We start from the raw sequence: 115,343 nt of genomic DNA, 5'->3' as shown, positions 1-115,343 counted from the left end.
CCTTAAAAGCCTGCTCTTCTGTAATGTCATCAAGCATGATGGCAACTAGCACCCAGCCCCACTGCTCATCGCGACTCTCGTAACGTTTTTGTAAATCAAGCTTAGCTTGCTCTGGCGTTAGCTCATGCTGAATAATATACAACCAAAGAGCGCGAAACGGATCGCTAGGATCATCGGCGTAGTGCTTCATCATCTCTTCATTGGCTAAGTCGTAACGTTCGCCATAATAAAGCGCGATAGAACGGTTTCTTTCTGCGTAAGAGTTTGCAGGATCAAGCTCTAACGTAGAATCAAAAGATTCATAAGCCGCATCAAACTCCCCTACCTGCGTAAAGTAAACACCCAAAAGATTGAAGATATCAGGTTGAGCTGGGTTCAATGAAAGAGATTGGTTGAAGTCGAGACGCGCGAGATCACGCAGGCCAACACTATCGTAGTAGTTACCACGTTCAAACAGCATCTTAGCTCGAACTTCATCGTTCAAATCTGGGCGCTGTAATAACTGACTAAGACGTGCAATTTGAACTTCTTGCTGAACGCTTGGTTGCAGTGGCACAGCCATCGGTGGATAAACCCAACGTGAGGCGTTATCTGATGTTGTCGCACAACCTGTTAGTACAAGCAGTAAACACATACTCGCGGTTTGAAACCATTTCACAAATAATTACTCCTGTTATGACCGCAATAAAAAAGGGGAGCGATATGCTCCCCTTTATAACATGCTTTGTTGACGATAGGTTAGAAATCACTAAAAAGCGATATTACCATCGACACACTGAGAATTACTCAGCAGCAGGTGCTTCACCTTCAGCTGGCGTTTCAACTGCTTCTTTCATGCTTAGACGTACACGGCCTTGACGGTCAATTTCAAGAACCTTAACAGGAACTTCTTGACCTTCAGTTAGGTAGTCAGACACTTTCTCAACGCGCTTGTCAGCGATTTGAGAGATGTGTACTAGACCATCTTTACCTGGAAGGATAGTAACGAATGCACCGAAGTCAGCTAGACGAGCAACTTTACCTTGGTAAATGCGGCCAACTTCAACTTCAGCTGTGATCTCTTCGATACGACGGATAGCTTCTTTAGCAGCTGCGCCTTCAGTAGCAGCAATCTTAATTGTGCCATCGTCTTCGATTTCGATTGTAGTACCAGTTTCTTCACAAAGAGCACGGATAACTGCGCCGCCTTTACCGATAACATCTTTGATCTTATCAGAGCTGATTTTCATTGTGTGGATACGTGGAGCGAATTCAGAGATATCTTCACGAGCACCAGAGATAGCTTCATCCATTACAGAAAGGATGTGCTTACGTGCACCTTGCGCTTGGTTAAGTGCAATTTGCATGATCTCTTTAGTGATACCTTCGATCTTGATGTCCATTTGAAGTGCAGTGATACCAGCGTTAGTACCTGCTACTTTAAAGTCCATGTCACCTAGGTGATCTTCGTCGCCAAGGATGTCAGAAAGAACAACGAAATCGTCGCCTTCTTTAACAAGACCCATTGCGATACCCGCAACAGAAGCTTTGATTGGAACACCAGCATCCATAAGCGCTAGAGATGTACCACATACAGAAGCCATTGAAGAAGAACCGTTAGATTCTGTGATTTCCGATACAACACGAACTGTGTATGGGAATTCTTCAACAGAAGGCATTACTGCTTGGATACCACGTTTAGCAAGCTTACCGTGACCAATTTCACGACGCTTAGGAGAACCAACGAAACCAGTTTCACCTACACAGTATGGAGGGAAGTTGTAGTGTAGAAGGAAGTTGTCTTTCTTCTCACCCATTAGGCTATCGATGATTTGAGCATCACGTTGTGTGCCAAGCGTTGCAGTAACAAGTGCTTGAGTTTCACCACGAGTGAATAGAGAAGAACCGTGTGTACGTGGAAGAACACCAGTACGTACGTCTAGCGCACGAACCATGTCTTTTTCACGGCCATCGATACGTGGGTTGCCAGCGATGATGCGGCTACGTACTACGTTTTTCTCTAGAGAACCAAGCATGCCGCGGATTTCGCGCTCATCTAGGTTTTCGTCTTGTGCGATTAGAGCTTCAACAACGTCGTTCTTGATTGCGCCAACTTGCTCGTAACGAGCCATTTTTTCAGTGATCTGGTACGCGTCAGATAAACGTGTTTCAGCAAGTTCAGCAACTTGAGCTTTAAGCTCTGTGTTAACTGCTGGTGCTTCCCAGTTCCAAGATGGAGTTGCAACTTCAGCAGCAAACTCGTTGATTGCTTTGATTACAACTTGTTGTTGGTCGTGACCGTAAACAACAGCTGAAAGCATTTCTTCTTCAGATAGGTTATCTGCTTCAGATTCAACCATAAGTACTGCGCCTTCTGTACCAGACACAACTAGGTCTAGTTTAGAGTTTTCAAGCTCAGTATTTGATGGGTTAAGAACAAGTTCGCCGTCGATGTGACCAACACGTGCAGCACCGATAGGACCATTGAATGGAGCACCAGAGATAGCAAGTGCAGCAGACGTTGCGATCATAGTGATCATGTCTGGGTTTACGTCAGGGTTGATAGAAACAACCGTAGCGATAACTTGAACTTCGTTTTTAAACGCACTTGGGAAAAGTGGACGAATTGGACGGTCAATCAGACGAGCTGTTAGTGTTTCGCCTTCAGATGGACGACCTTCACGCTTGAAGAAACCACCAGGGATTTTACCCGCAGCGTATGTACGCTCTTGGTAGTTAACTGTTAGAGGGAAGAAGTCTTGACCTGCAACAGCTTCTTTCTTAGCAACAACAGAAACGAATACTGATGTATCATCCATAGTCGCCATTACAGCAGCGGTAGCTTGACGTGCAATTACGCCCGTTTCTAGAGTAACGGTGTGGTTACCGTACTGGAACGATTTTACAACTGGTTTTTCAAACATTGTATATCCTTAGCTCTAAAGTCAAACTTTAGATTAAGTGAATAATGACTCAAGATATTACCAATCGCGACTAGTGAAAAGGGACTTAGGATGGTGACTCTTTGTATGAGTTCATACGCCGAATTAAGACCAAATCCGCCTTTGAATAGTCGCGACCTATTGGCCGACATCTGTGACTGTAATCTCTTGAGAGGTTGATTGCCAAACGCTGAAAACGCTATAGGCGGGCGTAGTATAAACTATTTTTATTAGGAGATATATTTCCTATCAGAAAAAGCCAGATGATATTCTGAGCATCCGGCCTAGCATTTTCTTACAGGCACAAAAAAAGGAGCATAAATGCTCCTTTTCTTCAAACTGTCTTTGCAGACATCGCTATTAGCGACGTAGGCCTAGACGCTTGATTAGGTCTTGGTAACGAGCAAGGTTTTTGCCTTTCAAGTAATCAAGAAGCTTACGACGGCTAGAAACCATACGTAGTAGACCACGACGGCTGTGGTGATCGTGTTTGTGCGCTTTGAAGTGACCTTGTAGGTGGTTGATAGAAGCAGTAAGTAGTGCTACTTGTACTTCTGGTGAACCTGTGTCGCCTTCAGATTGTGCGTATTCTGCAACGATTGCTGCTTTAGTTTCTGCATTCAGAGACATAATTCTCTCCTGATAAGAGTAAGTTTATATTTGTAGCAGCCAATCTCTGATTCAGCCGCTACGCGAGCCGAGGATTATAGGGAAGTTTGTCAGTTGGTGCAATAACAATCGAACCCATTAAAAACGAAAAAAGCGAACCACCTAAATTAGGTGTTCGCTTTCTGTCTCATTTGCTCGAATTTCAAGACGAACCGCTAAGATCTAACTCGATTTAAGCGTTACGCTTGTGGCTCTTCATCTCTGAAAACAACCAAACGCTTCGGTGCAACTCGGCCATCTTCAGCAATCTGGGCTACGCCAACAAATAGCTTCTCTTCGCCACTTGTCATACGAACCGTACCTTCAGTTGGCGCACCAGCAACTTGAACTGGCATACCGTGCTGAACAAGGTCAGTCAGTTCCGCGTTCAGGTTTACTTCTGGTAAATCTTCAACGGCAGTGTCCATTGGCATCAGCAGAGGATCAAGCAGCTCTTTCGGTGCAATTTCTTGCGCCTGTGCTTGCTCTAGGATCTCGTTTAACTGCTCCAAAGTCACCATACGCTCGTATGGGTACTTTGCTACACCTGTACGACGAAGCATTGTCACGTGAGCACCACAACCGAGCATTTCACCAAGATCGTCGGTAATTGTACGGATGTATGTGCCTTTCGAACAATGCACTTCCATTTCAACTTCATCACCTTCAAAGCGAAGCAATTCAATAGAGTACACAGTGATTTTACGAGACTCACGAGGAACCTCGATACCTGCACGCGCGTATTCGTACAAAGGCTTACCTTGATACTTCAATGCCGAAAACATTGATGGTATCTGATCGGTTTCACCCTTGAAGCTCGCAATACAACGCTCAAGCTGTTCTTGAGTCACGTTAACATCACGCGTCTCTACCACTTCACCATCAGAGTCAGAGGTATTGGTACGCTCACCAAGCTTAGCAATAACAACGTAGCGCTTATCAGAATCTAGAAGAAACTGAGAAAACTTCGTTGCTTCACCAAGACAAATTGGCAGCATGCCAGTCGCAAGAGGATCCAGAGCACCGGTGTGCCCCGCCTTCTCTGCAAAGTAAATACGCTTTACTTTTTGCAGTGCATCATTAGACGAAATGCCAGTTGGCTTATCTAATAGAATTACCCCGTTGATAGGGCGACCTTTACGACGGCGAGCCATTACTCTTCGCCTTTAGACTGAGTTTCGTCAGTGCGGCCAGCTTCTTGTTGCTTACGCTTGTCGTCATTAAGAACTTCACTTACTAGGTTAGACATACGCATGCCTTCGACTAGTGTGTTGTCATAAGTAAAACGAACTTCAGGCGTTAGGCGGTGGCGAATACGCTTACCAAGAGCCATACGAACTGGCACTTCATGCTCTTTAAGAGCTTTAAGACATGATTCAGGTGTTTGCTCACCAACACATAGGAAAGTCACGAACACTTTTGCGTAAGCAAGGTCACGAGATACTTCTACGTCTGAGATAGTTACCATACCAATACGTGAGTCACGAACTTCACGTTGGAGGATAAGCGCAAGCTCTTTTTGAAGCTGCTGAGACACACGTTGTGTGCGGCTAAATTCTTTTGACATTTTCTTTTCTCACTTAGAAAGATGGGGGGCTTGGTAATTACCAGCCCCCCATGGTGTATTCAACAACCGATTACTTATTACCTTTATTAGTAATGTTAGTAACCTTAGTCAATATGTCGAGTCGTACAGACTGATTAGTCTAGAGTACGTTTAACCTCAACGATTTCGAATACTTCGATCTGGTCACCAACGCGAACGTCGTTGTAGTTCTTAACGCCGACACCACACTCGTAACCGTTCTTAACTTCTTGAACGTCATCTTTAAAGCGACGAAGTGACTCTAGTTCACCTTCGTAGATAACAACGTTTTCACGAAGTACACGGATTGGGTTGCTACGCTTAATCGTACCTTCAGTAACGATACAACCAGCGATTGCACCAAGTTTAGGCGACTTAAATACGTCACGAACTTGTGCAAGACCAATGATCTCTTGACGGAATTCAGGAGCAAGCATACCGCCCATCGCCTGTTTAACTTCGTCAATCAGTTGGTAAATGATTGAGTAGTAACGTAGATCTAAGTTTTCGTTCTGAACCGTGTTACGCGCAGTTGCGTCAGCACGAACGTTGAAACCAAGGATGATAGCGTTAGAAGCTGCAGCAAGAGTTGCATCAGTTTCAGTAATACCACCAACACCAGAACCTACGATGTTCACTTTAACTTCGTCAGTTGATAGTTTCAGTAGAGAGTCAGCAATCGCTTCTACAGAACCTTGAACGTCAGCTTTAAGTACAACGTTAAGTTCAGCAACTTCACCCGCCGTCATGTTCGCGAACATGTTCTCTAGTTTCGCTTTTTGTTGGCGAGCTAGTTTAACATCACGGAATTTACCTTGACGGTAGTTAGCAACTTCACGTGCTTTACGCTCATCACGTACAACAGTCGCTTCGTCACCTGACGCAGGTACGCCAGAAAGACCTAGAATTTCTACAGGGATAGATGGACCTGCAGTTTCGATGTCTCTGCCGTTCTCATCGCGCATTGCACGAACACGGCCGTACTCTTGACCACAAAGAACGATGTCGCCTTTGTTTAGAGTACCAGACTGTACTAGTACTGTTGCAACTGGACCGCGACCTTTATCAAGACGAGATTCAACAACAACACCAGACGCCATGCCTTCTTTAACCGCTGTAAGCTCAAGAACTTCAGACTGAAGAAGGATTGCTTCTAGAAGACCATCGATGTTTGTGCCCTGTTTTGCAGAGATGTGAACGAAGATGTTCTCGCCGCCCCACTCTTCAGGGATAACGTCGTATTGAGCTAGCTCATTCTTAACGTTGTCTGGGTTTGCACCTTCTTTATCGATCTTGTTCACAGCAACAATCAGAGGAACGCCTGCCGCTTTCGCGTGCTGGATTGCTTCGATTGTTTGTGGCATTACGCCATCGTCTGCTGCAACTACAAGTACAACGATATCTGTCGCTTGAGCACCACGAGCACGCATAGCGGTAAACGCCGCGTGTCCAGGAGTATCAAGGAAAGTGATCATGCCGTTGTCAGTATCTACGTGGTAAGCACCAATGTGCTGCGTGATACCGCCAGCTTCGCCAGAAGCAACGTGTGCTTTACGAATGTAATCAAGTGTTGAAGTTTTACCGTGGTCAACGTGACCCATGATAGTAACAACAGGAGCACGACCTTCAGCGATAGCATCGCTATCACGGTCAGCTAGTACTGCTTCTTCAAGTTCGTTTTCTTTACGCAGGATTACCTTGTGACCCATTTCTTCAGCAACAAGTTGTGCTGTTTCTTGGTCGATCACTTGGTTGATAGTCGCCATAGCGCCCATCTTCATCATTACTTTGATAACTTCAGTTGCTTTAACTGACATTTTGCTCGCCAGTTCAGAAACAACGATAGTTTCGCCGATAGCAACGTCAGATTTAGCAACAGTCGCTGACTTATCGAAGCCTTGCTGCATTGAAGTTGGTTTAGCAAGCTTACCTTTACCGCCACGACCACGTTGGTTACGACCACCACGGTTGTTTGCAGGTTGGTTAGCAGGAGCTGCTTTCTTCTTGCGACGACGAGGTGCTTTCTCATCTTTCTTATCTGCCGCATCTTCAGCTTCACGAGCGTAAGTAGAAGTAGTCACATGGTAATCCGCAGATTTCTCTTGCTCTTTCTTCTTCTTCTCTTCTTCAGACCAACGTTCTTGGTTCTCTTCTGCTAACTTACGAGCTTCTTCAACAAGCTTAGCTGCTTCAGCTTCTGCTTTACGAGTTGCTTCTAGCTCTTGACGAGCTTTAAGTTCATCCGCTTCTTTTTTCGCTTGTGCGTTAGCGTCTGCATTTTTTGAATTCATGTCTTTTTTAGCCTTTTCAGCTTGTGCGCGTTGAGCCTTCTCTTCAGCTTCACGTTTTGCATCCGCTTCACGTGTTACTTTTTCTTCGGCTTCGCGCTGTGCTTTCTCTGCAGCATCACGTTGTGCTTTCTCTTCCGCTTCACGATTAGCCGCTTCCTCAGCTTCACGTTTCGCTTCATCTTCAATAGTGCTGCGCTTCACGTAAGTACGTTTTTTACGTACCTCTACTTGAACATCCTTACTCTTACCGCCTCCAGCGGCAACACTTAGCGTGCTGCGGGTCTTGCGTTGAAGAGTTAAACGAGTCGGTTCTGTTTCACCAGAAGTATCGCCGTGCTCCTTTTTAAGGTGCGTTAGCAATGTTTGCTTCTCTGAATCAGTCACTTGATCCGACCCTGATTTCTTCATGCCTGCATCAGCAAGTTGTTCAATTAAGCGGTCAACTGGCGTACCAATCTCTTCACTCAGTGCTTTAACTGTTAATTGTGTCATACCGCTTTCTCTCCTTGCTGAATTATTCTTCGTCGCCGAACCAACAGATGTTACGCGCAGCCATAATTAGCTCGCCTGCGCGCTCTGCAGTTAGGTCTTCGATGCCTTCTAGTTCATCAACGCCTTGGTCAGCTAGGTCTTCCAATGTCGCAACGCCTTTTGCTGCTAGCTTGTAAGCCATTTCACGCTCAAGACCTTCAAGTGCAAGTAAGTCTTCAGCAGGCTCAACACCATCGAAAGTTTCTTCTTTCGCTAGCGCTAGAGTAGTCAGTGCGTCTTTCGCGCGGTTACGTAGTTCTTCAACGATACCTTCATCTAGACCATCTACTTCAAGAAGCTCGTTCACAGGAACGTATGCTACTTCTTCAAGCGTAGAGAAGCCTTCTTCAACAAGCATTTGAGCAAAGTCTTCTTCAATGTCTAGGTGCTTCATGAAGTTTTCAATAGAAGCAACTGCTTCTTCTTGGTGCTTCTTCTCAAGGTCAGCAACAGTCATTACGTTCAGTTCCCAACCAGTAAGTTGAGAAGCTAGACGTACGTTTTGACCGCTACGACCGATAGCTTGTGCTAGGTTATCCGCTTCAACAGCGATATCCATAGAGTGTGCGTCTTCATCAACGATGATTGAAGCAACATCAGCAGGAGCCATTGCGTTGATTACGAATTGAGCCGGGTTATCATCCCAAAGAACGATATCAATACGCTCACCGCCAAGATCGTTAGAAACAGCTTGCACACGTGCACCACGCATACCAACACACGCACCAACTGGGTCAATACGTTTGTCGTTTGTTTTCACAGCGATTTTAGCACGAGAACCCGCGTCACGTGCAGCACCTTTAAGTTCAATTAGCTCTTCACCAATCTCAGGCACTTCAACACGGAATAGTTCAGCTAGCATTTCTGGCTTCGAACGAGTAACGAAAAGCTGGAAACCGCGAGCTTCTGGTTTAACTGCGTAAAGAAGACCACGAACACGGTCACCTGGACGGAAGTTTTCACGAGGAAGTTGGTCATCACGAAGGATTACCGCTTCAGCGTTGTTACCTAGGTCTAGGATAATAGTGTCACGGTTAACTTTCTTAACTGCACCAGTTACTAGCTCACCTTCGTTATCAATAAACTGTTCAACGATTTGAGCGCGTTCAGCTTCACGTACTTTCTGTACGATAACTTGCTTAGCCGTTTGAGTGGTAATACGGTCAAACGTTACTGATTCGATGTCATCTTCAATGAAACCGCCAAGTTCGATCTCTGGGTCATCGTACTTTGCAGCTTCAATAGAGATTTCTTTTGTTGGGAATTCAACTTCCTCAACAGCTTCCCAACGACGGAAAGTTTCGAAATCACCCGTTTTACGGTCGATTTCAACACGAACTTCAATTTCTAGTTCGCTTTTCTTTTTTGTTGCCGTTGCAAGCGCGATTTCAAGCGCTTCAAAAATACGCTCACGAGGAACTGCTTTCTCATTAGAAACAGCTTCTACTACCGCCAAAATTTCTTTGTTCATTAATCTAGCCTCTTAAGCTCTTCTCTCTAGGAGAACTAAAATTTAGGGATCAGGTTAGCTTTCGCAATATTGCTCAGGACGAATTCTTCTTCTTGTCCTTCAACCAATACTTTCACTGTCTCGCCTTCGATAGATTGGATATCACCTTTCCATTTACGACGGTTGCCGACAGCCATTTTCAAAACGATGCTTACCTCGTGACCAATAAATTGTTGGTAATGCTCTGCTTTGAACAGTGGTCTCTCTAAACCTGGTGAAGACACTTCAAGGTTATAAGCCACTGAAATTGGATCTTCAACGTCCATTACGGCACTTACTTGGTGACTAACTTCAGCGCAATCATCTACATTGATACCGTTTGGTGAATCGATGTAAATACGTAGCGTTGAGTGCTCACCAGCACGAATAAATTCTAATCCAACTAACTCATAACCTGATGCTGCTACTGGAGCGTCAAGCATTTCAGTAAGTTGTCTTTCTAAACCAGTCATTTAACCACTCCAGAAACAAAAAAAGGGCTCAAAGCCCAATTTAAATTCCAAGCAAACATTATCTAAGCGCATTTATAAATGCTTAGATAACAAAAAACCCCGTATAAGCCGGGGTTTTTGTTGCTGGACCCTTATATGTTAAGTGCCATCACATTCGATATCACACTTAACTCACAGTGAGGTTCACACTGTGCAAACTTGCTACCAATACAAGCTATATAATAGCATTGAAATTGGTTGCGGGAGCCGGATTTGAACCGACGACCTTCGGGTTATGAGCCCGACGAGCTACCAAACTGCTCCATCCCGCGTCCGACTTGCGAGCATTATACGCCCAACAAGATGTTTTACAAGTTTGTAAACATGGTGCCGAGAGAGGGACTCGAACCCTCACACCCTAAGGCACTAGCACCTCATGCTAGCGTGTCTACCAATTTCACCATCTCGGCATCAAATCTTTACAGATTATTGTGGAATTTCGTCGCCTTGCGCCGGAACTTCACTCACTGCGTCATCAGCTTGTTGAATTACCTGACCTTGAGTCGGGTCAATCCATTGTGACTCAGTTTTATGTGTAGACATATTACCAAGCACTAAGCTAAGGATAAAAAATGTAGTTGCAAAAATTGCAGTCATTCGGGTAAGGAAATTTCCTGAGCCACTAGCACCAAACACAGTGTTTGAAGCGCCAGCACCGAAAGAGGCTCCCATATCTGCGCCTTTACCTTGTTGAATCAACACTAGGCCAATTACACCAAGCGCTGCCAACAGGTAAATCACAAGTAGAACTGTAAACATTTTTCCACCTATGTTCCTAATTGTTGAGCCAGCGCCGTTCAAAAAACTATTTCTAAGAACAAGGCTAGCGACCTCCTAACTGAAGGCCGAGCAATACTAGCGAATGCGACGATGGCTGACAAGGAGAATTTGCTAAAAAATAAGCCTTTACCAAGTGAATGGTCAAAAAAAGGTCAAAAGCGACACAAAACTCATTTACGTCTCTTTTGACCGTTATATCTTGACCATTATATAAGTCAATCACTTCTAATCACAGGCGCTATTCATTGCGCCTGTTTAGTAAAAGGTTAAATTAGCAGTTTGCTTTTACTGCATCGGCAATCTTAAGCGCGGATGCTTGAACAAGCTCAGCATCTTCGCCTTCAACCATCACACGCAATAGTGGCTCTGTACCAGACTTACGTAATAGCACACGACCTTTCTCGCCAAGTTCAGCTTCAACTTCAACAACAGCTGCTTTTACTGCTTCTGCTTCTAGTGGGTTTGAGTCTCCACTGAAACGAACGTTTTCTAGAACTTGCGGGTACAACGTCATGCCCTGAGACAGCTCATTCAGAGTCATTTCGCTATCAACAACTGAAGCCAATACTTGCAGCGCAGCAACGATAGCATCACCCGTCGTTACTTTATCTAATAGGATAACGTGACCCGAGTTCTCTGCTCCAATCTTCCAGCCTTTAGCAAGAAGTTGCTCCATTACGTAACGGTCACCAACTGCAGCACGAACAAACGGAATACCTAACTGCTTAAGGCCATTTTCCATACCCAGGTTGGTCATTAGTGTACCAACAACACCACCTTTCAACTCACCACGACGCAGTGCATCGCGTGCAATGATGTAAGCGATTTGGTCACCATCAACTTTGTTGCCTAGCTCGTCAACCATGATGATACGGTCGCCGTCACCATCAAAGCCCAGACCTAATGCCGCTTTTTCTTCAAGCACTTTAGCTTGCAGAGCACGTACATCCGTCGCGCCTACTTCGTGGTTGATGTTAGTACCATTTGGCTCAACACCAATAGCCACAACCTCAGCACCCAGCTCTTTAAATACAGCAGGCGCAATGTGGTAAGTGGCACCATGGGCACAATCGATAACGATCTTCATGCCAGCTAATGTCATTTTATGTGGGAACGTACTTTTACAGAACTCGATGTAACGGCCAGCGGCATCGTTCAAACGTACTGCTTTGCCTAGCTCCGAAGAATCAACGCATTCAATGTCTTTGTCCAGTTCAGCTTCAATCGCCAACTCGATATCGTCCGGTAGCTTTGTTCCCTCAGAAGAGAAGAACTTAATACCGTTATCGTAGTAAGGGTTGTGTGATGCTGAGATAACAATACCAGCTTCAGCGCGGAACGTTTGTGTTAGGTAAGCCACGGCTGGTGTTGGCATTGGGCCAGTAAAAGTAGCCTGAAGACCCGCAGCAGCGAGACCAGCTTCTAACGCAGACTCCAGCATGTAGCCAGAGATACGGGTGTCTTTACCAATGATGACTTTCTTAGTGCCCTGTTTCGCAAGAACACGACCCGCAGCCCAGCCAAGCTTCAGAACAAAATCAGGTGTAATCGGGTATTGGCCAACTTTGCCACGTACACCATCTGTGCCGAAGTAACGTCTCTTATCAGACATATTGATTTTCCTTAATTATGATTAGTGATTGTTATTCATCACTTCGATTATCTTCATCGCTTCCAATGTATCTTCAACATCGTGAACGCGAATAATTTGTGCACCTTTGATTGCAGCGATGGTAGCGCAAGTGACGCTAGCAACCATGCAATCTGCTGGAGCTTTGTCTAGTAGCTTAAAGATCATCGACTTTCTCGACATCCCCGCTAAGACTGGCAACCCAAGCCTGTGAAATTTTTCAAGGTGCGCTAATAGGTGGTAATTATGCTCAATGGTTTTACCAAAACCAAAACCAGGATCCAAAATCAGCTGATCTTTTGATATGCCAACAGCCTCACACGCTTCTACCCTTTCTTTTAAGAACGCTTCAACATCCGTTAGGACATCATCGTAATTTGGGTTGGCTTGCATGGTTCTTGGCTGACCTTTCATGTGCATCAGGCAAACTGGCACATTAGCATCGGCGGCTGCCTCTAGAGCTCCGGGCTCTTGCAATGCGCGCACATCATTGATCAAATCAGCCCCTGCTTCAACGGCTTGGCGCATCACTTGAGCTTTACTGGTATCAATAGAGATCCACACATCGAACTTGGCGCGAATTGCTTTAATGGCAGGTATAACGCGAGCGAGCTCTTCTTCTAAAGATACGTCAGGTGCTCCCGGGCGAGTTGACTCACCACCAATGTCAATAATGCTAACACCTGCTTGAATCATTCGCTCTGCTTGCAGTAAAGCATTATCTAATGAATTGAATTTCCCGCCATCAGAGAAAGAGTCAGGCGTAACATTGAGGATACCCATCACATGTGGGCGGTCTAAAACGAGCGTTTTATTATGTGCTTTTAATATCATGGAAGGTGGGTCTTAAAGGTAAAAACATCTTGGGCTATAAACAGAAAAACCCTGAGCGTACTCAGGGTTTTAATTTAAAGCCTAGTGATTAAGAATCTTTGTTTTGAGCATCATCTGATTCAGACTTAACTTCTTCAACTTGCGACTCTTCAGCTTTTGGTTCGGCTGCTGCTTCTTCTGATTTCGCTTCAGGTTTAGCTTCTTCCTTTGCAGGTTCTGCTTTCGCCTGATCACCCCAACCAGCTGGCTCACGAATGTCGTCTTTACGTTCCATCAAGTCATCAATCTGACCTGCATCAATCGTTTCAAACTTCATTAGCGCGTCTTTCATCGAGTGCATGATATCCATGTTCTCTTCAAGAATTTGCTTCGCACGAGCATAGTTGCGGTCGATTAGAATACGAATTTCTTCATCGATCAGCTTAGTCGTATCGTCAGAAACATGTTTCGCTTGGCTCATACCGCGACCTAGGAAAACTTCGCCTTCTTCTTCAGCATATAGAAGAGGACCCAGTTTTTCTGAGAAGCCCCACTGCGTTACCATCTTACGAGCAATATCAGTTGCACGTTCGATATCGTTAGACGCACCAGTCGAAACTTTGTCTTTACCGTAGATAAGTTCTTCAGCAAGACGACCACCGTACAAACTAGAGATCATTGATTCTAGATGTTGGCGAGACATGCTTACGCGGTCTTGCTCAGGTAGGTACATAGTTACACCAAGCGCACGACCACGTGGAATGATTGAAACCTTGTACACTGGATCGTGTTCAGGCACCAAGCGACCAACAATTGCGTGACCCGCTTCGTGGTAAGCCGTTGACTCTTTCACTTCTTCAGACATCACCATTGAACGGCGCTCTGCACCCATCATGATTTTGTCTTTAGCTAGTTCGAACTCAACCATAGATACATTACGCTTGTTACCACGAGCAGCAAACAGCGCCGCTTCGTTCACAAGGTTCGCAAGATCTGCACCAGAGAAACCTGGAGTACCACGAGCAATCAGAGATGGTTCAACATCACCCGATAGTGGCACTTTACGCATGTGTACTTTAAGAATCTGTTCACGACCACGTACATCTGGCAGACCAACCACAACTTGACGGTCAAAACGACCAGGACGAAGTAATGCAGGGTCTAGTACGTCTGGACGGTTAGTCGCAGCGATAACGATAATACCTTCGTTACCTTCGAAACCATCCATCTCAACCAGCATTTGGTTCAGTGTTTGTTCACGTTCATCGTGACCACCACCAACACCAGCGCCACGTTGACGACCTACAGCATCGATTTCATCGATAAAGATGATACAAGGTGCCGCTTTCTTCGCTTGTTCGAACATGTCACGCACACGAGATGCACCAACACCAACAAACATTTCAACGAAGTCAGAACCAGAGATAGTAAAGAACGGTACTTTCGCTTCACCGGCAATCGCTTTTGCAAGCAATGTTTTACCCGTACCAGGAGGACCAACCAACAAGATACCTGTTGGGATCTTACCACCTAGCTTTTGGAAGCGGCTTGGGTCACGAAGGTAATCCACAAGCTCTTTCACGTCTTCTTTTGCTTCGTCACAACCAGCAACATCAGCAAACATCGTTTTGATTTGTTCTTCGCTCATCATTCGAGCTTTACTCTTACCGAAAGACATCGCGCCTTTACCGCCGCCGCCGCCTTGCATTTGACGCATGAAGAAAATCCATACACCAATCAGTAAGATCATAGGGAACCATGAGATGAAGATAGTGCCAAGCAGGCTCTGTTCTTCAGGTGGTGTACCCTGAACTTTTACGTTTTGATTAATTAAGTCATCAAGTAGCTTTTGATCATAAACAGGCATGTAAGTTACATACTTAGAGCCACCACCACGACGTGTGAAAGTGATTTCGCTGTTATTGAACTGTGCGTCTTGAATCTGGCCTTGGCCAACTTCCTGTACAAACGTGGTGTAATCTACTGCTCTGCCGTTACTTTCCCCAGGGCCAAAGCTCTGGAATACCGACATCAACACTACCGCGATAACAAGCCACAGAATTAAATTTTTTGCCATGTCACTCAAGGTGTAAGCCTCTCGATAACTAATTGTAATTAAAGGTAGGGTACTACAGTTTGTAACCTGTAGCCATGTTGTTAACTCTCACTATTGGAAGAGAATCGTTAACCTTTGTAACCAGTGGCTACGATAAACACTTCACGAGATCGAGCTCGAGAAGAGTCGGGTTTTCTAACTTTTACTGTTTTAAACATCTCGCGGACGTCCTTAACGTATTGGTCAAACCCTTCGCCTTGGAATACTTTTACAACAAAACTACCATTGGTAGCTAGAACTTGTCGACACATATCCAAAGCTAATTCAACTAAATACATAGCTCTTGGCTGATCCACAGAATTGTTGCCTGCTATATTAGGTGCCATATCTGACATCACGACATCAACCATGTTTGGTTGTATACGCTCCAACAAGGCATCTAGCACAACTTCTTCGCGGAAATCGCCTTGTAAAAAGCTAACGCCAGCAATCGGGTCCATTGGTAACAAGTCACACGCAATGATTTGTCCGTTGTCTCCAACAATCTTAGCAGCATATTGAGACCAACCGCCAGGTGCTGCACCCAAATCCACAATGGTCATCCCAGGAGACAGCAATTTATCTTTCGTTTGAATCTCTTCCATTTTGAAATAAGCACGTGAACGATAGCCTTTCTTTCTTGCTTCATTTGCGTACTTGTCGTCGAAGTGTTCCTTCAACCAACGGCCTGAACTGGCCGAGTGTTTCTGTTTGCTCATTGGATACCTAAATTGGAGGAAAGTACTAATTGCTGAATAAATTATAGTCTTCAGCTTTAGATGGCGTTAAAATAGGTTTTTTCAACCCTAATAGTAAAGAAAATTGGCCGCGTAATGAACCTAAGTACCAAACAAAAGCAGCATCTAAAAGGCCTAGCTCACAGTTTAAAACCTGTTGTGCTAATGGGCGCAAATGGACTTACTGAAGCTGTTCTAGCGGAAATCGAATTAGCTCTAGACCACCACGAACTGATCAAGATTAAAGTTGCATCAGAAGACCGTGAGACTAAGCAACTGATTATCGATGCAATTGTACGTGAAACTAAAGCTGAGAAAGTACAGACTATCGGTAAAGTTCTAGTACTGTTCCGTCAGTCAGAAGCACGTAAAATCGAGATTCCACGTAAATAAGCGAGCTTAATATAAGCTAACTTCACTAATAGGAAGCCACAGCGCTTATCTTTTAGTGTAGCGTGAGAAACGAAAAAGGTCGCATTTAGCGACCTTTTTACTTATCAGAAACAAAGAAAATTCAATTAGATATATTCTACTTTGTCGATTTCGAAGTCTTTGTCACCACCAGGGGTAGAGATCATGACTTCGTCGCCTTCCATTTTACCGATAAGACCGCGAGCAATTGGCGATTTCACAGAAATGCGACCCGTTTTGATGTCTGCTTCGTCTTCTGAAACGATTTGGTAGCGGAACTCATCATCGGTATCCACATCAATCAGTGTCACTGTCGTACCGAAGATAATCTTGCCCGTATTATCCATTTGCGTTACATCGATGATCTGAGCCAGTGATAGCTTATATTCAATATCACGGATCTGAGCTTCACAAATACCCTGCTCTTCACGAGCGGCGTGGTATTCAGCATTCTCTTTCAGGTCACCTAGTTCACGTGCTTCACCAATAGCTGCTGAGATAACAGGGCGTAGCTTAAGTAGGCGATCTAATTCGTCACGTAGCTGCTGAGCGCCACGTACTGTCATTGGAACCTTTTCCATTTTTTACCTCTATGCCAAAGCTTTCTTTGGCCAACATAAATACACCCAACATAGTTATTAGGTGATAGAAACAAAACGATTTGGCTTAGTGTAAACAAACTTTATGGCTAAATCACCTTTATTCCACTTTGCGTTATAAAAGCTTTATCTAGGTCTAAATTACAGACATCACAAAAATGAATAATAACCTCCCCATCAATAAGCTCAGGAATAAATACCTAAAAAAACAAAAAACAAACAAAATAAACGCAGATCACACTTTTATAAAAGACACCTTAAAACAACAACTTAAACAACAACAGATATAATAAAACAGTGTTCATTTTTTAGTTTTATATCATTTTACTAACTGACAATGGAACTTTAGAGGTAAAAAGTAACCCATGGATTGCACTGGCATTTTTCAGACTTCTGTTCTAATCATGGTTATGAAGCCTGATTAATACGGGCAATACACAAAAGGGTTCAAATCCTTGATAAAACTTCTATGGACAGTAATTAGGAAATAATAACATGAACAAGACTATGATCGCGCTTGCTGTATCTGCTGCAGCTCTTGCTACTAACGCAGTAGCAGCGGACGGTAAACAAGCTGGTGGTATCGACGGCACTTCTGTATACAGCTCTAACGGCACTTCTCTAGAGATCGGTGGCCGTGCTGAAGCTCGTCTATCTGTAAAAGATGGCAAAGCTGAAGACAAAACACGTGTACGTCTTAACTTCCTAGGTAAAGTTGAAATCCAAGACGGCCTATACGGTGTTGGTTTCTACGAAGGTGAATTCGTTTCTAACCCTGCCGATATTTATGATGGTAACGGCGAAAAAGTTGGTACAACTGACAGCTTAGACAACCGTTACACGTACGCTGGTATCGGCGGTAACTTCGGTGAAGTAACTTACGGTAAAAACGACGGCGCGCTAGGCGTAATCACTGACTTCACGGATATCATGTCTTACCACGGTAACTCAGCAGCATACAAAATTTCTGCAGCAGACCGCACTGACAACATGCTTTCTTACAAAGGTCAATTCCAAGACCTAGCAGTTAAAGCAAGCTACCGCTTCGCAGACCGTACAGATTCAGTTGATGGCGGTTACACAGACAACAACGCAGATGGTTACTCTCTATCTGGTATCTACGCAATCGGCGACTCTGGCTTTAAGCTAGGTGCAGGTTACGCTGACCAAGACGAGCAAAACGAGTACATGCTTGCTGCATCTTACCGCATTGAGTCTCTATACTTTGCAGGTACTTTCACAGACGGTGAGCTAGCGAAGAAGAACGGTGATTACACTGGTTACGAATTCGCAACAGCATACACACTAGACAAGACTGCATTCACGCTAACGTACAACAACGCTGAGTTCGACAACGAGACAGCAGCTGATAACGTTGCTATCGATGCAACTTACTACTTCAAACCGAACTTCCGTACGTACATCTCGTACAACTTCAACCTAATTTCTGAAGGCGACAAGTTTGGTGATACAACTAAGCTAGTTACTGGTAAAGCATCTAAAGCTGATGCTGAAGACGAAATCGCTCTAGGTCTACGTTACGACTTCTAATTCTGATTATCTGATTGATTAGTTAATTAAGAATCAAAACGCCCGCTCTCTAGCGGGCGTTTTTTATATCTGTATACTGAAAATATCAGCCATCCAAGACAATCTTCTATGCGCCTTCTATCACCACTACTGCTATGTAGTTTTTCCATTAGCGCTCTCTCTATTAACGCTTTCGCATACGCCCCTCTAGAAACACTGCCTGATGGTAGTAGTACGAGTTTGCTCCTCCAATCGTTAAGCGATGATTCGAGCGAGCTTAATTCCAATAGCGATGAGTTTTATCCTCCTGCTAGTACGTTAAAACTGGTGACGGCTTTAGCGGCTAAATTAGAGCTGGGCGACAACTTTCATTACACCACCAGCATTGTTCGTTCTGGCAATGATTCAATCATTTCATTTAGCGGCGACCCAACCTTGCAACGTGAACAGCTAAAAAGCCTGTTAGCTCAGTACGCTAAGTCTCAATCCAGAACCATCAAAGGCAACTTATACCTGGATAACACTGCTTATACCGGCTATCAACGGGCGGTTGGTTGGCCTTGGGACATTCTAGGCGTTTGTTACAGCGCGCCTTCTAGTGCAATGACCTTAGACAGCAACTGTGTACAAGCCTCTATTTACACAAAGGATAACGGCAGCACTCGCGTCTATATTCCAGCCCATTATCCAATAGACGTGACAACCAATGCAGCCACTGTTACGCGCTCTGGACAAAAAGCTACCCAGTGCGACTTAGAGCTCATCACCACGCCAGATAACTCGTACACGCTCTCTGGTTGCTTAGTGGAACGTAAGAAGCCATTACCACTAAAGTTCGCCATTCAAAATCCTGAGCTTTACACCTCTCAAGTGGTGAACTCACTACTTAACGAGCTGAAAATACAAGTAAAGGGTGATGTGATCATTGGAACTAAGGAAAGCACAAACAACACGACGTTAGTGGCTAGCCATCACTCAGCGAAACTTCCAGACCTGCTCGATACTATGCTCAAGAAATCCGATAACCTGATCGCAGACAACCTAACCAAAACCTTGGGAGCAAAGTTTTATGTGCAATCGGGGAGTTTCAATAACGGCACTGAAGCAATAAAACAGATACTGCTGACCAAAGCGAATATCGACCTCAGCAAAGCGCAGCTCGTTGATGGTTCTGGGTTATCTAGAAACAACCGAATGAGGTCACAGACCATGGCTAAAGTGCTTCGTTATATCTGGGAAAACGACTCACAGCTCAACCTAATCAATGCCATGCCAATATCAGGTATGAATGGAACGCTTAAGTACCGACAAAGCATGAGGAAAGCACCGATTCAAAGCAATATCATAGCGAAGAGTGGTTCTTTGTACGGAACCTACAATATGGCGGGATATGGTTTGGATGAGTCCGGGAAGCCAAGCTCGCTATTCGTACAATTTGTTCGTGACTACTTCCCTGAAGAGCAAGATCCAGACAGACCGGTAGAGGCTCCAATCACCCAGTTTGAGCGTGCTTTCTACAAAGATGTAGTTGAGTTCAGTCAAACACAAAGCAAATCGAAGTAATGTTTGGCTCTTTGTAAACCTCTACCTAAAAAATGGCGCTGAAGACCTTCAATCTTCAGCGCCATTTTTATTTCTCAGATGTATTTAGCTATTTTTATCAGCTTTTAAGCAATTCCTAGGAATGAGTTCACGACAGTGAAATAGATCCACATTCCTGAGATATCAACTATCGAAGCAAGCACTGGACTCACTAACACCGCTGGATCCAGCTTGAATAGCCTAGCAACGATCGGTAACCCGCCGCCGAGCACAGTTGATATGGTCACCTGAATAAACAGCGCTACCGCAATCGCTAACGCAATCATGTTGATGTCATAGCCACCTGTCGATTGGTTTTCGCTAAATAGCAGAATACGTCCAATCATCACCACAGCAATAGCTAAAGCCAAACAAATAGCGACTCTAAACTCTTTCCACAGAACGTTAGCCCATTGGCGTTTTTTTAACTCACCTGTGGCTAAGGCTCTGATAACCAAAGTCGCAGCTTGTGTCCCGGTATTACCACCAGCTGCAGCAATTACCGGCATGTAGATAGCCAAAAGTACCAACTGACTGAGAATGTCTTCATATTGAGCGATGATAAGCCCTGAGACGATGCCCAATAGTGCTAACGCAATAATCCAACCGATACGCTGTCTAACGTGGCTCATGACGCCAGTAGAAAGATAGCCCTGCTGAGGTTCTACCTCTGAGTAAATCAGCCCTAGTTGGTGAGCTAGATGTCGAGAGCGCTTCTCAAAGCCCTGCTCTTCTAGCTCACTAAGTAAAGTCTGAATCGTACTAAGAGAGCATTGCCCCAGCACTAACACCGCATCTTCGAGCGGCATTCGGTTCAAAAGGTTAATTTGTTGTTCACGTCCGTACTGTTGAAATGCATTCGACACAGCTTGGATGTCTTGCTCTGAGTACAGAGCTTCAATAGATAAAAAAGTGTTGTTCATTACCGTCATGGCGAATCTCCCGATTGGCAAAGGTAACGACCATCAAAACAAATAGCATAGATTTATAGATTTATAGATTTATAGATTTATGCGCACCAAGAGCTGAAAGCTACTGGTGTGTCTACTTGTTAGAATCTAGTGTGTGGAAAAGAATGAGGGGGAAAAACAAAGATACCCTACCTGAACGGCAGGACAATAGATCAATACCGAGACAGGTTATTCTTCTCCATTCAAACTAGGAGGATGGTCGGTATTGTTCATAAAAATCTCCAGAATTACTGTCAATTTGACAGCGCGCATAGTGTAGCAATAGGCGTTTCAAAGTTTCGTCAACTTTCGGTCAATAAAAAAGGCATCCGTGGATGCCTTTGGCTCAATCATTGATGTGCATTATTACTTAATAGTAATACGAGCAAACTTACGCTTACCTACTTGGTAAACGGCAGTACCTGCTTCAGGTACGAATTTGCTGTCTTCAATCTTCTCGCCTTCAAGCTTAGCCGCGCCTTGCTTGATCATACGCATCGCATCAGAAGTCGAGTTTACAAGACCTGCTTCTTTTAGAACGTTCGCAATTGGCAGGCCAGCTTCGAATTCGAATTCTGGCATTTCATCAGGAACTTGGTTCTTAGCAAAACGGTTAACGAACTCTTGCTCTGCTGCATCAGCATCTGCTTCGCTATGGAAACGCGCGATGATCTCTTTAGCAAGAAGTACTTTAACGTCACGCGGGTTCTTACCTGCATCAACGCCAGCTTTCAGTTCCGCAACTTCTTCAAGAGGACGGAAAGACAGCAGCTCGTAGTAGCTCCACATTAGATCGTCAGAGATAGACATGATTTTACCAAACATCTCGCTTGGTGCTTCGCTGATACCTATGTAGTTGTGCGCAGACTTAGACATCTTCTTAACGCCGTCTAGACCAACAAGTAGTGGCATCATCAGTACCGCTTGTGGTTTTTGACCTGACGCTTTTTGCAGTTCACGACCCATTAGAAGGTTAAACTTCTGGTCAGTACCGCCAAGCTCAACGTCGCTCTCTAGTGCAACAGAGTCGTGACCTTGTAGAAGTGGGTACATGAATTCGTGGATTGCGATCGGTTGACCACCAGCATAACGCTTTTTGAAGTCATCACGCTCAAGCATACGAGCAACAGTTTGGTTAGAAGCAAGACGAATCATGCCTTCAGCGCCAAGCTCAGATAGCCATTCAGAGTTGAAACGAATTTGCGTTTTCGCAGGATCTAGAATCTTGAATACTTGTTCTTTGTAAGTTTCAGCATTCTTCAATACGTCTTCACGGCTTAGCGGTGGACGCGTTGAGTTCTTACCTGATGGGTCACCAACCATTGCAGTGAAATCACCAATAAGGAATGTCACTTCATGACCAAGCTCTTGGAAAGCACGAAGCTTGTTAAAGATAACCGTATGGCCTAGGTGGATATCTGGAGCTGTTGGATCGGCACCCAGCTTAATGCGTAAAGGACGACCTTCTTTTAGTTTTGCAATCAGTTCGTCTTCTGGAATCAGTTCTTCTACGCCACGTTTGATCTCGGCTAGTGCAGCTTCAATACTCGCCATTCTTGTTCACTCCCACAGATTTGGCAAAAATACATTAATTAGACATCTTACTTGAATAGCGATGTATTTTGAAACCAGTTACACTATTCCGTCGTCGATTTTCATAATATTTACAGAACGAACCGGAACATGTTGTCTATTTTTGCACGCCTTCCTATTTTGCACCGGGCTTTTATCGCATTTTTTAGTGCCATAATTTTCGTCGCGATTTTCTTACTCCCCGACGTCAACAGTTTGCGTGACGATTCGGGCGCTTTAGTTGTGGGAAAACATTACCCACTGACTATTGATGCATCTGCGCTTGTTAGCTCAAGTGACGCACCACCAACGGCAGTACTCAATTGGGAAAAATACACCGTTCGTTCAGGCGAAAGTACCTCTGTTTTATTCGAGCGTATTGGCCTTTCATACCGCCTGCTGATCACGCTACTCAATACCAATAATGATATTAAGAAGCAGTTGTCTAATCTAAGGCCTGGCGATGTCTTGCAATTCGGCTTCGATGAAAACAACGACCTTATTCAGTTAAAACGACAACTTAGTGCGTTTGAAAGCTTCAAGATCACTAAGTCTGGCGATTCTTTCTCCTCTAGCTTCGACAAAAAAGAAGTCGCATACCAATACAACTATGCCGAAGCTAATATTACCTCTAATTTCTGGAACGCTGGTGTAAACGCAGGTTTAACCGCAAACCAAATTATGGAACTGGCAGGTATCTTTGGTTGGGATATCGATTTTGCGCTAGATATTCGTAAGAACGACAGCTTCAAAATCTTGTATCAAGAGAAAGTGGTTGAAGGTGAAGTGATTGGTCGCGGCAAGATCATGGCGGCAGTGTTCAAAAACCAAGGTGATTCATTTACCGCGGTATTGGACGATAAAACTGGTAACTACTACGACGAAAATGGTCGTGCGATGAAGAAAGCGTTCTTGCGCTCACCAATTGATTTTCGTCGCGTAACATCGAACTTTAATCCTACCAGAAGACACCCAGTAACCGGTAAGGTTCGCGCTCACCGCGGCACTGACTACGCAGCTCCTGTTGGCACACCTATCTGGGCAGCCGGTGACGGTATCGTGCAGAAGTCTGGGTACAACCAATTCAACGGTAACTACGTGTTCATTCGCCACAGCAACACTTATATCACCAAGTACCTACACATGAAGCGACGTATGGTGAAAACTGGCCAGCGCGTAAAACAAGGCCAAACCATTGGTACTTTGGGTGGAACAGGTCGTGTAACTGGCCCGCACTTACACTATGAATTCTTGGTCAATGGCGTGCATAAAAATGCGCGTACCGTGAAGTTGCCTCAATCAAAGTCGTTAACGGGTAAAGCAAAAGCAACATTTATTGCGAACTCAGAGATTCGACTAAATAACCTTGAGCGATACGGTCAGTTACTCGCAACCAATTAGGTTGATAGCCATATAAACCAACGAAAAGAGCGCCCACCAAGGCGCTCTTTTTTATGTTCATCGAACCACTGTATCTACTATTTTTCCGGCTTCTTATCTCGCCCTAACATTAATAAACAAGGAGTCAGTACCAAGGTCAATACCGTGGCGAATGCTAAGCCTCCCGCAATTGCCGTAGCGAGTTGCGACCACCATTGCGTGCTCGGCGCACCAAATTCTATCTTTTGATTAATCAAGTCGATATTCATTTCTAGCACCATCGGCATCAAACCTAAAATGGTGGTGACCGTCGTGAGCATTACAGGCCTTAAACGCTGAACACCGGTTCTCAGAATCGCATCTCGCTTATCCAAGCCTCTTTTAATCAATTGGTTATAAGTATCGATCAGCACGATGTTGTTATTCACCACTATACCAGCCAGCGCAATCACCCCAATACCGGACATCACGATGCCAAACGGGCGCTGGAAGATAAGTAAACCAACGAACACACCAACCGTTGAGAACAACACTGCACTTAGAATCAAGAACGCCTGATAGAAACTATTGAACTGAGTAATCAGAATTAAAGCCATCACCGCTAGTGCCACCAAGAACGCGCTTTGTAAAAAGGCTGACGAGTTCTCTTGTTCTTCGTTTTGGCCACGGATACGAAATTCCACGCTACTCGGCAGCCCTAGCTCACTTAATGCTTGTTCGATCTTTGGTAGTTCCAGCGCAAGGTTATAGCCTTCTTCCATATCCGCCATGATGTTCACCACACGCTTACCATCGAGACGTTTAATCGTATCTTGCTTATGGTCGGGAACAATCTGAGCAAAGTTGGTGATAGGCACCAAGCCAGCTGGCGTTTTCACTCTCAGCTGGTCAAAGCGTCCAATATCCCTTTTATCATTCGGGTAACGCACCAAGATATCGACCTCTTCTGATGAATCATCAGGCAAGTAATCACCAATCTTTAATCCATTAGTGACGAACTGAACGGTATTGCCGACCAAGGTCGCGTCAGCTGCAAAACGGGCGGCATCGTCTCGGCGGATATCCACCTTCCAATCGATGCCATCTTTACTCGCAGTGTCGCTGATATTGGTCAGTGCTTGATTGCCATCAGCCCAGTTTCTCACAATTTTTGCGGCCTGATTAAGTTGCTCAGGTGTTTTAGCAGAAAGCTCGATGACCAAGTCATTTTCAACCGGAGGTCCTGCATCAGGGAACTTGTATTCAATCTCGACACCAGCGTATTGATCGGTTTGCACCTTTAATTCATCAATGATCGCTTTAACACTGCGGCGGTATTGCCAATCGACGGGCGTTATCGAAATCAAACCAATCTGGTCGTCACCACCGGTTCGCGTATAAACGGTATCGAACTCATCATGATTCAGCATCATCTGTTCAATATCGCGCATGATGTCATCTTTTTCTTGAATAGAAAGATCGCCATGAGAGCGAACTTTGACATTAAAGAATGGCGGATCAACTTCAGGGAAGAACTCAGCACCGAGCCCCGCTTTTGAATACGTGAAACCAACCGCAACCGCGAGCAGTATCGCACTACAAAGAATCTTAAAGGGATGCTTAATCGCAATAGAAAGTGTGTGGTAATACGCCTTGGTTAAGCCTGTCGCCTGTGAGAAATCCCCATTATGCAAAGCCACCATTCGAGCTTGGCTCTGAGACGAGACGTATTGCGGTTTGCCAATCAAACCACCTAACACGGGCACAAACAACAGCGCCATAATCAATGAGGCAGTTAACGTAGCGATCAGAGTTAATGGAAGGAACTTCATGAATTCGCCTGTTACATCAGGCCAAAACAGGAGTGGAGCAAACGCCGCCAAGGTTGTAGCCGTTGATGCGGTTATTGGCCATGCCATTCGCTTAGCCGCATCTCGATAGGCTGCTTTACGCCCTTCCCCTTCTTGCATCCGCCTATCGGCAAATTCAGTTACCACAATCGCACCGTCAACCAACATCCCGACCGCCATAATCAAAGAGAACAGCACCACTATGTTAACGGTTAAGCCAAATACAGACAGAACCAATAATCCGGTCAAGAATGAACCCGGAATTGAAATGCCGACTAACAAAGCAGTACGCACGCCAAGAATCGCGATGATTACGATCACCACCAGGATGATGGCGGATAGAATATTGTTTTGCAGATCATTAAGCATGATCTTCACATCTTTCGATTCATCCCAGGTGTATTTGACCAACAGGTTATTTGGCCATTCTGCTTGCTGCTGAGCCCCGGCCATTACAGCTTTGACTAACTCAACCGTTTCGATGATGTTCTCGCCTGCACGCTTTTTGATATCCAACACCACCGCAGATTTACCATCTAAACGCGCAAAACTCTCTGGATCTCGAAACGCTCGACGAACAGTAGCCACATCACCAAATGTCACCACTTGCTTACCATCCACTTTGATAGGTAGCTCAAGCACATCCTTTAAGGAATTAAACACCGAAGGGACTTTGACCGAAAAACGACCATAGCCCGTATCAACAAAACCCGCGGCAACCACTCGGTTGTTCAAAGCGATCAGGTTGTAGATATCCGCTTGATCTAGGCTGTAACTCTCCATCAATAGCGGGTCAACGATGATTTCAACGATATCCTCCCTATCACCCGCAATATCGACCTCTAATATCTGGCGATAACTTTCGATTTTATCTCCCACTTCTCGGGCAATTTGTACGATAGTACGTTCCGGTACAGTCCCGAACAGCACAACAGAAAGTACTGGCTGCTCAGAAGCGAGTGTGACTTCATTTACGGTCGGTTCATCACTGTCTTCTGGTAGCTTTGGTTTGGCGAGATCAACGGCATCACGCACATCCGCCATTGCCTTTGTTAGATCGACTCCAACGTTAAACTCCAACACCACAGAGGAGTGGCCTTCCGCTGCGGTTGCCGTCATCTCTTTTACGCCCTCAATCGACCTTAATTCTTGCTCGATAGGCCTAACCAATAAACGTTCGGCATCGGTTGGCGAGATCCCTTGGTGCCCGACTGAAACGTAGATAATCGGGATGGTAATGTCTGGGCTCGACTCCTTAGGTATCGTGATATAGGTAATGACACCTGCAACCAAGATGAGCGCCAAAAGAGAGAGCATTGTTCGAGCACGAGACAAGGCTGCATCAATAATTGAATACATCTGTTATCTCCTACTCAGTTGTTACATTCGAGAGTTCGGCTTCTTGCTCAACCGCAATCACTGAATCACCATCACGCACAAACCCTTGTCCGACGGTGATGATATCGACCCGTTGACCCAAACCTGTGAGCCAAACTCCATCTTGCTCTGCCTTCACTAGTTGAATACCGACAAATTTCACAACTGGTGAGTCATCGACTGAAACCAACGTTTTGACCCCAAGGTTACCCGCCTCATCCAAAGCCAACATCGCAGGTGTGACTTTGATAGCATCCCTTGTTTCAAGGTTGAGCTTCACTTCAGCGCTGACACCTGCAGGCAGTAGGCCTTCAGAGTTATCGATTTCAATTTCGATTGGAAAAGTATTAGTTGAGGCCGAAGAAATTCGAGACACATAACGCAAGCGCCCTTCCGCCTCTTCTCTTCCTAGCAAGCGAACCAAGGCAGACTGGTTAACTAACAAATGCTGGATATGACGTTCACTGACATCGGCCTCAATAACCAAAGGATCAAGGTCAATCACGCCCGCAACCGGATCGCCAACCCCAACAAAGTCACCCAACTCGACCATCAAATCTTGAACCACACCCGAAAAAGGCGAGCTAATAACGGTATTCTTTAAAGCCAATTCCGCATTGCGCATCATGGCTTTTGCTTCCGTTAACGAAGCCTCTGCTGTGGTGTAGGCGATCTCACCTTGCAGACCTCTTTTCTTCAGTGATTGCGCTGCTTTGAACTCTTTCTGCTTTAAACGATACAGAGCCGTTGCACGCTCTAACTGTATTTCCAAGTCACCTTTATCAATCTGAGCAATAGCCTGCCCTGCTTTAACCGCATCGCCTTTCACAACGTTCAATCGAACAATCTTTCCCGCGACTTCCGCGCCTAATCGAGCATGCCTATCGGGTGCCGTTCGACCGTATAAATCAATGGTTTTAAAGGTGGGTGATGAGGTGAAGGTTTGAAAGGAAACTTTGGCTAACGGGATTTCTGTCGCTTTTTTCTCTGGCGACTCTTCTGCCTGCCCCACCCCTAAACCAAGCCAGATAGACAACAACATCACTAAAATCAGAGACACCAGCCACGGCTGTTTCAGTTTCTGAAAAAGTGGTGAGTTAGAAGATAGAGTGGGCATAACAAATCCTTTTGTCCGATGTGATTAAGGCGCGCTAAATGGCTTAACACTGTCATGTGCAACTTCCTGATACACATAGGTAACCTTAACAGACCAAAATCAAACGAAGTTGGACGCTATCGACAGTTTAAAAAATATGCCGTGTACTAAAAATGTCAAAATAGAGGGTTGGAATGGTTTTAAAAGCAATGACTTAATATGTCTTATCAATTTTGAAGCTGCGTGAAAAACAAGTGCCTTGTTCAGAACCGAGCTTTGTTATGAAGAGAAATTTGGGGATATAAAAACAAAAACGCCGAACATAAGTTCGGCGTTTACAACCTTCTGGTGTAGCTTTCAGCTAAAGCTGTCTTTTAACTCTAGCTATCTTTCAAGCTATACGCTGAATGATGCGCCACAACCACATGTTGTTGTAGCGTTCGGGTTGTTCACAAAGAAGCGTGCGCCTTCTAGGCCTTCTGTGTAATCAACCATGCCGCCCATAAGGTATTGTAGGCTCATTGGGTCAACAACCAGCGTTACACCGCTATTTACAATCGTAGTGTCGCCATCATTTACTTTTTCATCAAATGTGAAGCCGTATTGGAAACCACTACAACCACCACCTGTAATGTATACACGTAGTTTTAGTTCTGGGTTTTCTTCTTCAGCGATTAGCGTTTGTACGCGGGTAGCTGCTGCATCAGAAAAAGACAATGGGATATTTACTTCGCTCACGACAACCTCTCTTACCTGTGTCAAAAACAACATGATACAAATCTAATTCGAGACCATAGTTGTTGAGTATTTTCTTATATTCGGGTGATTATCTAATACCTGACTGAAACGTTCAAGTATTCACCACCGGATCCTTCCTTTTACTGTTGTAAACTCGTCAATATCTGGCAATTAAAACGTGTAACCACACAAAACAACCAGATTCGGGTGATTATCTGGGCGAAAGCATTCCTAGTTGGATTAGGGATAGGTACAATGCGTGCCAATTGGTCCGACAGTCAAAAGAGGATATATCAATGACCAAATCAGCAGAGCTGTACGAAAAAGCACAGCAAACTATTCCTGGTGGCGTAAACTCTCCAGTTCGTGCATTCAATGGCGTAGGTGGTTCTCCAATCTTCGTTGAACGCGCTGATGGCCCACTTATTTTTGATGCTGATGGTAAAGCATATATCGATTACGTTGGCTCTTGGGGTCCAATGATCCTTGGTCACAACCACGTTGTTATCCGTGATGCGGTTATTGAAGCAGCTCAACGCGGCCTTAGCTTCGGTGCTCCAACCGAAACTGAAATCAAAATGGCTGAGCTTGTATCTGAGATGGTTCCATCAATGGAACAGCTACGTATGGTTAGCTCAGGTACAGAAGCAACAATGAGTGCGATTCGTCTTGCTCGTGGCTTCACTGGTCGTGATAAAATTCTTAAGTTTGAAGGCTGCTACCACGGCCACGCAGACAGCCTACTTGTAAAAGCCGGTTCTGGTGCACTGACTTTAGGTCAGCCAAGCTCACCAGGCGTTCCAGCTGATTTTGCTAAGCACACGCTGACTGCAACCTTCAACAACCTAGATTCAGTACGTGAGCTGTTCGCAGCAAACAAAGGCGAGATCTCGTGCATCATCGTTGAACCAGTTGCGGGCAACATGAACTGTATCCCACCAGTAGAGGGCTTCCACGAAGGTCTACGTGAAATCTGTGACCAAGAAGGTGCATTGCTAATCTTTGATGAAGTAATGACAGGTTTCCGCGTTGCTGAAGGCTGTGCGCAGGCTTACTACAACATCAAGCCAGACCTAACGTGTCTTGGTAAAGTGATCGGCGGCGGTATGCCTGTGGGTGCTTTTGGTGGTCGTAAAGAAGTAATGCAATACATCGCTCCTACAGGCCCAGTTTACCAAGCAGGTACGCTTTCAGGTAACCCTGTTGCAATGGCTGCTGGCTACGCATGTTTGAACCTTCTACGTGAAGAAGGCAACGAAAAGCGTCTAGCTTCAAAAACTAAGCAGCTAGCGAATGGCTTCAAGCAGCTTGCTGACAAGCACGGCATCCCGATGCTAGTACACCAAGTTGGTGGTATGTTTGGTTTCTTCTTCACAGACCAAGAAACGGTGACGTGCTACGAAGATGTAACTAAGTGTGATGTAGAACGCTTCAAGCGCTTCTTCCACCTAATGCTGGATCACGGTGTTTACCTTGCACCTTCAGCATTCGAAGCAAGCTTTACTTCTCTTGCTCATGGTTCAAAAGAGCTCGATGCGACACTAGAAGCTGCTGACCGCTCTCTTGCGATCATTGCTGCTGAAAGCAAATAATCGAAAGCACTTTATAAGTCGCTAACCGATTGAATTTAGGGCTGCATTAACGCAGCCCTTTTTAATGCATCGACTTAATTAAACTCGAATATTTCCGCTTATATTACGCGTCAATTTGTTCGAAAACTTGACGAAAAACGTCTAACGTTCCCAGAAAAGAAAAACCAACAACATCAGCGTACCAAGGAACATTCTGAACCAAGGGATCTCTTTTTTTGTTTGCTGTTGTTCGTCTTGGCATTTCTTATCTTTATCACAGCATCCCATAATCAAAACTCCTCATTGCTAACTCTCTGTTTTGCAGCCATTATAAACTCAGAACGCAAATATAGAGACCATTACCGTGTCAGAAAAAATCAAAATCAATTCCAGCCACTGGGTGATCATCATCGCCCTACTTGCGGCGGCTTATGCTTGTTACCTGCTTATAGAACCATACGTTAACTCGATTGTGATGGCCTTTATCATTTCACTTTTAATGTTCCCGATCCATGAGTGGCTTGAAAAGAAGATACCGAATAAAGAAAACGTGGTCTCCCTGCTTTCTTGTGTCATCTTAACCTTTATTATCGTGATTCCTTTATTGGCGGTGTTTGCAGCTATTGTGCAGCAAGGTTCTTTATTCTCTCAGAACACCTACCAGTGGGTAACACACGGCGGCATTCAAACTCTGTTCGAACACCCTTTGGTCGTGAAAGCCCTGTCGTTCGTGAACAACTACCTGCCTTTTGACAATATTGAACCTAAAGCGATCGCGCAGAAGGTCGGTGAATTCGCAACAAGCTTTGGTTCTAAACTTGTTGGTATCAGCGCAAAAATCCTTGGTGATGCGACCAACTTCTTGATGGATTTCTTCTTGATGTTGTTTGTTCTGTTCTTCTTATTAAGAGATCACGACAAAATCATCAGTGTAGTTCGTCACATTCTTCCGCTATCTCGCAGCCAAGAAGACAAGCTTCTCACTGAGATTGAGCAAGTTTCTAAATCAGCCGTTATGGGCTCATTCTTAACGGCGATTGCGCAAGGTTTTGCCGGCGGCTTAGGTATGTGGATTGCAGGTTTCCCTGGGCTCTTCTGGGGTACCATGATGGGCTTCGCCTCTTTCATCCCTGTTGTCGGTACAGCACTAATCTGGATCCCAGCCGCGACCTACTTATTCCTAACCGGGGATACTACGTGGGCAATTTTCCTAACGGTTTACTGTGTGGCGATCGTGGGCTCAATTGATAACCTTCTACGTCCGCTTCTAATGCAAGGCAGCGCGGGCATGAACACCTTAATGATTTTCTTCTCATTGCTAGGTGGTATTCAACTGTTTGGCTTGATTGGTCTTATCTACGGCCCACTGATTTTTGCTATTACTATCGTCCTATTCAACATTTACGATGAAGAGTTTAAGGACTTTTTAAATCAGCAAGACAAGAGTTAAACCGCTCTTCAATCACTTACTTGCCGAACGAGTATTAAACACTTCAAGCTTTGGGCGGATTATGCGAAAATCCGCCCTCATTTTTTGCTAACGATTCAATAGAGTGTCCTATGTCAGCTTATATTGCCCCAAGCCAGATTGCTGAGCGCCAACTTGCCTACTTTGAAGGCAAACATGTTTTAGTTGCCGGTGAGGCTGAAGACTTATTCCCTGTTGAATTAGCAAAACACTGTGAATCAGTCACTGTATTTACTTCAAACTACAGCTACTACCGTCAGCTTGAAGGTTATAGCAGCATCCAACGTTTTTACGGTGCTGAGTTTACCGAAGAGACCAAAGCTGACTTAGTGATGCTCTACTGGCCGAAAGCCAAGGCAGAAGCTGAGTATTTGTTGGCAATGCTGTTTGCCAAGCTAGGTAAAGATACTGAGATTGTCGTAGTCGGTGAAAACCGCTCTGGCGTAAAAAGTATTGAGAAGATGTTTGCGCCTTACGGCAAGGTCGTAAAATACGATTCAGCGCGTCGCTGTTCTTTCTACTGGGGTCAATGCTTCGAGCAGCCACAAGCTTTCAACTTACAAGACTGGTTTAAAACCTACACGGTGAACATTGGTGAGCAATCACTTACTGTGAAAAGCCTTCCTGGCGTATTCAGTCACGGTGAGTTCGATGTGGGTAGTCAACTGCTGCTGGATACTTTGCCAAAACTGAAAGGCAAAGTACTGGACTTCGGTTGTGGTGCTGGCGTGTTAGGCGCAGTAATGGCATCTCGTAACCCAGATATTGAGCTAGAAATGTGCGACATCAGTGCATTTGCCGTAGCATCAAGCCAAGCCACACTGAAAGCAAATAGTTTAACAGGTAAAGTCTTCGCGTCAGATGTCTATTCTGATACAGCACAAGACTACCAATTCATCATCAGTAACCCACCATTCCATTCAGGTTTAGACACTAGCTACAGCGCGACTGAGGCCTTACTTGCTCAGGCCCCTAAGCATTTGAAGCGCTCTGGTGAGATGATTATTGTTGCGAACAGTTTCTTAAAATACATCCCAATTATTGAGCAAGCGTTTGGAAAATGCGCGACTCTAAATAAGACCACCAAATTCGCGATCTACCACGCAAGTAAGTAGCATCTCTAGCACAGCGCAGGGTCATCATCTGCGCTTTCTGTTCATATTTTTATCAAAACTCTATAAAAGTGAGCTTTTGCACACGCTTTAAATACCACTTACTTGTCAAAGTAAAAAAACTCGTTAATTTCGTTAAATTGGAAACCATTAATTCTATTCTCTGTACTTGTTTTAGCCCCTTTTAGCAGTACATCAAAGGAAAGTAGTACCCAATTTATGTTTAGATTTTATCGTAAGCAGAAGTTTAAGCGCCTTCAAAACACCCTAATGCTGGCATTTCTTGTCCTCAGTATTACCCCAGTGACACTTATCGCGATCTTTTTCCTTCAATCGCACAGTCAGGACCTTCAGGAACAAAGCACCTCACACCTTGTTTCAGTCCGTGATACTAAGCAGCAACAGATTGTCGACTACCTACAAGCTCAAGAATCCCAAGTGATGGGCTTTGTTCGCTCTGAACTAGCCAATGCCAGTGGCGGCCGATTCTATGGTTTGATCAATGCATTCCAACGTCTAGGGTTAGATATTGACGAAGCACGCAGTAATGCGCAGCAACGCTACATTCAAGGATCGGGCGATCAAATCAAAACATCGATTCTTCCTGAATCCAGTAGCTTCATTGGCAGTGAGCGTTACCGCCTACTGCACAAGCGCTACCATAACGCTTACCTAGAGTTGCTTAAACGCTCCGATTTTGACGATATTCTATTGGTTGATATCAACGGTAACGTTGCTTACTCCGTCTTTAAAAATGACGATTACGGCACTAACTTGCTGACAGGTAAATACAAAGATTCAAACCTAGGCGTTACCTTTCAACGGCTCGCTAAAGATGTCACCGATCGCCGTAAGTCTAATGAGGATTACACGCCTGTTATTGTCTCGGACTTTAAAGACGAGAACGGTAAACAGACCGCATGGCTAGGTGCACCTATCGTTCAACAGGGCTACCTACACAGTTACGCGATGTTTAGATTACCTATCAACGGCATTACTAAGCTGATTGCGGATCTCAACAAGAGTTCGAATATTCAAACACTGCTTGTAGGTGATGATCACCTGCCGCGTAGCCTTGCTCATTCACAAGAATCTATCAACTTGAGCTTAGATGTTGTCGATAAAGCATTGGCTGGCGAAACAGCGGTTGGCACCTTCGACAACACCCTAGATCAAGCGATCATCGCAGCATATACACCAATTGAGCTGAAATACGCAACATGGGCTCTTGTCGTAGAGCTGCCAGAAAAAGAGGCGTTTGCTCGTATTCATCAGTTAGAAAAGATCTTCGTGATCGTGATGCTAACGGCGATCATTCTGGTAGTCGTTGCATCGCACTATCTGTCTAACTTCATCACATCCCCACTACTCAAACTGACGTGGGCTGCCGAGAAAGTATCTGCGGGTGATCTCGATGAAACCATGATCAATACCGAGCGCAAAGATGAAATAGGCCGGCTCGCGGTGAGCTTCGAGAGAATGCAGCGCTCGATTCGCGAAAAAATGCAGCTCATCAAAAACCAAAACGATGAACTTGAAGACAACCTTAAGACAATTCAAAAGCAAAACGAAGAGTTGCAACTGGCGAACAAACTTAAAGATGAGTTCCTAGCTACTACTTCACACGAATTGAGAACACCACTGCATGGCATGGTGGGTATTGCTGAAGCGCTGATATCCGGTGCGAATGGCCCCATCCCTGCTAACCAGAAGTATCAGTTGGATATCATCATCAATAGCGGTCAGCGATTAGCAACCTTGGTTGATGATCTGCTTGATTATCACAAGATGCGCTATGGCAGCTTAGACATTAAGAAATCAGCTGTTGATTTATCTGCAGCCACCAGCTTGGTCCTAGAGTTATCTCATCATCTATTGGGCAATAAACCAATCCGCATCATTAACCAAGTCCCAAGTGATTTAGGGCTAGTCTCATCGGATCCTCAACGACTTGAGCAAGTGATGTATAACTTAGTTGGCAATGCCATCAAGTACACCTCTGAAGGTAAGATTGTTATCTCTGCCAGCGTTATCGATGACAACATTCGTGTACAAGTTGTCGATACAGGCCAAGGTATACCGGCCGAGTACCTTGAGCACATCTTTGAACCATTGATTCAAGCAGGCCAAGATGCGAGTAACTACCGCCAAGGTGCAGGGCTTGGATTATCGATCAGTCGTCAGTTGATCGAGCTAATGGGCGGTTCACTGTACGTAAGTAGCCAACCAATGCTTGGCACTACGTTTAGCTTTACCCTGCCCCTAGCTACTCAAGATGAGCTGGACAGTTACAACGAATCTGGTCATTACTCGCACTTCCAAGCGCCCGATTTAATAGATAACAGCCAACAAGAAAACAGTGTTATCAGTGAAAACCCAGATGGCCCGTTACTGGTTATCGCCGATGATGAGCCGGTTAACCTGCGAGTATTAGACAGCTTCTTGAAGTTAGAAGGTTATCGAGTACGTACTGCATGTGACGGTCCGGAAACCATTGAACTGATTGAAAAAGAGAAGCCAGAGCTGCTTCTGCTCGATATCATGATGCCAGGTATGAGCGGCTATCAGGTTTGTGAAGCTCTGAGAAAGCAATATGATCATGCTCAATTGCCAATCATCATGCTAACGGCACTCAACCAGGCAGAAGACCGTGTTCGAGGTTTCGAAGCAGGTGCCAATGACTACTTGTCTAAACCGTTCAACAAACAAGAACTGGCGGCTCGAATTACAGCGCATCTATCAGCAAGTAAAGCCGAACAGAGACGCCTTGAAAATGACCAACTGCAACTCGAGCTCAAACACAGAGCTATGGTTGAAGCTAACTTGTTAGAAACTCAAGGGCGCTTATTAGAGCAACTAGAATCGGCACCTGAAGCCATCATCTGTATTCGTGATGACCAACGTATTCGCTTTGCCAACGAAGCGGCGGCAAAACTATTCAGACGCGGACAGGAACAACTTAAGCGCTCTATGGCCGACGAGATCATTGCGCCTAAATACCTCAAGGTAGAACAAGCCCACTACTGCGGTGACATTGATATCTATATAGATGACACACGTCAGCGCATACCAAGTGACATCCTTAAGCTGCCTGAAGGTTCAGGGCTCGACACCATGTATATCTTCAATGTAGGTGGTGGTGTTAACTCCAACCGAATCAATAACCTTGAAACAGCGGTTGAGGCTCTCTCTAGTTATGCCTTTGAAGGCGACAAAGATAAGTTGCAGCAACTGAAAGAGCTTGGCGGAGAATTTACTCGTCTTGCTGACAAGGCAACCGGTGAAGGTAAAAACAAGCAAGAGTTGATGCGCGAGGTGCTGGTCGATGCGATGACGAATGCCATCATCTACTGGGAATCGGTGACTGGTGAAACCAAGTTTGCTTTCGCAGAGAAAAGTGGTTTGTGGCGGGTCTACTTAGACCGCAGTACGCTACAAACGCGAACGCTAGACAAATATCTACGCGTAGAAACGCTACCGAAAACGCCTCGCTGGCGAACGGTACTGAGCTCAATCGAATTCATACTGGAACACTGTAAAGAACAGACGCCAGAAAGGACGCATATTGAGATGCTAAGAGATAAGCTGCAGAAACTACTGACCAGTTAATCCCTGAACCAACATCACGATACTTAGAGTAATGGAGCCCACCTAGCGTGGGCTTTTTTTGTACGTACTTTTCTCACTCAAAGCACAATATCGTCAATCCAAATACACTTTTTTCACTGCTTTAAACAAGCAAAATGACACGTTACTCAAGCTTAAACAATCACCAATCCAATCGCTATTTTGAGTCCTATTCTTGGCTGAATTTCACATTCCTCCGACTCTTTGTTGCAGTTTGAGAAGCGAGTCACAACAGAACGGCAGATTTAATTTTCTAGGGAAATTTAACGTAAAACTGGTAAGTGACCGAGATCTACAATTATACCAACGCATGGTAAAGCATTATAATAAAAAGCCTTTAAAGTTAGTGACCACTTACAATCAGCAATTACCACAAAACCAAATGCGAGTCACATCACCTTAACAATTACGCACAAAAAACCACCAAAGCAACCCATTTTGACGTTAATGACGTGGGATTATCTAATTTTAACGTTTTTGACGGGAAACGAGTTTGATTAATTCATCGATAAGGTGTTTTCTTACTCCTGCCAAAGGCCTACAGGCCACTCTTACCACTTCTCAGAATCAACGATGAATCTGGAGCAACGAAGAAGAGGTAGGCCTTTAACCAGAATGTGTATCTACTAAACAATTTAGCGACAGATAACATTCAATCCATTAGTGAAATGAAAGCAAATAGTAAGGAACAGCTATGCTTGCCAATATAAAAAAAACAGCAATAGCAACAGCAATTATTGCAACTGCTACAACAGGTTTTGCATCAGTAGCAACAGCTGCAGAACGCAGTGAACTGACCGTTCACCCGAAAGAGTACACTACATTCGTACGTAACTTTAACCCGTACCTTGGTGCTACTAACCTACATACTACAACTGACTTCATGTATGAGCCGCTAGTAGTATTTAACGAAATGCACGGTAACACTCCAGTGTTCCGTCTAGCTGAAAACTTCAAGATGTCAGATGATCTGATGAGCGTTGTTTTCGACATTCGTAAGGGTGTTAAATGGTCTGACGGAGAAACTTTCTCTGCTGATGATGTTGTTTTTTCTTTCAACCTTGTAAAAGAGAAGCCAGAGCTTGACCAATCTGGTATCAACTCTTGGGTAACTTCTGTAGAAAAACTGAACGACAACCAAGTTAAGTTCACCCTAACAGAAGCAAACTCAAACGTACCTTATGAGATTGCTAAAGTACCTGTAGTACCTAAGCACATCTGGAAAGACGTTAAAGATCCATCAACGTTTACCAATGAGAATCCGGTAGGTTCTGGTCCATTTACAGAAATCGATACGTTTACAGCGCAACTATACATCCAGTGTGCAAACCCGAACTACTGGGATGCTGACAACCTAGATGTTGACTGTCTACGTGTTCCACAAATTGCGAACAACGACCAATTCCTAGGTAAAGTTGTAAACAGTGAAATGGACTGGACGTCTTCTTTCGTTCCTGATATCGACCGTACATACGCAGCAGCTAGCCCTAAACACCACTACTGGTACCCGCCAGCAGGCACACAAGCATTCATCGTTAACTTCAAGCACCCTGATGCTGCGAAGCATGAAGCATTGAGCAACGTTGATTTCCGTCGTGCTTTCTCTATGGCTCTTGACCGTCAAACTATCATCGACATCGCATTCTACGGCGGCGGTACTGTGAACGATTTCGCATCGGGTCTTGGCTACGCGTTTGAAGCTTGGTCTGATGAAAAAACTCACGATAAGTACAAAGGCTTCAACACATACAACGCTGAAGGCGCGAAGAAGCTTCTTGCTGACGCTGGCTTCAAAGATGTAAACAAAGATGGTTTTGTTGACACTCCATCAGGCAAGTCTTTTGAACTAATGATTCAATCGCCAAACGGTTGGACTGACTTCAACAACACAGTTCAACTAGCGGTAGAACAGCTGAACGAAATCGGTATTAAAGCGAAAGCTCGTACACCTGACTTCTCTGTTTACAACCAAGCAATGCTTGAAGGTACATACGACGTAGCATACACAAACTACTTCCACGGTGCGGATCCATACACGTACTGGAATAGTGCTTACAACTCATCACTACAATCTGGTGATGGTATGCCTCGTTTCGCTATGCACTTCTACAAAAACGACAAGCTAGATGGTCTTCTAAACAGCTTCTACAAAACAGCTGATAAGAACGAACAGCTAGACATTGCACACGGTATCCAGCAAATCATCGCTGCAGACCAAGTGACAATCCCTGTGATGTCTGGTGCTTACATGTACCAATACAACACAACTCGCTTCACTGGTTGGTGGAACGAAGAAAATCCAAAAGGCCGTCCAAACATTTGGGCTGGTATTCCAGAGCGTCTACTTCATGTACTGGACCTAAAACCAGTTAAATAAGTAATCGTTCAATCCTTGCGGCGTAACCTCTTACGCCGCTTATAAAAATCCCCACACTCTCAATTGAAAGTATGGCGCTAGTCGTCAGGGGATTTTTCGTTCCAAATTTCGCTAGGAGCGACCTGAATCCAGAAACAGGGAAACAATCTGGGTGAGTAAGGTGTGAGTTATGGGTTATTTTTTAAGACGTTTGTCATTTTATTTTGTCGCGCTATTAGTTGCTGCGACGTTAAACTTTATTATTCCAAGAGCAATGCCTGGTGACCCCGTTACCATGATGTTTGCGAACGCTTCTGTACAAGTTACTCCAGAGCGTATTGCTGCAATGAAAGAACTATTAGGCTTTGTTGATGGTGGCCTACTGGTTCAATACGTAGCGTACATGCAGAACATTCTTAGCTGGGAGCTTGGTACATCAATTCAATTCTACCCACTTTCTGTAAACACACTGTTGGGTGGAGCATTCGGTTGGTCGCTTTTCTTAGCCGGCACCGCAGTTATTCTTTCTTTCTCGATTGGTTCAATCCTAGGTATTTTCGCAGCGTGGAAACGCGGCAGTAAATACGATGCCTTCGTAACGCCAGGGATGCTGATTCTACAAGCTGTTCCTCAAGTTGTTATCGCGATGATTGCACTATTTACCTTTGCAATTGGCTTGAAGTGGTTCCCAACCGGTTATGCCTACACCGCAGGTACCATGCCTGATTGGACAAGCTGGGCATTCATTAAGGATGTCGCTTACCACGCCTTCTTACCATTGTTCTGTGCTTCTGTTGTTCAAATTGGTGGCTTCCTAGTAAACATGCGTAACAACATGATCAACCTACTAGCCGAAGACTACATCACCATGGCGAAAGGCAAAGGCCTTAGCGAAAACCGAGTGGTATTCAACTACGCAGCTCGTAACGCGATGCTACCAAGTGTGACAGCCCTTTCAATGTCGCTAGGTATGGCAATCGGTGGTCAGTTAATTATCGAAATCATCTTTAACTATCCAGGTCTTGGTAGCGTACTTTTCAACGCAATTAACGCTCGTGACTACCAAGTACTGCAAGGTCAGCTGCTTATCATGACGCTATTCATGCTGTTCTTTAACCTAGTTGCAGACATGCTTTACGTTGTTCTTGACCCTCGTCTTCGTAAGGGTGGTAAATAATCATGAAAGACTTTCTAAAACTCATTTGGCGTAACCCGATGGCCCTAACAGGCGTCATCATCCTAAGTATTTTTATTCTTGGCGCTATTGCAGCTCCATTAATCACCAAACATGTACCAGACAAGCGTACAGGTAACCCACACGAATACCCTGGTTTCGTGGTGAAGTCTGCACAAACTAACCCTGATGGCTGGGTTGCTCAAAACCTAGCAGACGACCGCCGTACATTGATCATGTCTAAAAAGGCAGACCACGTACTAGGTACAACTCGTATGGGTCGTGACGTTTGGTCTCAAGTGGTATACGGCGCACGCGTGTCTCTTGCTGTAGGTTTTGGTGCGGGTCTAACCGTATGTTTACTCGCAACTGTTATTGGTGTTTCTGCAGGTTACTTCGGTGGCCGTGTCGATGACGTTCTAACAGCCGCAATGAACATCATGCTGGTAATCCCTCAATACCCATTATTGTTCGTAGTAGCAGCCTTTATCGGTGAGGCAGGGCCACTCACCATAACCTTGGTTATCGGCTTTATGTCCTGGGCTTGGGGCGCTCGTGTTGTTCGCTCCCAGACCTTGGCACTGCGTGAAAAAGAGTTTGTAAAAGCCGCTGAAGTTTTGGGTGAATCTTCATTCCGCATCATCTTCGTAGAGATTCTGCCAAACCTTATCTCTATCGTTGGCGCAAGCTTCATCGGTTCGGTGATGTACGCAATCATGATGGAAGCAACGATCTCGTTCCTAGGTCTTGGTGACCCGAACACAATCAGCTGGGGCATCATGCTTTACAACGTTCAAACCTCTTCATCAATGCTGATTGGCGCTTGGTGGGAACTGTTGGCTCCGTGTATCGCACTGACACTACTTGTAACTGGTCTTGCTCTACTTAACTTCGCTGTCGATGAAATTGCTAACCCGCAACTGCGTTCTCACAAAGGCATGAAGCGTTGGAAGAAACTAGCAGCACAAGACAAAGAAGAACGTGAACCAGAACTACCACCACAAAATGCACTTTGGAGCGGAGATAAATAATCATGTCTGAACCACTAATTTCTATCCGCAACTTATGCGTGGATTACATCACAGAGTCTGGCGATGTTCGTGCGTGTAACAACGTAAGCTTCGACATCGCTCCAGGTGAAGTATTCGGCCTAGCTGGTGAATCTGGCTGTGGTAAATCAACGGTCGCTTTCTCTCTGATGCGTCTTCATAAGCCGCCCGCTTACATCAGTGGTGGTGAGGTTATCTTCAACGGTGAGAACATCCTTGAATACAGTGATGACCGTATGCAAGCGTTCCGTTGGAGCGAAATGTCGATGGTATTCCAGAGTGCGATGAACGCACTCAACCCAGTACTACCGATGGAAGAGCAGTTTTGTGACGTAATTATGCGTCACACCAACATGACTCGTGAGCAAGCTAAACAACGTGCTGAAGGTCTACTTGAAATTGTAGATATTCACCCGAGCCGATTGAGTGACTACCCTCACCAATTCTCTGGCGGCATGCGTCAGCGCTTGGTTATTGCTATCGCGTTAGCACTGAATCCAAAGCTGATCATTATGGATGAACCGACAACCGCACTTGATGTGGTTGTGCAACGCGAAATCCTACAAAAGATCTATGCACTGAAAGAAGAGTTTGGCTTCTCTATTCTGTTCATCACCCATGACTTGTCATTGATGGTCGAGTTCTCTGACCGCATCGGCATCATGTACTCAGGTGAGCTAATCGAGGTGGCTAACTCTCAAGATATCCTAGAAAACCCTTACCACCCTTACACCAAAGGGCTGGGAAGTTCTTTCCCTCCACTGACAGGGCCAAAGACAAAGTTAGCAGGTATTCCAGGTAACCCTCTGAACCTGTTAGAGATCCCTGAAGGGTGTCGTTTCCAAGCTCGTTGTGACCGTGTACATGAAACGTGTACCAAGGTGCCAACCAAGCTGCGTTCTATCGACCCGGGACATTTGTCTAACTGCCACCTGTACGGTGACCCAATAGTACAAAGGAAGCTATAGCTTGCACGCTAACTTGGCGTGAATAACGAACAAGGCGGCCCGTCCGCCTAAAAACAAGCAAAGCGAATAAGGATTCTGGAGACAATTATGAGCAAAGATTTCGGTCAATTATTGGTAGAAGGCAAAAATGTCGTAAAAGACTTCCCAATAAGCAGTACCACCATTCAAACCCCAATGATGCGTGCGATTAACGACGTGTCATTCAAGATGTATAAAAGTCGCGGCTTAGCGGTGGTTGGTGAGTCTGGTTCAGGCAAATCAACAACGGCAAAGATGATCGCAAAAATGTACGCGCCTTCGGGCGGCACGATAGAATACAAAGGCCGTGATATCCAAGAGATCTCAAGCAGAAAAGATCTTATGCACTACCGTGAAGGCGTGCAGATGGTATGGCAAGACCCGTTTGGTTCACTGAACCCAACGCACAATATCTTCCACCACATTGCTCGACCGTTGTTAATCCACAAGAAAGTATCTCCGGGCAATAAAAGAGAACTAGAAGAACGCGTTTACGATCTTTTAGAGCAAGTTGGTCTCATTCCGCCAAAAGAGACGGCGAAGAAATACCCTCACCAACTGTCTGGCGGCCAACGTCAACGTGTCAATCTAGCACGTAACATCGCAGTTGGTGCTGAAGTTGTTCTGGCCGATGAACCAACATCAATGCTAGACGTTTCAATTCGTGCGGGTGTTTTAAACCTGATGGAAGAGATGAAGTTTGAGAAGCAAATGTCACTGCTTTACATCACTCACGACATCGCAACTGCTCGTTATATTGCTGAGGATCTTTCAGTGATGTACGTCGGTCACATGGTGGAATGGGGCGATACCGACGACGTTATTGCTAACCCTCAACACCCTTACACTCAACTGCTGGTTTCTGCCGTTCCAGATCCTAAGAAATCGATCCACGAGCAACTTGCTGGCAACAAAGGTGAGATTCCTCTTTGGACACCAGTATCAGCAGGCTGCCCATTTGCAGGCCGTTGTACTCATGTGATGGACAAGTGTAAAGAGCAGCTACCAGGGGTTACACAGCTAGCTGATAACCACTTTGTACGCTGTTACCTACACGAAAGCTAAGCATAAAAACCCAAGTTAGGGTCTGCGGGCCCTAACTATTTATATCCAAAAAAATTCAAGTACCTAGCCAATAGAAACTAGGACTGTCGGAGAATATTGATGCTGTTATTGACCAACCATATTGGGTATGAGTCCACAGGCCCCAAGCAAGCTATATTACAAACTAAGAAAGCTCGCCTATCTAGCACAACGGCTCTACTCGTCTGTGCTGACAACCATATGACTGTCGGAAGTTTTGATGTGGTTAAACAAGGCCGCGTAGCAAATTGGCATCAAGGGCAATTCTTCACTATTGATTTCAGTTCAGCCACTGAATCTGGTCGCTACTACCTGCGTTTTGATAACCTACGCTCAGAAGTTTTCGAGATTGGTAGCAACCTATTAATGAACCACACCTTTTCTGATGTGCTTCATTACTTTAAGTCTCAACGTTGTGGCGGCACTTTTGACAAGAAAGATCGACAAGCACAAATTCTTGGCACCGACAGATACGTCGATGTCCACGGTGGCTGGTACGACGCATCAGGTGATGTAAGCAAGTACTTTAGCCACTTGTCTTACGGCAACTACCTCAATCCACAACAGATTCCGATGGTTGTTTGGAACATGCTCAAAAGCGTGCGCTTAACCAGTGACAATCCAGACTTCCCTAAATTCTCCATGACTCGCCTAACAGAAGAAGCGCTATTCGGTGCTGATTTCTTAGTACGTATGCAAGACGCGGCTGGATACTTCTACATGACAGTATTCGACAAGTGGAGTAAAGATATCAACCAGCGCGATATCTGTGCTTATGCGACTCAAGAAGGTCATAAATCAACAGACTTACAAGCAGGCTACCGACAAGGTGCAGGTGTTGCTATTGCGGCACTCGCTGTGGCTTCTGAACTTGAGGTTTCAGGTAGCTACTCTAGCCAAACCTATCTTGATACCGCGACCAAAGGTTACTGGCATCTTAAAGAGTACAACCTCCAATACCTAAACGATGGTGAAGAGAACATCATCGATGAGTATTGCGCCCTACTCGCAGCCAATGAGCTGTATCGAGTAACACAAGACGAACAATACCTTTCAGAAGCAAGAACTTGGGCGACTCGTTTAATCTCTCGCCAACAGTCAGATGATTTATTTGAGCACTTCTGGTCAGCAAACTCTGATGGCTCTCGCCCATACTTTCATGCAGCTGAAGCTGGCCTTCCAGTAATTGCTTTGTGTGAGTACATCAACAATGAAACCGATACGGAGCTCAAAGAACAAGCTCGCATTGTTGTTGAACAAGCATGTCAGTTCGAAATCAACATCACCGATAAAGTAACCAACCCATTTGGCTACCCAAGACAGTACGTTAAAAATGTTGATGGTGATAAGCGCGATGCTTTCTTCGTCGCTCAGAAAAACGAAACAGGCTACTGGTGGCAAGGCGAGAACGCACGTCTTGGCTCACTCGCAACCATGGCGTATTTAGTTCAGCCACACATTCAAGACAGCGAACTGCAAAAGCGTTTAATCCAACTTTCACAGAACAGCCTCGACTGGATTTTAGGTCTCAATCCATACCACATGTGCATGCTTGATGGTCACGGTCATAACAACCCTGACTACTTACCTCAGCTTGGTTTTTTCAATGCCAAAGGCGGTATCTGTAACGGTATCACCGCTGGCTTTGAAGATGATCAAGACATTGCGTTTAATCCACCAGCACAAAAAGATGACATGCTTCAAAACTGGCGCTGGGGCGAACAATGGATCCCTCACGGCGCTTGGTTCCTATTGGCAACCGCTGCGCAGTTCAATTTCCTAGCACAACGTAAGGAGCAATAATCATGACTCTTTACTACGTAGGTATTGATGGTGGCGGCACTTCTTGTCGTGCTCGTATTCGTGATGACCAAGGCACACTCATTGGTGAAGCGAAAAGCGGCAGCGCTAATATCCTTTTGGGTGTTGATGTTGCGATGAGCTCAATTGTCGATGCGATTACTCAAGCAGCTCAGCAAGGGCAACTCGACTTTAATCATTTTTCCAATATGCATGTCGGCCTTGCACTGGCTGGTGCCGAGCAGAAATCAGCATGGTTCGACTTCATGGCACAAGCACACCCTTTCGCTAGCATGACGTTAAATACCGACGCTTATGGTGCATGCATTGGGGCTCACAATGGCCATAACGGTGCCATCATGATTGGCGGTACGGGTTCTTGCGGTATTTACCTAAAAGACGGTGAACAACATGTGGTTGGCGGTCGTGAATTCCCGATATCCGATCAAGGCGGCGGCGCTGTTATGGGCTTACGTTTGATTCAACAAGTCCTGCTTGCAGAAGATGGAATTCGTAGTAAAACCCCACTGACTCAGCATGTTATGAATCACTTTAATAATGATGTCGATGCCATTGTAGAGTGGTCAAAAGGCGCGATTCCAAAGGATTACGGTCAATTCTCACCTGTTATTTTTCAACTCGCTAATGAAGGTGACGAACTGGCTATCGAGATGCTCAAGCAAACCGCCGCTGATATCGAAATGTTTGTACTAGCACTGCATCACAAAGGTGCGGACAAGGTATGCCTGATGGGAAGTATCGCAGAGCGAATTCTCAACTGGCTATCACCACCAGTACAGCAATGGATCGTTAAACCTCAATTCGACGCTATCGAAGGCGCATTGATGTTTGCCGGTAAACCACAACACAACTTGTATCAACAGGCTTAGCAGGGAAGTTATATGAATTATCGCATCGACTTAGCTGTTCTTTCTGAACAAAAAAACAACTGCCGATTTGGCCTTACGGTACATAACTTAAGTGACCTTGACGTAACAGATTGGTCACTGCATTTTGCGTTTGACCGATTCATCCTTCAAGAGAGTTTATCGCAGGGTGAACTGACTCAAGTTGGCAGCTTTTGTTCGTTCAAACCAAGTTCGTCAGTGTTAAAGGCGAACAACCATTACTACCTTGAATTCAGCATTCAAAGCGCCCCATTCCGTTTTTATTCTGACGGTCTAAACGATGCCTTTATCCAAACGCATCACCAAGGCGAAACCTCGGTGCTGCCAGTCGCGATATCACCTATTGTTCTGGCGTCACCATACCGTGAACGCAATCAGATACCTGAAGTGAACGCTGCTGAGGTGGCATTAATTCCTCAGCCGAATCAGTTCGAACTTAAGCAAGGTAGCTTCGCGTTAAATAGTAAATGCAAAATTGAGGTTCAATCTCACCTTGCAGAGAAGGCCAGCGCTTGGTTACAACAAGAGTTACTGATTACGTTCGAGCTAGCGATTTCAACAGAACTCTCACCAGAAGCGAGCGGAGACATTCTACTTCGTAGCAACCCAACTTTAGATGAAGCCGAGTACAAGCTAACAATCACAACTCAACAAGTGGTCGTAGAATCAGGCAGTCAATCAGGCTTCACTCATGCAGTAGCTAGCTTAATCCAATTAGTTCAACAACAAAATGCTGAACGCTTCTCTGTGCCATGTTGCAAAATCGCCGACCAACCTCGTTTCAAATACCGCGGCATGATGTTGGACTGTGCACGTCACTTCCACTCGGTGGAGCAAGTGAAACGTTTAATCAACCAGTTGGCGCACTACAAATTCAACGTTTTTCATTGGCACCTAACCGATGATGAAGGTTGGAGGATCGAGATAAAGAGCCTACCTCAACTCACTGAAATCGGTGCTTGGCGAGGTCCTGACCATGCATTAGAGCCACAATATACCCATATTGCTGAAAACTACGGCGGCTTCTACACCCAGCAACAGATTCGCGAAGTGATTGAATACGCAGAACAACGCAGCATCACGGTTATCCCTGAGATCGATATCCCGGGACACTGCCGTGCAGCAATCAAATCACTGCCTGATATGTTGGTAGAGCAAGCAGACACTACTCAATACAAGAGCATTCAGCACTACAACGACAATGTGTTAAATCCAGGTTTACCGGGCACTTACCAGTTCTTAGATGCGGTTATTGAAGAAGTCGCAGAGCTATTCCCTAGCGAATTGATTCACATGGGCGCAGACGAAGTACCACCGGGCGTATGGACTAACAGCCCTGCAGCTCAAGCGCTGATGAAAGAACATCAATACCAAGACAGCAAAGATTTGCAAGGTCACCTATTCCGCTATGCCGAGAATAAGCTTAAGCAACTCGGCAAACGCATGGTGGGCTGGGAAGAAGCTCAGCACGGCGACAAGGTGAGCAAAGAGACCATCATCTATTCATGGCTCAGTGAAGAAGCGGCTGTGAACTGCGCTCGCCAAGGCTTTGATGTGGTATTGCAACCTGCACAATTTACCTATCTCGACATGACCCAAGATTATGCACCGGAAGAGCCGGGCGTAGATTGGGCTGCCGTTATCCCATTAGAACAAGCTTATACCTACGAAGCGCTTGCTGAGATATCCGACACCGACCCAATTCGTAAGCGGATCCGCGGAATTCAGTGTGCTCTATGGTGTGAGATCGTCACCAACCAAAAGCGTATGGATTACATGGTATTTCCAAGAATTAGCGCTTTAGCTGAAGGATGTTGGACACATAAAAACAACCGAAACTGGCTAGATTACCTGTCTCGCCTAAAGGGTCACTTGCCGCTACTCGACAGACTCAATGTTGACTATCGCAACCATTGGAAAGCTCAATAAAACAAAACCAAAGCAACACTCACATCGAGCGCTTGCTAACTCAAATTAAGGTGCTCAGTCAGATAAGACTCAGCATCACTATTTAAAAATTAGCTGCATAGATGCAGTTTGTTAAAAAGGAAATGACAATGAAATACGGCTATTTCGATAACGACAATCGCGAATACGTCATCACTCGCCCTGATGTACCAGCACCTTGGACCAACTACCTAGGTACTGAAAAGTTTTGTACCGTGATTTCGCACAATGCGGGCGGTTACTCGTTCTACAACTCTCCGGAATACAACCGTGTTACTAAGTTCCGTCCAAACGGCACCTTTGACCGTCCTGGACACTATGTTTACTTGCGTGATGATGAGACGGGTGATTACTGGTCTATCTCTTGGCAACCAGTGGCCAAGAGCCTAGATGAAGCGAACTACGAGGTTCGTCACGGCCTGTCATACTCAAAGTTCAAATGTGAATACAGCGGCATTACCGCAACCAAAACGCTATTCGTACCTAAAGGCGAAGATGCAGAAGTTTGGGACGTTGTGCTAAAGAACAACACTGATAAGCCACGTACTATCAGCACCTTCTCATTTGTTGAGTTCTCGTTCAGCCACATCCAATCGGACAACCAGAACCACCAGATGTCTTTGTACTCTGCGGGCACGTCTTACCAAGAAGGTGTGTTGGAATACGACCTATACTACAACACTAACGACTTTGAAGGCTTCTACTACCTAGCGTCAACCTTCTCACCAGACAGCTACGATGGCCAACGTGACAACTTCCTTGGCATGTACCGTGATGAAGCTAATCCAATTGCGGTTGAAAACGGTAAGTGTTCTAACAGCGCTCAAACCTGTTACAACCACTGTGGTTCTCTGCACAAGCAATTTACCATTCAACCGGGTGAAGAAGTTCGCTTTGCGTACGTACTAGGTATAGGTAAAGGCAACGGGGAACGCCTACGCGAGAAGTACCAAGATACAGCAAACGTTGATGCGGCTTTCCAAGGCATCAAAGATCACTGGGACGAGCGTTGCAACAAGTTCCAAGTTAAGTCTCCAAACGAAGGCTTAGACACCATGATCAACACTTGGACACTGTACCAAGCAGAAACCTGTGTAGTTTGGTCACGCTTTGCATCATTCATTGAAGTTGGGGGGCGTACTGGTCTTGGCTACCGTGATACTGCGCAAGATGCGATTTCAGTACCTCATGCCAACCCACAAATGACCAAGAAACGTATTATCGACCTGCTTCGTGGCCAAGTAAAAGCGGGCTACGGTCTACACCTATTCGATCCAGACTGGTTCGATCCAGAGAAAGCAGACGTTGAGCCTTCAAAATCACCAACTGTTGTTCCAACACCGTCAGATGACGACAAGATCCACGGCATTGAAGATACTTGTTCTGATGATCACTTGTGGATCGTTCCGACCATCATCAAATATGTGATGGAAACCGGTGAACATGACTTCTTTGATGAAGTAATTCCATACGCAGACGGAGGTGAAGCGACTGTCTACGAACACATGAAAGCGGCACTGAACTTCTCTGCAGAATACGTGGGGCAAACTGGTATTTGTAAAGGTCTACGTGCTGACTGGAATGACTGTTTGAACCTAGGTGGCGGTGAATCTTCAATGGTTTCATTCCTACACTTCTGGGCTCTACAAGAATTCTTAGACCTTGCTAAGTTCCGCAGTAACGATGCTGATGTAGCGAAATACACAGAAATGGCAGCGAACGTACGTGAAGCGTGTGAAACTCACCTTTGGGATGACGAAGGCGGTTGGTACATCCGTGGCCTAACGAAAAATGGCGACAAGATCGGTACTGCTCAACAAGCTGAAGGTCGAGTTCACCTTGAGTCAAACACGCTAGCAGTTCTGTCTGGCGCGGTATCTCAAGAGCGCGGTGAGAAAGCGATGGACGCAGTGGATGAGAACCTATTCTCGGAATACGGCTTACACCTAAACTCCCCATCATTTGCGACACCAAACGATGACATCGGCTTCGTCACTCGCGTTTACCAAGGCGTAAAAGAGAATGGCGCAATCTTCTCTCACCCAAATCCATGGGCTTGGGTAGCAGAAGCGAAGCTAGGTCGAGGTGACCGTGCGATGAAATTCTACGATGCTCTTAACCCGTACAACCAAAACGACATGATTGAAACACGTTACGCAGAACCCTACTCGTACGTGCAGTTCATCATGGGTAAAGATCACCAAGATCACGGCCGTGCAAACCACCCATGGTTAACCGGTACCTCTGGTTGGGCTTACTTCGCGGTAACCAACTTCATTCTTGGTGTTCGTACTGGCTTTGAAGGATTAACGGTTGATCCATGTATCCCAACAGATTGGCCAGAGTTCGAGGTTACTCGTCAATGGCGTGGCGCAACTTACAACATCACAGTGCAAAACCCGAATGCAGTAAGCAAAGGCGTTGCTTCTATCACTATCAATGGTGAGTCAGTTGAAGGTGCAATCCCAGTACAAGCAGAAGGCAGCGTGAACGATGTTGTCGTTGTTCTAGGCTAGCCACTCAATTTAACGAACAGCTCTTGTCTCAAGTCTTTACAGGCTTGAGACAATGAGACTAAAAGGATTTTCTAATGATTAAATTTGGTACAGGTGGCTGGCGCGCTTTCATTGGTGAAGAGTTCACTAGAGAAAACGTACGTTTGGTAGCGCAAGCGCTCGCTAACATCATCAACAACGAAGATGCTGCAAAGAACGGATTTGTGATCGGCTATGACCGTCGCTTCCTTTCAGATAAAGCGGCATGCTGGTTTGCAGAAGTACTTGCAGCGAACAACATCAAAGTAAGCTTCATTGATAAATTCGTTCCGACACCTATCGTGATGTTCCAAGCAAAAGAGATGGGCTGCACCTACTCGGCATGTATTACCGCATCTCACAACCCTGCGGATTACAACGGTATCAAGGTGTTCATTGAAGGTGGTCGTGATGCTGACGAGATCATCACAGAGAAGATCGAACAGCAAATCGCAACTCTAACCAACGAAGACGTTATCCGAGTTGATTTCGAACAAGCGTTGAATGACAAAGAAATCGAGATCATCAACCCGATGAACGACTTTGTTGATTCAATCATCAACTTTATCGATATCGAGTCGATCAAGAAAGCGAATCTGCGCGTACTAATTGACCCTATGTTTGGTGTCGCGAAAAACGCGTTGCAAACGGTTCTTATCAATGGTCGTTGTGATGTCGACGTGATCAACGATGGCAAAAACCCAGATTTTGGTGGCTTGATGCCATCGCCAAATGCCGCAACGCTGTATCGCTTAAAGCACTTAGTAGCCGCTGAAGGTTATGACATTGGTATTGGTACTGATGGTGATGCCGACCGTTTGGGTATCATCGATGAGAAGGGTCACTTCATCCACCCTAACGAAGTGCTATTACTGCTTTACTACTACTTATTGGAATACAAAGGCTGGAAAGGTTCTGTCGTGCGCAACATCGCAACCACACACCTACTCGACAAAGTGGCGGCGGATCACGGCGAGAAAAGCTTTGAGGTTCCGGTAGGCTTTAAACATATCAGCTCGCAAATGGAAGCCGATGACTCACTGATTGGTGGCGAAAGCTCAGGCGGTTTAACCATTCGTGGTCACATCAAAGGTAAAGATGGTGTCTTCGCGTCAAGCCTACTGGTTGAGATGATCAGCGTAACAGGTAAGAAATTGTCTGAGCTGCTTGATGAAATCTACTCTAAATATGGCTATGCCTACACCGCTGAAGGCGATTGTAAGTTTAAGCCTTCGGAGAAGGAAGCTCTCTACACTAAGATCTACGTAGAGAAACAACTGCCTGAATTTAAGTACGAAATTGAAAAAGTCAGCTATGAAGATGGTGCTAAGGTGTACTTCAAGAATGGCGGCTGGGTGATTGCTCGCTTCTCAGGAACAGAGCCGTTACTACGAATCTTCGCAGAAATGGAAGACAAAGACACTGCAGAACGTGTTCTTCAAAAAGTGAAAGACTTCCTCTCTCTATAGGCTTATAGAGTGTAGCAGTTTTGGATGGGACTTAACAAATCACTGCCTTGTTAAAGCCTATAGATGAAGAACTCTTGCCCAGTACTTTAGATTAAAGTGCTGGGCTTTTTTATCGCGAACTTCTATTGCTTAGCAGAGTAGGATTTACTGAGTTTAGCTAGCGACTAAACTGAGTTAGAACGCAAGCACGCCTTTGGTGTCTACTTTCACAGTTACTGGCATACCGACTTCAAGCGCTTCAGAAGAGGTCGACAATAACTTCTGACCATTGGCTTCAATCACATAGCGACAGTGATCGCCCATAAATTGCTGCTCCAATACAGACAGATTACTGTCGACATCATGGCTTGCCACAATATGTTGAGGTCTTAACAACAACGCGCAATCCGCACCCACTTCAATCTCGGTTTGTGCTTTCGCTTCAATCAGACCTAGGCTGGTTTCAAACTCATTGTCTGAAATACGCTGTGCCTTTAAGTAGCTACCGCCACCCAAGAAATCAGCAACGAACTTACTCGAAGGATGGAAATACAACTCAGACGCCGAACCATACTGTTCAATCACACCATGGTTCATTACAGCCATCTTATCTGCGAAAGCAAATGCCTCTTCGCGACTGTGAGTCACAAAAATAGCGGTCACACCCTGCTTCTTAAAGATCTTACGAATTTGAGAAATCAGCTCATGACGAACTTGAGTGTCAATGTTCGAGAATGGTTCATCTAACAGCAGTAAGTCAGGCTTGTATGCCAAAGATCGGGCAATCGCAACACGCTGCTGTTGACCACCAGAAAGTTGATGCGGGTATCGGTCACCATACTCATCTAAGTGAACCAACTCTAACATCTCTTGAACTTTCTCTTTCTTTTGCTGCTCTGAGAGTTCTTTTAGTCCAAAGCCAACGTTCTGGTTGACCGTCAAGTGCGGGAACAGAGCGTAGTCTTGGAAAATCATACCAATATTTCGTTGCTCCGGTGGCAACCAATTATCGCCATCATCGATGGTTTGACAGTTTAAACTCATTACGCCACTACTCAATGGAAGCAGGCCAGCAATCGCCTTAAGTAAGGTGGTTTTCCCGCAACCACTTGCACCAAGAAGACAAACAATTTCACCATGCTCAACTTCTAACGAGAGCGCTTCCAAGATGGTTTGCGACTCATACTTACAAGTCAAATCTTTAATTGATAATGCACAACTCATTAGTGTTTCTGCTCCAAAGAACGGTTTACGATGATCAGAGGAATTAAACCTACTAACACCAGTAATACAGCAGGCATCGCCGCCAATTCGAGGTGCTCATCTGAGGCATAGTTATAAACATAGGTCGCCAATGTTTCGAAGTTGAAAGGGCGCAGCAGCAATGCCGCATTTAGCTCTTTCATTGATTCGATAAACACCAGTAAACCGGCGATCAGCGCGCCGCGTTTAATCAAAGGTAAATGAACACGACGTAACATCTGGTTGGTATTGCAACCCATGGTTTTAGAAGCCATATCCAATGAAGGAGATACTTTACTCAAGCTACTTTCAATACTGCCAATCGCCACTGCAGAAAAACGCACCACCATTGCAAAGATCAGCGCAAACATGGAACCAGAGAAAATCAGCCCCGGGCGTCCCCACTCCATCACTTTGGCAATATCATTGACTAAGTGATCCATAAACAGCACAGGCACCATCACACCAATCGCCAACACAGTGCCTGGAACAGCATAGCCCATCGAAGCAATACGCATGTAAGCCTGATTTTTCTTACTCGGGCTGACACGTTGATTAAAGTTCACAATCATCGCAATGATAACGCCAATAATCGCCGCGACTACTGACACATAAAGACTGTTAACAGCATACTCTCTGAATTCAGGCGTCCAACTTTGTGCAAAGTATTTGTAGGCATAGATCATCAACTGACCCAGAGGGAACAAGAATGCAACGCACACTAACCCCCAGCACCAAAACAGTGCCAACCACTTCTTCCAACCGGATAGGTCGTAACGAAAGTCTTCACGACTGCTGAATTGATTCTGGAACAGTTTCTGTTTACGACGACTGTAGCGCTCTGAACTCAACAGCAGGATCACGATAACTAGCATAATTGCCGATATTTTCGCAGCAGCCGTTAAACTTGAATAACCTAGCCAGGTATCGTAAACCGCTGTCGTTAAAGTGTTGACTGCAAAGTAACTCACGGTACCAAAATCACCGATAGTTTCCATCGCAACAAGCGATAGACCTACCGCCATTGATGGGCGAACAAGTGGCAACGAGATACGACGAAAGCTTTCCCAAGGTGAGCATTTTAGCAACCGAGCGGATTGCAGTAAGGAGACGTTTTGCTCCATAAATGCGGCGCGGCACAGCAAGTAAACATAAGGATAAAGAACGAGAGACAGAACAATAATAGCACCAGATAAGGTTCTAATATCCGGGAACCAATACTCACCGGGTCCCCACCCAGTAAGATCTCGCAGTAGAACTTGAACAGGCCCAGCAAAGTCGAACCAATCGGTGAATATATACCCAACAATATAGCCTGGCATTGCTAATGGCAGTACTAGCGCCCATTGCAAAACCCGCTCTCCCGGAACACGGCACATTGCCATAATCCAAGCAGACGGAATACCAAAAACCAAAGACAGGAATAAGGTTCCCATGACTAAAACCACCGTATTGTAAGCATAGGTGGGCATTACTGTGGACATCAGATGAGAAAATAGCTCATCTGTTTCTCCAACAGCCGTCGTAAAAATCGCTAAGATCGGTAAAACCAGTAATACAGCAATAATGCCGCTACTGGTGTTCCATAAATAATTCTTTTCTTTCATCGCCTAACTACAAAGAGGCTTAATGAAACACAAATGCATTTGCAAATACATCTCATGTCCTTTTAATGGTGGGGTTATTTATACCCATATACTGTAATGACTTCAAGGTGAGATGCTAATAACTCAAGGGATCAACGGCGAGCTTTGTATCAAAAAGTGATTTTCCAAAACAAACAACCCCAAGTGACCGAAAATGGCGACTTGAGGTTGTCATTTTACTTGGGCCGAAGCCTACAGTAATAAATTAAAGATCGAACTTAACTTCGTCTAATAGTTTAATTGCTGCTGCGTGGTGGTCAGCAATTTGGTCTAGAGAAATTGTATCTGCTTTGAATTCACCCCATGAAGCAACAAGCTCAGAAGGTTTCACATCAGCTTTCACTGGGTATTCATAGTTCACTTCTGCATACATGCTTTGTGCTGTGTTACCCGATAGGAATTCCATTAGCTTAACGGCATTCTCTTCGTTTGGAGAGTATTTAGCCATTGCCATACCAGAGATATTCACGTGAGTACCCGTTGTCTCTTGGTTAGGGAAGTTAATGTAAACAGCGTCAGCCCAAGCTTTTTGCTCTTTATCGTTAACCATCTTGCCTAGGTAGTAGCTGTTACCAAGAGCAACATCACATAGGCCTTCTTTAATCGCTTTAACTTGTGCGCGATCGTTACCTTGAGGCTTGCGTGCTAGGTTAGCTTTTACGCCTTCTAGCCACTCTTTCGTTTCAGCTTCACCTTTGTGAGCGATCATCGAAGATACTAGAGAAACATTGTATGGGTGCTTACCGCTACGCGTACAGATCTTACCTTTAAATTCAGGCTTAGTTAGATCTTCGTAAGTAAACTCCTCACCTAGACGACCAACACGGTCACGAGAAGAGTAAACGCTACGTGTACGTGTTGTTAGAGCGAACCACTCATTGTTTGTATCTTGGTATTGAGCAGGAATATTCTTTTCAAGAACTTCGCTTTCAACAGACTGAACTAAACCTTGTTTAGTTAGCTCAGATAGACGACTGATGTCTACAGTTAACACTACGTCTGCAGGGCTGTATTCGCCTTCTTGAGCTAACTTTTCTGCTAAACCTTTTTTAGCAAACTTAACGTTTACTTTAATGCCAGTCTCTTTTGTGAATTCCTTGAACATTGGTTCAACTAGGAAAGGTTGACGGTAAGAGTATACGTTCACTTCTTCCGCAGCCATTGCAGCAGGGGCAATGACACTACACGCTAGAGCTGAAAGTGTTAGCAGTTTTTTCATGGTAAAATCCTTTATATCGAAATGATAATCTATATCAGTTGCGTTATTATATTCATCAGTAACACAATTACAATGATGTCCGACAAAAAAATTGTTCGCTCTGTGCCATCAGCCTCGCACTTTTGTAACAATTCATTTCAAAGCGACCACTTATGCGTGCGAAGCGTTGCCGGCTAGATCGGTTTATCTACATCAATCAAAACTACTCGACCATTAATAACAAAACCCCACAACCAATGGCTATGGGGTTTTCTTTGTCCTGCCTAACCCGTTCAGATTAGACAAATACTATCGATTATTTTACTGATACAAACTCTGGGTAAGCGCCGACACCACAATCGTGCATGTCCATACCTTCTAGCTCTTCATCTTCACTAACACGAATACCGATTGTTGCTTTAAGCACTGCCCATACAGCTAGGCTAGCACCGAATACCCATGCAAAGATTACTGCTGCACCCATTAGTTGAGCACCAAACGTTGCGTCAGCATTGCTTAGTGGCACAGCCATTAGACCGAAGAAACCACACACACCGTGTACAGAGATTGCACCTACTGGATCATCAATCTTAGCTTTATCTAGAGCGATGATGCTGAATACAACTAATGCACCAGATACCGAACCAATCGCTACAGCAAATAGAGGTGATGGTGATAGAGGGTCCGCAGTGATTGCTACTAGGCCAGCTAACGCGCCGTTAAGAATCATTGTTAGGTCTGCTTTACCCCAAGTCGTTTTACATACTAGTAGTGCTGCGATTGCGCCAGCTGCCGCTGCTGCGTTGGTGTTAAGGAAGATTTGACCAACTGCTGTCGCGTTCTCGAAATCTGAAACCATCAATTGAGAACCGCCGTTGAAACCGAACCAACCAAACCAAAGAATAAATGTACCTAGTGTTGCAAGCGGCATGTTTGAACCAGGAATCGGGTAGATTTCACCGTTCTTACCGTATTTACCTTTACGAGCACCAAGCAGTAGAACACCTGCTAATGCAGCTGCTGCACCGGCCATATGTACGATACCCGAACCTGCAAAGTCACTGAAACCCGCTTCTGATAGGAAACCACCGCCCCAAGTCCAGTAACCTTCAACTGGGTAAATGAATGCTGTTAGTACTACCGAGAAGATAAGGAATGACCAAAGTTTCATACGCTCAGCAACTGCACCAGATACCACAGACATTGCAGTTGCAACGAATACTACCTGAAAGAAGAAGTCTGATTCTAGAGAGTGGTCTGCGCCTTCACCTTGAGTACCAATCAGAGTACCGAATGATGGCAACCAACCGCCTTCGCCGTTGTCGACATACATAATGTTGTAACCAACCACTAAGAACGCTGTACAAGCAATCGCGTATAAGCAGATGTTCTTAGTTAAAATTTCTGTGGTGTTCTTTGAACGAACTAGGCCAGCTTCAAGCATCGCGAAGCCTGCTGCCATCCACATTACCAACGCACCTGAAATGAGGAAGAAAAAAGTGTCTAGTGCGTAACGTAGTTCCGTTACTGTTGTTGTAAGTTCCATATTAAAGTCTCCAGTCCTTGTAATTCTTTAAAGTGCTTCAGCATCCATTTCACCAGTACGAATTCGTACGGCTTGGCTTAGGTCATACACAAAAATTTTGCCATCGCCGATTTTTCCGGTGTGTGCCGCTTGGCTAATCGCTTCAACAACTCGGTCAACGTTTTCAGCTTGGGTAGCAATCTCTAGCTTCACCTTTGGTAGGAAGTCCACTTGGTACTCTGCACCACGATACAATTCAGTGTGTCCCTTCTGACGACCAAAGCCTTTAACTTCAGAAACCGTCATACCTTCAATACCCACATCAGAGAGCGCTTCGCGTACATCGTCTAATTTGAATGGCTTAACAATGGCATTTATTAATTTCATATTCGTTCCTTAAATTCTTACTTAATCCGTTAATTCTCTTATAACAATCCAAGTAGCGTGCCAAAAAGTTAAGTGTTTGATTTTTAATTAAATATACATAATAAGACTATAAAAACAAAAAAGGCCGCACCAATATGGTGCGGCCTTTTCACTATCTTAATGCGTAAAGCTCTTATTGCTCCAGATTTGGGCAACGGAGCCTTCAAAGCTCTGAATGACTAACAAATAGGTGTTAGAAACTAGTAACCTAAAAAATCCATCCAGCGTTCGATGAGTAGTTCAAAGTCATCGATTCCACAGCTTGCTTGGCTTTCACAGTTATAGAAGTCGAACTCACTGCCCTCTTCCATTTCTTGGTCATGCGCTAACACGTTTTCTTGAATCGTGACTTCATCTTCATTGATGGCAAGGCTAATCTCTTTGCCAAGCAGCGTCACTTCATTGCTCAGGTCCTGTCGAGATTGCTCAATAAGCGCCATCACATGATCTAGTTTCTGCTTATCTTTACCGATCTCTTCTTGTAACCAGCGGCCAACGATCTCGTGCCCCATACTGCACTTTACATAGTACTCGCCCATTAAAGTGTTTCTTGTAAATTCAAATTCCATAAAGGCTCCGCGCACTAATGACAGATAGGGTTAAAAATGAGGCGAGAGTATATAGCGAAGTCATCAAGAGATCGAGTCGCTCGTCTTCTAACATTCAGACATAAAAAAACGCCTACCGAAGTAGACGCTCTATCATTTGGGTTCCTCTAAATAGTTGGAGTGGCAGCTAGGCGACAAGTACGTTCATCCCTATGAGCATAGAAGCTCTATGTGATTAGGGTGAACGTACGCAGTCAACAACGCTGCCGCTACAAATATGACGAGGAACTAGGCTGGTTCTTGGAAAATAACCGTGTCCGCTTTTTCCGTGTACTGACCCATTTTATGGAAGTTCAGGTAACGGTATGTATCAGCAGCCGTTGCATTGATCTTATCAGCGTACTCTAGGTACTCTTCTTTCGTTGGAATACGACCTAGAATCGCACCAACCGCAGAAAGTTCAGCTGACGCTAGGTAAACATTCGCGCCTGTACCCAAACGGTTCGGGAAGTTACGAGTAGAGGTAGACATTACCGTCGCAGCATCAGCAACACGAGCTTGGTTACCCATACACAGTGAACAACCCGGAGTTTCAATACGAACCCCAGCACGACCGAAGATGCCGTAGTAGCCTTCTTCTGTCAGCTGATCTTTATCCATCTTGGTTGGCGGAGCCACCCATAGGCGAGTATTTAGCGAGCCGTTAAACTCTTCTAGCATCTTACCAGCAGCACGGAAGTGACCGATGTTCGTCATACAAGAACCGATAAACACTTCTTGAATCTCAGTACCTTGAACGTCAGAAAGAAGACGAGCATCATCTGGATCGTTTGGTGCACAAAGGATTGGTTGATCGATGTCAGCAAGATCAATCTCGATAACGTGCGCGTATTCCGCATCTGAATCAGCAGATAGCAACTCAGGGTTCGCTAACCACTCTTCCATTGCAGTGATACGACGCTCAATCGTACGAACATCACCGTAACCTTCCGCGATCATCCACTTAAGCATAACGATATTCGAGTTCAGGTACTCATCGATCGACTCTTGAGATAGCTTAACCGTACAACCTGCAGCAGAACGCTCAGCAGATGCATCAGAAAGCTCAAATGCTTGCTCAACAGATAAGTGCTCAACACCTTCAATTTCTAGTACACGACCAGAGAATTCGTTGATCTTACCTGCTTTCTCTACGGTTAGTAGGCCCTGCTTGATACCATAAAGAGGAATGGCATGTACTAGGTCACGTAGCGTGATACCCGGTTGCATTTCGCCTTTAAAGCGAACCAAGATAGATTCAGGCATATCAAGAGGCATAACGCCTGTTGCGGCAGCAAATGCTACCAAGCCAGAACCCGCAGGGAATGAAATACCTAGAGGGAAACGAGTATGCGAGTCACCACCTGTACCTACAGTATCAGGAAGAAGCATACGGTTTAGCCATGAGTGGATAACGCCATCACCCGGACGAAGTGAAACACCCGCACGGTTCATGATGAAATCAGGTAGCGTATGGTGAGTGTTTACATCAACAGGTTTCGGGTATGCAGATGTGTGACAGAAAGACTGCATTACAAGGTCTGCTGAGAAACCAAGACACGCCAGATCTTTAAGCTCATCACGAGTCATAGGACCGGTCGTATCTTGAGAACCGACTGTCGTCATTTTAGGTTCACAGTACTGACCAGCACGCACACCTTCAACACCACATGCTTTACCTACCATCTTCTGAGCTAGCGTGTAGCCTTTATCAGATGCAGATGGATCGATTGGTTTAGCAAACAGATCAGTTTCAGCTAGACCTAAAGAGTCACGAGCACGACCTGTTAGGCCACGACCAATGATCAGTGGAATACGGCCACCAGCACGCACTTCATCGAGAAGAACTTTACTTAGCTCAAAGTTTGAAATCACAGAACCGTTCTTGTGAACAACACCTTCGTACGGGTAGATATCAATGATATCGCCCATGTTCATGTCTTGTACGTTCAGTTCAATTGGTAGTGCGCCTGAATCTTCCATTGTGTTGTAGAAGATTGGTGCAATTTTACCACCAAGACAAACACCGCCAGTACGCTTGTTTGGTACGAATGGGATATCTTCACCCATGAACCAAAGTACTGAGTTTGTTGCCGATTTACGTGAAGAACCTGTACCAACAACATCACCAACGTAAGCCAGTGGAATGCCATCTTTTTGCATTTCTTCAATTTGATTGATTGGACCAACGCTACCCTGCTCATCAGGAGTAATGCCATCACGTTCCATCTTCAGCATCGCTTTCGCGTGCACTGGGATATCAGGACGTGACCATGCATCAGGCGCTGGAGATAAGTCATCAGTGTTAGTTTCACCGGTAACTTTAAATACTTTAACGGTGATCTTTTCCGCTACTTTGTTTTTCGCTGTAAACCATTCAGCATCAGCCCAAGATTGAAGTACTTGTTGTGCAGATGCATTGCCCGCTTTCGCTTTCTCTTCTACGTCATAGAACGCATCGAACATCAGTAGAGTATGAGATAGAGCTTTAACAGCGATTGGAGCAAGCTCAGCATCGTCTAGTAGAGATACTAGAGATTCGATGTTGTAACCGCCTTGCATAGTACCAAGCAGTTCTGCAGCTTTTGCTTTGCTTACTAGTGGAGAAGCTACTTCACCTTTAGTGATAGCCGTAAGAAAGCCAGCTTTTACATAAGCAGCTTCATCTACACCCGGTGGAATGCGGTTTTCTAGTAGGTCAAGAATGATTTCTTCTTCACCTTGAGGTGGATTCTTCAGAAGTTCAACTAGGCCAGCTACCTGCTCAGCATCTAGTGGTTTTGGAACAACTCCTTCGGCAGCACGTTCTTCGACGTGTTTACGGTAGGCTTCAAGCACGACTTTTTTCCTCTCATTGCGGTTCACTTCTTCCCTTCATAATTGTTAGTAAAATAAAGAAGTGAACATCCTTGGAAACTTGGCTCTCCATTGCCATTTTTGTCATTCAATTTGTATTGATGAGCGGCGTCATAGAGGCCAAACTGTGGGCGGTAGAATAGCAAATTTAACGTTAAATTAAAATCTTATCATTTTGACCAACATAGCAAGTTAAGACGAAAGTCCCACTATTTTTGCCTAATTACGCACTTAAATGGCGACTCTACGCATGATTATTTGTAGGAAGTACCTACAATCAGATACACCGAATCGAAGTTATCTTCGGTTCGGCCATAAGCTAAAATGATCGGCCCGATGGGTGAATCGACTCCTGCGAAAACAGAACCCGCGGTGTACATTGGCGCTTCATCAATACTCAAATCATTGTTCGACCAAACACCACCATGTTCAATGGATGCCCCCACGTAGAATGGTGATTTAAAGAGACCGAAGTCATTTTCAAACCACTTATAGCGATAAATCAAACTGGTGTATGCTAAGTTTTGACCGATCAAGCTATTCCTTGGAATACCGGATAGATTGAGGAACCCTCCTAGCTCTTTCGGATCAATTGGAAAGACTGAATTTTTACTTTCTACAATGCCGTAATCGAGCTTTGCGACTAAAGTATGCTTCTCAATACTTTGTGCAGCCATGAAATTGGCTGAAAACTCATAAACCGTATCACTCTCAGACGTTAAATCCGATTCACCAACAGAGCTGTCATTATCAAAATCATCATGGGAGACAAGGTACTCCAAATCGACAAAGAAGCCCTTAGTCGGCAAGCTGAAGTTATCCAAAGTATCCAGTCGATAGCCCATAAAGCCACCAATACGTTTATAGCCACCACTGCCCAATGAAGGTAAAGAAGCCACCTCAACATCCCCATCAGTATAGCGAAGGCCGAATTTCAGCTCTTGCCACAAGGTAGGTTGATAGCCTAATGCTAACTCTCCGACATACTCGCTATAAGTCATTGGAAAGTAGTCGTTCGTTACGTCTAGTGTTGGCTCTTCAATTTCGTCAATATCGACCGGGAGGTTTCTGTTCTGCTTACTGTAAACAATCGATGCTGAAGTGAACAATTTTTGGCTCGAAAAGAATGGCGAGTAGAGTTCGGCCTCAATTCGTTTATCCGTACCCATCTCGATATTGGTTCTTAACTCTGCACCGTGCGAGTTGATATCGGTAAAGTTGGCTGAAACACCGATCGAGTACTGGCTGGTAGTAGAGAAATCATCTTCAAGAAAGAAACGAAAGTTGAGGTAGTTTGGCCCCCAAGACTTTTCATCCACATTCACCGTAAGTTGCTCTTCACCGTCAACATTATCAAACTCATAAGTGACTAACTCAAATCTATCCAGTGCATAGAGGTCTTGCACTTTAGATTCAATTTCACTGGTCTTTAAGATCTTACCGGAATCTAGGTTTAAACGGTTTTCGATCAGCTTATCGGAATAGTGAGTATTGTTATTGATAACAACTCGGTCAACGACGGTCTTATCACCGTGCTTCAGCTGTCTGCGTGCTTTTTGTTTGTCCTCGATATAATGCTGATAGTCTGCGTTAGAGAGTGACAGCTTAGAAAGCTCAGAGCTATTCTGAATCGCTGCGTCATAACCGGCTTGGTAGGCACCCGGCATTTTATCGAATTCTGTCGTCTCCATTTGCCCAACATCAGGGCGTAGGAAAACATCATCATCGGTCAGTGTTTCAGCTTGCTCCTGAGTGCTGCGTTGAACCAGATAATTAGAAAGTTGGTCAGCTGCCGCTAGAAAATTCGTGAAGTCTTCTTTGCCTTTGTAATTGGTACTGATATCCACCGCAATGACAATGTCCGCTCCCATCGCTCTGGCAACGTCGACTGGCATATTATTGGTGACACCACCATCAACCAGCATTCGACCATCTAGCGAATAAGGGGGAAGCGCACCGGGTACCGACATACTGGCCATCATGGCATCGACAAGGTGACCATGATCGATGACCACTTCTTCAAGTTCGATAATGTCAGTTGCGACTGAACGGTAAGGAATAGCAAGATGGTCAAAAGAGTCGAGTGGAGAGAGGTTACCTGTGGTCTCACGTAGAATACGCAACATATTCTGACCTTGAACCACCCCTTTCCTTGCTTTGATTTCGCCCCAACCTAAACCAAGGTCAGTGTTCAGTTGGTAACGGTCTTCATACTCTTTGTCACGCACTCGGCGATCACTACGGTTAACGCGATCACGATAACCACGATTCCAATCAACCGTATAAATAAAGCTCTCGATCTCGTCTGCGCTCATCCCTGTCGCATAAAGACCACCAACGTATGAGCCCATACTAGTACCGGTAATATAATCCACCGGGATTTGCATCTCTTCTAAGGCTTTAAGTACACCAATGTGAGCTGCACCTTTGGCACCACCACCAGCAAGAACGACAGCAACGGTTGGCCTTTTATGAGCTTGTTCAGCTTGCTGAGATTGATCAACCTGTGTCGCGGTAGATGCAAACAGCTGAAAACTGATTACAGTACCCACAATGCCTAAGCCGCTCACTATCCAACGAGAAATCATTCTTTAAACTATCCTTGTCATTCTTTTCTGTTATGACTTTACCACTGAAAAAGCTTCTTTAGCCACTGTTTTGGCTGACTTTCACAGCCCTTTTTAATGTTTCCATTCTCATCCCAAACAGGCAGTTTCACCGCACCATCACAGTCAAACTCTAAAGCCCCTTCAGAAGTTCGAGTAAAACTGGCCGTCGTAATCCCATTCGGCCAAGGCAGTAATAATTGCTCCGGAGTTCTATGTTTAAGATAATCGGCATAGACACGTAACGCACCACTTGAGCCCGTTAGTTTAGTTGGCTTATTATCATCGCGCCCTAGCCAGATGGTGGTGACTTCACGGCCATCAACACCCACGAACCAACTGTCTCGACTGTCATTACTGGTGCCCGTTTTTCCAGCTAACCCCGCCCAAGCAAACTGGCCTTGCAGGAAACGACCCGTGCCTTCCGACACACCACGTTTCATCGCATAGGTTGTTAACCAAGCAGCCTGTTGGTCAACGCTTTGTGATACACGAGGAATCGACTGATACAGAACCTCGCCATCATTATCAACCACAGAACGAAGGGCGGACAAAGGTGCGATACGACCAGAGTTGGTAATGGTTTGGTACATCTGCGCTACTTGGAACGGAGTCAGTGAGAACGAACCCAAAAACATCGACGGCACTGGGCGAATCTCATTTTTATCGACACCCAGCTTTTCAATCGTATCCGAGACACTATCAATGCCTAACTGCATGCCCAAACGAACGGTAGGTACGTTGTAAGACTTAGAAAGCGCCACATACAAGGGCACATCTCCGCGGAACTTACGATCGAAGTTTCTTGGGCTCCATACGCTGCCTTTACTGCCTTTCAAGCTCAGTGGCGTGTCCTTCAGTGTTGTCGCCAACGTGTACTTTTGGGGTTGTTCTAAGGCGGTTAAGTAGATTGCAGGCTTAACCAAAGAACCAATAGGACGACTCGCATTCAAGGCACGGTTAAAACCATCGTAGCCAGTACGTTTACCACCGACCATAGCTCGGATTTCACCGGTATTTCTATCCACAGCAATAGCTGCAGCTTCCAGTTTGTTACCTGCGGTTTTCGATAAATCAGGCACCTTACGTGCAATCGACTTCTCTAACTTGTCTTGGGAAACCGGATCCAAAGAGGTAAAAACTCGAATGCCTTTTTTCGCTTCAAATCGATCGCCGACATACTTCTTAAGCTCAATATTGACTTGCTGGAAGTAAGCGGGCTGACGGCTAGCAATACGTGGGTTGTCTTGAATATCCAAATCACGACTCGCCGCTTCTTCGTATTGTCGCGGAGTTAATATGTCTTGCTGCATCAACAAGCGAAGCACCAGATCGCGTCGAGTCTTAGCACGCTCAGGATAACGAACCGGATTGTAATACGAAGGTCCCTTTACCATACCGACAAGCAGTGCTAGCTGATCAATACGGAGCTCTTGAATAGGTTGACCGAAGTACAAGCGAGACGCCAAACCGAAACCATGAATCGCTTGCCCGCCATTTTGCCCAAGGTAAACCTCGTTTAAGTAAGCCTCTAGAATACGATCTTTGCTGTAACGATGGTCTAAGATAAGCGCAATGTAGGCTTCACGAACCTTACGCCACAATGTACGTTCACTGGACAAGAACAGGTTCTTCGCCAACTGCTGAGTCAGCGTACTACCACCTTGTACCGTGCGCCCGGCTTTAACATTCACCACCATCGCACGAGCGATCGCCAATGGCGAAACCCCATCATGTTGATAGAAATTTCTGTCTTCGGTCGCCAGTAGCGCATCAACCATCACTTCTGGGAATTGGTTACGTTTTAAGAACAGTCGTTGCTCGTCGTTGCTTTTCTCAAGCATGCCCAGCATTTTCGGCTCAACACGCAAATACCCCATGTCGCCTTTCTTCTCTAACGACTGAATTCGAGTTAACTCGTTACCGTTGAAATGCAGCATCACATGACGATCCGCTTCGGGTCCATCGACAAACTCGAACGGACGACGAATCATTTCAATCTTGGTTGAAGAAGAGGAGTATTCGCCCGGGTGACGAGGCGCGTTCACCTTACGATAATTAAGCACATCGAGCTCATTCTTAACCTGCACCAAACTCACTGGAGTTCCAGGAGACAGGTCTAGTACTCGCGCATAAACCACGGTTGGCAAATCAAACAGCTGACCTTCAAAACGCTGCTTGACCACAGAATCAAGATAAATACCGACAAACAACAGCAATGCCGCGAGCGCTATGCCCGCTTTCCAAGAAATACCCCACAGGATCTTCAACCAACCTCTTTGACCTGACTTCCTAGCCTTAGGTTTGGTCTTTTTCGCAGCCGCTCTTGGTTTTCTTGGCTTGGCTTTGGTCGCGGGTGACTTCTTTGTTGGCGCTTTTTTAGGTGGTGCCTTTTTTGGCGTTAACATTTTGGTCATCATCGATTCAACTGTCGTTTGGTTTTAGTGGTTGCTACATGGTTAGCAGGGTCATCCGGCCAAGGATGTTTTGGGTAACGGCCTTTCATCTCTTTTTGTACTTCTTTGTACGCGCCAGCCCAAAAGCCAGCTAAATCTTGAGTAATTTGCAGTGGTCGCTGTGCTGGAGAAAGTAGCTCAAGCACGACTTTTTTACGCCCTTGCGCAATCAATGGCGAATCTTGTTCACCAAAGACTTCCTGCATTCGCACTGAGATCACGGGTTCAGACTGACATTGATAACGAATGATCTTCTTGCTGCCTGTCGGCATCACATAGTGCGTTGGTAACCATTGGTCTATCTCTTGATTCAAAGGCCAGCCAAGATAAGCCGACAACGCCTGCTCAATCGAAACACTAGTCAGCCCTTTTGCCGACTTAATACCATTCAGATAGGGTGATAGCCACTCATCAATATGTTCAACCAAACTCGCGTCATCCATCGCTGGCCAATCATGTTCAGGCATCCAAAGCTGAGCGCAGCATACACGCTCAACCAGCTGTTTAGCCGAAGGTGTCCAATGTAAGCGATCCAGCCCGCATCGAGCGACATAGTTGAGCAGCGCTTGGCTCGCCTGATTCGAATCGGGATCGGGTAAAGCTTTGGTGCTGATAATCAGTTTGCCCAGGGACACTCGCTGCTCGGCAACTAAACGGCCACGCTTCTCATCCCAATCGGCGTAATCGGAACGCACAAACAGTTTGGGAAATTGAGCTTCTAGCTGCGCAATATCAACCGCGGTGGCCAAGAAAATCTGACTGGCTCGCCCTGTGCTGCGCATCAAATCAATCACTACGATATAGTCATTGTTCGCCAATGGATCATCGTCACGAACCTCGGCGCCGTGGCCATTAGCAAGACGGAAAGCACTGCTGGTCGCGCTTCTCACTTGTGCAATCCGGTCCGGGAAGGCAAAACAAAGCACTAATGGTAGCAATGATTCGTCAGCTTGTGACAAATCTAAGTGATGATTGAGTTTGCTGGCGAGACTTTTCGCTCGCTGCATCACCACGTTATTTTTCGAATGTTTTCTTTGCTTAAGTCGGTGCAACGAATGCTGAATATCTGTGACGTTGCGTTCAGGCTCTTCAAGTAAAGCGGCGGCGACAATCGCAGCATTCAGCAATGCTTGGCCGTTCTGTTGCGCTTTTATCAGCATGCTGGCGATACGTGGTTCAAGGCCTAAACGTTGAGCCAGTTTACCTAGCGCCGTAAATTGACCATTGCTGTCTAATATATCAAGGCTTTGCAGCAGTTGCTTGGCTTGCTCCACTGCAGCTTGGGGCGGAATGTCTAACCATTGCAACTCGTCTGCACTCGCAGCGCCCCATTGCGTAAATTCAGACACCAGCGAAGACAAATCAGAATGAAGAATCTCAGGCTCTGGTACAGCAGGTTGCTGCATTAGTTGCGTTTCGCTGTACAAACGAACGCACAAGCCCTCTTCAATTCGTCCTGCACGACCCGCTCGTTGTTCAGCAGAAGATTGTGAGATTTTCACTTGCTCGAGCTTGGTGATACCAGTTTTCAAATCAAACTTAGCGACTCTTTCAAGCCCGGAGTCCACCACTAATCGAATACCTTCGATAGTCAAAGAGGTTTCCGCGATATTGGTAGCCAATACCACCTTTCGACGCCCTTTCTCTGATGACGCGATCGCTTTCTGTTGTTGAGGAAAGCTAAGTTGCCCATAAAGAGGACACACATCGATATCACCAGCAAGCTGTTCAAGTTGAGATTCCACCTGCTTAATCGCAGAAACGCCTGGTAAAAAAGCTAGAAGTGAGCCTGACTCTTTCTCCATCAGAGAGCGAATCACGCTAGCCATTTTAGGGGCTAGATATTCATTTGCGCTAAGAGGCTGATAACGGAAATCGACCGGAAAGGTGCGACCTTGTGATTCTACGTATTTGGCATTAGGCAATAAAGACTGCAGCGCGTGTTGATCTAAGGTTGCCGACATCACAACCACCTTTAGATCGTCACGCAATGCCTCTTGGATCTCTAAGCTAAACGCCAATGCGGTATCGGCGTGAATGCTACGCTCATGAAATTCATCGAAGATCACCATATCAACCCCAGTCAATTCAGGGTCGGTTTGGATCATTCTTGTCATGATCCCTTCAGTGACGATTTCCAAGCGAGTTGAACTGCTGGTTTTAGATTCACCACGAACTCTAAAGCCAATGCTCTCCCCGACCTTCTCTCCCAATTGGCTCGCCAAGTAAGTCGCAATATTTCTTGCCGCCAAACGCCTAGGTTCAAGCATGATGATTTTACCTTGAACAGCGTTGGTCTTAACTAACTGTAAAGGGAAGAATGTTGACTTACCCGCACCGGGAGCGGCCTTTAGAATAAGTTGAGTGTGTGTTTCTACGCCAGCGAGCAGATCTGGCATCACAGCTTCTATGGGCAGTTGTGGCAATGGGAGAACCTTGTGGTGTAATGTTGGCAACATTGTACATAAAAACCTACCTGTCTAAATAAGTAATATGCAGTTCAATCCCCCATTAGAGCCAGCGACTCTTATTAAACGCTATAAACGCTTTCTCACTGATATCCAACTTCCCGACGGCAGCGAGCGTACTATCCACTGTGCTAACACTGGAGCGATGACAGGATGTGCGACTCCTGGCAATACGGTGTGGTACTCAACCTCCGATAATGCAAAAAGAAAGTACCCAAACAGCTGGGAGATCTCAGAAACAGACAAAGGTCATCGTATTTGTGTAAATACTGCGCGAGCAAACCAGTTGGCAGTGGAAGCAATTGAAAATAATACTATAGTTGAACTCTTAGGCTATAACGCGTTACGAACCGAAGTGAAATATGGCAGTGAGAATAGTCGCATTGATATTCTGCTTGAAGATAACGAAAAGCCGCCTTGTTATATCGAAGTAAAAAGCGTCACTTTGCTCGACGAGCAAGAAACGTCAACTAAAGGGCAAGGCTTTTTCCCTGATGCGGTCACCACCAGAGGCCAAAAACATCTGCGTGAACTCACAGAAATGGTCGAATCTGGAAATAGAGCCGTACTTTTATTCACTGTTTTACATTCAGGTATTGAAAAAGTGTCTGCGGCACACCATATAGACGCCAAATATTCGTTATTACTAAAACAAGCACAAGACGCTGGAGTTGAAGTGCTTTGCTATAAAGCAGAGCTCAGCAATACTCAAATACAACTAAAACAAGCTGTTGAATTTATCAATAGCTAAGCAAAGATGCTGAACTAATCACATTGATTGCAAGTTTGAATAAGAGTATTTGCCACCATTCGTTCTTTCTGCTATAGATACCCGCCTTAAAATTAGCTGCTTTGCAGTTGACTAGGTGTAAATAGGAGATGCTGTATGCCAGAATCTAAGAAAAAAGCGCTAGGCATCCTAGCCATCGCAGGTGTTGAACCGTACCAAGAAAAGCCAGGTGAAGAGTACATGTCACCTGAGCAAACGGAACATTTTACAAAAATTTTAGCAGCTTGGCGCAACCAGCTCAGGGAAGAAGTTGATCGTACTGTGCACCACATGCAGGACGAAGCAGCGAATTTCCCAGACCCAGTTGACCGTGCTTCTCAAGAAGAAGAATTCAGCCTAGAGTTACGTAACCGTGACCGTGAGCGTCGTCTTATCAAAAAAATTGAGAAGACACTAGACAAGATCGAAGAAGATGATTTCGGCTTCTGTGATTCTTGCGGTATCGAGATTGGCATTCGTCGCCTTGAAGCTCGTCCAACTGCTGACCTTTGTATTGACTGTAAAACACTTGCAGAAATCAAAGAGAAACAGATGCAAGGTTAATTCTTGCAGATGTAAAGAAAGGGAGCCTTGGCTCCCTTTTTTGTTGGTGAACTCAGCGTTAAAGCGCGAGTTAGAAACAATAATACGACAGTTAAACGTCTTAAGAATCGGCTACTGCGGTACCATCCAGATTAGGTTGTTCACACATGAATTATATCGGGCGCTTTGCACCATCACCGTCAGGTCCTCTTCATTTTGGCTCACTTGTTGCTGCTCTTGGTAGTTACTTCCAAGCAAAATCTAACCAAGGAAAATGGTTGGTTCGTATGGAAGACTTAGATCCACCAAGAGAAATGGCCGGCGCTGCAGACCTGATTCTTAAGACGCTTGAGGCTTACCATCTATTTTGGGATGGTGAAGTCGTTTATCAAAGCCAGCGTCACGACATGTATCAAGCTCAAATTGATCAATGGGTCGCTGATAAACAAGCCTACTACTGCCAATGTACTCGTAAGCAGATAAAGGCTTTGGGTGGCTTTTACAATGGTCACTGTCGAGATGCAGGCTTAATCGATTCAGGTGAACAAGCGGTGCGCTTACGCATGGATTTTCCTGTAGAGTCCTTTGATGATGTGCGCCACGGCACGATTCAAATCCCTAAAGCATTAGCTGAAGAAGATTTTATTATTAAACGTAGAGATGGATTGTTTGCCTATAACTTGGCCGTTGTCCTTGATGACATCGAACAAGGAGTAACGGAAGTCGTAAGAGGCGCAGACCTGATAGAACCAACAGGTCGACAAATCAGTTTGTACAAGACGCTCAAGCAAAAAACAGTGAGCTACTTGCACTTACCATTGGCAACCGATGACTTGGGGAATAAACTGTCAAAACAGAACCATGCCACCGCAATCAATCTCGACAATCCAAAACCAACGTTACTCAACGCGATGCGATTCTTAGGTTTTGATATCCCGACAGCCCTTTGTGAGGCTTCAATGGATGAGATTTTATTGTGGGGCTGCCAACAATGGAACGTCAGTCAGTTACCTGATAGTTTACAAAAAGAGCACTGTAATTAGCTCGAAACTCACGGCAAATAGCAAAAACGACACATAAAAATGCCATAACTAACCACTGTGGTTAAGCAGACGATGTTCTCAAATGGCTCGCGCTAAGCTATTATTAGCCGCAATTAAACTCTGCACTACCACTTTGGACTAAGAGAAAAACAAAGTTGGCGATACCTACTTTGTTCTAAACTAATGAATACAAACGACAATACCCCAAGCGAACAACGCGGATTCCACGAATTAGCTCTGAATATTTATACTCGTCAAGAGCACAATATTTCACGCAAGCAGATCAGCGACAACGCACTAAAAGTGCTATATCGTCTGAATGGTGCGGGTTTTGACGCATTTCTAGTCGGTGGTGGTGTACGCGATATCTTATTAGGCTCTCAGCCAAAAGATTTTGATATTGCGACCAACGCAACGCCAGAGCAAATCAAACACCTCTTCAGAAACTGTCGCCTTATCGGTCGCCGTTTCCGCTTGGCACATATCATGTTTGGTCGTGACATCATTGAAGTGGCAACTTTCCGTGGCCACCACCAAGAACCATCGAAAAACGTGTCTGCACAATCGAAAGAAGGCATGCTATTGCGCGATAACGTGTATGGCAGTGTTGATGAAGATGCAGAGCGTCGTGATTTCACAATCAATGCGATGTACTACAACATTGCTGACTACAGCATCCACGATTACGCGGGTGGTGTAGAAGATTTAGAAGATAAACTGATCCGCCTGATTGGCGATCCAGAAACGCGTTATCGTGAAGACCCAGTACGTATGCTACGTGCAATGCGCTTCGCCGCTAAACTGGATTTCGATATTGAAGAAGACACAGCTGACCCGATTGAAGAGTTAGCGCACCTTCTAAGAGATATCCCAGCAGCGCGTCTTTACGAAGAGTCTCTGAAATTGCTGCAATCAGGTCACGGTTTAGAAACCTACCACCTAATGCGCGAGTACAACCTCTTTCAACAGATGTTCCCAGCTGTAGCGGAATACTTCACAGAAGATTACGACTCTCACACAGAGCAGATGCTTGATTTGGTTCTCGATTCAACCGATCTTCGCATCGAAGATGGTAAGCGAGTAAACCCAGCATTCATGTTCGCAGCGATGCTTTGGTACCCAATGAACAAGCTGGCAGACAAACTTGTCGCTGAACAGGGTATGGCGCACTACGACGCGATCATGGAAGCGAGTAACATCATTCTTGATCAGCAAGTAAAGTCTATTGCTATTCCTCGTCGTCACACCGCAACCATTCGCGAAGTTTGGCAACTGCAACTTCGACTGCCTCGTCGCAACGGTAAACGCGCTGTTCGTCTAATGGAGCTCAACAAGTTCCGTGCAGGCTACGATTTCCTAGAAATGCGTGGTGAGATTGAAGGTGGCGAAACTAAAGATCTTGCGAAATGGTGGGAGCGTTATCAAACAGCCGGTCGCAACATGCGTCAAGCGATGGCTAACGACGTTGCAGCACCATCAAAGTCAGGCCATCGTCGCCGTAAGACTTACCGAAACAAAAAGAGTAAGCAATCAGAATGATAACGGCTTACATTGCGGTCGGCAGCAACCTTGCCAACCCAGTTAGCCAAGCAAATTTGGCTATCGAAACGCTAAAAAGCCTACCGCGATCAACGTTTATTGCGACCTCTCAGCTATATAGTAGCACTCCAATGGGGCCGCAAAATCAACCGGACTACATCAACGCGGTAGTCGCTATCCAAACCGAATTAACGCCAATTGAACTGCTTGATTGCACTCAAAAAATCGAGTTAGAGCAAGGGCGCGTCCGTAAAGACGAGCGTTGGGGGCCAAGAACCTTGGACCTCGACATTGTGTTATACGGCAATGAGGTGATCGATTCAGAGCGCTTAATCGTTCCTCATTACGGAATGAAAGAACGAGAGTTTGTACTCTACCCGCTTGCTGAAATCGCACCAAGTTTACAACTCCCTGATGGGACTGAGCTGACAGAACTACTGAAAATAGTAGATAAGAACGGGCTCAATGTTTGGCAACAATAGCCAAGCGCATTAAGGAAAACCAATGAAAAAAGTAACCATTAACGACCTGATCAAATGCAAACGTGAAGGCCGTAAATTCGCGACGTCGACAGCTTATGATGCGAGCTTTGCTCAATTATTCGAAAGCCAAGAGATGCCTGTACTACTTGTCGGTGATTCACTAGGGATGGTTCTACAAGGCCATAACGATACATTACCTGTCACCGTTGAAGATATTGCTTACCATACTCGCTCAGTGCGTGCTGGTAGCCCTAATTGCCTTCTTATGGCTGACATGCCTTTCATGAGCTACGCGACTCCAGAGCAAGCTTGTGAAAGCGCAGCTACCTTGATGCGTGCTGGCGCGAATATGGTAAAAATCGAAGGCGGAAGCTGGTTGGTTGATATTGTAAAGATGCTAACAGAACGTGCAGTACCAGTATGTGCACACTTAGGCTTAACACCTCAGTCTGTGAACATTTTTGGTGGTTACAAAATTCAAGGTCGTGACGACGAGCAAGCCGACAAAATGGTTGCTGACGCGCTAGCCCTGCAAAACGCAGGCGCTCAAATCGTTCTACTTGAATGTGTGCCAGCTTCATTGGCAAAACGAATTACAGAAGCTTGTGACGTACCGGTTATCGGTATCGGCGCCGGCAATGTTACCGATGGTCAGATATTGGTTATGCATGACATGTTCGGTATTTCTGCGAACTACATGCCGAAGTTCTCTAAGAATTTCCTAGCAGAAACCGGTGATATGCGTAAGGCAGTAGCTCTATACAAAGAAGAAGTAGAGAGCGCGCGCTTCCCTGATGAAGCTCATACAATCGCTTAGGAGTAAGTATGCAAACTTTTGCTGAAATAGCGGCTCTTCGTGAGCAGATTAAACAGTTTAAGCGTGATGGACGTACGGTTGCTTTTGTACCGACAATGGGAAACCTGCATGAAGGCCACCTAACTCTAGTAAAGAAAGCTCGAGAACTGGCAGACATCGTTGTGGTAAGCATCTTTGTAAACCCAATGCAGTTTGACCGCGCCGACGACCTAAACAACTACCCTCGCACGTTAGAAGCAGATTTAAGCAAACTAACTGGCGAAGGCGTTGAGCTGGTATTTACACCAACGCCAGAGGTGATGTATCCAGATGGGTTAGACAAACAGACGTTTGTTGAGGTCCCTGGCATATCTCACATGCTTGAAGGTGCCTCTCGTCCAGGTCATTTCCGTGGCGTAGCGACGATTGTCACCAAGCTGTTTAACATTGTTCAGCCAGACTTTGCATGCTTCGGCAAAAAAGACTTCCAGCAGCTTGCTGTTATTCGCCAGATGACCACTGACTTAGCGTTAGACATTAAAGTTGTGGGCGTAGCGACCGTTCGTGAAATGGATGGCTTGGCAATGAGCTCTCGCAATAGCAATCTAACGATTGACGAACGCCAACGAGCACCAGTTCTAGCGCGTACTATGCGCTGGATCAGCAGTGCTATTCGTGGTGGTCGCGATGACTACGCATCAGTAATTGAAGATGCAACCGACCAGCTACGCGCCGCAGATCTTCAACCAGATGAGATATTCATTTGTGATGCGAAAACGCTACAAGCGATCACTCCAGAATCCACTCAAGCTGTGATTCTTATGTCAGCTTTCCTAGGTAAGACTCGTCTTATCGACAACCAAGTTCTCGACTTGGTAACGGAAACCAAAGAAGAAGTGAAAGAAGAAACCGCTGAGTAATCGCTTTCTTCTCTTTGCGTAAACAAGCTCCTAACGCAAAGCAAAAGCACAAACGCAGAACACAAAAAAGGTCGATGTAATATCGACCTTTTCTTTGCCTCGATTCAGGGACGTCGGAGTTAGCTACGTAAGCCAATACCCTTTGTCACTAGGTAGTGTGCAATGCCATACAACAGCACGATAAACACGCCTAGTACGCCAAACGACGTCACGATACCCACATCAGACACACCCAGAAAGCCATATCTGAACGCGTTTACCATGTAGACAATCGGGTTCAGCTTCGACACACCCTGCCAAAACTCAGGCAACAGGCTAATTGAGTAGAACACACCACCCAGATACGTCAGCGGCGTTAAGATGAAGGTTGGGATAATAGAGATATCATCAAACGTGCGTGCGAATACCGCGTTAATCAAGCCACCCAGAGCGAACACTACCGACGTTAAAAATACTGTCGCAATGATCACCCCCCAATGGTCAACTTGTAAGTCGACAAAGAACAAGGATACGAAGGTTACGATAGTGCCCACTAACAAACCACGCACTACACCACCCATTACGAAACCGGCGATAATCACGTAGTTAGGAACCGGAGCTACAAGCAACTCTTCAATATTCTTTTGGAACTTAGCACTAAAGAATGACGAGGCCACATTCGAATATGAGTTGGTGATCACCGACATCATGATCAGGCCAGGAACAATGTATTCCATATAACTGAAGCCGTTCATTTCACCAATACGAGCACCAATCAGGTTACCGAAGATGATGAAATAAAGCGTCATGGTAATCGCTGGCGGCACCAGAGTTTGCACCCAGATACGCGTGAAGCGATTGATCTCTTTAGTCAACAAACTGCAGAAAGCTGTCCAATATAGGTTGTACATATTATTTACTCCCCTCACGGACAATACTCACGAATAGCTCTTCTAAACGGTTTGCTTTGTTACGCATAGAGAGGACTTTCACCTGTTGCTCGCTCAACTGAGCGAAGATGGTATTCAAACCTAGGTTTTTATCGATTTCGATTTCTAGCGAGCCATTGAGCATGACTTGGCTATTCACACCTTCAAGCTTAGGTTCTGTCGTGCCTTCTTCCAGATCCAGAATAAAGGTCTCAGCACTCAATTTGCCCAACAGCGCTTTCATGGTTGTGTTCTCAATCAACTCACCGCGATTAATGATGCCGATGTTGCGACACAACATTTCCGCTTCTTCTAGGTAGTGCGTGGTCAAGATAATGGTAATGCCCTGCTTCTCATTGATCTCTATTAGGAATTCCCACATTGAACGACGCAGTTCAATATCAACACCCGCCGTTGGTTCATCAAGGATCAACAAATGAGGTTCATGCATCAATGCACGCGCGATCATCAAACGACGCTTCATACCACCAGACAAGTTACGCGCACGTTCGCCACGTTTTCCCCACAAATCGAGTTGAGATAGGTACTTTTTCGCTCGCTCTTTCGCCAATGCTTTTGGCACGCCGTAATAGCCCGCCTGTTGCAACACGATCTGTTCAACGGTTTCGAACGGGTTAAAGTTGAACTCTTGGGGCACTAGACCTAAGTTCTGCTTCGCCAACTCCAGATCAGTATCAATGTCGTAACCGAACACTTTAACCTTGCCTGAAGTTTTGTTTACCAGTGAAGAGATAACACCAATGGTGGTTGATTTACCCGCACCATTTGGACCAAGTAGTGCGTAAAAGTCGCCTTTTTCTACTTGTAAACTAACGCCCTTAAGAGCCTCAAAGCCCCCAGCATAAGTTTTTCTTAATTGCTCAATTTCTAATGCATACATAGAGATAGACTGCCATTTGCTATAGATAAGATGTAGACGACCGAGCTTGAGGAAGAGAGTAATGCTTAAAACGAGCTAGCAGAAAACTAACCCAAACTTGTTTACTCGGCCATTTTGCAAACAAGTTTATCGTTGATTAACGATGAATACAAATATCGTGTGAGAGTTTCTTTCGAAAAAAATAAGCGTCTTGGCTACGTGAAGACTAAATCAATGTTCAGTAAATATAAAAATACCGCTAAGTGATTCACTTAACGGCAGTAATGATCAGCCTTGAAGTGAGCGTCTATAGCTTATTCATATTAGCTTATTCATATCAGCTCATTCATGTTCGCTTATTACTGAAAATTAAACTGACTCAAATTGATGCTCATCTCTGTCGACATAGCTTGTTGCTGCCGTCAGCGCTTCATATCTGAATCGATAAGTGTTGGATTCAGGTACTAGGTCAATCACGTGGAACTTCTCTAGTTGCTGACGAGTATTCTCATTAGGACACAGCAGGTACACCTCACACTGCGCATCCAACGCATCTTTAATCGCATTCTCTAACGCAAGGCCAACAGTGACATCAATCATAGGGACATCTGTCAGGTCTAGAATCATCGCTTCATAGTCAGAGATACTTGAGTGCTGGCGTGAAATCGCCTTTGAAACGCTGAATATCATCGGCCCTGAAAGATAGAAGAAAAGAACCTTACCATTGGCACTATCGAGTAACTGACGTTCGCTATCGGTCAATGGGATATCGTCTTCATCATCACCATCACTGATCGCCTTAACTTGTCTGGCTTGTTCTCGGCTCAATCTTTCAATAATCAGAATATTCGAGATAAACACGCCCAATCCGACAGCAATAATCAAGTCGACAAACACAGTCAGGAGCATCACGCCGTACATCACGCCCATGCCGGCATAGCTAACCTTGTGTGCGCGTTGGATAAAACTCCAATCCAGGATATTGAAACCAACATACATCGCGATACCAGCCAGCACTGCCATAGGAATCGGTTCTGTTAAGCCACCCGCAACCAATACCACTAGCGCAAGTACTAAAGCTCGAATAACACCTGAAAGCGGAGAACGCGCTCCTACCTGAATATTAGTCACTGTCCCCATGGTTGCCCCCGCACCAGGCAGCGCACCAAACAGACCAGAGATCATATTCGCAATGCCTTGGCCGCGAAGTTCTTTGTCTGAGTCATGCTCTTTACGAGTCAGTGAGTCTCCGATAACCGCGGTAAGAAGCGTATCAATGCAGCCAAGCGTACCTAGTACCAAGGCATCAATAACCATGGTAGTGAACTGTTCAGCGCTGATTGTAGGGATAACGAGAGAAGGCAAACCGGCTGGGATTTCACCAATGCGGCGAATAGAATCGGTATCAAAAATAATGACAGACAAGAGCGTCACAGCAACCAAAGCGACCAGTTGAGCAGGCACATACTTACGATACTTAGCGGGAAAACCGAAAAGAATGCCGAGTGTCAAAGCGCCTAAAAACAGCTCACTGATTTTAAGATTAGCCAGTGTATCTGGAAGTGCGGAAAGCGTGCCCATCACCCCACCAGAAGGGGCGGCGTGTCCTAATAAAGGGGACAACTGCAGAATAATTAGAATAACGCCGATACCCGACATAAATCCGGAGATCACGCTATATGGCATCAAAGTAACGTATTTTCCGAGCTTTAACGTACCGAGTAGTATCTGAAATGCACCTGCCATCATTACCACGGTGAAGGTCATTGCCATTCCGGTTTCAGGATATTTAGCCACCATGCTGGTCATTACCGCCGTCATGATCACTGTCATCGGGCCGGTTGGCTCAGATATCAGGCTGCTTGAACCGCCGAACAAAGCTGCAAATAGGCCAACCATGATGGCTCCCCAAAGGCCAGCTTCCGCGCCCGCACCAGAAGCAACACCAAATGCCAATGCTAAAGGCAATGAGATGATGGCTGTAGTGACACCACCAAACATATCCCCTTTGAGATTGATATCCGTAAAACGACTTCCAAACAAAACACACCTTCCTGATGATGAAATGACAAACCTTATCACTTTAACAAATGTATCAAGTGTTCAGAAAGTGTTAATTCAATCACATTATTCATGTCTTATAACCGGATCATAGCTTCTACGCTAAGTTAATGATTTTAACGACGAGTACACGTCAGATGAGTACTATTTGACACAGTTTTTACGAGATTGAATTTGTAACATTGTGTATAGTTGAGATTCTTAATTAAGGGATGTAAGACGCAAAATGCCAGAGATTAAACAGCTTTTTGAAAACAACTCTAAATGGTCAGAAGAAATTCGCTCTCAACGACCTGAGTATTTTACAACGCTTGAAGAGGGTCAAAGCCCTGGTTTTCTATGGATTGGCTGCTCAGATAGCCGTGTTCCGGCCGAGCGTCTCACTGGTTTATATTCTGGCGAACTGTTTGTTCACCGAAATGTGGCGAACCAAGTGGTTCATACCGACTTAAACTGCCTCTCAGTTGTGCAGTACGCCGTCGATGTACTCAAAGTTAAACACATCATTGTCTGTGGTCACTACGGTTGTGGCGGTGTTAATGCGGCGATTGATAACCCTAAACTTGGCCTTATCAACAACTGGTTACTTCATATCCGTGATAACTACCTAAAATACCGTAAGCAAATCGAAGGGCTACCTCGTGAGCAATGGGGTGACAAGTTGTGCGAAATTAACGTCGCAGAACAGGTTTATAACCTAGGCAACTCAACCATTATGCAGAATGCGTGGGAGCGTGGCCAAGAAGTTGAAATCCACGGTGTGGTTTATGGTATTGGCGATGGCAAGCTGCAAGACCTTGGCGTACGTTGCTCAAGTAACGATACCCTAGAGAACAGTCACTTAGATGCATTAAACAAGATCTTAACGACGCCTCTTCTTAGTCAACAAAGCTAACCCCCCTTCTGTAATAAATACAAAAAGCCCGCATCAAGCGGGCTTTTTAATGACTTCTAAACCACAAGCGCAATGATTACTCTTGAGGTACTACCTTACCGATGTACGGTAGGTGACGATATTTTTGTGCGTAGTCGATACCAACACCAACAACGAACTCATCTGGGATTTCAAAACCAATCCACTTTGTATCTACAGTCACTTCACGGCGAGAAGGTTTGTCTAGTAGCGTACAAATTTCGATAGACTTAGGGCCACGTAGGCTTAGAATCTCTTTCACCTTAGTCAGCGTGTTACCCGTATCGATAATATCTTCTACAAGTAGAACGTCTTTACCTTGAATATCATCATCAAGGTCTTTCAAAATACGAACATCACGTGAGCTTTCCATGCCGTTGCCGTAGCTAGACGCGGTCATGAAATCAACTTGGTGAGTTAAATCGATAGCACGAGCAAGATCTGCCATAAAGACAAAAGATCCACGCAATAAGCCAACTAAAACTAGATCTTCACTACCTTTGTAGTGCTCCGTGATCTGTTTGCCTAGTTCGTTCACTCGATCCTGAACTTCTTGCTCAGAGATCATGACTTCAACTGTATGCTTCATACTGCTCTCATTCTATTTGGTGATTGCGACGAATGTTGACAGTTTCGTCAGTTGTGTCGCTCAATTTTGTGCGTAAGTCTAGCACTGCTCAAATACCCACACCACCTTATGGTTCGAATTTACTGTCAGATTCTCAACGAAATGTGCGCTGGTGCCTTATCCAATACTCGTCTCCTTTCACATCAATGCTGATCACGCTTTATGTATCAAGTTTGATGTAACTGTCTATAAAACAAGCTGAAAGGATTGACCATTCGCATATGCACCATTACACTCATCTTGGCTTAAATAATAATAAAATCATTAATATAAAAAAATCGTTGGCAAGGAAAATAAAATGGACTCAATCTCTAAGAGACCTAGAACTAGGCTTTCACCTTTAAAAAGAAAACTTCAGCTGATGGAAATCGCGCTTGAAGTGTTCTCTCGTCGCGGCATTGGCCGTGGTGGTCACGCTGACATTGCAGATATCGCTCAGGTATCAGTAGCAACAGTATTTAACTACTTCCCTACTCGTGAAGATCTGGTTGATGAAGTGCTTAATCATGTTGTCCGTCAATTCTCAAACTTCCTTTCAGACAATATCGATCTAGATATTCACGCAAAACAAAACCTACATAATATTGCGACTGAAATGGTGACACTAGTAGCTCAAGACAGCCACTGGTTGAACGTATGGTTCGAATGGAGCGCATCGACGCGTGATGAAGTATGGCCACTGTTCGTAACAACAAACCGCACTAACCAAATGTTGGTACAAAACATGTTTAGTAAAGCGATTGAGCGCGGCGAAGTTTGTGACGATCACGATCCTAAGCATCTAGCGAACCTATTCCACGGCATCTGCTACTCGCTATTCATCCAAGCGAAACGTGTAGAAACACCTGAAGAGCTTTCAAGCTTAACAGATAGCTACTTAAACATGCTGTGCATTTATAAATAGATTCGAGATTCGAGATTCGAGATTCGAGATTCGAGATTCGAGATTCGAGATTCGAGATTCGAGATTCGAGATTCGAGTAAATAATTTAAGGGTTGGCCTAAGCGGTCAACCCTTTTTTGTAGAATGGAATGGCTCTTCGCATCCCGAAGCGCAGCGTACTCGCATCTCGGAGTAAAACGTTCCTGCGCCTTACTTCAGACATAAAAAAACCGCTGACGAATCAGCGGCTTTTAAAAACATTAGCGAGTGGTTAAAGGAGAATTACTTCTTCTTTTTCACTGCTTTTTTGTTTGGAAGGTCAGTGATTGAACCTTCGAATACTTCCGCAGCTAGACCAACAGACTCGTGTAGAGTTGGGTGAGCGTGGATAGTAAGAGCGATATCTTCTGCATCACAACCCATTTCGATTGCTAGGCCGATTTCGCCAAGAAGTTCACCACCGTTAGTACCAACAACAGCACCACCGATTACACGATGAGTCTCTTTATCAAAGATCATCTTAGTCATACCGTCAGCACAGTCAGAAGCGATTGCACGACCAGAAGCAGCCCAAGGGAAAGTAGCAACTTCGTAGTTGATGCCTTCCGCTTTCGCTTCTTTCTCAGTCTTACCTACCCAAGCAACTTCTGGCTCAGTGTACGCAATTGATGGGATTACTTTAGGGTCGAAGTAGTGCTTCTTACCAGAGATAACTTCAGCAGCTACGTGACCTTCATGCACACCTTTGTGAGCAAGCATTGGTTGACCAACAACGTCACCGATCGCGTGGATGTGAGGAACGTTTGTACGCATTTGCTTATCAACATTGATGAAACCACGCTCATCAACTTCGATACCAGCTTTTTCAGCGTCGATAAGTGCACCGTTTGGAACACGACCGATAGCAACAAGAACAGCATCGTAGCGCTCAGCTTCAGCTGGTGCTTTTTTGCCTTCCATTGAAACGTAGATACCGTCTTCTTTCGCTTCAACAGCAGTCACTTTAGTTTCAAGCATTAGCTTGAACTTGTTCTTAATGCGTTTAGTGAAAACTTTAACGATGTCTTTATCCGCAGCAGGGATAACTTGATCGAACATCTCTACAACTTCAACTTTAGAACCTAGAGAGTGGTAAACCGTACCCATCTCAAGACCGATGATACCGCCGCCCATGATAAGCAGTTTTTCAGGTACTTCGTTTAGTTCTAGTGCATCCGTAGAATCCCAAATACGTGGGTCTTCATGTGGGATGAAAGGAAGTTTGATTGGGCGAGAACCCGCAGCAATGATTGCGTTGTCGAAGTTAACAGTTGTTGCTTCGCCTTCGCCTTCAACAAGAATGCTGTTAGGACCAGTGAACTTACCGAAACCGTTAACAACAGTAACGTTACGCATCTTAGCCATACCGCCAAGACCGCCAGTTAGTTGATCAACTACTTTTTCTTTCCAAATACGGATCTTGTTGATGTCCGTTTGTGGCTCGCCGAATACAACGCCGTGCTCTGCCATCGCTTTAGCTTCTTCGATTACTTTAGAAACGTGAAGAAGTGCTTTTGATGGAATACAACCAACGTTTAGACATACACCACCAAGAGTGCTGTAACGTTCAACTAGTACTGTTTCTAGACCTAAATCCGCACAACGGAATGCCGCTGAGTAACCAGCAGGACCTGAACCAAGTACAACAACTTGGGCTTTAATTTCTTTGCTCATTGTGACCTCTTGTAGTCATTATCCCTAACAGGCTGAGTAGATGTTCTTAAAATTATTGGGCTTTCAAACAGGAAACATTTTACAGAGATGTTAACAGTGTGAAAGTAGCTTTAAGTTAGCCTGTGAGCTAGACAACAATTCCCTATCAGATTATGAGAAATGCAGGAAACTGTTCTCTAAAAATAGTCTTTATATAAAGAATTAAGGTGACCCGAAAGTCACCTTAATAATTACTTTCTCAATTACAGTACTAGACGACGAATGTCAGATAGTGCGCTGTTTAGGAAAGTAATGAAGCGTGCACCTTCAGCACCATCGATCACACGGTGGTCGTATGATAGAGACAGTGGAAGCTGTAGACGTGGTTGGAACTCTTTACCATTCCAAACTGGCTTAATTTCAGACTTAGATACACCTAGGATACCTACTTCTGGAGCATTTACGATTGGAGTAAATGCAGTACCGCCAATACCACCAAGGCTAGAGATTGTGAAACAACCGCCTTGCATGTCTGCCGCTGTTAGCTTACCAGAACGTGCTTTCTTAGAAACAGCCATTAGCTCTTCAGATAGCTCGTAAATGCCTTTCTTGTTCACGTCTTTGAAAACAGGAACAACTAGACCGTTTGGTGTATCAACAGCGATACCCACGTTTACGTACTTCTTAAGAATGATGCTTTCGCCATCTTCAGAAAGAGAAGAGTTAAACGCTGGGAATGCTTCTAGCGCTTTAGCGACAGCTTTCATGATGAACACAAGTGGAGTGATCTTCATGCCAGTGTCTTTCTTCGCTTCGATTGCGTTCTGTTCTTTACGGAATGCTTCTAGCTCAGTGATATCTGCGTTGTCCCACTGTGTAACGTGAGGGATCATTACCCAGTTACGGTGCAGGTTAGCGCCAGAGATCTTCTTAATCTTAGAAAGCTTCTGAACTTCAGTTTCGCCGAACTTGCTGAAGTCAACTTTTGGCCATGGTAGTAGACCAAGAGCAGAACCGTCGCCGCCTTTGCCAGATGCAGCTGCACCAGACTCAAGACGCTTAAGTGCATCTTTAACGTAAGACTGAACGTCTTCTTTAAGGATACGGCTCTTACGACCAGTACCTTTAACCTTAGAAAGGTTAACGCCAAATTCACGAGCTAGACGACGAACTACTGGAGAAGCGTGAGCGTAGTCACCGTTCTCTTGGAAGTCGCCAGCTGCTGCTGGAGCCGCTGCAGGTGCTTCTGCTTTAGGAGCAGGTGCCGCCGCTGGAGCTGCTGCTTGTGCAGGTGCTGCAACAGGAGCAGGAGCTGCGCCTTCAACTACGAAAGTCATGATTAGAGAGCCAGTTGACACTTTGTCGCCAGCTGCAATCTTGATTTCTTTTACTGTACCAGCGAATGGTGCAGGAACTTCCATTGAAGCTTTGTCGCCTTCAACAGTAATTAGAGATTGCTCTTCTTCTACTGTATCGCCAACCGCTACCATGATTTCAGTAACTTCTACTTCGTCACCACCGATATCAGGAACGTTTACTTCTTTCTCAGCAGATGCTGCTGGAGCCGCTGCAACTGGTGCTGCCGCCGCAGGAGCCGGAGCTGCTGCAGGTGCTGAACCAGCCACTTCGAATACCATTACTAGAGAACCAGTAGAAACTGAATCACCAGAAGCGATCTTGATTTCTTTAACGATACCAGCGAATGGTGCAGGAACTTCCATAGAAGCCTTATCGCCTTCAACAGTAAGAAGAGATTGCTCTTCTTCTACTGCGTCACCGATAGCAACCATGATTTCAGTTACTTCAACTTCATCACCGCCGATGTCTGGTACGTGAACTTCTTTAAGCTCAGCCGCCGCTGCAGGAGCTGCAGCAACTGGTGCCGCCGCTTCAACTGCTAGCGCAGCCGGTGCTGCAGCAGCACCTTCCGCTTCGAAGATCATGATAAGAGAACCAGTAGAAACTGAATCGCCTTCAGCTACTTTGATTTCTTTAACGATACCCGCTTGAGACGCTGGAACTTCCATTGAAGCTTTGTCGCCTTCAACAGTGATCAGTGACTGCTCTTCTTCAACCTTGTCACCAACGTTTACAAGAATCTCAGTTACTTCAACCTCGTCAGCACCGATGTCTGGTACATTAATTTCGATTGTCATTGTATTTACCTACCTTAATGCCAGTCTTATGCGTATTGCGGGTTAGTTTTTTCAGTGTCGATATCGAACTTAGCAATTGCTTCAACAACTACTGATTTCTCAATGTCACCACGTTTAGCCAGTTCAGTTAGAGCTGCAACTACGATGTAGCCAGCGTTAACTTCGAAGTGACGACGTAGGTTTGCACGGCTGTCAGAGCGGCCGAAACCATCTGTACCAAGTACTTTGTAAGACTCAGTTGGCATGTACGCACGTACTTGCTCAGCGTAGTTCTTCATGTAGTCAGTCACTGCGATTGCAGGTTCCTTACCAAGAACAGTCGTGATGTACGGTACTTTCTCTTCTGCTTCTGGGTGAAGCATGTTGTCACGCTCTACCGCTTGGCCGTCACGAGTTAGTTCGTTGAACGACGTTACAGAGAATACGTCAGATGCTACGCCGTACTCTTCGCTTAGAATTTCAGCTGCTTTACGCGCTTCGTTCATGATAGTACCAGAGCTCATTAGTTGAACTTTGCCCTTAGCACCAGCGTGAGATTCAAGCTTGTAGATACCCTTACGGATGCCTTCTTCAGCGCCTTCTGGCATTGCTGGCATTGCGTAGTTCTCGTTCATTACTGTTAGGTAGTAGTAAACGTTCTCTTGCTCAGGACCGTACATGCGACGGATACCGTCTTGCATGATTACCGCTAGCTCGTAAGCAAACGTTGGGTCGTAAGAGATACAGTTCGGGATAGTGTTCGCTTGGATGTGCGAGTGACCATCTTCGTGCTGTAGACCTTCACCGTTCAGTGTTGTACGACCTGCAGTAGCACCTAGTAGGAAGCCACGAGCTTGTTGGTCGCCTGCTAGCCATGCCATGTCACCAATACGTTGGAAACCGAACATTGAGTAGTAGATGTAGAACGGGATCATCGGTAGATCGTTTGTGCTGTATGAAGTTGCAGCAGCAACCCATGAAGCCATAGAACCTAGTTCGTTGATACCTTCTTGAAGTACTTGACCAGACGTTGCTTCTTTGTAGTAAGAAACGATGCCTTTATCTTCAGGTGTGTATTCTTGACCGTGTGGGTTGTAGATACCAACCTGACGGAATAGACCTTCCATACCGAATGTACGAGCTTCATCACAGATGATAGGAACGATGTTCTTACCAATGTTCTTATCTTTAAGAAGGATGTTTAGCGTACGTACATAAGCCATAGTTGTAGAGATATCACGCTTCTGTTCACCTAGTAGAGGTGCGAATGCGTCTAGCTCAGGAACTTTGAATTCTTGAGTGAATTTAGGCAGACGTGCTGGCGTGTAACCTTGTAGGGCTTTACGACGAGCATGTAGGTATTCGTACTCAGCAGAACCTTCTTCAAGAGTCAGGTAAGGAAGCTCAGACACTTTCTCATCAGAAAGGATGTCTTGTAGGCCTAGACGGTCACGTAGGTATTGTACGTGAGTCATATCCATCTTCTTAACACCGTGAGCGATGTTCTTACCTTCTGCAGCTTCACCCATGCCGTAACCTTTAACTGTCTTAGCTAGGATTACTGTTGGCTTGCCACCTGTCTCTTTTGCATTGTTGAATGCAGCGAACAGTTTAGAAGAGTCGTGACCACCACGCTTCAGTTCGAAGATTTGGTCGTCAGTCATGTCTGCAACTAGTGCAGCTGTTTCTGGGTACTTACCAAAGAAGTGCTCACGTACGTATGCGCCATCTTTAGATTTGAATGTCTGGTAGTCACCATCGATAGTTTCGTTCATTAGTTGAAGAAGCTTACCAGTAGTGTCTTTAGCTAGTAGAGAATCCCAGTTGCTACCCCAGATAACTTTAACAACGTTCCAACCTGCACCTTTGAATAGGCCTTCAAGTTCTTGGATGATGCTACCGTTACCCATTACAGGGCCGTCTAGACGCTGTAGGTTACAGTTGATTAGGAAACATAGGTTGTCTAGCTTCTCACGCGCAGCGAAAGAGATAGCACCACGTGATTCTGGCTCATCCATCTCACCGTCACCTAGGAAAGCGTATACACGTTGAGCAGAAGTATCTTTAAGACCACGGCCGTCAAGGTACTTAAGGAAGCGCGCTTGGTAGATCGCAGAGATCGGACCTAGACCCATAGATACTGTAGGGAACTGCCAGAACTCAGGCATCAGTTTAGGGTGCGGGTAAGAAGGAATACCTTTACCATCAACTTCTTGACGGAAGTTATCTAGCTGCTCTTCAGTTAGACGACCTTCAACGAATGCACGAGAGTAGATACCTGGAGAGATGTGACCTTGGTAATAAACTAGATCGCCACCGTCCGTCTCGTTTGGAGCACGGAAGAAGTGGTTGAAACATACTTCGTAGAACGCTGCTGCTGACTGGTAAGAAGCCATGTGACCACCAAGGTCTAGGTCTTTCTTAGAAGCACGCAATACAATCATGATTGCGTTCCAGCGAATAATCGAACGAATACGACGCTCAAGAGTTACGTCACCAGGGTAAGCTGGCTCTTGTGCTGCTGGAATTGTGTTGATGTAGTTTGTGTTGATGCCTGTAGCCATATCAACACCATCTAAACGCGCTTTATCTAGAACTTGTTCTAGTAAAAACTGTGCACGTTCTACACCTTCTTCACGTACTACTGACTCAAGAGCTTCTAACCAATCTTGAGTTTCCAGAGCATCAACGTCATGCTTCATGTCAGACATGGCGATCTATCCTTTTTGTTAGTTGGATTCTACTAAACACGTAAAAAGCCGAAGTATTACGGCTATTTACCCTGTTGAATTCGACGTAAAGAACGTTCGCGACGCGATTCTTCTTTGGTCAAATCCATCAATGTTTCTTCGATGTAAGCTAAATGAGAGTGTGACATTTCACGTGCCTGTTCTGGCTGTCCTGAAACGATCGCATCTACAATGTTAGCTCGATGTATACTCACTTTCTCCACAACGTCTTTACGACGATGCAACAGCTTTAAATTTTCTAAGACGTTTTGTTCGAGTAACGGAGCCAAGCTGCGAACAATGTGCAGTAACACCACATTGTGCGCTGCCTCTGTTAAAGCAATAAGAAAAGCCATCACCGCTGCAGATTCGGCTTCAATATCCCCCTTATCTTGCGCACCGCGAATTTTCTCTTGGCATGCTTGAATTCGAGCAAAGTCTTCATCAGTGCCACGCAATGCCGCGAAGTAAGCCGAAATCCCTTCCATCGCATGACGCGATTCCAACAAGTCTAGTTGGGTTTCAGAATGGGAGGACAACAAATTAAGCAAAGGATCTGAAAAGCTTTTCCAGATATTTTCGCTAACAAACGTACCTCCACCTTGACGGCGAGTAAGCAGGCGTTTTGCTTCTAAACGTTGTATCGCTTCTCGGATTGAAGGACGAGACACATCGAACTGTTTCGCCAGTTCACGCTCAGGCGGCAGCTGCTGCCCTGGAGCCAGTGTTCCTTCCACTATCAACCTTTCTAACTCTTGCTCGATAACATCGGAGAGTTTTGGCTGACGAATCCTTTGATAAGCCATAGTTTGTTGTTCTTCTTTTTCTTCGCTGACAATTGGTAATACCAATTTTAAGTTGGGCAGAAATTAACATAATTAAAACGCCACTGTCCAGTGTAAAATTGACCTGCATCATAGAACGTAGTGTGAATTAACCATGATTTAACAAATGAAATTTAAAACAGCAACCAAATTGGTCTTACCATTTACAGGGGTAATACTTTTGGGGAGGTTTCGTGCTAGAAAGTTTCAGGATAAAAATGAATTGTTTCAGAAAGATTAGTGCCACTTGTTTAAAAATCGAACCAAGCGCACATTTAGGGTGGAAATTCTGTTAATAAGTTTTAATAAATGAGTGTTTGATAAGCTCGTCACACTCTCTATTTAATGATGCTCTTCTCTCCACCACTTTCTTTACATCGCAACAACAAAAATTCACAAGTCATTATGCTAGGCGTTGACTATTCAACGCCCAAAAGCGGTAAGGTCATAACCAAAAACTAAGACTTAAGCTTTTAGCTTTCCTTTAAACTTCTTCCAATCGAACACCAAGCCAGGGTCAGTTTTACGCAGAGGCGCTATATATTGATGGCCAGTGATGCGTTCGGTGGTGATTTGAGGAAAAGTGGATACAATCGTTTCTGTTAATTGGGCAAGCGCTTGATACTGCTGCTCGCTATACGCCACAAAGTCACTGCCCTCGAGTTCAATACCAATCGAATAATCATTACACCTGTCACGCCCTGCAAAGCTCGAATGGCCGGCATGCCAAGCTCGGTCTAAGAACGAAACGAACTGCACCACTTCGCCATCACGACGAATCAAGCAGTGCGCCGATACGCCCATTTGGTGAATCACCTTAAAAAATGGGTGTTCCGACGGGTCTAGCTTGCCTGTAAAAAACTGTTCGATGTAAGGCCCACCAAATTGCCCCGGAGGCAAACTAATGTTGTGGACCACCAGCAGAGAGATATCCTCGACACTAGGTCTAGCATCAAAATACGGGGAAGGAACATGCCGAGCGTTGTCGTACCATCCGTTGGAGCTGATCGTCATCTTGGTCTCACTTTCTTTTCTGCTAGCACAACAAGATGTGACCTTGCCCATAGAGCAGTCGCGCTAGCCTCTTTAATTTGAAGTTAAGCAAGAGTATCATTCCATTCCCACTCCCTTTCAAGATTAGATTTGCGATGAAAAACACACATAACAGTCACCAACGCCTTGACTACTTAAAACAGCAACTGCCTCTAGAGATCACTCGTGCAGTCGCTGAGACAATCAAAGAAGATCTAGGTGGTACGTTAGATCCAGCGGCTGACATCACAGCAAGTCTAATCCCTACAGACGCAATCAACAGCGCAACCATCATTACCCGTGAGCACGGCGTGTTCTGTGGTAAAGCGTGGGCTGATGAAGTGTTTAAGCAACTGGGCGGTGAAGTGACTATCGAGTGGAATGTAGAAGATGGCGACAAAGTTGAACCAAACCAAACGCTTTGCACGCTAACAGGCCCAGCACGCGCGCTATTAACGGGTGAGCGTAACGCAATGAACTTCATTCAAACGCTATCTGGCTGTGCGACGACTACGGCTATCTACGCAGACAAAATCAAACATACAGAGTGCCGCCTGTTAGATACTCGTAAAACGATTCCTGGCCTGCGCAGCGCACTAAAATACGCAGTCGCTTGTGGTGGTGGCTTCAACCACCGTATCGGTGTTTTCGATGCGTACCTAATCAAAGAAAACCACATCATCGCGTGTGGTGGCATTGAGAAAGCTATCTCTACAGCAAAAGAGCTAAACCCAGGTAAACCAGTAGAAGTTGAAACCGAAAGCCTAGAAGAGCTAGAGCAAGCGATCAGCGCTGGCGCAGACATCATCATGCTAGACAACTTCACCACCGACATGATGTGTGAAGCCGTTAAAATCAACGCTGGCCGTGCAGCACTAGAAAACTCTGGCAACGTGACGCTAGATACGATTGCAGAATTTGCTGAAACAGGTGTTGATTACATCTCTGTAGGCGCGTTAACTAAGCACCTAAATGCAATGGATCTATCAATGAGATTCAAATCGTAATTGACTGAATAGTAAATAGTTTCTCTAAGGGCACTGTTGATTACAGTGCTTTTTTATTGCCTGAATTATCAGTATTCCAAACCGGTATTTAAGTTGATCGCATAAATTTGCGTACTATATGAAACACCACACTAATAAATACAAAACCACTCGCGACCACACCTGAACACCATTCCACTTCTACATTTCGACTTCTATTCTTTCCATCAACCAGTGCTTGCACTGAAACAAACTAAAGAATGGAATAGAACAATGAATAACAAGAAAAAAAGAACGAACCAGAAAGGCTTTACGCTGATTGAATTGATGATTGTAGTGGCTGTAATTGGGGTGCTTTCCGCAATTGCAATTCCTCAATATCAAAAATATGTTGCTAAGGCTGAAGTTGCTTCCGCTCTTGCCACTGCAACAGGAGTAAAAACAAATGTTGAGGCTTATTCTGTCGAAAATGGAAGCTTCCCAGATGGTTCTACTAGTGGGCAAACCGAAGATGCTCTCGGAGTCCCATCATCAATCCCATCTGGAACGATAGCATTTGCTAAAGGAAGTTCAGCTGGTGTGGGGACAATTACATTTACTTTTGCTAGCGCAGGCGTTAGCACTCTTTTAGTAAATAAGAAGTTTGCGCTATCCAGAGCACAAGATGGGGCTTGGAAGTGTAAAGGAACAGCAGCGACCCCTGTAACTGACGATTTGTTACCGAAAAACTGTAAATAGTGCTAACCAACCTCCCAACCGTTCTGCGTCAGGCTGATTTAATTAGCCTGACTCAAGAGCAAGCCGTAGCGGAACATGTACAAGCTTCAGGTATTTCAACACCTGAAGCTTTACTCGTTCTTGATCTCTTCACGAGCGACTCCTTAGCAAACAATATACAAACCATCTTCGGCTTACCCTTAGTACAACTTAGCAACACAGATTATGAAGCTTTGTGTGACCAACTAGGGCTACGTGAACTGATCACCAAATATCGTGCTGTCCCGATTTCAGTCTCTAACTCGACGCTCACACTTGCTTCAGCCGACCCGACCAACTTACAAGCGGAAGATGATTTTCGTTTTGCGACCGGGTTGCAGATAGAACTGACAGTCGCCAATTACTCGGAACTCGAAGGTGCAATACGCAAGTTGTACGGCCGCTCGATTTCCGGACAAGATTCTAAGCGTAAAGAGATCACCCAAGATGAACTGGCTAACCTAGTTGAAGTGTCTGACGACGAGCTCGCGTCGATTGAAGACCTTAGCCAGGACGACTCCCCCGTTAGCCGGTTTATCAATCAGATACTGGTTGATGCGGTACGCAAAGGTGCATCAGATATCCACTTCGAACCTTATGAAGAGCACTACCGAGTACGCCTGCGTTGTGATGGCATCCTTGTCGAGATTCAACAGCCAGCCTCCCACTTAAGTCGCCGTTTATCAGCCCGTTTAAAGATTCTCGCCAAGCTTGATATTGCTGAACGTCGCTTGCCACAAGATGGACGAATTAAGCTCCGTTTGAATGATGAACTCGCGATAGATATGCGCGTCTCAACATTGCCGACCTTGTGGGGTGAAAAGATCGTTCTTCGACTACTTGATAGCAGCGCGGCCAATCTAGATATCGATAAGTTAGGTTACAGCGAAGATCAAAAAGCACTCTACCTCGATGCCCTGAAACGCCCACAAGGGATGATCTTAATGACCGGGCCTACCGGCAGCGGAAAAACCGTCTCCCTATATACTGGCCTTCGAGTGCTCAACACTACGGAACGCAATATCTCGACAGCCGAAGATCCGGTGGAAATTAACCTATGTGGTATCAATCAGGTACAAGTGACACCTAAGATCGGCTTTGGATTTGCTGAGGCGCTGCGATCATTTTTACGACAAGACCCTGATGTGGTGATGGTTGGAGAGATCCGTGACTTGGAAACGGCAGAGATCGCGATCAAAGCATCGCAAACCGGTCACTTGGTCCTTTCAACGCTGCACACGAATTCCGCCGCAGAAACCGTCACTCGACTCGCTCATATGGGGATAGAACCCTTTAACCTCGCTTCATCACTGAGTTTGATTATCGCCCAACGACTGGCAAGACGATTGTGCAACCATTGCAAAGAAGATGACAACTCACCGGACATATTTCTGCGTCACTCGATTCCTAACAACCAAACCATCTACAAAGCTAACACTCAAGGTTGTAATGAGTGTAATCAAGGATACTCAGGTCGCGTTGGTATCTACGAAGTAATGCCTTTTACCGACAAACTCAAGACAAGTCTTATCAGTCAACCCAATGCGCTGGCGATTGAAGATCTCGCGCGCCGAGAAGGCATGCGAACATTGCAAGAGTCAGGTCTGGATAAACTGCTTGAAGGCACCACCAGCTACCAAGAACTGCAACGTGTTCTGTACCTATAACCCAATGGAGCACCAATGAGTAGCAAGTCCAAACAATCACAACTAAAAAGCTATCACTGGAAAGGCATTAATAGTTCCGGCAAGAAAGTGTCTGGGCAGACCTTAGCGCTCACCGAATTGGAAGTACGAGAAAAGCTCAAAGAGCAGCACATTCAGATTAAGAAAATCAAAAAGAAAAGTATTTCAGCCGTCACTCGTTTAACCCATAGAGTCAAAGCCAAAGACATCACTATTTTGACTAGGCAGCTAGCGACCATGCTGGCTACGGGGGTGCCTATCGTGCAAGCCATCAAGTTGGTATCAGACAACCACCGTAAAGCTGAAATGAAATCGATTTTATCGCATATCTGCAAAGGTGTAGAAGCCGGAACGCCAATCTCAAAAGCGATGCGAACCGCAAGCCGTCACTTTGATGACCTCTATACTGACTTGGTCGCGACAGGCGAACTTTCTGGCAATCTCGCACAAGTGTTCGAGCGCTTAGCAACCTATAGAGAAAAGAGTGAGCAATTAAAATCCAAAGTCGTCAAAGCACTGATTTACCCTGCCATGGTGGTCACCGTTGCACTGACTGTTTCTTATCTAATGCTGACCGTGGTGATTCCGGAGTTTGAATCGATGTTTTCAGGCTTTGGTGCCGACCTGCCTTGGTTTACTCAACAAGTACTCTACCTTTCCCATTGGATGCAGGCTTACAGTTTTTATACGGCTGTAGGCATCGGGCTTGTTGTCCTGATTATTTACCAACTGTGTCAACGTTCCCACTCGATCAGACTGTCTGTCAGTCGGCTAGGATTACGTTTCCCTGTTCTTGGTGGCGTATTAGCCAAAGCCTCTATTGCCAAATTTAGCCGAACCTTATCGACAAGCTTTAGTTCTGGCATTCCGATTTTAATGAGCCTAAAAACCACAGCCAAAACCGCAGGCAACCTGCATTATGAGTCGGCGATCATTGAAGTTCACCGAGAAACGGCTGCTGGCATGCCGATGTATATCGCAATGCGCAATACCAATGCCTTCCCCGAAATGGTGTTACAGATGGTGATGATTGGCGAAGAGTCTGGCAACCTTGATGATATGCTCAATAAAGTAGCCTCGATTTACGAGTTTGAAGTAGACAACACCGTCGACAATTTAGGCAAGATTCTAGAGCCACTGATCATTGTGTTTCTAGGCACAGTGGTTGGCGGACTTGTGGTTGCGATGTACTTACCGATCTTTAATCTTATGAGTGTGTTAGGATAGTTAAAAGCAACTAAACACCCATGAGCAGCAATCTCTGCTCACCTTGATTAAGTGGTAAAGGACACTATGGAAGTATTTCACTACTATCCTTGGCTATTCCCCGTATTAGCTTTCATTTTTAGCCTTCTTATCGGCAGTTTCCTCAACGTAGTCATACATCGTTTACCGATAATGATGGAACGAGAGTGGCAACAAGAGTGCTCGGAATATTTCTCTCAATATAAGATTCCAGCACCAGAGGGAAAGTTTAATCTCAGCATTCCTCGTTCAACCTGCCCTAAATGCAAAACCCAATTAAGAATCGTCGACAATATTCCAGTCTTAAGCTGGTTGTTTTTAAAGGGTAAGTGCCATAGCTGTGCTAATCCAATCAGTGCTCGCTACCCTTTGGTCGAACTGCTTACCGCAATACTTTGCACAATGGTTGCTAGCCACTTTGGTTTCAGTTACTACGCCATTGCTTTGATTTTTTTCACCTTCGCACTGATTACTGCGACCTTTATCGATCTCGATACCATGCTGTTACCCGATCAAATCACCTTGCCTTTGGTATGGTCTGGTATCGCATTAGCTCTGTTTAATATCAGCCCTGTATCACTTCAAGACTCAGTTGTAGGTGCAATGGCTGGCTACCTCGCTTTATGGTCTGTTTATTGGCTGTTCAAACTGCTAACAGGTAAAGAAGGCATGGGTTACGGTGACTTCAAACTCCTAGCTGCACTTGGTGCATGGCTTGGTTGGCAGCACCTACCGATGATCATCCTTTTATCTTCGCTGGTTGGCCTTGTGTTTGGTTTAATTCAACTTCGCCTGAAACAGCAAGGCATCGATAAAGCCTTTCCATTTGGCCCTTACCTTGCAATTGCGGGTTGGGTAAGCTTAATGTGGGGTAACGACATCATGGGTTGGTATTTCACTTCTGTACTAGGAATTTAACCATGGCAATCATTATCGGATTAAGCGGTGGTATCGCCAGTGGCAAAACCACGGTCGCTAACCTGTTCAATGAGCATTTTAATATTGATATTGTTGATGCTGATATCGTGGCACGTGAAGTGGTCGCACTGGGCAGTGACGGCTTAAAACAGATTACAGAACATTTTGGTGAGTCTATCTTGCTTGAAGATGGAACACTCAACCGAAGTAGGTTACGTGAGCTGATCTTCTCGAATCCAAAAGAGAAGCAATGGCTCAATGATCTTCTTCATCCCATGATCCGTGAGAAAATTGACAGTGACTTGTCTAAAATCACATCCCCGTATGGTTTATTAGTCGCACCGCTATTGGTTGAAAACCAAATGCAAGGCATGACCGATCGCGTATTAATCGTTGATGTGCCAGCAGAAGTGCAAATAGAACGAACGATGAGTCGTGATAATGTTTCTAGGGAACAAGTTGCATCAATTTTAAAATCACAGGCTTCAAGAGAACAACGCTTAGCAGTTGCAGATGACGTGATTAAAAACCATACTAAAAACCAAGAACTTTTGCCTCAAATCATAGATTTACATCAAAAGTATCTGGCAATCAGTACAGTAGATGGGTCAGAATAGAACAATGTTGAATGAAGGTTTGCTCGATGATCACCCATAAATTTGAACATCCTCTAAATGAGAAAACACGCATCTACTTAAGAGTTGAATCACTCTTGAGGCAGCTACACTTGTCTTCTACATTTTCCGATGCTCAACAGTATCAACTCTTTTTCCGTTCCATCTTTGATCTGATTGAAATCTTCGAACAGATCCAACTCAAGAGCGAACTCGCAAAAGATATTGAGAAACAACGTGTAACCTACAAAAGCTGGTTAGATGTTGAAGGTGTCGATCAAGAAATGCTGACATCGCTGCTCAATGACATTGGTAATATCTATCGTGATCTGATGCAGGCAGAGCGTTTTGGGCAATCACTTAAAGAAGACCGCTTTCTGAGTGCGATTCGCCAACGTTTTAATCTTCCAGGTGGCTCATGCTGCTTTGATTTACCCGCACTGCATTATTGGCTGCACCTTCCTCTCGATAAGAGAATGAGAGATGCTAAAGCTTGGATGGATAGCCTACAGCCTCTGTATGAAGCGCTAACACTGTGGTTGAAGCTCACCAGAGAGACTGGCCACTTTAAAGAGCAAATCGCTCGTGCTGGCTTCTTCCAGAGCGATGCCGATGAAGCGAATATCCTTCGCCTTTCTATTCCAATGCAATACGGTGCCTACCCGATGATCTCGGGTCACAAAAACCGTTTTGCTGTTAAGTTCATGAGCTTTGAAACTGGGCAAGCCTGTACTCAAGACATCGAATTTGAATTGGCTGTCTGCAGCTAATTAATTTCCTTTTATAGTTTGGCTTGAGCCTTCACTCGAGCCTAAACTCTTTCTTACAATACCCTCTAATTAAGAATCACTATGTCGAACAAAATCACCATCGTTAAATGCCCTCAATGTAATGCCGACGTTGAATGGGGCGAACAAAGCCCACACCGCCCGTTTTGCAGTAAGCAATGTCAGATGATTGATTTCGGTGAATGGGCAGACGAAGAGAACAGCATTGCTGGCGCACCAGACATGTCAGATAGCGATGGTTGGTCGGAAGACCAGTACTAAGATTCGAGATTCGAGATTCGAGATTCGAGATTCGAGATTCGAGATTCGAGATTCGAGATTCGAGATTCGGAAAAATGATTGAAGGGTTGGCGTTTAACGTCAATCCTTTTTTATTGCCCATAGCATGGCGCTAGTAGAGATTCCCTAATCCTCCCTTCGTCAGTCTAGGGAATGACGGTTCAATGTGAGTTTTGTTTTAGTCCGTCCCCCCCCCAAGAGCGAGGAACGAGCGAATTGAGGCTCTCTTACCTACTCAGCTCTAAATAGCAGACACAAAAAAGCGGAGCCAAATGGCTCCGCTTTTATCGATAGAATGCAAAAAGAATTACTTCTTAGTAAGCTTCTCTTTAATACGAGCTGACTTACCAGAACGCTCACGTAGGTAGTACAACTTGGCACGACGTACTGCACCACGGCGTTTAACTTCGATGCTATCAACCATTGGAGAGTGAGTTTGGAACGCACGCTCTACGCCTTCACCGTTCGAGATCTTACGAACTGTGAATGCAGAGTGTAGACCACGGTTACGAATAGCGATTACAACGCCTTCGAAAGCCTGTAGACGCTCACGGTCACCTTCTTTTACCTTAACCTGAACTACAACAGTGTCACCTGGTGCGAATTTAGGAAGGTCTGATTTTAGTTGCTCTTCTTCAAGAGCCTTGATGATGTTGCTCATTTGTATAAATTCCTAGAATAAACTGATACTAAATTTAATAGGTTACTGCTTGCTTTTCGTTAAGAGCGTTGCTCTTTAATGAATTCAGCCAGTAATTGTTCCTGTTCGTCAGTCAGAGCTAGGTTTTCCAGGAGCTCTGGTCTTCTTAGCCAAGTTCGGCCCAACGATTGTTTTAATCGCCAGCGACGAATGTCCTTATGGTTTCCAGACTTGAGTACCGATGGCACATCTTTATCGTCTAGCACCTCAGGGCGCGTATAATGGGGACAATCTAGCAAACCATTTGCAAAAGAATCTTCTTCTGCTGAAGCGAAATCTCCAAGTACACCCGGAACAAACCGAGAGACTGAATCAATCAACGTCATGGCTGGCAGTTCGCCACCCGTCATCACAAAATCGCCAATCGACCATTCTTCGTCGACTTCAGATTGAATAATGCGCTCATCTACCCCTTCATAGCGACCACAAATAAGAAGCAAGTTCTCGTTTGTTGCCAACTCTTCAACACCTTTCTGGTCGAGTTTACGACCTTGAGGTGAAAGATAGATTACTTTCGTCTTTCCCGGTGCTGCTTGCTTGGCAGTTTGGATAGCATCGCGCAAAGGCTGAACCATCATTAACATGCCAGGACCACCACCGTAAGGTCTATCATCAACAGTGCGATGTTTATCATGAGTGAAATCGCGAGGATTCCATGTCTCAATAGATAAAAGACCTTTTTTAACCGCTTGACCTGTTACTCCAAAATCAGTAACAGAACGGAACATTTCAGGAAACAGGCTAATAATGCCAACCCACATGTGTTCTCTCGCTCTGTAATTTGGAGTTAGAATCCAGGATCCCAGTCAACTTCGATCCGGCGAGCTTCGCGATCAACTTTCTTGATCACTTGCTCTTCAAGGTACGGTACTAACCGTTCCTTTTGGCCAAAAGCATCTTTAAGATTTGCTTTAATTACTAGAACATCGTTCGAGCCAGTTTCTAATAGGTCAGTGACCTCACCAAGGTCGTAACCTTTAGTGGTAAAAACTTGCATACCGAACAATTCGCGCCAGTAGAATTCATCTTCTGACAATTCAGGTAACGAAGCAGGGTCAATAGCAATTTCAAAGTTAGTCATCAGTTGCGCGTCTTCACGAACATCTAATCCCGCTAGCTTACATACATAACCTTGGCCATGACGTTTCCAGCTCTCAACTTTGTACTCAACCCACTTACCCTTTTGGTTTAAATACCAAGGGCTGTAATCAAATATGCTTTCAGCATTGTCTGTGTAGGAGAACACTTTAAGCCAGCCACGAATACCATAGGTAGACCCAAGTTTACCCATGACAATTCTATTGTTTTGCTCGCTCATAGTTTCTTTACCCTTCATCGACATAAGCTATTTCTCTTTAAAAAAGAATTAAGCCGCTTTTTGAGCGTCTTTAACTAGCTTAGCTACACGATCAGATAGAGATGCGCCTTGACCAACCCAGTGGTTAACACGATCTAGGTCTAGACGTAGACCTTCTTCTTGACCTTGAGCAGTAGGGTTAAAGAAACCTACTTTCTCGATGAAACGGCCAGTTGCAGCGTTACGGCTATCCGCAACTACGATTTGATAAAATGGGCGCTTCTTTGCACCGTGACGTGCCAAACGAATGGTTACCATGTCGTCCTCTTTGCTTTCTTAATAAAATAATTAACCCCAAGTATAAGTAAATAGCTTGGGGTCTCGTGCCAAATTAAAGCCCCGGAATTTTACTCTTATTCCGGGGCAATGCAAGGGCTTTAGCTATTTTTTCACCAACATAGCTGCCGTACACTTTCTGTGACACGGCTAACACTATGAAAAGTAACGTAGCTAAAGCTTACATTTGTAGATTATCGACCAAACGGGTTAAAGCCACCACCCATTCCGCCCATACCTCCACCGCCGCCCATCATGCCTTGCATGTTGCGCATCATGCCTTTCATGCCACCTTTCTGCATTTTCTTCATCATCTTCTGCATTTGGGTGAACTGCTTAAGCATACGGTTTACATCTTGTACCTGTGTACCTGAACCAGCGGCAATACGCTTTTTGCGTGAGCCTTTGATTAGGTCAGGGCGTTGACGCTCTTTCATGGTCATAGAGTTGATGATCGCTTCCATTTGCTTGAACATCTTGTCATCAACTTTATCTTTAACGTTATCTGGTAGCTGAGACATGCCTGGAAGCTTATCCATCATGCCCATCATGCCGCCCATGTTTTGCATCTGACCAAGTTGTTCACGGAAGTCTTCAAGGTCAAAGCCTTTCTTCTCTTTGAACTTCTTAGCCAGTTTCTCTGCTTTCTCGGTATCAACGTTTTTCTGTAGGTCTTCAATAAGAGACAGTACGTCGCCCATACCTAGGATACGAGAAGCAACACGATCTGGGTGGAACGGTTCTAGTGCGTCAGTCTTTTCACCAACACCTAAGAACTTAATCGGTTTGCCTGTGATATGACGAACAGACAGAGCTGCACCACCACGCGCATCACCATCAACTTTAGTCAAGATAACACCGGTTAGTGGTAGCGCATCGCCAAAGGCTTTTGCAGTATTCGCAGCATCTTGACCTGTCATTGCATCAACAACGAACAGTGTCTCTACTGGTTTAATTGCAGTATGAAGCTCTTTGATCTCGCCCATCATCTCTTCATCGATAGCCAAACGACCAGCAGTATCGACAAGTAGCACGTCGTAGAATTTCTTCTTCGCGTGGTCGATTGCAGCGTTTGCAATATCAAGAGGCTTTTGGTCAGCTGAAGATGGGAAAAAGTCTACGCCAACATCGCTTGCTAACGTTTCAAGCTGTTTGATCGCCGCTGGACGGTAAACGTCGGCAGATACAACCAAGACTTTCTTCTTGTCACGCTCAGTTAGAAGCTTAGATAGCTTACCTACCGATGTGGTTTTACCCGCACCTTGTAGACCCGCCATTAAGATAACGGCTGGCGGCTGCGCTGCTAGGTTAAGAGCCTCGTTAGACTCTCCCATCACCGCTTCAAGTTCAGCTTGAACGATCTTAATAAATTCTTGACCAGGCGTTAGAGATTTAGAAACCTCAACACCCACAGCGCCTTCTTTTACGCGCTTAACAAAATCGCGGACAACGGGCAGTGCAACGTCGGCTTCAAGTAGCGCCATACGTACTTCACGCAGCGTCTCTTTAATATTGTCTTCGGTCAGACGACCTTTACCGCTGATGTTCTTCAGCGTTTTGGATAGACGATCCGTTAAATTATCAAACATAGTTTTCTCTTCGCTCAAAACTGCGACTATTACTGTGAGTATACATTAGCGCGGATTAGAGTCATACCCGTTGTAGAGCGTTAATCATCCGTGCTTGTGATGTGAGACATTATTCACTTGGAATTGAATGAGGTTCGCCATAGCCCCAAAGAGCGATGCGAGGTATAATTCGCCAATTAGTAATCATTTAAATGGATACCATGGACAGTCTTATTGCGATCGCAGCAGCCTTTCTTTATACAATGGCGATTTCCACGATCATTCCAGGTCTCGTGCACCAAACAGGAATCCGTGTAAAAACGGTGTTTATCAGCGCATTACTTGCTCTAGCTTTCCATGCTTGGTTGCTTGGCGATTTAATTTTTAATGCCAGTGGTCAAAACCTCAGTATCTTGAACGTTGCTTCATTAATCAGTTTAATCATATCTGTGGTTATGAGCGGCGCTATGCTCAAAACTCGTTTGTGGTTTATCTTGCCCGTCGTTTATAGCTTCGCTGCACTGAACTTGATGGCTGCTACTTTTCTTCCAAGCACCTTCATAAAGCATCTAGAGAATGACCCTAAACTGCTCGTTCATATCTCTTTGGCTCTATTCTCATACGCGACACTGACTATCGGCGCGCTATACGCCCTGCAACTCGCGTGGCTAGATCACAAACTTAAAAAGAAAAAAGCGTTGGTGATCAACCCTAACCTACCTCCTTTAATGATGGTGGAGAGACAGCTTTTCAAGATCATTCTGATTGGTAATGGCTTATTAACGGGTACTTTGTTAACCGGCCTCATCTTCGTACAAGATATGTTTGCTCAAGGAAAAGCGCACAAGGCTGTGCTGTCTTTTATCGCTTGGGTTATCTACTCCATCCTTCTATGGGGTCACTATCAGAAAGGTTGGCGTGGACAAAAAGTCACGTGGTTCGCACTCGCGGGTGCCAGCATGCTCACATTAGCCTACTTCGGTAGTCGCTTCGTTCAGGAAATCATCCTGAACTAGTCTGTAAAATAAAGGCAAGGTCTCACATACCTTGCCTTTAAAATATTGAGTGCAATACATTCAATTGACATCTCGACCATGTTCGGTCATAAATTAATCAAGATACACAAATAGGAAAAGAATAGTTTTGGACGACATATCAACGGGTATCTTATTTGCGCTACTCGCGTGTCTCATTGTAATTTCTGGTTATTTCTCTGGTTCCGAAACGGGCATGATGTCCCTGAACCGCTACCGTTTAAAGCACTTGGCCAATACGGGTCATAAAGGTGCCAAACGTGTAGAAAAACTTCTGAACCGCCCAGACAGATTGATTGGCCTCATTCTTATCGGCAACAATCTCGTCAACATTCTTGCATCTGCGATCGCTACTATTCTTGGTATGCGCATCTACGGGGATATAGGTGTAGCTATCGCTACTGGTACCCTGACTCTCGTGATCCTCGTGTTCGCCGAGGTAACACCAAAAACCATCGCTTCTCTATTTCCTGAACGTGTCTCTTACGCGAGTAGTATCCTTTTGATGATACTGATGAAGGTGCTGTCACCATTGGTGATCTTGGTCAACTTCATTACTAACGGCTTCATTCGTATCTTAGGTGTCAAAGCCAGTCACGATGCGACCGACCACTTAAGCTCAGAAGAGCTTAGAACCGTGGTAAATGAAGCAGGTAGCCTAATTCCTCAACGTCACCAAGATATGTTGGTGTCTATTCTAGATTTAGAGCATGTCACCGTGAACGACATCATGGTGCCACGTAATGAAATTACTGGTATCGACATCAATGACGACTGGAAATCTATCGTTCGCCAGCTGACTCACTCTCCTCATGGCCGCGTGGTGCTGTACCGTGACCAAATAGATGAAGTGGTCGGCATGCTTAGGCTGCGTGAAGCTTACCGTCTGATGCTTGAAAAGAACGAATTCAATAAAGAGACCCTATTGCGTGCAGCGGATGAGATCTACTTTATTCCTGAAGCGACACCACTCAACATTCAGCTACTTAAGTTTCAACGCAATAAGCAGCGTATCGGTTTGATTGTTGATGAATATGGCGATATCAACGGCTTGGTTACCTTGGAAGATATTCTGGAAGAGATCGTTGGTGAGTTTACCACCTCAATTGCGCCAAGTTTATCTGAAGAGATCACACCACAAAGTGATGGTAGCTTCTTAATTGAAGGCAGTGCCAATATCAGAGACATCAACAAAGGCTTGCAGTGGGCACTGCCTACCGATGGCCCTAGAACGCTGAATGGTTTGATATTGGAACACCTTGAAGATATTCCAGAGAGTCACCTGAGTGTTCAGGTTGCCAGCCACCCAATGGAAATCGTTGAACTCGAAGAGAACCGTATCAAGCTGGTGCGTGTGTTCCCACAGATCGTGAACGGCTAACTGAGTTATCACTGAATATCACATAAACAAAAGGCCCGATTCATTGAATCGGGCCTTTTAACATCTAACTCACCACACTCAAGGTGAAAAGTGATTAGTCGATTTTAAGCTCTTGCAGCATAGACTCTGGCAGTGCCAGTTCATCATTCTTGTTTACAGAGATGCCTGCAGCGATGATCGCATTCGCGATCTCTTTCGCTTCATCCAAAGAGTGCATTGCTGCGGTACCACATTGATATTCGTTCAGCTCAGGGATCTTATTCTGGCTCTCAACTTTCAGTACGTCTTGCATCGCTGCCAACCAACCGTCAGCTACTTGTTGCTCTGTAGGCGTACCAATCAAGCTCATGTAGAAACCAGTACGACAGCCCATCGGTGAAATATCGATGATCTCTACATCTGAACCGTTCAATTGATTACGCATGAAACCAGCGTATAAGTGCTCTAGAGTATGGATACCTTTCTCAGATAGGATATCTTTGTTTGGCGCAGTAAAACGCAGGTCAAACACAGTGATGGTATCCCCTTTTGGGGTTTGCATTGTTTTAGCAACACGAACGGCAGGTGCGTTCATGCGTGTGTGATCAACAGTGAAACTATCTAATAAAGGCATTGCTCTTCTCCGTGACGGCTGGCTCTAGAAAAACCAGCTTCGATTGTCTTCTAGTTCTTTGCGGCACTGCTTCAGCTGCCATCCATAATCTTTTGCTTGCTGTTCGACTTTGCGCGCCACCTTAATCAACGATGGCTTGCTGTTGTATGACTTGCGCTTATAACCACCACGGCCTTCATGATAAGCCAGGTATTGGTTATACGGGTCCCACAGTGAGATGCCCAATTGACGACGCGTCTCGCTGGTATACCAACCGATGAACATCAATGCATCATCAAAGTTGGTTCTTGAGCCACCGTTATTGGTCGCCTTTTGGAAGTCTTCCCAAGCAGGATCTTGAGCTTGTGCATAACCGTAGGCACTGCTTACACGGCCCCACGGTATAAAGCCAAGAATGTAATCTTTAGGTGGGCGCGCATCATGACGATAACTACTCTCTTGTTTCACAAAAGCCATCGCAACGTTAATCGGCGTGCCCCACTCTTCTTGCATATCCAAGGCATCTTCATACCATGAAGGGTGCTCTCGAAAGATGCTACACAAATTATCTTGCTGCTTTGGCGGTGGCGTTGCACATCCAACCAATAGGCTAGAGACAACACCAACAGTCACTACAGGTAACCATTGACTACTCACACGAGTAGGCTGACCTAATAAGGCTTGCTTCCTTTCCACCAAAGTCTCGCTATGCTTTTAAATACGAAAAATAATCCGCTAAGAAGCTATCAAAATCTTGAGTGCTTGCTTCTTCACTTTGTTGCTGAGCAGTCACAGAGCGTTGAACTTCTGCTTCCATCAACTCAGCTGAATATACTTTGTATTGGTGTGCTTTGTGCTGCTCTGCATACGTTTTACCTAACGTACAGCCCACTTTACCTAAGCCACCTAACTTCTTAGTCTCTTCTAGCAACTGGCCAGAAATGGTCAGCTCTGGGTTATCAATCCAAGCTTCAAGCGTATCGCAGGTTTCTTGATATGCACGACAACCTTGTTCAGCGTCCATCATCTCGGCAATAGAGCGTAGGTCTTTAAAGACACGCTTCGCCCAATCTTGCAGAGACAATCGCTCACCATGACAACCGATTTGCAGCTCTAAACCAACCTGACGACCTTCTAAGATCACCTTGTTCCAGTTATCGCGCCAGCACTCAAGTTCACAGTTATCCATCTCGGCAGAGTCTGTTAGTACACTCCACGTAAGGAATAGGTCCAAGAAGCGAACTTGCTGCTCATTGATACCAATTGAGCTGAATGGGTTTACGTCCAAAGAACGAACCTCAATGTACTCAACACCAGCACGAGCGAGCGCTTCAGATGGTTTCTCACCACTCTTCGCCACACGCTTAGGACGGATTGGAGCATACAGCTCATTCTCAATTTGCAGTACATTGCTATTGAGTTGACGGTATTCACCATCAACCTTAGTGCCAATCTCAGCGAACTCTTCTGATGGTGTGCGAATCGCTTGATTCAAACCTTCAAGGTATTGGTCTAGGCTGTTGAAACCAATCTTCAATACGCTTTGCGCACTATTAGTGTAACCAAGATCGCTCAGGCGCAGTGCCGTTGCTTTTGGTAGATACAGTGTCTCGCCAATCTTTTCAAAAGGCAGACTTGTCTCCCTTCCTTTGATGAAAGAAGAACATAGCGCAGGTGAAGCACCGAAGAAGTATGGGATTAACCAACCAAAGCGGTAGTAGTTACGAATCAAACCGAAGTAAGCATCTGACTTAGATTCACAACGCGCTTCTTCTGTTTGCTCTCCAAACAGGCTATCCCAAAAGCTTTCTGGGAAAGAGAAGTTGAAATGAACACCAGAGATAATCTGCATCAAGCTACCGTAACGACGTTTTAGGCCTTCACGATATAGCGTCTTCATCTTACCGTTGTTAGAGGTGCCGTATTGCGCTAGTTGAATGTAATCTTCACTGCCAACGTAACAAGGCATAGAAAGCGGCCATAGCTTTTCGCCGTCTAACTTGGTTTGCGTGAAGTGATGGATATCAGACAACTGATTCAAAAGCGTCGGAACATCGTTAGAAACAGGCGTGATAAATTCCAGTAGCGACTCAGAGAAATCGGTCGTTACCCATTCGTTCATCAACGCAGATCCCAAAGCCTCAGGGTGCGGCCCAGTAGCAAGGTGCCCATCTTCCGTGTAGCGTAATGTTTCCCTTTCAACACCACGACCGAATTGAGAGAAGGTCTTAGGGTTGGTTGCAACTTGCTTTAGTCGCGCAGCAAAATCAGTCAAAATTCAGTTCACTTATCTTATATTGTTCTGATTAGAACTATCATAAATTAGGTTGGAGGAGAAAAGTAGAGTCTCTTCCCTCCCCCTTTAATGTGTACTCTAACGAATGATTTCAAGCTCTTCTATTGGAATATCTAACTTTTCTAATTGCGGGCGAAGCGAAGTCGCGTCACCAACAACGATTATTTGATAATCATTCGGGTCGAACCATTTCTTCGATAGCTCGTTTAAGGTCTCTTTTGAAACCGTTTCAACTATCTGATTACGCTGTTGTAGGTAATCTTCATCAAGGCTCAATGCGACAATATTACTCAATAACCCAGCCTTTTGACTTGGCGTTTCGTATTTAAGCGCATCTTGTTGACCGACGGCGAGGCGCATAAATTTCACCTCTTCGTCAGTTAATCCACTTTGACTAAACTCGTTCAACTCATTAATAAACTCTTGAATCGATTGAACCGTCGCATTCGCCCTTACCTGCGCGCTAAATACCACTGCACCCGTTTCTCGAGTACTTGCGAAGTAGCCGCTTGCACCGTAAGTGTAAGCTTTGTCTTCACGTAGGTTCTGGTTGATACGGCTATTGAAGTTACCCGCTAAGTTAAAGTTAGCTAACTGGCTCAAATACAATTCACCCGTCGCATCAAATGGCAGGCCTTTACGCACCAAGCGAACAATGCTTTGCGGCGCACCCGGTTTGTCGACCAAATACAGGTGCTGACCTGAAAGCTCTTTGACGATCTGTGGACGCGTTAGTGGTGCCGCATCGCCTTGCCACTGTTCAAAGAATTGTAGCTGTTTCCCTGCCTCTTTCTTCGAGATGTCTCCCACAACAACAATATTGGCACCTTCTGGTGTGTAATGTTGTGCATAGAATTTTTTCACATCGTCTAGGGTAAGTTTCGACAAAGACGCCTTGGTGCCGTCACTCGCGCGAGCAAAAATACTGTCACCAAACAGTACTTCACGGGTTGCTTGAGACGCCATCCAGCTTGGCTGCTGGTGCTGATACACAACGCCTTCTAGCATCTGTTTCTTAACTCGCTCGAAATCTTGCTCATCGAACTTAGGCTCGAATAGAACCTCTTGCACGATCGCTAAGGTTTGAGACAAGTTTTTCTCTAGTGTCGAGACTGAAATATCCGTGGTGTAGCTGCCCGCGCTAATGCTCACGCTGCTACCAAGTTTATCTAAGGTCGCCTGTAACTCTTCAACGGTTCGTTTGGTCGAGCCTTCTTCCATCATCGAAGCCGTTAGGTTCGCTAGGCCTTCTTGACCTTTGCGAACATAACGCTCGCCCGCTGGAAGTTGAATCTGTAACTGTACGGTCGGTGTTTCACTAGTCACAGTACCAATCAAATCCGTGCCGTTGGCAAAGTGCATGCGGTACAAATCAGGCATCGTTGCTTCAACACCAAAGTTCACTTCTGGCATCACGCTGCGATCAAAAGTGTTCGGTGCTTTTCTGAAATCCAGCTGGTCTTCTGTCACCTTGCTGTATTCAGGCAAAGTACGTGGAGGCGTAGTAAAGGTCGCTTCACGAACCGCTAAATCAAGTTGCTTCTTAGGAACCACACTCAAGGTCACCTTGTGCTTACCTTCGATGAAATCTTGGTAGGCTTTACTTACGCTTTCAGGAGTCACCGCGCGGATTTGATCCAACTGTGATTCAATGCGATCTGGTTGACCGTAGAAGGTTTGGTTAGATGCAAGTTGTGAAACCTTGCCTTTTACACTTTGCAATGCGAAAACGGCATTCGCTTCTGCCATGCCAGTGATCTGGTCTAAACGCTCTTGCTCAACACCTTCTTTCGAAAATTGATCTAAGGTATCCATCAGCTCTTTATTAAGAACCGTCAAATCGCCTTTTTCACCTGAGTTGCCCATCGCATACACATACATGGTACAAGCGAGCTCAGCACAATCATGGAAAGATCCTGCACTGACTGCCTTCTGCGTTTTTACGAGATTTTGATATAGGTAACTGTTGGTACCTGAACCTAACACGTTAGACAGTGCATTCAGTGAAGCTTGGGTCTCTTCACCACGATACGTTGTTGGCCAACCCACAAGCACCATCGGCTGACGAATATTGTCTTCTAAGGTGATGTACTTATCTTCAGTTAAAACAGCAGGTTGCTTCTCTGCCGCCTTCACTTCAGGACCTTGAGGGATTGGGCCAAAGTACTTGTTAACCCACTCTAGCGTGTCATCAACGTCGATATCACCACCGATAGTCAGTACCGCATTATTTGGGCCGTACCAGCGTAGGAAGAACGCCTTAAGGTCATTCACATCAACACGGTCTAGATCTTCCACATAACCAATTGGTTGCCAAGAGTAAGGGTGACCTTCTGGGTAAAGCGCTTCGCCCATGCGTTCCCACATCAAGCCGTAAGGACGATTTTCGTAGCTCTGCGCTCGTTCGTTTTTAACCGTGCCTCTTTGTACCTCAAATTTCTTCTGAGAAACGGCATCTAACAAGAAGCCCATTCGGTCTGATTCTAACCACAACATTTTTTCAAGTTGGTTAGAGGGCACAGTTTCAAAGTAGTTGGTACGGTCACGGTTAGTGGTACCGTTTAACGAACCACCAGCCTCGGTAATGATCTTAAAGTGCTGTTGGTCACCAACATTCTCTGAACCTTGGAACATCATGTGCTCAAAGAAGTGAGCAAAGCCCGACTTGCCTATCTCTTCACGAGCAGAGCCTACGTGGTAAGTCACATCAACATGCACCAACGGATCAGAATCATCAGGGGAAAGAATCACTGTCAGGCCGTTTTCAAGCTGATATTTGGTGTAAGGAATCACCACTTTATCTTTAGAAGGCTTAACCTCTTCTAACAGAGTGACACCTTCAGGTAACGAGGAAAAGAAGGGCGTTGAGCTAGGTACATTGTAAGAACAGCCAGCAATGGCGATAAGAGAAAATGTACCAAGTAAAACCTTTTTCATAGGTTCTCCTTAGAAAAAACCGAAGTAGATAGCAGCAAGTAAGCTATAGCGAGCGGCCTTGCCAATCGCTATCAAAATAACGCTAGGGATGAATTTCATTCTTAGCCAACCAGCTGCCAGACACAAAGGATCACCAATGATCGGTAACCAACTGAATAACAGTGTCCAGTAGCCATAACGGCTTAGCCAAGCCATAGCCTTATGACCATGCTTTTCAGATTGAGTTCGATTAGGCAACCACAAACCAATCCAATAGTTAGTCAGGCCGCCTAAGGTGTTACCTAATGTTGCCACCAGAATAATCGATGAGGTGGAAAAATGGTCTAGGCTCAATGCTGCCACAAGGCTAGCTTCTGAACCACCGGGGAGTAATGTGGCACTCAAGAAGCCACTGATGAAGAGTACCCACAGCGCTGAGTCCGAGAACCACAGCGCGATATTTTCAAAAAGGGAGTTAAAGAATTCTAGCACTGCATATCAACTTTCTTGCATTTTAAGTAGCACCTTGCCTCTGGTGTGTCCGGTTTCAACCTGTAGATGCGCCGACTGCGCCTCGTCTAGCTGGTAGATACCTTGAATTTCTGTTTTGAGTAATCCGACACTAACCATGTAGAGCATAGCGTCCATTTGCTCAGGGGTTGGCTCAACCAACATGCCTGATGCAGTAAAACCTAATAGTGTCGCTTTTTCGCAGATCAACTCAGCAGATAGGGTCGGAACGGTCACCACTCTTGCACCGTCTTTCAGGCACTTCAACGCATCAAGCGCGGTATCGCCACCGACCAAATCAATCAGCACATCAACATCAGAAACTCTTTCCGACGCTGGCGCAAACTTATAGTTAATTGCGTGAGCACCTAACGTCGCAAGGTAATCAAGGTTGGCTTCACTGCAGGTCGTGTAAACCTCGGCTTTTGCGGCTACTGCAATTTGAACCGCAAGGTGACCAACGCCGCCAGCACCCGCTAAGATAAGCACGCGATCGCCTTCTTTCACTTCGGCTTTGTTTAGCGCTTGTGCTGCGGTTTGACTAGCAAGTGGTAATGCCGCTGCCGCTTCTAAGGTGACAGAATCAGGAACCATGCTTAACGCCGCTTCTGGAACACAAACATATTGGCTGTAGCCGCCACCTTGCAGTGGAAAGCCAATAAAGCCCGCCACGTTATCACCAACCGTAAAACGTTCAGCCTGATCGCCTAGCGTGACAATTTGACCCGAAATATCGTATCCCGGTACCCAAGGAAGGTTGTCTTTGTTTTGTGCTGCTGCCCAACCAAGGCCAGCACGGGTTTTCACATCAATCGGATTAATGCCCGAAAAGGAAACTTTAACCACCACTTCTCCAGCCTTAGGCTCAGGAATAGCACTGGTTTGAATACTAAGGTTTTCGACGCCGCCGAATTGAGTAATCGCAATCTGTTTATTTTCCATTTCCACATTTCCTTGATTGATAAAAGCCCTAGTGAGCAAGCACCCTAATTAATAAAAAGAAAGGGATGCGAAAGCATCCCTTTGACTATAAACCATTTAATAAGGCTAAGTTAACCGCTCATTCGTAAATTGACGACCAATTAACGTAACGATACATGACCTAAGTAATCCATTAACCGACTAGCGCTAATAGAATACCCGCCGCAACCGCACTACCAAGTACACCTGCTACGTTCGGGCCCATTGCATGCATCAACAAGAAGTTCTGAGGGTTTGCTTCAAGACCTACCTTGTTCACAACACGTGCCGCCATTGGAACCGCTGATACGCCAGCTGCACCAATCAATGGGTTGATGTCCTCTTTCGAGAAGCGGTTTAGAACCTTCGCCATCAATACACCACCCGCAGTACCAATACTGAACGCGACCGCACCTAAGCCAAGAATACCCAGAGTCTCTAAGTTCAAGAAAGTATCCGCTTGAAGCTTAGAACCAACACCGAGACCAAGGAAAATCGTCACAACGTTAATCAGTTCGTTTTGCGCTGTTTTCGATAGACGATCAACCACACCCGCTTCACGCATCAAGTTACCCAGACAGAACATACCCACTAGAGGTGTTGCTGAAGGTAGGAACAAAATCGTCATCAGTAGTACAGCAAGCGGGAAGAGGATTTTCTCTGCTTTGCTAACGTGACGAAGTTGAGCCATCTTAATCTTACGCTCTTCAGGAGACGTTAACGCCTTCATGATTGGTGGCTGAATAATAGGAACCAATGCCATGTAGCTATAAGCCGCTACTGCAATGGCACCTAAAAGATCCGGAGATAACTTGCTCGCCAAGAAGATCGCAGTTGGGCCATCGGCACCACCAATGATCGCAATTGACGAAGCATCGGCCATCGAGAACTCCATTCCTGGAACATAGTTCAACAAGATCGCGCCAAATAGCGTTGCAAAGATACCGAACTGAGCCGCAGCCCCTAGCCACAATGTTTTAGGGTTCGCAATCAACGCACCGAAGTCCGTCATCGCACCAACACCCATAAAGATCAGCAGTGGGAAAATACCCGTTTCAATACCAATGTAGTAAACGTAGTACAGTAAACCACCGGGATCAGTAAACCCAGCATTTGGGATGTTTGCTAATACAGCACCAAAACCAATCGGTAGTAGAAGTAACGGTTCAAATCCTTTACGAATTGCTAAAAACAACAGCAAGCAACCGACCAGCATCATACAGATCTGGCCGAACTCGAAGTTAGCAATCCCTGTTTCAGACCATAAGGTCATCAATCCTTCCATGGTACTCCCTTACGCTAAGCTTAGTAGTGGAGCGCCTACAGTAACTGCATCGCCTTCTTTAACATTCAGTTCTTGAACGATACCACCACGAGCAGCACGAACTTCCGTTTCCATCTTCATCGCTTCTAGGATAAGCAGAACGTCGCCTTCAGCAACCTCAGCACCCGCCTGAACATTTACTTTGAAGATGTTACCCGCCAATGGGGCTGGAACCGCTTCAGCGTCAGAAGCTGCTACTGGTGCAGTTTGAGCCGCTTGAGTAGGTTTTGCAGATGGCGCTACTGATGTAAGTTCACCTTGTGGGCCAACTTCAACGTCGTAAACTTGACCATCAACCTTCACGCTGTAGCTTTCAATACCACCAGAAGCTTGTACAGGAGCTGCTGCAACTGGAGCCGCAGCTTCTAGCGTTGGTGCAGGTTCAAATGCTTCAGGGTTACGGCGGTTCTTAAGGAACTTAAGACCCACTTGTGGGAAGAGTGCGTAAGTCAGTACATCATCAACCGTATCTTCAGCTAGAGAGATACCTTCTGATTTCGCTTTCTCTAACAGATCCGTCGTTAACGTATCCATTTCAGACTTAAGTAAATCAGCAGGACGACAAGTAATCGGCTCTGCACCATCCAGAACTTTCGCTTGCAGTTCAGCATCCACTTCCGCAGGAGCTTGACCGTATTCACCTTTCAGAAGACCGGCAGTCTCTTTAGTGATGCTCTTGTAGCGTTCACCCGTTAGAACATTAATAACCGCTTGAGTACCGACAATTTGAGAAGTTGGTGTTACCAAAGGAATATAACCAAGCTCTTTACGTACGCGAGGAATCTCTTTAAGAACCTCGTCCATACGATCGGCTGCGCCTTGTTCTTTCAGCTGGCCTTCCATGTTAGTCAACATGCCGCCAGGAACCTGAGCGATCAAGATGCGAGAATCGACGCCTTTTAGCTGCCCTTCCCATTTCGCGTACTTTTTACGTACATCACGGAAATAAGATGCGATTGGTTCAATTTGGTCAAGCTTAAGGTTCGTATCGCGCTCTGTACCTTCTAACATCGCCACAACCGTTTCAGTTGGCGTGTGGCCGTAAGTACAGCTCATTGAAGAGATAGCCGTGTCTAGAATATCGATACCCGCCTCAACGGCCTTAACCGCTGTTGCTGTCGATAGACCGGTTGTCGCGTGGCTATGTAGCGCTAGAGGAACATCACACGATGCTTTAATGCGTGTAATTAACTCTTCCGCTTCATAAGGCTTTAATAAACCTGACATATCTTTGATACATAGTGAATGACAACCTAGGTCTTCTAGACGCTTAGCCAGATCAACCCAAGTATCTGAGTTGTGAACCGGACTGGTTGTGTAAGACAACGTACCTTGAGCATGGCCACCAACGTCGATCGTTGCTTTCACTGCTTTTTCAAAGTTGCGTACGTCATTCATCGCATCAAAGATACGGAATACATCCATGCCGTTTTTATGGGCACGTTCAACAAATTTTTCTACTACATCATCCGCGTAATGACGGTAGCCCAATAGGTTTTGACCACGCAGTAGCATCTGCATTGGTGTGTTTGGCATCGCTTTTTTCAGCTCACGCAAACGCTCCCATGGATCCTCGCCAAGAAAACGGATACACGAATCAAACGTCGCGCCGCCCCAAGTCTCAAGTGACCAGTAACCGACTTTATCCAGTTCTGCTGCAATTGGCAGCATATCTTCGATACGCATACGAGTAGCAAATAGTGACTGGTGCGCGTCACGAAGTACCACATCTGTGATAGCTAGTGGTTTAGACATGCTCATAAACTCCTTTTTAATCCTTTAAATGCTACTTAGCAGTAGACGCACGGTATTGATGAACCGCGGCCGAAATTGCTGCCACTACCTGTGGACTAACAGCTGAAGGGTTTGATTGTGATTTTTGAATTTTTTTAGGTGCTGCGATCGGCTCAGGTACTTCTTCTGGTACCAGTTTTGACATCAACCGAACGAGGTAAACTAGAATAGTTAGGAAAATAAAGACAACGGACATCCCCGTTATCATTAGAGTCGCCGCATCTCCTAGCAGGCTTCCAATATTAGTCATGTTGCTTCCTTTCTTCGTCATCCTGACATACGTACAGGATTTCAGCGAATAGTGATCCCGACCCATGGATTATCTCGATTGGTAAAAGTTTGTCAATTTTGTTTAAGGTTCTGTTACGGATAACGCACACATAAGGTTAATTATTCGCCTATCAGATCACATAAATCTGTCAAATACGTCATTTTTAGATATTTAAACTGTGACTTAAACGGGGCTTTTCTGGGAATTGATATGAGAAAGGTGGAATAACAAAGAAGCAATCAAGAACTACTTTAAATACAACAAGTTAAACAACGAAAAAATTTAACATTGTCGCAACAATTTTACAGCAGACATAAAAAAAGCCTCGTATAAACGAGGCTTTTTTTAATAATGTGGCGCGCTCTGGAGGATTCGAACCTCCGACCGCCTGGTTCGTAGCCAGGTACTCTATCCAGCTGAGCTAAGAGCGCAAGGTTTTAATATCAATTCATTGTTACTAACAACAGATCAATATAAGGGTTTCATTCTTATAAGAAGGTAGCCCTAAATAGTGGCGCGTCCTGGAGGATTCGAACCTCCGACCGCCTGGTTCGTAGCCAGGTACTCTATCCAGCTGAGCTAAGGACGCACAGTTTTCGATATCGGTATTTCCAATATCAGGAGTTCACAAGGAAACCCTAAAGAGTGGCGCGTCCTGGAGGATTCGAACCTCCGACCGCCTGGTTCGTAGCCAGGTACTCTATCCAGCTGAGCTAAGGACGCACGGTTTTGATATCAATTCTCGACGAACGATTTATCAATATCAGGATTCACATTCTTATAAGAACTAAACCCTAAATAGTGGCGCGCTCTGGAGGATTCGAACCTCCGACCGCCTGGTTCGTAGCCAGGTACTCTATCCAGCTGAGCTAAGAGCGCACGGTTTTCGATATCAGTATTCTCAATATCAGGAGTTCACAAGGAAACCCTAAAGAGTGGCGCGTCCTGGAGGATTCGAACCTCCGACCGCCTGGTTCGTAGCCAGGTACTCTATCCAGCTGAGCTAAGGACGCGCAGTTTTCGATATCGGTATTCCCGATATCAGGGGTTCATAAAAGAAACCCTAAATAGTGGCGCGCTCTGGAGGATTCGAACCTCCGACCGCCTGGTTCGTAGCCAGGTACTCTATCCAGCTGAGCTAAGAGCGC

90 protein-coding genes and 8 tRNA genes (1 of these 98 running past the window's edge) are annotated in these 115,343 nt (G+C 45.3%); 37 read left to right on the top strand and 61 right to left on the bottom strand.

Going from position 1 to position 115,343, the window contains the following annotated elements; translation table 11 throughout:
- The 15 genes from nlpI to rlmE all read right to left on the bottom strand — a co-directional run.
- A protein-coding gene (gene nlpI / locus CWO08_RS03050; RefSeq protein ID WP_108019845.1) for a lipoprotein NlpI crosses the window boundary here: on the bottom strand, positions 1 to 658 show its 5' portion. 266 nt of this gene lie to the left of the window's left edge; only the first 658 of its 924 coding nucleotides appear in the window; the start codon lies at positions 656 to 658; its stop codon lies beyond the left edge, outside the window.
- A gap of 124 nt (positions 659 to 782) precedes the next feature.
- Complete coding sequence (pnp, locus tag CWO08_RS03045) at positions 783 to 2,903, bottom strand: polyribonucleotide nucleotidyltransferase (RefSeq protein WP_019819855.1); 2,121 nt, start codon at positions 2,901 to 2,903, stop codon at positions 783 to 785.
- Positions 2,904 to 3,281: 378 nt separating this feature from the next.
- Positions 3,282 to 3,551 (bottom strand): 30S ribosomal protein S15, encoded by a 270-nt coding sequence (rpsO, locus tag CWO08_RS03040; RefSeq protein ID WP_010436144.1) that lies wholly within the window; start codon positions 3,549 to 3,551, stop codon positions 3,282 to 3,284.
- Positions 3,552 to 3,769: 218 nt separating this feature from the next.
- Positions 3,770 to 4,723 (bottom strand): tRNA pseudouridine(55) synthase TruB, encoded by a 954-nt coding sequence (gene truB / locus CWO08_RS03035; RefSeq protein ID WP_017059233.1) that lies wholly within the window; start codon positions 4,721 to 4,723, stop codon positions 3,770 to 3,772.
- The gene (gene rbfA, locus CWO08_RS03030; protein ID WP_108019843.1) at positions 4,723 to 5,136 is read right to left on the bottom strand and encodes a 30S ribosome-binding factor RbfA; all 414 of its coding nucleotides are present in this window, start codon (positions 5,134 to 5,136) and stop codon (positions 4,723 to 4,725) included. Before rbfA ends, truB begins: the two co-directional genes overlap by 1 nt.
- Positions 5,137 to 5,270: 134 nt before the next feature.
- Positions 5,271 to 7,937: a translation initiation factor IF-2 gene (gene infB, locus CWO08_RS03025; protein ID WP_108019841.1), complete on the bottom strand. Its 2,667-nt coding sequence runs from the start codon at positions 7,935 to 7,937 to the stop codon at positions 5,271 to 5,273.
- A 22-nt stretch (positions 7,938 to 7,959) separates the two neighbouring features.
- Positions 7,960 to 9,447 (bottom strand): transcription termination factor NusA, encoded by a 1,488-nt coding sequence (nusA, locus tag CWO08_RS03020; RefSeq protein ID WP_017059230.1) that lies wholly within the window; start codon positions 9,445 to 9,447, stop codon positions 7,960 to 7,962.
- A gap of 35 nt (positions 9,448 to 9,482) precedes the next feature.
- Positions 9,483 to 9,938, bottom strand: a complete 456-nt coding sequence (gene rimP, locus CWO08_RS03015; protein ID WP_004738265.1) for a ribosome maturation factor RimP — start codon at positions 9,936 to 9,938, stop codon at positions 9,483 to 9,485.
- Between the two features lie 234 nt (positions 9,939 to 10,172).
- Positions 10,173 to 10,249, bottom strand: a tRNA-Met gene (locus CWO08_RS03010).
- A gap of 53 nt (positions 10,250 to 10,302) precedes the next feature.
- Positions 10,303 to 10,387 (bottom strand) — tRNA-Leu (locus CWO08_RS03005).
- 16 nt (positions 10,388 to 10,403) lie between these two features.
- The gene (gene secG, locus CWO08_RS03000) at positions 10,404 to 10,736 is read right to left on the bottom strand and encodes a preprotein translocase subunit SecG (RefSeq protein WP_108019839.1); all 333 of its coding nucleotides are present in this window, start codon (positions 10,734 to 10,736) and stop codon (positions 10,404 to 10,406) included.
- A 292-nt stretch (positions 10,737 to 11,028) separates the two neighbouring features.
- Complete coding sequence (gene glmM, locus CWO08_RS02990; protein WP_017059393.1) at positions 11,029 to 12,369, bottom strand: phosphoglucosamine mutase; 1,341 nt, start codon at positions 12,367 to 12,369, stop codon at positions 11,029 to 11,031.
- Positions 12,370 to 12,390: 21 nt separating this feature from the next.
- Entirely contained in the window at positions 12,391 to 13,221 is an 831-nt protein-coding gene (gene folP / locus CWO08_RS02985; protein WP_108019837.1) for a dihydropteroate synthase, read from the bottom strand.
- 88 nt (positions 13,222 to 13,309) lie between these two features.
- On the bottom strand, positions 13,310 to 15,277 hold the full coding sequence (gene ftsH, locus CWO08_RS02980) for an ATP-dependent zinc metalloprotease FtsH (RefSeq protein ID WP_048658160.1): 1,968 nt from the start codon (positions 15,275 to 15,277) through the stop codon (positions 13,310 to 13,312).
- 107 nt (positions 15,278 to 15,384) lie between these two features.
- Entirely contained in the window at positions 15,385 to 16,014 is a 630-nt protein-coding gene (rlmE, locus tag CWO08_RS02975; protein WP_108019836.1) for a 23S rRNA (uridine(2552)-2'-O)-methyltransferase RlmE, read from the bottom strand.
- Between the two features lie 114 nt (positions 16,015 to 16,128).
- Here rlmE and yhbY point away from each other — a divergent pair, with 114 nt between their 5' ends.
- The gene (gene yhbY, locus CWO08_RS02970; RefSeq protein WP_004738252.1) at positions 16,129 to 16,425 is read left to right on the top strand and encodes a ribosome assembly RNA-binding protein YhbY; all 297 of its coding nucleotides are present in this window, start codon (positions 16,129 to 16,131) and stop codon (positions 16,423 to 16,425) included.
- Between the two features lie 125 nt (positions 16,426 to 16,550).
- On the opposite strand, the gene greA is transcribed toward yhbY, so the two are convergent.
- Positions 16,551 to 17,024, bottom strand: coding sequence for a transcription elongation factor GreA (gene greA / locus CWO08_RS02965; RefSeq protein WP_017059397.1), 474 nt, complete (start codon positions 17,022 to 17,024; stop codon positions 16,551 to 16,553).
- A gap of 513 nt (positions 17,025 to 17,537) precedes the next feature.
- On the opposite strand from greA, the gene CWO08_RS02960 reads away from it, so the two are divergent.
- Both CWO08_RS02960 and dacB read left to right on the top strand, forming a co-directional pair.
- The gene (locus tag CWO08_RS02960) at positions 17,538 to 18,593 is read left to right on the top strand and encodes a porin (RefSeq protein ID WP_108019834.1); all 1,056 of its coding nucleotides are present in this window, start codon (positions 17,538 to 17,540) and stop codon (positions 18,591 to 18,593) included.
- Positions 18,594 to 18,701: 108 nt separating this feature from the next.
- The gene (gene dacB, locus CWO08_RS02955; protein WP_108019832.1) at positions 18,702 to 20,135 is read left to right on the top strand and encodes a serine-type D-Ala-D-Ala carboxypeptidase; all 1,434 of its coding nucleotides are present in this window, start codon (positions 18,702 to 18,704) and stop codon (positions 20,133 to 20,135) included.
- Positions 20,136 to 20,239: 104 nt separating this feature from the next.
- Here the strand turns inward: dacB and CWO08_RS02950 are convergent, their stop codons facing one another.
- Together CWO08_RS02950 and tyrS are read right to left on the bottom strand one after the other, a co-directional pair.
- Entirely contained in the window at positions 20,240 to 21,085 is an 846-nt protein-coding gene (locus tag CWO08_RS02950) for a magnesium transporter (protein WP_017068902.1), read from the bottom strand.
- 384 nt (positions 21,086 to 21,469) lie between these two features.
- Positions 21,470 to 22,657, bottom strand: coding sequence for a tyrosine--tRNA ligase (gene tyrS / locus CWO08_RS02940; protein ID WP_102431660.1), 1,188 nt, complete (start codon positions 22,655 to 22,657; stop codon positions 21,470 to 21,472).
- 129 nt (positions 22,658 to 22,786) lie between these two features.
- Between tyrS and CWO08_RS02935 the strand changes: the two genes are divergently transcribed.
- Positions 22,787 to 24,076 (top strand): peptidoglycan DD-metalloendopeptidase family protein, encoded by a 1,290-nt coding sequence (locus tag CWO08_RS02935; protein WP_102478395.1) that lies wholly within the window; start codon positions 22,787 to 22,789, stop codon positions 24,074 to 24,076.
- A 77-nt stretch (positions 24,077 to 24,153) separates the two neighbouring features.
- Here the strand turns inward: CWO08_RS02935 and CWO08_RS02930 are convergent, their stop codons facing one another.
- The 3 genes from CWO08_RS02930 to erpA form a co-directional block, all read right to left on the bottom strand.
- Positions 24,154 to 27,243: an efflux RND transporter permease subunit gene (locus tag CWO08_RS02930; protein WP_108019830.1), complete on the bottom strand. Its 3,090-nt coding sequence runs from the start codon at positions 27,241 to 27,243 to the stop codon at positions 24,154 to 24,156.
- 10 nt (positions 27,244 to 27,253) lie between these two features.
- A complete protein-coding gene (locus CWO08_RS02925; RefSeq protein WP_102478393.1) occupies positions 27,254 to 28,378 on the bottom strand; it encodes an efflux RND transporter periplasmic adaptor subunit in 1,125 nt (374 codons plus the stop codon).
- A 375-nt stretch (positions 28,379 to 28,753) separates the two neighbouring features.
- The gene (erpA, locus tag CWO08_RS02920) at positions 28,754 to 29,095 is read right to left on the bottom strand and encodes an iron-sulfur cluster insertion protein ErpA (protein WP_004734539.1); all 342 of its coding nucleotides are present in this window, start codon (positions 29,093 to 29,095) and stop codon (positions 28,754 to 28,756) included.
- Between the two features lie 296 nt (positions 29,096 to 29,391).
- Here erpA and hemL point away from each other — a divergent pair, with 296 nt between their 5' ends.
- Positions 29,392 to 30,687, top strand: a complete 1,296-nt coding sequence (gene hemL / locus CWO08_RS02915; RefSeq protein ID WP_048605689.1) for a glutamate-1-semialdehyde 2,1-aminomutase — start codon at positions 29,392 to 29,394, stop codon at positions 30,685 to 30,687.
- 141 nt (positions 30,688 to 30,828) lie between these two features.
- Here hemL and CWO08_RS24155 read toward each other — a convergent pair whose 3' ends face one another.
- Positions 30,829 to 30,954 (bottom strand): hypothetical protein, encoded by a 126-nt coding sequence (locus CWO08_RS24155; RefSeq protein ID WP_048658168.1) that lies wholly within the window; start codon positions 30,952 to 30,954, stop codon positions 30,829 to 30,831.
- A 76-nt stretch (positions 30,955 to 31,030) separates the two neighbouring features.
- Here CWO08_RS24155 and CWO08_RS02910 point away from each other — a divergent pair, with 76 nt between their 5' ends.
- The 13 genes from CWO08_RS02910 (at position 31,031) to CWO08_RS02850 (ending at position 52,179) form a co-directional block, all read left to right on the top strand.
- Positions 31,031 to 32,116, top strand: a complete 1,086-nt coding sequence (locus CWO08_RS02910; protein WP_108019828.1) for an AI-2E family transporter — start codon at positions 31,031 to 31,033, stop codon at positions 32,114 to 32,116.
- A 110-nt stretch (positions 32,117 to 32,226) separates the two neighbouring features.
- Positions 32,227 to 33,249, top strand: coding sequence for a 16S rRNA (guanine(1207)-N(2))-methyltransferase RsmC (gene rsmC, locus CWO08_RS02905; protein ID WP_108019827.1), 1,023 nt, complete (start codon positions 32,227 to 32,229; stop codon positions 33,247 to 33,249).
- 216 nt (positions 33,250 to 33,465) lie between these two features.
- The gene (locus CWO08_RS02900; protein WP_055319598.1) at positions 33,466 to 36,855 is read left to right on the top strand and encodes a response regulator; all 3,390 of its coding nucleotides are present in this window, start codon (positions 33,466 to 33,468) and stop codon (positions 36,853 to 36,855) included.
- Between the two features lie 712 nt (positions 36,856 to 37,567).
- A complete protein-coding gene (locus tag CWO08_RS02895; RefSeq protein ID WP_017056650.1) occupies positions 37,568 to 39,250 on the top strand; it encodes an ABC transporter substrate-binding protein in 1,683 nt (560 codons plus the stop codon).
- A 169-nt stretch (positions 39,251 to 39,419) separates the two neighbouring features.
- Positions 39,420 to 40,406, top strand: a complete 987-nt coding sequence (locus CWO08_RS02890) for an ABC transporter permease (protein ID WP_108019825.1) — start codon at positions 39,420 to 39,422, stop codon at positions 40,404 to 40,406.
- Between the two features lie 2 nt (positions 40,407 to 40,408).
- Positions 40,409 to 41,434, top strand: coding sequence for an ABC transporter permease (locus CWO08_RS02885; protein WP_017056648.1), 1,026 nt, complete (start codon positions 40,409 to 40,411; stop codon positions 41,432 to 41,434).
- Between the two features lie 2 nt (positions 41,435 to 41,436).
- Positions 41,437 to 42,420, top strand: coding sequence for an ABC transporter ATP-binding protein (locus tag CWO08_RS02880; protein WP_048658172.1), 984 nt, complete (start codon positions 41,437 to 41,439; stop codon positions 42,418 to 42,420).
- An 87-nt stretch (positions 42,421 to 42,507) separates the two neighbouring features.
- On the top strand, positions 42,508 to 43,503 hold the full coding sequence (locus CWO08_RS02875; protein WP_108019823.1) for an ABC transporter ATP-binding protein: 996 nt from the start codon (positions 42,508 to 42,510) through the stop codon (positions 43,501 to 43,503).
- Between the two features lie 99 nt (positions 43,504 to 43,602).
- A complete protein-coding gene (locus CWO08_RS02870; RefSeq protein WP_055319601.1) occupies positions 43,603 to 45,324 on the top strand; it encodes a glycoside hydrolase family 9 protein in 1,722 nt (573 codons plus the stop codon).
- A 2-nt stretch (positions 45,325 to 45,326) separates the two neighbouring features.
- Positions 45,327 to 46,211 (top strand): N-acetylglucosamine kinase, encoded by an 885-nt coding sequence (locus tag CWO08_RS02865; protein WP_055319602.1) that lies wholly within the window; start codon positions 45,327 to 45,329, stop codon positions 46,209 to 46,211.
- Between the two features lie 12 nt (positions 46,212 to 46,223).
- Positions 46,224 to 48,158 (top strand): beta-N-acetylhexosaminidase, encoded by a 1,935-nt coding sequence (locus CWO08_RS02860; protein ID WP_108019821.1) that lies wholly within the window; start codon positions 46,224 to 46,226, stop codon positions 48,156 to 48,158.
- 128 nt (positions 48,159 to 48,286) lie between these two features.
- The gene (locus CWO08_RS02855) at positions 48,287 to 50,692 is read left to right on the top strand and encodes a GH36-type glycosyl hydrolase domain-containing protein (protein WP_108019819.1); all 2,406 of its coding nucleotides are present in this window, start codon (positions 48,287 to 48,289) and stop codon (positions 50,690 to 50,692) included.
- A 74-nt stretch (positions 50,693 to 50,766) separates the two neighbouring features.
- Positions 50,767 to 52,179 (top strand): phosphoglucomutase/phosphomannomutase family protein, encoded by a 1,413-nt coding sequence (locus CWO08_RS02850; RefSeq protein WP_102478388.1) that lies wholly within the window; start codon positions 50,767 to 50,769, stop codon positions 52,177 to 52,179.
- A gap of 174 nt (positions 52,180 to 52,353) precedes the next feature.
- Here the strand turns inward: CWO08_RS02850 and CWO08_RS02845 are convergent, their stop codons facing one another.
- The 10 genes from CWO08_RS02845 to hrpB all read right to left on the bottom strand — a co-directional run bounded on the left by CWO08_RS02845 (position 52,354) and on the right by hrpB (position 69,159).
- Positions 52,354 to 53,382 (bottom strand): ABC transporter ATP-binding protein, encoded by a 1,029-nt coding sequence (locus CWO08_RS02845; protein WP_048664518.1) that lies wholly within the window; start codon positions 53,380 to 53,382, stop codon positions 52,354 to 52,356.
- Positions 53,382 to 55,007, bottom strand: a complete 1,626-nt coding sequence (locus CWO08_RS02840; RefSeq protein ID WP_048658179.1) for an iron ABC transporter permease — start codon at positions 55,005 to 55,007, stop codon at positions 53,382 to 53,384. The genes CWO08_RS02845 and CWO08_RS02840 overlap by 1 nt, the downstream gene beginning before the upstream one ends.
- A 244-nt stretch (positions 55,008 to 55,251) precedes the next feature.
- The gene (locus CWO08_RS02835; protein WP_048658180.1) at positions 55,252 to 56,265 is read right to left on the bottom strand and encodes a Fe(3+) ABC transporter substrate-binding protein; all 1,014 of its coding nucleotides are present in this window, start codon (positions 56,263 to 56,265) and stop codon (positions 55,252 to 55,254) included.
- Positions 56,266 to 56,560: 295 nt separating this feature from the next.
- Entirely contained in the window at positions 56,561 to 57,790 is a 1,230-nt protein-coding gene (locus tag CWO08_RS02830; protein WP_048658181.1) for an ammonium transporter, read from the bottom strand.
- A gap of 27 nt (positions 57,791 to 57,817) precedes the next feature.
- Positions 57,818 to 58,156, bottom strand: a complete 339-nt coding sequence (glnK, locus tag CWO08_RS02825) for a P-II family nitrogen regulator (RefSeq protein WP_004738200.1) — start codon at positions 58,154 to 58,156, stop codon at positions 57,818 to 57,820.
- A gap of 239 nt (positions 58,157 to 58,395) precedes the next feature.
- Positions 58,396 to 58,764, bottom strand: coding sequence for a YacL family protein (locus CWO08_RS02820; RefSeq protein WP_102478387.1), 369 nt, complete (start codon positions 58,762 to 58,764; stop codon positions 58,396 to 58,398).
- 267 nt (positions 58,765 to 59,031) lie between these two features.
- Positions 59,032 to 61,620 carry a bifunctional aconitate hydratase 2/2-methylisocitrate dehydratase gene (acnB, locus tag CWO08_RS02815; RefSeq protein WP_048658182.1) on the bottom strand — a complete coding sequence of 863 codons (2,589 nt, stop codon included), beginning with the start codon at positions 61,618 to 61,620 and terminating at the stop codon, positions 59,032 to 59,034.
- 272 nt (positions 61,621 to 61,892) lie between these two features.
- Positions 61,893 to 64,226: a patatin-like phospholipase family protein gene (locus tag CWO08_RS02810; RefSeq protein WP_102433048.1), complete on the bottom strand. Its 2,334-nt coding sequence runs from the start codon at positions 64,224 to 64,226 to the stop codon at positions 61,893 to 61,895.
- A gap of 38 nt (positions 64,227 to 64,264) precedes the next feature.
- Entirely contained in the window at positions 64,265 to 66,664 is a 2,400-nt protein-coding gene (mrcB, locus tag CWO08_RS02805; RefSeq protein ID WP_108019817.1) for a penicillin-binding protein 1B, read from the bottom strand.
- Positions 66,661 to 69,159, bottom strand: a complete 2,499-nt coding sequence (gene hrpB / locus CWO08_RS02800) for an ATP-dependent helicase HrpB (protein WP_108019815.1) — start codon at positions 69,157 to 69,159, stop codon at positions 66,661 to 66,663. The genes mrcB and hrpB overlap by 4 nt, the downstream gene beginning before the upstream one ends.
- 34 nt (positions 69,160 to 69,193) lie before the next feature.
- On the opposite strand from hrpB, the gene sfsA reads away from it, so the two are divergent.
- The 7 genes from sfsA (at position 69,194) to panC (ending at position 75,260) form a co-directional block, all read left to right on the top strand.
- Positions 69,194 to 69,919: a DNA/RNA nuclease SfsA gene (gene sfsA, locus CWO08_RS02795; protein WP_048605721.1), complete on the top strand. Its 726-nt coding sequence runs from the start codon at positions 69,194 to 69,196 to the stop codon at positions 69,917 to 69,919.
- Positions 69,920 to 70,054: 135 nt separating this feature from the next.
- The gene (gene dksA / locus CWO08_RS02790) at positions 70,055 to 70,501 is read left to right on the top strand and encodes an RNA polymerase-binding protein DksA (RefSeq protein WP_004738189.1); all 447 of its coding nucleotides are present in this window, start codon (positions 70,055 to 70,057) and stop codon (positions 70,499 to 70,501) included.
- A gap of 146 nt (positions 70,502 to 70,647) precedes the next feature.
- Positions 70,648 to 71,523 carry a tRNA glutamyl-Q(34) synthetase GluQRS gene (gluQRS, locus tag CWO08_RS02785; RefSeq protein WP_048658186.1) on the top strand — a complete coding sequence of 292 codons (876 nt, stop codon included), beginning with the start codon at positions 70,648 to 70,650 and terminating at the stop codon, positions 71,521 to 71,523.
- 183 nt (positions 71,524 to 71,706) lie between these two features.
- Positions 71,707 to 73,062: a polynucleotide adenylyltransferase PcnB gene (gene pcnB / locus CWO08_RS02780; protein ID WP_019819797.1), complete on the top strand. Its 1,356-nt coding sequence runs from the start codon at positions 71,707 to 71,709 to the stop codon at positions 73,060 to 73,062.
- On the top strand, positions 73,059 to 73,544 hold the full coding sequence (folK, locus tag CWO08_RS02775; protein WP_107898712.1) for a 2-amino-4-hydroxy-6-hydroxymethyldihydropteridine diphosphokinase: 486 nt from the start codon (positions 73,059 to 73,061) through the stop codon (positions 73,542 to 73,544). Before pcnB ends, folK begins: the two co-directional genes overlap by 4 nt.
- A gap of 22 nt (positions 73,545 to 73,566) precedes the next feature.
- Entirely contained in the window at positions 73,567 to 74,361 is a 795-nt protein-coding gene (gene panB / locus CWO08_RS02770) for a 3-methyl-2-oxobutanoate hydroxymethyltransferase (RefSeq protein ID WP_108019813.1), read from the top strand.
- 8 nt (positions 74,362 to 74,369) lie between these two features.
- Positions 74,370 to 75,260 (top strand): pantoate--beta-alanine ligase, encoded by an 891-nt coding sequence (panC, locus tag CWO08_RS02765; protein WP_048658188.1) that lies wholly within the window; start codon positions 74,370 to 74,372, stop codon positions 75,258 to 75,260.
- 119 nt (positions 75,261 to 75,379) lie between these two features.
- On the opposite strand, the gene CWO08_RS02760 is transcribed toward panC, so the two are convergent.
- The 3 genes from CWO08_RS02760 to CWO08_RS02750 all read right to left on the bottom strand — a co-directional run bounded on the left by CWO08_RS02760 (position 75,380) and on the right by CWO08_RS02750 (position 79,049).
- Positions 75,380 to 76,150, bottom strand: a complete 771-nt coding sequence (locus CWO08_RS02760; protein ID WP_108019810.1) for an ABC transporter permease — start codon at positions 76,148 to 76,150, stop codon at positions 75,380 to 75,382.
- A gap of 1 nt (position 76,151) precedes the next feature.
- Positions 76,152 to 77,069 (bottom strand): ABC transporter ATP-binding protein, encoded by a 918-nt coding sequence (locus tag CWO08_RS02755; RefSeq protein WP_108019808.1) that lies wholly within the window; start codon positions 77,067 to 77,069, stop codon positions 76,152 to 76,154.
- Positions 77,070 to 77,417: 348 nt separating this feature from the next.
- On the bottom strand, positions 77,418 to 79,049 hold the full coding sequence (locus CWO08_RS02750) for a SulP family inorganic anion transporter (RefSeq protein WP_170960822.1): 1,632 nt from the start codon (positions 79,047 to 79,049) through the stop codon (positions 77,418 to 77,420).
- A 286-nt stretch (positions 79,050 to 79,335) separates the two neighbouring features.
- On the opposite strand from CWO08_RS02750, the gene can reads away from it, so the two are divergent.
- Complete coding sequence (gene can, locus CWO08_RS02745) at positions 79,336 to 80,004, top strand: carbonate dehydratase (protein WP_048658190.1); 669 nt, start codon at positions 79,336 to 79,338, stop codon at positions 80,002 to 80,004.
- Between the two features lie 76 nt (positions 80,005 to 80,080).
- Here can and hpt read toward each other — a convergent pair whose 3' ends face one another.
- Positions 80,081 to 80,611 carry a hypoxanthine phosphoribosyltransferase gene (gene hpt, locus CWO08_RS02740; RefSeq protein WP_017633235.1) on the bottom strand — a complete coding sequence of 177 codons (531 nt, stop codon included), beginning with the start codon at positions 80,609 to 80,611 and terminating at the stop codon, positions 80,081 to 80,083.
- Positions 80,612 to 80,948: 337 nt separating this feature from the next.
- On the opposite strand from hpt, the gene CWO08_RS02735 reads away from it, so the two are divergent.
- A complete protein-coding gene (locus tag CWO08_RS02735; protein WP_019824386.1) occupies positions 80,949 to 81,554 on the top strand; it encodes a LuxR/HapR/OpaR family quorum-sensing transcriptional regulator in 606 nt (201 codons plus the stop codon).
- Between the two features lie 261 nt (positions 81,555 to 81,815).
- On the opposite strand, the gene lpdA is transcribed toward CWO08_RS02735, so the two are convergent.
- The 5 genes from lpdA to ampD all read right to left on the bottom strand — a co-directional run bounded on the left by lpdA (position 81,816) and on the right by ampD (position 89,978).
- The gene (gene lpdA, locus CWO08_RS02730; protein WP_048659365.1) at positions 81,816 to 83,246 is read right to left on the bottom strand and encodes a dihydrolipoyl dehydrogenase; all 1,431 of its coding nucleotides are present in this window, start codon (positions 83,244 to 83,246) and stop codon (positions 81,816 to 81,818) included.
- A 242-nt stretch (positions 83,247 to 83,488) separates the two neighbouring features.
- Positions 83,489 to 85,381 (bottom strand): pyruvate dehydrogenase complex dihydrolipoyllysine-residue acetyltransferase, encoded by a 1,893-nt coding sequence (gene aceF / locus CWO08_RS02725; protein ID WP_108019806.1) that lies wholly within the window; start codon positions 85,379 to 85,381, stop codon positions 83,489 to 83,491.
- Between the two features lie 26 nt (positions 85,382 to 85,407).
- On the bottom strand, positions 85,408 to 88,071 hold the full coding sequence (gene aceE / locus CWO08_RS02720) for a pyruvate dehydrogenase (acetyl-transferring), homodimeric type (protein WP_017063244.1): 2,664 nt from the start codon (positions 88,069 to 88,071) through the stop codon (positions 85,408 to 85,410).
- A 62-nt stretch (positions 88,072 to 88,133) separates the two neighbouring features.
- Complete coding sequence (gene pdhR / locus CWO08_RS02715; protein WP_009847596.1) at positions 88,134 to 88,895, bottom strand: pyruvate dehydrogenase complex transcriptional repressor PdhR; 762 nt, start codon at positions 88,893 to 88,895, stop codon at positions 88,134 to 88,136.
- A gap of 483 nt (positions 88,896 to 89,378) precedes the next feature.
- On the bottom strand, positions 89,379 to 89,978 hold the full coding sequence (gene ampD, locus CWO08_RS02705) for a 1,6-anhydro-N-acetylmuramyl-L-alanine amidase AmpD (protein WP_108019804.1): 600 nt from the start codon (positions 89,976 to 89,978) through the stop codon (positions 89,379 to 89,381).
- Between the two features lie 83 nt (positions 89,979 to 90,061).
- Between ampD and nadC the strand changes: the two genes are divergently transcribed.
- From nadC to yacG, 8 genes are all read left to right on the top strand, one after another.
- Complete coding sequence (nadC, locus tag CWO08_RS02700; RefSeq protein WP_108019802.1) at positions 90,062 to 90,952, top strand: carboxylating nicotinate-nucleotide diphosphorylase; 891 nt, start codon at positions 90,062 to 90,064, stop codon at positions 90,950 to 90,952.
- 252 nt (positions 90,953 to 91,204) lie between these two features.
- Complete coding sequence (locus CWO08_RS02695; RefSeq protein WP_108019800.1) at positions 91,205 to 91,669, top strand: pilin; 465 nt, start codon at positions 91,205 to 91,207, stop codon at positions 91,667 to 91,669.
- Entirely contained in the window at positions 91,669 to 93,354 is a 1,686-nt protein-coding gene (gene pilB / locus CWO08_RS02690) for a type IV-A pilus assembly ATPase PilB (protein ID WP_108019798.1), read from the top strand. The genes CWO08_RS02695 and pilB overlap by 1 nt, the downstream gene beginning before the upstream one ends.
- 15 nt (positions 93,355 to 93,369) lie before the next feature.
- A complete protein-coding gene (locus CWO08_RS02685) occupies positions 93,370 to 94,599 on the top strand; it encodes a type II secretion system F family protein (RefSeq protein ID WP_108019796.1) in 1,230 nt (409 codons plus the stop codon).
- Between the two features lie 66 nt (positions 94,600 to 94,665).
- Positions 94,666 to 95,535: an A24 family peptidase gene (locus CWO08_RS02680; RefSeq protein ID WP_017058945.1), complete on the top strand. Its 870-nt coding sequence runs from the start codon at positions 94,666 to 94,668 to the stop codon at positions 95,533 to 95,535.
- A gap of 2 nt (positions 95,536 to 95,537) precedes the next feature.
- Positions 95,538 to 96,152 (top strand): dephospho-CoA kinase, encoded by a 615-nt coding sequence (coaE, locus tag CWO08_RS02675; protein ID WP_108019794.1) that lies wholly within the window; start codon positions 95,538 to 95,540, stop codon positions 96,150 to 96,152.
- Positions 96,153 to 96,178: 26 nt separating this feature from the next.
- Positions 96,179 to 96,919: a cell division protein ZapD gene (gene zapD, locus CWO08_RS02670; protein WP_102331921.1), complete on the top strand. Its 741-nt coding sequence runs from the start codon at positions 96,179 to 96,181 to the stop codon at positions 96,917 to 96,919.
- An 81-nt stretch (positions 96,920 to 97,000) separates the two neighbouring features.
- Complete coding sequence (gene yacG, locus CWO08_RS02665) at positions 97,001 to 97,198, top strand: DNA gyrase inhibitor YacG (protein ID WP_108019792.1); 198 nt, start codon at positions 97,001 to 97,003, stop codon at positions 97,196 to 97,198.
- 325 nt (positions 97,199 to 97,523) lie between these two features.
- Here yacG and rplS read toward each other — a convergent pair whose 3' ends face one another.
- The 5 genes from rplS to ffh form a co-directional block, all read right to left on the bottom strand.
- Entirely contained in the window at positions 97,524 to 97,877 is a 354-nt protein-coding gene (gene rplS, locus CWO08_RS02660) for a 50S ribosomal protein L19 (protein ID WP_004735514.1), read from the bottom strand.
- Positions 97,878 to 97,936: 59 nt separating this feature from the next.
- Positions 97,937 to 98,677 (bottom strand): tRNA (guanosine(37)-N1)-methyltransferase TrmD, encoded by a 741-nt coding sequence (gene trmD / locus CWO08_RS02655; RefSeq protein WP_004735512.1) that lies wholly within the window; start codon positions 98,675 to 98,677, stop codon positions 97,937 to 97,939.
- A 26-nt stretch (positions 98,678 to 98,703) separates the two neighbouring features.
- Positions 98,704 to 99,258 (bottom strand): ribosome maturation factor RimM, encoded by a 555-nt coding sequence (rimM, locus tag CWO08_RS02650; RefSeq protein ID WP_004735510.1) that lies wholly within the window; start codon positions 99,256 to 99,258, stop codon positions 98,704 to 98,706.
- Between the two features lie 24 nt (positions 99,259 to 99,282).
- Complete coding sequence (gene rpsP, locus CWO08_RS02645; protein WP_004410028.1) at positions 99,283 to 99,531, bottom strand: 30S ribosomal protein S16; 249 nt, start codon at positions 99,529 to 99,531, stop codon at positions 99,283 to 99,285.
- Between the two features lie 212 nt (positions 99,532 to 99,743).
- Positions 99,744 to 101,138, bottom strand: coding sequence for a signal recognition particle protein (gene ffh, locus CWO08_RS02640; RefSeq protein ID WP_010435884.1), 1,395 nt, complete (start codon positions 101,136 to 101,138; stop codon positions 99,744 to 99,746).
- Between the two features lie 200 nt (positions 101,139 to 101,338).
- Between ffh and CWO08_RS02635 the strand changes: the two genes are divergently transcribed.
- On the top strand, positions 101,339 to 102,133 hold the full coding sequence (locus CWO08_RS02635; protein WP_019825854.1) for an inner membrane protein YpjD: 795 nt from the start codon (positions 101,339 to 101,341) through the stop codon (positions 102,131 to 102,133).
- A 127-nt stretch (positions 102,134 to 102,260) separates the two neighbouring features.
- Complete coding sequence (locus CWO08_RS02630; protein ID WP_019825852.1) at positions 102,261 to 103,532, top strand: HlyC/CorC family transporter; 1,272 nt, start codon at positions 102,261 to 102,263, stop codon at positions 103,530 to 103,532.
- Positions 103,533 to 103,626: 94 nt separating this feature from the next.
- Here the strand turns inward: CWO08_RS02630 and luxS are convergent, their stop codons facing one another.
- The 15 genes from luxS to CWO08_RS02555 all read right to left on the bottom strand — a co-directional run bounded on the left by luxS (position 103,627) and on the right by CWO08_RS02555 (position 115,343).
- A complete protein-coding gene (luxS, locus tag CWO08_RS02625; RefSeq protein WP_019825850.1) occupies positions 103,627 to 104,145 on the bottom strand; it encodes an S-ribosylhomocysteine lyase in 519 nt (172 codons plus the stop codon).
- Between the two features lie 24 nt (positions 104,146 to 104,169).
- Positions 104,170 to 104,820 (bottom strand): hypothetical protein, encoded by a 651-nt coding sequence (locus CWO08_RS02620; RefSeq protein WP_029405685.1) that lies wholly within the window; start codon positions 104,818 to 104,820, stop codon positions 104,170 to 104,172.
- A gap of 10 nt (positions 104,821 to 104,830) precedes the next feature.
- The gene (gene gshA, locus CWO08_RS02615) at positions 104,831 to 106,399 is read right to left on the bottom strand and encodes a glutamate--cysteine ligase (protein ID WP_108019790.1); all 1,569 of its coding nucleotides are present in this window, start codon (positions 106,397 to 106,399) and stop codon (positions 104,831 to 104,833) included.
- 99 nt (positions 106,400 to 106,498) lie between these two features.
- Entirely contained in the window at positions 106,499 to 109,357 is a 2,859-nt protein-coding gene (locus tag CWO08_RS02610) for a pitrilysin family protein (RefSeq protein ID WP_108019788.1), read from the bottom strand.
- Between the two features lie 9 nt (positions 109,358 to 109,366).
- Complete coding sequence (locus CWO08_RS02605; RefSeq protein ID WP_048659376.1) at positions 109,367 to 109,828, bottom strand: YqaA family protein; 462 nt, start codon at positions 109,826 to 109,828, stop codon at positions 109,367 to 109,369.
- A 6-nt stretch (positions 109,829 to 109,834) separates the two neighbouring features.
- The gene (locus CWO08_RS02600; RefSeq protein WP_048664500.1) at positions 109,835 to 110,788 is read right to left on the bottom strand and encodes an NADP-dependent oxidoreductase; all 954 of its coding nucleotides are present in this window, start codon (positions 110,786 to 110,788) and stop codon (positions 109,835 to 109,837) included.
- Between the two features lie 172 nt (positions 110,789 to 110,960).
- A complete protein-coding gene (locus tag CWO08_RS02595) occupies positions 110,961 to 112,091 on the bottom strand; it encodes a sodium ion-translocating decarboxylase subunit beta (protein WP_019825842.1) in 1,131 nt (376 codons plus the stop codon).
- A 9-nt stretch (positions 112,092 to 112,100) separates the two neighbouring features.
- Entirely contained in the window at positions 112,101 to 113,885 is a 1,785-nt protein-coding gene (oadA, locus tag CWO08_RS02590) for a sodium-extruding oxaloacetate decarboxylase subunit alpha (protein WP_102433038.1), read from the bottom strand.
- A 31-nt stretch (positions 113,886 to 113,916) separates the two neighbouring features.
- Positions 113,917 to 114,174 (bottom strand): oxaloacetate decarboxylase subunit gamma, encoded by a 258-nt coding sequence (locus CWO08_RS02585; RefSeq protein ID WP_004741884.1) that lies wholly within the window; start codon positions 114,172 to 114,174, stop codon positions 113,917 to 113,919.
- Between the two features lie 375 nt (positions 114,175 to 114,549).
- Positions 114,550 to 114,626: transfer RNA gene (locus CWO08_RS02580), tRNA-Arg, on the bottom strand.
- An 81-nt stretch (positions 114,627 to 114,707) separates the two neighbouring features.
- Positions 114,708 to 114,784 (bottom strand) — tRNA-Arg (locus CWO08_RS02575).
- A 57-nt stretch (positions 114,785 to 114,841) separates the two neighbouring features.
- Positions 114,842 to 114,918: transfer RNA gene (locus CWO08_RS02570), tRNA-Arg, on the bottom strand.
- A gap of 79 nt (positions 114,919 to 114,997) precedes the next feature.
- Positions 114,998 to 115,074: transfer RNA gene (locus CWO08_RS02565), tRNA-Arg, on the bottom strand.
- Between the two features lie 57 nt (positions 115,075 to 115,131).
- A tRNA-Arg gene (locus tag CWO08_RS02560) sits at positions 115,132 to 115,208 on the bottom strand.
- Positions 115,209 to 115,266: 58 nt separating this feature from the next.
- Positions 115,267 to 115,343, bottom strand: a tRNA-Arg gene (locus CWO08_RS02555).

It is taken from the genome of Vibrio sp. 10N.286.48.B8 (assembly GCF_003050085.1).
GTDB classification, from domain to species: domain Bacteria; phylum Pseudomonadota; class Gammaproteobacteria; order Enterobacterales; family Vibrionaceae; genus Vibrio; species Vibrio crassostreae.
Note: the sequence above shows the minus strand (reverse complement) of the source record. Positions and strands in the feature narration are given on the sequence as shown.

Excerpts from the sequence above, each read along its gene's own strand:
- glnK (WP_004738200.1), bottom strand. The coding sequence starts at position 58,156 with ATGAAATTAATAAATGCCATTGTTAAGCCATTCAAATTAGACGATGTA.
- aceF (WP_108019806.1), bottom strand. The coding sequence starts at position 85,381 with ATGACAATCGAAATTAATGTACCAGACATCGGTGCTGACGAGGTTGAA.
- CWO08_RS02595 (WP_019825842.1), bottom strand. The coding sequence starts at position 112,091 with ATGGAAGGATTGATGACCTTATGGTCTGAAACAGGGATTGCTAACTTC.
- rimM (WP_004735510.1), bottom strand. The coding sequence starts at position 99,258 with ATGTCGATGAAGGGTAAAGAAACTATGAGCGAGCAAAACAATAGAATT.
- rlmE (WP_108019836.1), bottom strand. The coding sequence starts at position 16,014 with ATGAGCAAACAGAAACACTCGGCCAGTTCAGGCCGTTGGTTGAAGGAA.
- coaE (WP_108019794.1), top strand. The coding sequence starts at position 95,538 with ATGGCAATCATTATCGGATTAAGCGGTGGTATCGCCAGTGGCAAAACC.
- hpt (WP_017633235.1), bottom strand. The coding sequence starts at position 80,611 with ATGAAGCATACAGTTGAAGTCATGATCTCTGAGCAAGAAGTTCAGGAT.
- CWO08_RS02820 (WP_102478387.1), bottom strand. The coding sequence starts at position 58,764 with ATGGAATTTGAATTTACAAGAAACACTTTAATGGGCGAGTACTATGTA.
- CWO08_RS02810 (WP_102433048.1), bottom strand. The coding sequence starts at position 64,226 with ATGATTTCTCGTTGGATAGTGAGCGGCTTAGGCATTGTGGGTACTGTA.
- CWO08_RS02950 (WP_017068902.1), bottom strand. The coding sequence starts at position 21,085 with ATGACGGTAATGAACAACACTTTTTTATCTATTGAAGCTCTGTACTCA.
- ftsH (WP_048658160.1), bottom strand. The coding sequence starts at position 15,277 with ATGGCAAAAAATTTAATTCTGTGGCTTGTTATCGCGGTAGTGTTGATG.
- pcnB (WP_019819797.1), top strand. The coding sequence starts at position 71,707 with ATGAATACAAACGACAATACCCCAAGCGAACAACGCGGATTCCACGAA.
- CWO08_RS02760 (WP_108019810.1), bottom strand. The coding sequence starts at position 76,150 with ATGTACAACCTATATTGGACAGCTTTCTGCAGTTTGTTGACTAAAGAG.
- trmD (WP_004735512.1), bottom strand. The coding sequence starts at position 98,677 with ATGTGGGTTGGCATTATTAGCCTGTTTCCTGAAATGTTCCGTTCTGTT.
- yhbY (WP_004738252.1), top strand. The coding sequence starts at position 16,129 with ATGAACCTAAGTACCAAACAAAAGCAGCATCTAAAAGGCCTAGCTCAC.
- CWO08_RS02735 (WP_019824386.1), top strand. The coding sequence starts at position 80,949 with ATGGACTCAATCTCTAAGAGACCTAGAACTAGGCTTTCACCTTTAAAA.
- glmM (WP_017059393.1), bottom strand. The coding sequence starts at position 12,369 with ATGTCTGATAAGAGACGTTACTTCGGCACAGATGGTGTACGTGGCAAA.
- rbfA (WP_108019843.1), bottom strand. The coding sequence starts at position 5,136 with ATGTCAAAAGAATTTAGCCGCACACAACGTGTGTCTCAGCAGCTTCAA.
- CWO08_RS02750 (WP_170960822.1), bottom strand. The coding sequence starts at position 79,049 with ATGTTTGGTGGTGTCACTACAGCCATCATCTCATTGCCTTTAGCATTG.
- gluQRS (WP_048658186.1), top strand. The coding sequence starts at position 70,648 with ATGAATTATATCGGGCGCTTTGCACCATCACCGTCAGGTCCTCTTCAT.
- zapD (WP_102331921.1), top strand. The coding sequence starts at position 96,179 with ATGATCACCCATAAATTTGAACATCCTCTAAATGAGAAAACACGCATC.
- can (WP_048658190.1), top strand. The coding sequence starts at position 79,336 with ATGCCAGAGATTAAACAGCTTTTTGAAAACAACTCTAAATGGTCAGAA.
- dacB (WP_108019832.1), top strand. The coding sequence starts at position 18,702 with ATGCGCCTTCTATCACCACTACTGCTATGTAGTTTTTCCATTAGCGCT.
- CWO08_RS02850 (WP_102478388.1), top strand. The coding sequence starts at position 50,767 with ATGATTAAATTTGGTACAGGTGGCTGGCGCGCTTTCATTGGTGAAGAG.
- oadA (WP_102433038.1), bottom strand. The coding sequence starts at position 113,885 with ATGTCTAAACCACTAGCTATCACAGATGTGGTACTTCGTGACGCGCAC.
- CWO08_RS02600 (WP_048664500.1), bottom strand. The coding sequence starts at position 110,788 with ATGGAAAATAAACAGATTGCGATTACTCAATTCGGCGGCGTCGAAAAC.
- nusA (WP_017059230.1), bottom strand. The coding sequence starts at position 9,447 with ATGAACAAAGAAATTTTGGCGGTAGTAGAAGCTGTTTCTAATGAGAAA.
- rimP (WP_004738265.1), bottom strand. The coding sequence starts at position 9,938 with ATGACTGGTTTAGAAAGACAACTTACTGAAATGCTTGACGCTCCAGTA.
- CWO08_RS02855 (WP_108019819.1), top strand. The coding sequence starts at position 48,287 with ATGAAATACGGCTATTTCGATAACGACAATCGCGAATACGTCATCACT.
- aceE (WP_017063244.1), bottom strand. The coding sequence starts at position 88,071 with ATGTCTGACATGAAGCATGACGTTGATGCTCTGGAAACTCAAGATTGG.
- CWO08_RS02875 (WP_108019823.1), top strand. The coding sequence starts at position 42,508 with ATGAGCAAAGATTTCGGTCAATTATTGGTAGAAGGCAAAAATGTCGTA.
- CWO08_RS02830 (WP_048658181.1), bottom strand. The coding sequence starts at position 57,790 with ATGGAACTTACAACAACAGTAACGGAACTACGTTACGCACTAGACACT.
- CWO08_RS02930 (WP_108019830.1), bottom strand. The coding sequence starts at position 27,243 with ATGTATTCAATTATTGATGCAGCCTTGTCTCGTGCTCGAACAATGCTC.
- panB (WP_108019813.1), top strand. The coding sequence starts at position 73,567 with ATGAAAAAAGTAACCATTAACGACCTGATCAAATGCAAACGTGAAGGC.
- CWO08_RS02960 (WP_108019834.1), top strand. The coding sequence starts at position 17,538 with ATGAACAAGACTATGATCGCGCTTGCTGTATCTGCTGCAGCTCTTGCT.
- hrpB (WP_108019815.1), bottom strand. The coding sequence starts at position 69,159 with ATGTTGCCAACATTACACCACAAGGTTCTCCCATTGCCACAACTGCCC.
- CWO08_RS02635 (WP_019825854.1), top strand. The coding sequence starts at position 101,339 with ATGGACAGTCTTATTGCGATCGCAGCAGCCTTTCTTTATACAATGGCG.
- CWO08_RS02860 (WP_108019821.1), top strand. The coding sequence starts at position 46,224 with ATGAATTATCGCATCGACTTAGCTGTTCTTTCTGAACAAAAAAACAAC.
- CWO08_RS02900 (WP_055319598.1), top strand. The coding sequence starts at position 33,466 with ATGTTTAGATTTTATCGTAAGCAGAAGTTTAAGCGCCTTCAAAACACC.
- folP (WP_108019837.1), bottom strand. The coding sequence starts at position 13,221 with ATGATATTAAAAGCACATAATAAAACGCTCGTTTTAGACCGCCCACAT.
- tyrS (WP_102431660.1), bottom strand. The coding sequence starts at position 22,657 with ATGGCGAGTATTGAAGCTGCACTAGCCGAGATCAAACGTGGCGTAGAA.
- hemL (WP_048605689.1), top strand. The coding sequence starts at position 29,392 with ATGACCAAATCAGCAGAGCTGTACGAAAAAGCACAGCAAACTATTCCT.
- truB (WP_017059233.1), bottom strand. The coding sequence starts at position 4,723 with ATGGCTCGCCGTCGTAAAGGTCGCCCTATCAACGGGGTAATTCTATTA.
- yacG (WP_108019792.1), top strand. The coding sequence starts at position 97,001 with ATGTCGAACAAAATCACCATCGTTAAATGCCCTCAATGTAATGCCGAC.
- rplS (WP_004735514.1), bottom strand. The coding sequence starts at position 97,877 with ATGAGCAACATCATCAAGGCTCTTGAAGAAGAGCAACTAAAATCAGAC.
- CWO08_RS02885 (WP_017056648.1), top strand. The coding sequence starts at position 40,409 with ATGAAAGACTTTCTAAAACTCATTTGGCGTAACCCGATGGCCCTAACA.
- CWO08_RS02835 (WP_048658180.1), bottom strand. The coding sequence starts at position 56,265 with ATGAAAAAACTGCTAACACTTTCAGCTCTAGCGTGTAGTGTCATTGCC.
- infB (WP_108019841.1), bottom strand. The coding sequence starts at position 7,937 with ATGACACAATTAACAGTTAAAGCACTGAGTGAAGAGATTGGTACGCCA.
- rpsO (WP_010436144.1), bottom strand. The coding sequence starts at position 3,551 with ATGTCTCTGAATGCAGAAACTAAAGCAGCAATCGTTGCAGAATACGCA.
- CWO08_RS02585 (WP_004741884.1), bottom strand. The coding sequence starts at position 114,174 with ATGACTAATATTGGAAGCCTGCTAGGAGATGCGGCGACTCTAATGATA.
- panC (WP_048658188.1), top strand. The coding sequence starts at position 74,370 with ATGCAAACTTTTGCTGAAATAGCGGCTCTTCGTGAGCAGATTAAACAG.
- CWO08_RS02680 (WP_017058945.1), top strand. The coding sequence starts at position 94,666 with ATGGAAGTATTTCACTACTATCCTTGGCTATTCCCCGTATTAGCTTTC.
- mrcB (WP_108019817.1), bottom strand. The coding sequence starts at position 66,664 with ATGATGACCAAAATGTTAACGCCAAAAAAGGCACCACCTAAAAAAGCG.
- CWO08_RS02755 (WP_108019808.1), bottom strand. The coding sequence starts at position 77,069 with ATGTATGCATTAGAAATTGAGCAATTAAGAAAAACTTATGCTGGGGGC.
- CWO08_RS02895 (WP_017056650.1), top strand. The coding sequence starts at position 37,568 with ATGCTTGCCAATATAAAAAAAACAGCAATAGCAACAGCAATTATTGCA.
- ffh (WP_010435884.1), bottom strand. The coding sequence starts at position 101,138 with ATGTTTGATAATTTAACGGATCGTCTATCCAAAACGCTGAAGAACATC.
- CWO08_RS02840 (WP_048658179.1), bottom strand. The coding sequence starts at position 55,007 with ATGAAAGAAAAGAATTATTTATGGAACACCAGTAGCGGCATTATTGCT.
- ampD (WP_108019804.1), bottom strand. The coding sequence starts at position 89,978 with ATGGGCAAGGTCACATCTTGTTGTGCTAGCAGAAAAGAAAGTGAGACC.
- CWO08_RS02685 (WP_108019796.1), top strand. The coding sequence starts at position 93,370 with ATGAGTAGCAAGTCCAAACAATCACAACTAAAAAGCTATCACTGGAAA.
- CWO08_RS02870 (WP_055319601.1), top strand. The coding sequence starts at position 43,603 with ATGCTGTTATTGACCAACCATATTGGGTATGAGTCCACAGGCCCCAAG.
- CWO08_RS02935 (WP_102478395.1), top strand. The coding sequence starts at position 22,787 with ATGTTGTCTATTTTTGCACGCCTTCCTATTTTGCACCGGGCTTTTATC.
- nadC (WP_108019802.1), top strand. The coding sequence starts at position 90,062 with ATGAAAAACACACATAACAGTCACCAACGCCTTGACTACTTAAAACAG.
- pnp (WP_019819855.1), bottom strand. The coding sequence starts at position 2,903 with ATGTTTGAAAAACCAGTTGTAAAATCGTTCCAGTACGGTAACCACACC.
- CWO08_RS02845 (WP_048664518.1), bottom strand. The coding sequence starts at position 53,382 with ATGAGTTGTGCATTATCAATTAAAGATTTGACTTGTAAGTATGAGTCG.
- folK (WP_107898712.1), top strand. The coding sequence starts at position 73,059 with ATGATAACGGCTTACATTGCGGTCGGCAGCAACCTTGCCAACCCAGTT.
- lpdA (WP_048659365.1), bottom strand. The coding sequence starts at position 83,246 with ATGAGCAAAGAAATTAAAGCCCAAGTTGTTGTACTTGGTTCAGGTCCT.
- luxS (WP_019825850.1), bottom strand. The coding sequence starts at position 104,145 with ATGCCTTTATTAGATAGTTTCACTGTTGATCACACACGCATGAACGCA.
- CWO08_RS02865 (WP_055319602.1), top strand. The coding sequence starts at position 45,327 with ATGACTCTTTACTACGTAGGTATTGATGGTGGCGGCACTTCTTGTCGT.
- CWO08_RS24155 (WP_048658168.1), bottom strand. The coding sequence starts at position 30,954 with ATGGGATGCTGTGATAAAGATAAGAAATGCCAAGACGAACAACAGCAA.
- CWO08_RS02925 (WP_102478393.1), bottom strand. The coding sequence starts at position 28,378 with ATGCCCACTCTATCTTCTAACTCACCACTTTTTCAGAAACTGAAACAG.
- greA (WP_017059397.1), bottom strand. The coding sequence starts at position 17,024 with ATGGAAAAGGTTCCAATGACAGTACGTGGCGCTCAGCAGCTACGTGAC.
- rpsP (WP_004410028.1), bottom strand. The coding sequence starts at position 99,531 with ATGGTAACCATTCGTTTGGCACGTCACGGTGCAAAGAAGCGCCCATTT.
- CWO08_RS02890 (WP_108019825.1), top strand. The coding sequence starts at position 39,420 with ATGGGTTATTTTTTAAGACGTTTGTCATTTTATTTTGTCGCGCTATTA.
- rsmC (WP_108019827.1), top strand. The coding sequence starts at position 32,227 with ATGTCAGCTTATATTGCCCCAAGCCAGATTGCTGAGCGCCAACTTGCC.
- sfsA (WP_048605721.1), top strand. The coding sequence starts at position 69,194 with ATGCAGTTCAATCCCCCATTAGAGCCAGCGACTCTTATTAAACGCTAT.
- dksA (WP_004738189.1), top strand. The coding sequence starts at position 70,055 with ATGCCAGAATCTAAGAAAAAAGCGCTAGGCATCCTAGCCATCGCAGGT.
- CWO08_RS02610 (WP_108019788.1), bottom strand. The coding sequence starts at position 109,357 with ATGAAAAAGGTTTTACTTGGTACATTTTCTCTTATCGCCATTGCTGGC.
- CWO08_RS02880 (WP_048658172.1), top strand. The coding sequence starts at position 41,437 with ATGTCTGAACCACTAATTTCTATCCGCAACTTATGCGTGGATTACATC.
- pdhR (WP_009847596.1), bottom strand. The coding sequence starts at position 88,895 with ATGGCTTATCAAAGGATTCGTCAGCCAAAACTCTCCGATGTTATCGAG.
- CWO08_RS02695 (WP_108019800.1), top strand. The coding sequence starts at position 91,205 with ATGAATAACAAGAAAAAAAGAACGAACCAGAAAGGCTTTACGCTGATT.
- secG (WP_108019839.1), bottom strand. The coding sequence starts at position 10,736 with ATGTTTACAGTTCTACTTGTGATTTACCTGTTGGCAGCGCTTGGTGTA.